Here is a 109,748-nt window from a genome sequence, read left to right as displayed (position 1 = left end):
ACATATGAGCAGCCGAGCCATACATGTCTCAGCAACCAGCGTGTCAAACGATCGCACCGCCTCTCCGCTTAAACAGATGCAGAACGCTGCGCCTTAAGCGCGACCTCGAATAGCTACTCGCACTTCGATGGCGACTTCCGGACATGCGCGTCATCAACCGGGACGCGACTGAACGAGATCGGACCTGCAGCGCTTAGTGACGCCGCGGCCGCGCGGTGATTGGGTCGATCTCGTCATCGTGTATGGCGATCAGCTTGCCGGACTGCAAGCCTGGCCTTTGCAACTGTTCTTCCTCGATCTGTTTAGCATTCGGGCCTTGGCGCCGCAGTCTTTCAGGCTCAGCTTCACGGCTTCTGCTGGATCGTTGACGGCAACCACGTACGTTGCGTGCCTGAGCTCTTTGTCCTCATCGCTGTCATCCTTGAAGATGGCGACCGTCACTATCCAACCACCCATCTTGCTGCGCATCGGGAGTAGCCGTCGCCATGAGGTCGGCTCGTACCGATGATCCTGCAAATTCGAAGCCATCGGACATGCATGCTGTCAACCCAGCGCGGCCGCACGCGATCAGGAAACATGCCTCTGACTAGCCTCAACGGCTGCCCGGAGGTAGGTCGTGCGGCAGCATGCGCATGACGCGCTCATCCACTTGCGCGTGGAGGGAGTTCGCTGAGTCATTACCTTCGAAAAAACCGGCGGTTCAGCCGGTCACGACTTCAAAAAAAGTCGTTCGTCCTGGCGACTCAATATCTCGCAGCCGGCGCGCCACCCCAGCGGTAGTTCACGCCGACCAAACCGATATCAACGTCCTGACCAATACGCGCGGTCCCTGCAAGAGCGCCAGGCGGACCGCCCACGAATCCGGTTGAAAAGAAGAAGTCAACAGCCCGATGACCCATACTGCACCCAGCAGGACGTTCTTCATACGAATTGACTCCCCGATGGTTCATCGGGGACGACTGCCATGTGTCGGTCCTCTCCATCAATAACCAAGCTCAGTAGTTGACTAAGGCGCAAGACATTTGTGGAGCCAGCAGCATGCTGAGCGAGCGCGTTGATTTGGGATGCCCGCCATTTCTGGTAGGAGCCTCGCGGTCGTTTTTTACCGATACTGGACCAACGTAGGCATATTGAACCAGCTCAACGCAGAGAGGCCCACAATCAAAATGGCTGTTTGGGGTGTGCTCGGCGTGTTGCGGTTCGTGTCTTTCGGTAGGTGTCTTCGGGTGGCTGGTAAGGCCGTTTGTGAGTCGGTCCATCAGGCAGATGCTCACGAAATCGTTGAGCAGCACGGATCGGCGCTGAGCGAATCGAGGCCCATACCGACGCGATGGCGTGGAAACGCGGGCCTCTAATCATGAATAGCGAAGGCGAGGAGATGGGCGGCAGGCTGATACGCGCCATTGCGCGTGCAGAGGTCCGAACGCGCGACCGCATAATCCGCTTGCTCGAAGCCGAGGACCCCCTCGATGCCGACGTCGAAGCGCTTCGCCCTGAAGAGCGGCGCCGCATCGTCGCGGCTGTAGAGTGCCAAGCACAGCTGGCCGATGCCGCCCTCAGGCTCCAGGAGCGCCAAGTCGCCGCCTTGGAAGTTTTGGTCGCAGGCGTGCAAAAGCGCGGCCGGGCTTGAGCGTCAACCTTGCTGCAACAGCGCCGACTCAAACAACGGCGATGACGGTAAGCTAGGGGCTTCTCATCCGCGTCGGAACTGGCAGCAAGACGTTCGCTTGCGCTGTCGATAATTGCGAGGCCGACAACGATCGACATGAAGTCGTTCTGGATAGGCCTTAGGTGCAAACATTAAGACGTGCACAAGTCGGAAAGCGGACAAGGCCAACACAAACATGGTGCCAACTGCCGGCCATTGCCTGGCACGAAGAATGCAGACCCTCGATATGCCCGGGGTGCCCTCCCTTGGGCATGGCCACCATCGCAAGTTGAAGCTGTGGCTGGCCCCCGAGGTTAGCGGCGCGTGACATAGACGGGGGACGGCGCGCCTGCTCGTGCGCGACACTGGCGGGCACCTGCGTCACGTCGCCGCTAACTTCTATCTATCGCGAATAGCGCATTCGGCGGTTGGTCCGCTTTAGAATTGGCGTGTCGACAAGAGCGGATGGGCGGACTTATGAACAAAATGGTTGGAAGACGCGTGCTTTGGTTCTGTCTCGGCCTGCTGCTGATCTGCCTGGCTGAGGCCGCCACGAGCAACAGTGTTCGCGCCGACGACAATCCACTTGTCGACAAGGTCAAGTCGATGTGGCGAGCACAAGACGGCGAGACAGTAGAACAAATTATTTCCAGGGTCGCGAAGGTGGCGCACTTCGTTCCACGAACGTGGGGAGTTGCCGGAGCAATTGATCAATCTGAGTATGTCTTTCTTTCGTGGACTAGGCACCGCCACCACAGATCACTCGAAGAATACGTTATCACCTGGAAGGTCAGACCGGACGGAGCGATTAAGATTGCGTCGACATATGCGAAGCCGATGGAATTGAGCTGGCGGGCCTTCGCGCTCTCATTGATTGCCGGTGAAGTCGCTGACGGCGAAGAGAACGTGAACCTTCGCTTTCTGCATGAGCCGACCAATTTCAACTTCGTCACGACCGCGCAAGGCAAGCTGGGTAATCTCCTCGGGCACGGCCGTTGCACGATCGTTGAACCTGTTAGCGTGGATTACTTGCCGAAGGTGGACTAGAATCAGGCCACGAAAGGTGATCTGTGGCGCGTGCTACTTTGGTGAACTGCAATATTCCGGGACCCCGTTATTTTACCCGCAAGGGGGGCATCACCTTCGAGAAGCGCGAGGGACAAGAGTGGGAGCCGCAATCCTTCCTTGCCAAGCGTATTGCGACATTTCCCCCGGGCTCTTGGTTTGATCACATCGAGCCGGATGAACAGGACGCGCTAGAAAGGGCGCGCAAGGCCTCGGCAAATGAACGCAGAGAACAATTTCGCGGCACGGCTGATTGACGCCGGTCGTCTCGCGGCAATAGCACGTACATGCGGTCTGAAAGCTGACGTCTCATATTACGTCAATGAGGCGCTCAAGGAGCTTTGGCGAAGCAGGTCTCCCGAAGAGGCAAAGAAGATCGCCGAGCGCTGGGTCTTGTGGGACGCAGAGGGGAGGCCGTGGCCGCGCATGCCACCGCTGGAAAACGTGGTCCAGTTCCATCGCGCCGGCACGGCGCAGGTACCGGTTGTGAATCGGCCGGTGACGCCGTTGCATGCAATCCGAGCTTGGTTCGAAAAACAGGACGACGGGGTGCAATGCGAGATCGCTGGCATGGCGGCGCTTTTGGTCTTCGAAGGTGCGGACCTTCTCGACCTCAGCAGCCGAGTGTGGTGCGACTGTCTTCGGAGGTGGCTGAGTGAGGCGGGCTTACCAGCCCATACGATCATCGGCCGCGCTTTGACGTTCCGGACCTGTTTTGAGTATTTCGCGGAGAGCAGGTTCACCGAGTCGGGGTGGAGGCGGTCCGAAACGACCGCTCTTAAAATTCTCGAAGATGCCAAGTGCGACCCGAACTCGGAAGCCGCGCGCCTTGCACCGATTGCCGAGAAAATGCTCGACACCCTGCCCGCTCGAAAGGGCCGTTGGATGGAGGTGCGGAAGTCCTGGAGAGAACTGGCCAGTGCCAGCCTCACAGCCCGAAGTCTCAGAGTTTGGAGCACCTTGCAGACGAAATGAAGGCTCACGGGCTCTAGGCGAAGAGTGCCTCGCCATCCCGAAAGACTTTAGCGAGATGGCAAGGACTGCTAGTGCTTGCGCTCGAACTCGACCCGGTCGCTGGCCAAGCACCTTGTAACGTCACCTTGGCATCGTCGTGCTGCAATATGGTCGGGTTCGGCAAAAGTGACAACCGGAACCAACTCAATTTCCGTCTTGTCCAGTTGCTTTCTGTCTTGTCTGGTTGGCGACGGGTCGGTTGGAAACCCGACATGACGACGCTTGCATTCCGTCTTCAAGAAGGGCCCGCAACCAGCTCCTTGCGCGGCGCACAGCCGCTGCTGGTATGACTTGGTCGATTCCGATCAACGCGGCGCTATTGCTGCTTATGGTCAGGCGCCCGACGGCGTCTGCATATGGCTTGTGTACGTCGAAGAGCTTCGGCGCTTGCTGATTATGCAGTCCCGGGAACGGTGGTTCGCGATCATATTTTTAGCACGCGCCGCCATCGGCGCGCCGATTGCATGGAATCTATATTTCCAACCGCTGCATGCCGGAGAACTTTATGCGCTCTGCTTCTCTCGTTTCCCGCCTTGATCCACCGAAGCAGGTGGCTCCTCGCAACGCCTATTTGGTCGGAACAGGCATCGCTGCCTTGGCCGCAGCGGCCTACCTCGTCAAGGAGGGCGGGCTATCGGGCCCGAATATCGTTCTGTTCGAGCAGATGGAGCAGTTCGGCGGAAGCCTCGACGCGCATGGCAATCCGAAGGATGGATACGTCATGCGCGGCGGCCGCATGTTCGAGGAAAGGTTCAATTGCACCTACGACTTGTTGTCCTTCATCCCCTCAATTGGCGACCCCATGAAATCGGCGAAGGACGAGCTGATGGAGTTCCATCAGGAGTTCTTCTGGAACGACAGGGCGCGTCTGGTTTCGGGCGGTCAGATCGTCGACGTCTCCGATCTGGGTTTCAGGGAGAGGGATCGGCTCGACCTGATCGCGCTTTGCGCGACTCCAGAATCGGTGCTCGACATCAGGACGATCCAGGACTGGTTCGAACCCCACTTTTTCCGCAGCAACTTCTGGTTCATCTGGTCCACGACCTTTGCTTTTGCGCCTTGGCACAGTGCGATCGAGTTCAAGCGCTACTGTCTACGCTTCCTGCATCTGTTCTCGACGATCGACACCATGGCAGGCATTTACCGCACGCAGTTCAACCAGTTCGACGCCATGGTCCGCCCGATCGTTGCATGGTTGAAGGCCCGGGGCGTGCGGCTTGAGATGGGGGCGGAAGTGACCGATATTGATGTTGTGATCGAAGGCGGGCAGAAGACCGCGACGCGTTTGCACTATCGGCAGGGCGGTGAAGATCGCGTCATCGATCTGGCTGAACAGGATCTAGTGTTCGTGACCAACGGATCAATGACGTCCGACACCAGCTACGGTTCGATGGACACGGTTCCGGCGCTGAATACGACGCGAAACGGAGGTTCGTGGAAACTTTGGGAACGTCTGGCTGCCAAGAGTCCAGACTTCGGGTGCCCCGCCGTCTTCGTTTCCAGGATCGACCAGTCCAAATGGGAATCGTTCACAGTCACGGCGGACGATTCGAGCTTCTTCGACCGGCTCGAAGCCTTTTCCGGCAGCAGAGCCGGCAAGGGCGGACTGGTAACGATCAAAGACTCCAATTGGCTCCTGACCGTCGTCCTTAATCGTCAACCGCACTTTTACGAACAGCCGAAGAATGTCTTGGTGTGGTGGGGCTATGGGCTCTTCCCGGACCAGCCGGGTAACTTCGTGCATAAGCCCATGTCGGAGTGCACGGGGCGTGAAATTCTCATCGAATTGCTTTCGCACCTGCGATTCACAGAGAGTATTCCGCACATCCTCGACACTTCGCGCGTCATAACGGCGATGATGCCTTACATTACCGCCCAGTTCATGCCGCGCGTGAGGACCGACCGGCCGAAGGTCATCCCGAAGGGATCGCGCAACCTCGCCTTCATCAGCCAGTTCTGCGAGATTCCCGACGACGTTGTCTTTACCGTCGAATATTCCGTGCGCGCGGCGCAGACCGCCGTTTTCGGCTTGCTCGACATCCAGCGTCCGGTCTCGCCCTTTTATAAGGGCCAGCATGATCCCCGCGTCCTCTTCGACGCCTGGAAGACGCTGCACCGCCATTGACCAACGGCACGAGGCAAGGATCATGGGACGTTTGAAGAACAAGGTTATTCTGGTGACCGGCGGAGCTCGCGGGATGGGTGCGGCTCACGCGCGTCTGCTGGTGGCTGAGGGGGCGAGGGTCGTAATCACTGATATTCTTCATATAGAAGGGGAGGCTCTCGCCGCTAAACTGGGCGAATCCACGGTTTATGTCCCTCAGGACGTTACCCAGCCGAAGGAGTGGGCCGAGGCGGTCGCAAGCGCCGAGCGGCGCTTCGGCGCGCTGCATGGGCTAGTCAACAACGCCGGGATCGCCAACATGGCCCCTATCGAGCAGTTCCCGCTCGATCAGTGGAACAAGACCCTCGCCGTCAATCTGACCGGTGTATTCCTCGGAATGCAGGCGGCCCTGCCGGCCATCAGGCGCGCCGGCGGAGGTTCGGTCGTCAACATCTCCTCGGTCGAGGGGCTGCGGGGCAGTGCCGGGCTCCACGCCTATGTCGCTTCCAAGTTCGGCGTTCGGGGCATAACAAAATCCGCTGCGCTGGAAGCCGCAGCCTCGGGGGTCCGCGTCAACTCGATCCATCCCGGCTTCATTGCCACCCCGATGACCGAGAGCTTCGAGTCCTCCCTTTTCCCCGTTCCACTCGGGCGGGCAGCCGAGCCGCAGGAAGTGTCGCAGGCAGTCTTGTTCCTACTCAGCGACGAGTCCAGCTACCTTACCGGTTCCGAGATCGTCATCGATGGCGGTCTAACGATCGGCGTCCCGCGCAAATGCCTGGCGCCCGAGAACATCTTTTAATGAGCCCAAGGATTGTCGATCCAATCGGACGGAATGTTCCATGTATTACGGTAGCGGAAATTACGAAGCCTTTGCCCGCCCCCGCAAACCCGAAGGTGCGGACAGCAAGACGGCATGGCTGGTCGGTGCGGGCCTGGCGGCGCTTTCCGGTGCGGCCTTCCTGATCCGCGATGGCCATATGCGTGGCGACCGGATCACCATCCTCGAACGGCTGAAGATCCCCGGTGGAGCGCTCGACGGTAACCAAGACCTGGGAAGGGGCTTCGTGATCCGGGGCGGCCGCGAGATGGAGGATCATTTCGAGTGCCTATGGGACTTGTTCCGGTCGATCCCGTCGCTGGAAATCGAAGGTGCCAGCGTGCTCGACGAATTCTACTGGTTGAACAAGGATGATCCGAACTACTCGCTGCAGCGGGCGACGGTGAACCGGGGACAGGATGCGCGTACCGACGGCCTTTTCACTCTGAGCGAAGAAGCGCAGAAGGAATTGATTGCCGTCTTTCTTGCCTCCCGTGAGGAGATGGAGAACAAGCGCATCGACGAAGTGTTTGGGAAAGAGTTCTTCTTCAGCAATTTTTGGCTTTATTGGCGGACGATGTTCGCCTTTGAGGAATGGCATTCCGCCCTGGAGATGAAGCTTTATCTGCATCGGTTCATCCACCATATCGGAGGCCTGCCGGATTTCAGTGCGCTGAAGTTTACCAGGTACAATCAGTATGAATCGCTGGTTCTACCGTTGTGCAAATGGCTGTTGGAGCAGGGCGTCAACTTCCGCTACGACGTCGAAGTCACCGATGTCGATTTCGACTTAAAGGCCGGATGCAAGCAGGCCACGGCCATCCACTGGCTGGAGGATGGCGTCGCCGGCGGTATCGGCCTTGGCGCCGACGATCTTGTATTCATAACGATCGGGTCGCTCACTGAAAACTCGGACAAGGGAGACCATCACACGCCCTCCAGGGTTGACGAAGGCCCGGCGCCAGCTTGGGATCTGTGGCGGCGTATTGCGGCCAAGGACGCGGCTTTCGGCCGCCCGGACGTCTTCGGCGGCAATATCCCTGCAACAAAATGGGAATCGGCAACGATCACGACTCTTGACGCGCGCATTCCGGCCTATATCCGCAAGATCGCCAAACGCGATCCGTTCAGCGGCAAGGTCGTCACGGGAGGGGTCGTCACGGCGAAGGATTCGAACTGGCTGCTCAGTTGGACTGTAAACCGTCAACCGCATTTCAAGCACCAGCCCAGTGATCAGATCGTCGTCTGGCTCTATTCACTTTTCGTCGACAAGCCCGGCGATTACGTGAACAAACCGATGCAAGATTGCACGGGCGAGGAAATTACGCAGGAATGGTTGTATCACCTCGGCGTGCCGATCGATGAAATACCGGGACTGGCCGCGACAGCCGCAAAAACAGTGCCGGTGATGATGCCCTACGTCACATCTTTCTTCATGCCGCGGCAGGCGGGTGATCGACCAAATGTTGTGCCCAAAGGCGCTGTCAATTTTGCCTTCATCGGCCAGTTTGCTGAGTCGGCGGAGCGCGATTGCATCTTCACGACCGAATACGCAGTTCGCACTGCGATGGAAGCCGCCTACACGCTCCTCAACGTTGAACGCGGTGTGCCGGAGGTGTTCAATTCGACCTATGATATCCGCAAGCTGCTCGTTGCAATCGGCAGACTGCGCGACGGCAAGGAAGTCAGAATCCCCGGATCGACGCTCTTGCGCGAGCTAATGCTGAAGAATATCGACGCTATGGAGCCCGGCGAAACTGCTCAATGAATATCATCGATCTCCAGGTGAGGGGGCCTTGTGCGGTCCCACCTGTCTTGTGCAGCTGGAGAGCTCTGTTCTCCACTGCTCGTACGAGGGTGAATTGCAAGGGGCGAGTGCTTCGTCGAGGGCCGAAAGCGGCGCACTCATAATATTGCGCATGACGGCGCACACGAGGCTACCATCCTGTCAAATCGGACATGAAAACCGGTTCTTGAGGCGTCACAGATCGGACGCATGGGCCTCGCTCGGATTGCGCAAACTCGGACATCTAGGCGTCCAGCCAACGACGCTCTTGAGGAGCCGCTGCCATGGTAGTGACCAAATTCGGCATGACGCTCGGTTCTGAGCGGGAGTGCAGGGACTTTGATTTGTGAGAAGTTTGAGGTTTTTGGGACTCCAGCCGATGAGATCGGGAGGACGGAAACATCCTCCTTCGGGCGCGATGCATAACATGGCGTGGTAATGGAAGCCGCAACCATCGCGCCTTCACATAATGCTGACGGCCGACCGTTGCTTGATAGTCGCGTTCGATGCGCCATCTGAGCTCCATATCGAGCAGGAGGCGGACGGAGGTGCTCTCAGGTCGAGCCGGATGCAGTATCCACAGTCGTCCGTGAAGAATGCGGATCGGCCTGAGAGATAGGCAGAAGTTGTCTCGATAAAGTATTCGATTTTGCAGGAAAGCCGGGTGTTGGGCCGCGGTTTCTTGCGTTTTGGGATTTTGCTTTCGAGCGATTCGTGATTCCCTGACGGCGGGTCATCGGCATTGGGGACGGCGATGAGCAAACCGCGGGATGATCGCCAGAAAGACCTGTTGCTTCCGGCGCTTGATCAAATCATCGACATGGGCCACCCGTTGGTGCGGTTGGCGGCGCTGATCGACTGGAAGTTTCTGGATGACCGCTTTGGTTCGGTGTGCCAAACCGGTCCGGGGCAGCCCGGCCTGCCGACGCGGCTTGTCGCCGGCCTGTTCATCCTGAAGCACATGCACAATCTCTCGGATGAGGTGCTGTGCGCCCGCTGGATCGAGAACCCCTTATTATCAATACTTCTGCGGCGAGTTGAGCTTCTGCCACCGGCTGCCGTTCGATCGATCGTCGATGACGCGCTGGCGCCAGCGGCTCGGCGAGGAGCAGCTCGTCGCGCTGATCCAGGAAAGTCTGTCGGTGGCACACAAGACTGGCGCCCTTGGTCCTAACGACCTGGAGCGGGTGGTGGTCGATACCACGGTGCAGCCAAAGGCCGTTGCGCATCCGACCGACGCACGGCTGATGCATCGGGCCATCACCAAGCTCGTCGGGTTCGCCAAGCGCAACCGTGTGCCGCTGCGCCAGAGCTATCTGCGCCTGGCGAAGCGCGCCGCCATCATGGTCGGCCGCTATACCCACGCGCATCAGTTCAAGCGCGCCCGGCGCCAACTCAAGTTCTTGCGGACGCGGCTTGGCCGGATCATCCGCGACATCCGCCGCAAGATTGATGGCGATGCGGTGCTGGAAGCGCGCTTCGGCCCGCTGCTCGATCTGGCGCAGCGGGTGCGCAGCCAGGATCAGCATCAGCGCGGCCCCAAAGTCTATGCGTTACATGCGCCGGAGGTCGAGTGCATCGGCAAGGGGAAAGCCCGCGCGCCTTACGAGTTCGGCTGCAAGGTCAGCATCGCCACCCCCGTGACGTCCCCGAAGGGCGGACAGTTCGTGCTCCATGCCAAGGCGCTGCACGGCAATCCCTTCGACGGGCACACGCTCGGCCCCGTGGTCGCCGACATGGAGAAGCTCACCGGCGTGGAGGCTCGCCGCATCCATGTCGACAAAGGGTACCGCGGCCACAACCACCCGCACCGGCTCAGGGTCTGGATCTCAGGCCAGGTCCGTCGCGTCACGGCTTCCATCCGGCGCGAGATGAAGCGTCGTGCGGCTGTCGAACCCGTCATCGGTCACGTCAAGGCCGAGAACCGCATGGACCGCAACTATCTCAAAGGCCGCGTCGGCGACCGTATCAACGCCGTCCTCGCAGCGGCCGGCTACAACTTCGGCCTGCTCCTGCGATGGCTCGCAGAACTCTTGCGTACCATCATCCGGGCGCTCGCCGAAACTGTCCCGGCTCAAAACATCGCTTAAATCAGCGCTCGTCCGCGTTCTTCACGGCGGACTCCACAACGTCCCCGACCGCCGACGTGTGGCCCCGGATGAAGCAGAGTACCGTCGGGCCGTTGCTTCAAGCTCGGTGGATTGCTTGGCTTGCCGCAGATGATGGCTGTGGTTTGAGATGATCCAATATCTTCGAGCCTTGGCTGAACGACTTCGACCAGAACTTCTCCGCAAAGTCCAGGTGGCACTTCAGGAGCTCCGAGGGAGTCTTGGAGTCGGAAAGATTTCTCAGAAAGTTGGCCTGGTCGTGCAGAGAGGAAGCGGCGAAACTTAATCCGTCCTTTAGTGCCGTCGCGAACAGGTGCCTTGTCGCTTCGATCGATTTTTCCCATTCCGGAAAAATTAATGGAATGCGTGATGCCGCTGCCGCTGCTTCTCTTAAGCCGTCGGGGCCGCCGCCCGATGCCTGGGCCAGTCCGGGCTCTGGACGTGCCCGCCGTTCGCGTTTCTCGTCTTCGGTTATATTCGCGGTCATTCGACGTCTCCTAGCCTAAGGGGATTGTAACGAGCTGAGTTGTTCGCTGCTCAGCTTCGATCATCAACCTTGAGAAGCTACCACAACCGCCAACATGTCATACCTACCTCATTTGGTAGCGCGTGATCACACTGCAAAATTGCGCACTCTGCGCGCCACTTGCCGGAATGTTCACTCGTCTCCGGCTCAGAGGCTGAGAACCGCGGTAACCTGATGGGCGCCGGCTATGCGTAGATCGCTGGCGCTGCCCGAGGCGGTAAGGTCGCACGTCGATACAGGCCAATCAGGCCTTCAATAACGGCTCACGAGTTCGAAGTCGGCCCTTACGGCGGACAAGATCGCGTCGATAGCGTCCTCGTCGTCCCTCCTAGAATGATCCGATCATCGAACCCAAAAAAATGACGAGGGTCAAGGCGATGATCGGCCCAACGATGTTGGCCATCACCATATCGAAGTAGCTCTTGCCATGGGTCGAACCGCAGACCGCAAGCAGCGTCACGACGGCACCGTTATGCGGTAGGCTATCGAGGGTGCCGGAACCGATCACGGCAATGCGATGCATGAGCGCCGGGTCAATGTGAGACGTCTGGGCAATCTGCAAATAAGTGTCACCAAGGGCATCGAGCGCAATGGTCAATCCGCCGGAGGCCGATCCGGTCAAGGCAGCAAGAACGTTTATCGCGATGGCGAGAGAGACGATAGGACCGCCGGAGATCGACAGTACCCAGTCGCGCACCGACACAAAGGCCGGTAGCGCAGCGACGACGGCTCCAAAGCCGACGAGGCTCGCCACGCTGAAAATGGGGAGCACCGAGGCGTTTGCGCCGGCATCCATGCTCGCCCTTAGATCCGTCAGACGGGCTCGATTGAGCGCGATGAGCGTCGCCGCGGCGGCGGCGAGAGCGACTGCGACCGACCACACCCCGGCGACGCCGGCAAGGGATGTCCCGCCCCAGCGCTCCTGCGCGAGGAACGAGAAATTGAGCCGTGGCAGGATCAGGAGCGACATCAGCAGATTCACGCCCACGACCACGAGAAGCGGGATGATCGCCGTGCCGATCGGTGGCCGCACGTCGCCGCGCTTGCCATGCATTATTTCGGCCGGATCGAACTCGTGGGACGATGTCGCGCGCTCGCGGATGAACTGATCGTCAGCGACCGCTCCGCTGACGAGCTCTGCGTCTCCGCCATAGCCTTCACCGGTCTTGCGTGCCGATCCCTCGGCGCGGCGGAGCCACCAGAGCCCGAATGCAAGCATGATCGCCGCAGCGACGATGCCCAATCCGGGCGCGGCAAACGGCGTGGTTCCGAAGAACGGCATCGGAATCGTATTTTGAATCGCGGGCGTTCCGGGCATTGCCGACATCGTGAATGTAGAGGTGCCCAGAGCGATGGTGGCCGGCATGAGCCGATGTGGGATGTTCGCGACGCGAAACATTTCCCGTGCCATCGGCGCCAAAACGAAAAAGGCGACGAAAAGGCTTACCCCGCCGTAGGTGACGATCGCGCCGGCAAGCACAACGGCAAGAATCGCGCGACGCGCCCCGAGCTTGGTGCTCATGAAATGGGCAATCGCGTGGACCGAACCGCTGTCGTCCATCAGCTTGCCGAACAGCGCACCGAGCAGAAATATTGGGAAGAATTGCGCGATGAACTGCGCAGCGCCGCCCATGAACGTCTGCGTCCAATGGGCGAGCAGGGGCTCTTCGGCGAAAGCCGCAGCGACGATCGCGGCAGCCGGCGCCAGCAGGAGCACGCTCCATCCGCGGAACGAGAGCCAGATGAGCAGGCCAAGGGCAACCAGGATTCCGACGAGGCCCATGGCGTCAAACCTGCTGCAAGAGCAAATCCAAATCCATCGAGGAACGCCTGCCGATATTCCGGTCGTTCGCGGCGAGGAATGCCTCCGCGGCACGGCGGCCTTCGTCGCGCAGCATGCAGAGAAAGTCCCACTCGGCATTGAGCTTTGACGAGACGCCCAGCCCGGCCAGAACCTTGCTCGCGATCAGATGGATGCGCATCTCGGCCCATTTGCGCCCCTCGGAACTCCCGGCGTCCGCGACCTGCCGCAGCAGCGCGATCATGCGCAACTCCTTGAGCAGCGTGGCGTTGAACGCAATCTCGTTCAACCGATCGAGGATCTCGCGCGCAGAGCGCGGTGTCCCGGGTCGCTCGACCGGGTTGACGGCGACGAGAAGCGTGTCATGCGAGTCACACTCGCGTACGAGCGGTGTGATCGTCGGGTTCCCGGAGTAGCCGCCATCCCAATAGGGCTCGCCATTGATCTCTATCGCGCGGAACAGGGTGGGCAAGCAGGCGGAAGCGAGCAGAACGTCGGGTGTAAGCTCGGCGTTGCGAAACACACGCCCGCGGCCGGTATGAACGTTGGTCGCCGTCACGAACAAGCGGATCGGGGAGTTCGCGATTTGTCGAAAATCGACCGACTCGGCGAGGACCTGGTGCAAAGGGTTTGTGCCGGCAAGATTGAGGTCGTACGGCGAGAACACGCGGCTCGCCAGATCGAAGGCGAGATAGAAGGGCGACGTATCAAGGGTCCAGCGACCGAGGATGACGTCCAGCGGACTTCGCCGAATGAGACTGAACCGCGCTGAGTCAGCGACCCGCCGCCAGAAGGCCTCCAATGCAGACTTGGCGCCGGCCCGGCCGTTGGTCATAAAACCGCCCGCCAGCACGACGGCGTTCATCGCGCCGGCCGACGTGCCCGATATCGCCTCGATGCGCAGCCAGGTCTCATCCATGAGCCGATCGAGCACCCCCCAGGTAAAAGCGCCGTGCGATCCACCGCCCTGCAGCGCGAGATCGACCAGCACGGCATCGCGCGCTTGGCCCGCGCATTTTTGCGGCTCCTTCAAGGCCATGGCGGGCTCCGACTGGCCTGCCACGTCGCGGCCGGCGAACGACATACAAAAATGTCGTCAGCTCCTGCCAGGGAACGGTTGTGGGAGTGGTCGCGGACGCTCGATTCCTGGCCGACCAAGTCTCGGAGGCCGAGTGACCGGGCGGTGGCCTGGCCGTCGCCATCCGTGCCATCCCGCCGGACCACCCCAGCCCAAGCCGCGCCTCGAAGCAAAACCACACCGATACCAGCCGCCACCGCGCCATCCCCTATTGTACCAACAATAGCGATGGCCCCTCCAGACGAACTGGACAGTTTCCGCGAGACGAAGCTCGTCGGCGGCCTGACGCACGCCCAGCGGCGCCATAGGGCCGGCTTGCGAGCGACCGCTGGTCGCCGTAATCCCTGCCGAAGCAATCCCAAGTGCGAACCCCCATAGAAGCAATCTTCGCATGATTTTCTCCCGGCTTTTGATAGCGCGGAAGAGAGCCGGCTGAGCGGCCGCGGAGCCGCATGGCTGCAGCCGGCCTCCTTCGCGGGCGATCCCGCCCAGGGACCGATGCCGTTGCGCACCGATCCCTACGCAAAACTGTAGCGTATTCCGCTGCCACAGCGACTGCCGTGACAGCGCAGCGACTACCGTTCTCGGCGACGCTTTGACGCTGGCGCCAGGTTTTGGCTCACTGGCTAGGCAGGCTTGGCCTGAGTTGCGGCTGCGAGAGCATCGCGCAGGTGCTGCTCTCTCTTTTCATCGAGCGAGGTTGTCAGGACAATCCCTCCCGCATCCTTAATCGCATTGAGAACCTTGTCTGACGTCATAGACTGGATCAGCAGGAAGAGGACGGCATCGCCCGATCTTACCTTCGACGCGAGATCCTTCATGAACTGGTCTCTGATCCCGAAATCGGTCAGCGCACCGCTCAGTGCGCCTGCGCCGGCTCCGAGAGCCACGCCTAGAAGCGGATTCAGGAAGACCATCCCCAACAGCAATCCCCAGAAGCTGCCACTTGCGGCGCCAGTCATAGTGGTATTCACAAGTTGACTGAGTTTTACAGAGTCCCCAGTTTTGACGGCGATCACGGCATCGCTGATCGTGATCAGATACTCGCTCTGGAGCTTGAATATTTTCTGCCGAACTTCCTCTGCTTTAGCTTCGGATGGGTACACGATCGCAACAAGGTCTGACATTAAAAGCTCCCCTGATGACTTCTAGTGCTCCCCATTTGCCTGCTTGATGCACGGCCGAAGCTTACCCCCCGAAGATCTCTTGTCGACTGGTCAGACAAGCAGGTTGACAATATCAAGATGCTTTGATCTGGGGCCGCGCCCAATGGAAGTCCAACTCTCAACGGTCAACGTAACGGAACTCAAACAAACAGTCGCAGCCGAAACCGACCCGTCAAAGCCGGGCCTGATCGCCGACGCCAGTACGATCCGCTGGCCGGGAGGCGAAAACAAAATTGAGGCCGATCAGCTCGACCGCGAGTGTCGGCTCGCTCGCCATCGCTGTCGGACTGCTTTGGGCGGAAATGAAGTCGCGATGACCTTCAAGCCAGGCGCTCGCAAATACACTGACCGAGGTTGGTGACGTGAACCGTTTTGAGAGCCCACGTCAACTTATGGGTTACCTCGGCCTAGTGCCAAGCGAACGATCGACGGGAGAGTCTGTCAGGCGTGGTAGCATCAGCAAGGCGGGCAACGGCCGTGTTCGCCACATGTTGGTCGAAAGCGTCTGGACATATAGACACCCGCCGAAGATCGGCAAGACAAAGCTATACCGGCTTGAGCAGGTGTCGCCGGCAGTGCGAGAGATTGGTTGGAAGGCGCAGAGCTGCTTGACGGCCCGCTATCGGAAGCTGGCTGCGCGCGGCAAGCGAACGACGGTAGTCTGCACCGCTATCGCCCGTGAACTGGTGTGCTCCGGCGGCGCCGGCGCCCTGCGCAAGATCAGCCAAGAGGACGTGATCCGCTACGTTGAGCGCCACGCCCAGGATTGGGGCCCGGAAACAGGCAAGGCGATGTGCTGGTCATTGCGTGCCTTTCTCCGTTACCTCCACCATCGGGGGCTGAACGCGCGCTCGTTGGCGGATTGCGTTCCATCGATGCGCCGATGGAAGCTCGCAACTCTGCCGACCTATCTGCGTGCCGCTCAGGTGCGGAGGGCTCTCGACGGTTGCGACCGAGAGACGGTGATGGGACGGCGCGACTACGCCATTCTGTTGTTGCTGGCCAAGCTCGGCCTGCGGGCCGACGAGGTTGCGACGCTCACCGTCGACGATATCGACTGGCGCGCCAGCGAGATACTCGTTCGCGCCAAGGGCCGACAGCGTGCACGAATGCCGATACCGCCAGACATTGGCGCGGCTATCGTTGCATATCTGCGCAATGGCCGCCCAAAGTCGTCGTGCCGACGGCTGTTCGTCCGCACACTCGCGCCACACGTCGGCTTTGCTTTCGGATGCGCGATCACCATGATCGCCAAGGCCGCTCTCGATCGCGTTGGAATCGAAGGTTGCGCCCACCGCGGCGCCCATATCTTCCGACATAGTCTCGCTACCGATGACCTTGCCCCCAAGTTTTATCCGGTCCTGAGTTCGCCCCGGCTGTTGGATTTGCCCGGTTGGGCGGTGGTAGCGACGGGAGCTGGCGCGGAGCCCTCGGCATTCTTACAAATCGCTGGCGACCGCGCTGGGCGTGCCCGAAATTCTGTTCAGCATTTTGCTAGGCCACGCCGTGCCGGGCATCAGCGGGCGCTACATCGGCGAATTGGCCGTGCTGCGGTCAGTGGAGCTACGCGAGGCGCAAGAATCCATCTCGCGCCCGGTGTTCGAATTGCTCGGGCTCAAACTTACTCGGGATGCGAAACGTCCGAGAAAGGCGAGGGCCGCATAATGAGCCGCAACACACCACGTACCACGGGCAAGCCGCAGGCCCTACGGGCCTACGGAAAGCCGGACGTGCTCCGCACATCCGCAAAGTCGCACGGGATACGGATTGCCGATAGCGTGCTCGCGTTGGTCGCGACGTTCCGACAACTCCTGAAGGTGATGCAGCGCGTACGCTACACGCGCGAAGATTAGAAACGCTCATCGCATCATTGTTGAAAGATGCCGAGATCGTAGCAAGCCCAAGCCCGGGTTCTAACGCCGGGAACAGCCTTGCTCGCGGCTGCCGCCATTCCGGCAACTTTGCAGTCAGACATCGTCGCCATGTAGCCCTCAAGGATCGTTATTTTACCGTCCTCTTGCGAAACGTAGGCAATCACACCTAGTGCGCCCGTTAAACCCTGTTCGCGCGTAGTATCGTGGCAGACATAGGACGCGGAGCGGCTGGGCTTCGCGGTCGCGGCTTCTATCGCTAGCTCACCAATCCTTCGACACTCATCTAAAGTCTTTGATGGCCGAGCAGCGATGTTGACGGTGGCTAAAATGCTGAGGTGCGTCGAAGCGACAATGAGGATGAGCGGTGACATGTCGGCTGACCTCGTAATTCCGTTGAAACCATCAAGCGATCGGAGATTGATGGGGCCGGCCATCGCGCTGGCCTTGCGTTTCTGGCCGATCTCTTTGCCTTCATCCCAGTCCAACCACTTGGGTCTTCTCTGTCGGATCGCACGTACAGCCGCCATGCTGCGCAAGCCACCTTAACGAGCGATACGGCTGCCTCTGCAATGAGAATGGTGTGACTTCCGGAGGCTGGGTGGATGCTCATTAGCGCTCGTCCTCATGTGCCGCGTCGGAGATGATCCTAAGAAGTCTAAAGAGCGTAAGCGGATGTTTGCGGATGAGTTCTGTGCTCGTCAGTACGAACTCGTCAGGGCCTCCGCGCTCACGGATCGTCTCGCGAAGTGCGGCGAGCTTGTCTGGATCGGCAGAGCGAATAGCGGCCTCGAATGCGGGGACGAATTTGAGCCTGTCCATTGCAACAGCCTCCTTAGCGACCCTTTCAGGGGGCGCGGATCATCTCGCGGCTTTTCGCGCGAAAAACGCGCGGGCGGCTGGAGGAACCACCCGCGCGAGTTGCGCCAACAAAGAGGCTTTGCTATCTCATGGGGGTTGCGTGAAGTATGAGGAGCCAAGCCGAAGCGTCTCTCAGCAACTCGCGTGCCATTCACAAAGCCGCGCGTAGCGCTATGAAAAAGCGTGCGGGCGGCTGCTGACGACCGCCCGCACGAGTTACGATGCGTAGACTTGGCCCTCACTCAATCAATAAGCGACCAAGCAATCATGGTTCAGCAATCAGCGTGCCAGGCGGCTACATTGCGGAGACAAGCAAACGGCGCGCTTTCATACCTTGTGCAGATTGACTGCTCGTGCGAGCGGCGGCTTCCGAACGACAATGTCATGAACTCGACGCAACTGATCAAGATCGGACGTGGAGCGCTTAGTGACGACGATGGCGCGAGATGATCGGATCGAACTCGCCATCGTGTATAACGAGAAGCTCGCCGGGCTTCACGCCAAGTCTTAGCAATTGCTCCTCCTCGATGGGGCAGTTGAGGATTGCGGCCTTCGCGCCGCTGTCTTTTACGGTCAGCTTCACTGCTTCCGCCGGGTCAGCGGCAGCAACGACGTAAGTTATGTGCCTGAATTCTTCGTCATCGTCGCCGTCTTCCTTGAAGACAGCGACCGTCACCAACCAACCATGCATCTTGCTGTGCTCCCGTAAGTTGTCGGCTATGAGCTGCTGAGCCTTGCAAATCCGGACCCATCGAACGCTCGTGAGGTCGGCTGGCGTCCGTAGCATTCCGGGAGCCCTTCCCTCCGCGCCGCACATTGAGCTAGGCTCGCAACCTCATGAGGAGCGGACGTGTGACGAGTGAGAAGCGGATCAGGGTCGAAGGACGGCCTTCTGTGCTGTCGCGGCTTCGCCGGGTGCAGGCATGGCGCCGGAAGCGGGCTCCAGCGCCTTCTATCTGATCCCTACATCGCGGAAACCGATCCGGGGCGGTATAGTCCATCAAGGCCGCACAGCACTACACGGCCGTCTCTATCCGCGCGGAAGCCATCTTGAAGGACCTGATCCCGCGCTAGGTCGGAAAGCCTGCATGTGACTCCCGGAAGGGCGTCCTTGCCCTTTGAACGGGCTGAACGCTACATCGGCCCCGGGCCTTATTGCATAAGCATGGCGATCGCTATGATCGCGAGGAAGCCTAGTCCCATCAAAATGACGCATACAACGTACGCTAGGTCGCTGCGCATTACCCAGCTCCAGGCCTCCTAAAGGACATCGAAACGTGCGGGCGACTGCCGCCGCTGACGGACCGCCCGCACGGTCCCATAGGACGAGGCTTGGTGCTCAGGAGGGGCATTCAAAAGCGACCAAGCTCTGCCAACCTGACACAGCAATCCGAGCCCTACACCTACTTATATGCGTAGGTGCCGGTCGCGTTTTCCGGACGCCGAGTTCGCGCTCGGCCATTCGAAAGCGACGATCACTGCGATCTGGACGGGCGCCGTTACCGTCCCCGGGACGGCCGTCAATTGCGGGGCGATCTGAACTTCAACGATTCTGGTTGGGGATTGCACAGGGAATGACCAGCGAGGATGCTGCGCTAACAGCTGGTATGTCGCAGCCTGTGGGAACCAGATTGTTCCGAAAGGCAGGCGGAATGCCACCAGCGACGTTCAGATCTTCAGCCAAGCCGCCGTCCGGGCGGTATCTCTCTTTTGCAGAACGCGAGGAGATCGCACTCTTCGCGTTCAGGGCCTCTCGAGGCGTGAGATCGGGCGCCGTCTTGGTCGATCTGCCTCGACCATCTCGCGTGAGTTACGACGTAACGCCGCGACGCGCAGCGGCGGCTTGGAGTATCGTGCATCGACAGCCTAATGGCACGCCGAGCGATCGGCCCGTCGGCCCAAACCCACCAAGCTTGCACTCAACACAACACCTCGTGCCGCGTGGGCGTGCATCACCGATGAAAAGGTCCTGCGCCGGGAAATTGCGCGGACGTTTAGCGACAAAGCCAACCATCTCTACACGGTCGATCAAGAGGGGGTCACCGCCGATGAAAAGGAAACGGACATTCGTCTGCGGTCTACGGCAGCCAGTCAACAGGCCACTCTCGAACTTAAGATTGGCGAACAGCCGCGGTCTGCCGGTGCGTTGCGTGGGGCCCTGAAAGATCAATTGCTGAAAAAATACATGTCATCCGACGAATGCCGCGCTGGTTGCCTATATATCAGCGTCGCTTCGGACCGGACGTGGCGGCATCCCGATACAGGCAAGAAACTTGATCTCGACGGCCTCATCGAGATGTTAAACGAAGAAGCGGATCGAATTGCCGCTGATTTGGGAGGGGCTGTCCGGTTGATGGCCAAAGGCCTCGACTTGCGGCCGCGCCTGCCGCCCGAGAACGTGGCGGGTGGCGACGAGTAGTTGCGTTGGCGGAGAAAAGCGGCTGCGGCGGTCATATTTGACCAACGACTTAAAGAGCGTTGAACCTTCCGAGCTACCCGTTTAGCGCGGTTAAGCATTGCAGGGATGCTCTCGGTCGTCGCAAGTCCTAGGCTCAAACATTGCTTCAAGCTTGCGTGCGGCACTTTCCGCCAACCTTACGTCGCGGCCGAGATAGTGCTTATCAAGGATGCTCTCTACGTCCTTCAGGCTATGGCCGGTGAAGGTCGCGATCTCCGGGACCGTTGATCCGGCAAGCGCCAATCGGATCACCGCCGAGCCTCGGAGATCGTGGAACGTGAGATCCTCGTTGATGCCGGCCTTGTCGAAGGCTTTGCCCCACGACGAGCGGAAACCGTCCTCGGTCCATGGACGATTGCGCACGGAATCGCACAGGCGGGCTTCCCAGCGGCGACCTGCCTGCTTGGGATAGCCCGCGTGGTCAGCGGTTCAGGCCAAGCCGGTCATATGATAGCCCGGAAGAGCCCGGTTCGGGCACTGAGTGTCCGGCCTGAAGCCATCTGACAAAGAGAATCTTGCCCATGACGCCCCTATTGAAACCCGCCGAGGTTGCCGCCGCTTTAAATGTTTCTCCCAGAACCCTGCGCGGACTGATATACGGGATGGTCTCATTGCCTACGTGATCACCGGTCGTGGTAAGAAGCGACCGGGGATCGGGTTCGAGGCCACCGAGATCGAGAGGTTCAAGGCTGAGCGGCGCAGGCGCGAATGTCCGCCTACAAGCGTGAAGGCAGCCCCTTCAATCAGTATGACTTCTGAAGCCACGGCCGGCAGTTTCCTGGCTCTACGGAAGTTACGTCAAAAGCCGAAGCGCGGCGGGTAGGAGTTTCCGTCGGATATGCCGTGCTCGCAATAGGTTGGCTCAATGGGTTGTGACGATGCCGAAGGACCCGTCGCGTTTGCGCGCGCGTCAGCCGGAAATACCCACTTGCAATTCCATAGTTTGCGAGTGGCTGGTCGGTCACCTCGACAATGACCGGCATGTGGTTTGTGTAGCAGTGCTTGGTTCGAAAGCTCGTACCAGCACAGCTTAAGTCGGCGCAACGATGAAAGGTAAAACGATCACAACTCAGCAATGATCCGGAAGCCTTCGTCACAACCAGAGAACCCCTGACGGCAGCCGTATTGGCTCGAACGGTTGATCCAGCGCCCGCGGCAAGCCCCTCTGGTCAGAGTTCGGTCACTTATTCCAACGCCAGATACTCGTCGAGAATACGCCTGATCGACTCCGGGCGTCCCGGTTGATCTGGTTGCCTTTTGATCCAGGCATCAAGGGCAGCCACCTGCTCTGGAAGCAAGCGCACCAGAATCGGCGTCGCGTACGTCGGTGGTCTTCCGAACCTGCGCTCTTTCTTTTTTTTGGGGATCTGAAACTCATCGCGACTTTCCAATATTAACAAGTCGAGGGGCAGCGAAGGGTCGTGCGCCATCCCTGTCTATGACTGAAGCGGCCGTTTCCAATATTGACAAAACCGAAGGAAGTTTCAATGACAGCATACGAAATCGATCTGATCGGTGCCTTGGCCGAGGCGCTGGCACTCGAATATGCGGACGTCGACGACGAAGATCTCCTCGGCATCTGCCAGGGCGTCGGTCTCCTGACGCGAGCGCAGCAGTGCATCGAACGGTGGGGCCGTCAGTGCCCCGTTCCCGTGGCACTTGTCATCGCGCACTACAGGCAGCGTGTTCAGCCATAACCCGCTCATCGAGCGAAGGGCACTTTTTGCCTGTCTGGCACATCAACCCAACCGAAAACCTTTAACTCATCTCATCGTGGAGAGAGAATGTTGCTGTTGAACCTTTTTGCAATTCGCCGTCTCGACACCAAAGAGGCTGTCGGGCTCTATTGGGCGCCGGACCTCGAGACTCTGTGGTGGATGGTCGAAGCTATAGTCGATCCCGACGACTGTGAGTATTGTGTGGTTGATGCCCCCGCGGCAATAACATGGCCGGGTGAAGTGCCTGCAATCGGCGTCGAACGAGGGGAAGACGATAAGAGCATCGAGGCACTTTCACGCGACGTGTCATTCGAATTCGCGCTCTCTGACGTTCTCCACTGCGAGATCATAAAGGGCTGGATACAGATGCCGTCCGCTCCTGAGCCCGGAGAAGAATACCCGGAAATTCTAAGGGAGTGGGAACGCTAGGGAGTAGGGCGCGAGGAGAGAGACCCAGCTGATGCCGCTTGGGCCTCAGCCGGATCCGATTTATCTGGTGTGCATGGCCCCGAGCGGCTTGAGAGCCGGCTCATGGTTTCCCCGAACATCGGTGCTCTGGGATCTCAATCGAAATTCTGGCGGGCGCGGGCTTCATGCCGGCCAACGGCCGCAGCCACGATCCGATTGACGGTCAACCGTGACGTCGAAGGGGTATATGCTTTTATAGGGGCAGTGATCGCGCCGCGCCGGCATGGTGCCACGGAGATCGCGCTCAAAAATTTCGAAACACAGACACTTGTACCATCTCCGACGAGACTCGCAGATCGGGTCAAATCGAGGGATGAAGAACGATCAAACCTGGTTGTCGTCGCGCCTCTTCAGTTTTTCGGCCTGACCGTCAGTTTCCGAGCGCCGGAGCGCTGCTGCTTCGGCGGAGGGCGCGACTTGGTTGCGGCCTGTTCGATCTACTGCTTCCGCGGTCGTTGAACATCAGCGCAAGCAGGAAGCGCGCCAGGCGCGGCGTCAACGGAGCGTCGTTCGCCGTCCGGTGGCCTTCGGCGTTCAGGCGACGGGCGACGTCCCATGGCTTACGCGTGTGCTCGCGGGTGTAGGCCCGGAAGATCGGCTCCGACTTTCCGAACAGCTTTCCCAGGTCGACCTCGTTCGAATTGAAGTGGATCATCTCGGCTTCGGTCATCGGGGCTCGTGAATCCTCGACTAGCCGCTTGCCTCCCGCAGGGATGAGACGAGGCTGTCTGAGCTGCAACGCTCCCTGCGGCGGAGGCGCTACTTCCTCCGCCGGCGCGGCAGGCATAGTCACCGTTACACCGATCCGGAAGAAGACCGGCCTGAGCGCCTCCTTGTGTATGAAGGAGATCTCATCCCCTCTCATGTTGATGAAGTCGCCCACATCGAAGATCGGAAGTTCGGAGTGGCAAGCGAACGTCGTAGTTTCTCCGTTGCTTGAGTCGAGATACTCCACGGTGACGGCGTTCTCGTCGCTGATGCGGTCCACCGCGAGCACGATGAGCACCGTCCATTCGTCGGGGGCTCGACGACCGAACACTTTGTTATCAAACAGGCCGACGACGTTGGCAGCAGAAATCAACTCCTGCACGGCCCCGCGGGCCCGCCGTTGCGGCGACCGGTCCGTGGGTCGGTAATCCCTCGGGATGTCTGTACAGGGGTGTTTGGGCCAAGGCGGACCCAGATGGTCGAAAAACACGCGGCTGCCGTGTTCGTTTGTGTAAAAAACACGCTAGCATTACATTCGGGGTAACGCGCGTTCGCGCCTGAAAGTATTTCTCGCGCAGGCGTTCGACCGCCGGGGCACGCGCTCCATCCTGTCTGACCGCGATCGGCTGCACCACGACACGGCGTTCGCCGTTACCACCAGATGTCTCAACCATCCAGAGCGACAGCAGCCTGCCCGCCAACCTCGCCCGACACTGCAATTCCGAGATTCTCTGGCGGCAAATTGCGCCAACGTTCCAGCTCTTCCTGTACCAACGGATGGTCTAAGCCCATCAACTGCAGTTCGTCCTGATTCGTCGCAGCTTCGCGGTTCAAAGTGAAGCGCGCACGGCGAGTGCCTTCCGCGGTGATGAGGTCGTAGGTTGCGTCATCCAGCTTGATCAGCTTCTGCTGGAGGTCTGCGGCCGCAGTCGAGAAGAAGCGCACTAGCCGATCCAGACTGGACGAGACATCCGAGAAGGCTTGTAGTCATCAAGGCTGAAGCCATCGAGGTCTTGAAACAAGTCAAACACCACTTGCCGCGCTTCGCGCGAGTTCGACAGCGCGGCTTCTAGTTCCACCTGGGTGCGCTTCAGCTCGGGGTCGGAAAGCGCCTCCTGATAAAGGCGGTCATCATTCAGCCGCTCGGACAACTGCCCGAGAATCTGCGCTTGCAAGTCCTCCGCCGCGTTGCCTTGTTCATCCACCTTTCCGACCGTGCGTGCGATCTCGGTCAGCTTCTCGTCCAGCAGCAGAAAGATACGTCCTTCGATGGTATCCGAGAGAACGAGATGGTAAACCTGTGCGGTGTCACGTTGACCGTAGCGATGGATGCGCCCAATGCGTTGCTCCATATCCATCGGATTCCACGGCAGATCGAAGCTGAACAGGATTCGCGCGAATTGCAGATTGATGCCTTCGCGTCCTGCTGCCGTGCAAACCAGCACACGCGGGCCATCCTTTTGGCGGAAGCGGCGCTCGGCCGCCACCTTGGCTCTGTGGTCACCACCGCGCAGCACCACGACGCCCTGACCGGGGAACGTCTGCTCGATCTCGCGGGCGATCATATCGACTGTGCCGAGGTAGGTGGCGAAGACCACAATCTTGTCACTCGGATTCTGTCGCCACAGAGTTCGCTGGTCGCGCATGAGGCGGTGTCGGAAGCCGCCGTCGTCGGCTACCCGCACGACATCAAGGGCCAGGGCATCTATGCCTATGTCACGCTGATGAAGGGCACTGAGCCGACCGAAGCGCTGCGCAAGGAGCTGGTCGCCTGGGTCCGCAAGGGCGTCGGCCCGATCGCATCGCCGGACCTGATCCAGTTCGCGCCCGGCCTGCCCAAGACGCGCTCCGGCAAGATCATGCGCCGCATCCTGCGCAAGATCGCCGAGGACGAACCGTCCAGCCTCGGCGACACCTCGACCCCGGCCGATCCGGCCGTGGTCGACGACCTCGTGCAGAACCGGCAGAACAAGAGGGTGCGCAAGCGTAGGAAAGTGACCGTATCGTACCAACCCAATGCTCGAACCTGTGGAGACAACGCTGTGAAATTAGTTCTGTTGGGGGTCCCTGGATCCGGGAAAGAAAGGGACTCAGGCGGCCCGTCTTGCCAAGCGCCTGGACATTCCTCAACTATCGACCCGCAATATGTTGCGAGCGGACGTATCCCAAGGAACGCCAATCGGGATAACGGTTAGCCGAGGTCCGGGCTCAAACCCGACGCCTCCACCATATCGAAGCTAGCGTGCCGCTTCCGGCTCAGCGTGGGGATAGAAGCGGCAAGCCTATGTCTGTTTACTGTTTGGCCCGAGTGATAGTGCGCCGTTGGACTGGGCGGGCGTGATGCATTGACCCGCGTCAAACCAAGGGCGACCCAATACTGCTAAAAGCGCGTATCCGAAAAACTGGGGCATGATATGATTATCTGTGGCCTGAAGTCTTTCATGATTGCTGGTCTGACCGCTGGTTTCGCCGCGGCCGCTCACGCTGAAGACGCCGATGTTGGCAAGGCGGAATTTCAAGCTTCGTGCGCAAGCTGTCACGGCGTGGATGGAAAGGGCAAAGGACCCGTTGCTGGGCAGCTGAAGGTGCCGCCTGCCGATTTGACGGCCTTGGCCAAGAACAACAACGGGGTCTTTCCTATTACCGCCGTCTACGAAGCCATAGACGGGCGGAAAACAATATCCGCGCACGGCACCCACGAAATGCCGATTTGGGGGGAACGGTTCAACCCCGTCAAGAACTTGCCTCACATTGTCGATCCGGCCTACGACGCGCTCGATCCTTCCCGGGATTTGCGGGAGGTCGTCGTGCGAACACGAATCCTTGCCATTATCGATTATCTGAACCGCATTCAGCAGAAGTAGCGCGCCGCGAAAGCTCATGGGGTCCCCCGGCTACGCAATCTGCCGCAGTAGATGGGCGGCAACCGCACGCGCGTCCAGGCGCTCCCATCATTGATCCCCATCAAGGCGGCTGCGAGCAAAGCCGGTAATGGTCATATGGAAACGGAGGATCGACGATGACCGGCATAGTGCTCAACGCCCAGCAAATTCAGAACGCTCCAGCGCCCGTTCGCCTCTGGCTTGAGCAGCAGATTTCGGCCGCTCTCGGTCCGAGGCCGGCACCCGGAGCGTCGTCGCCCCGCCTGGTTGCCTGCACGGAAGCCCAGGCAGCGAACCTCCTCAATCGAATCAGGCAAGCGCCATCTGCGGTCGAAGTGTTCTTCGGACTCGCCCATCCCGAGATCTCGTTCGGTGACCCGCCGGTCGTGACGTTCCGGCTTCTCGATCTTCAGCGTCGTGCCGGCATGGAGAACATCGCCAAGCTCCTGGAATGTCTCGACCTCATCAACCGGTCATTTGCGGAAATATGTGGTGATCCGGCAGCGCGTTTCTGTGACTTTGACGCCGCAGGGCATTGCTCGCTTCTGCCAGCCACTCAGTGCAGCATCGCCGCATTGTGGAAGGCGATCATTGCGGCGGAGCGGCCCGGCGTGCTGCCGATCGCCGCTGCCGAGTAGACGGGGCGGGCGCGAGATGAGCCCGAAAAGATCATGCCGCAAGTCGGCGCGGAAATGGTCGGAACGTCCGTTGTCATTCATCGTCGCCGTGACGTGCATGCTCCTGCCCTGGCCTAGACTGGTGCAAGCAGGGGAAATCCGGGATGTGCAAACTCTTGCGCCCCTGGTCGGGAAGGTTATCCAAAGTGTCGTCGGCATAACGGCCAGCACGGAGACGGCGGCAGCCTCCCGGTCAGGGAATTCCGGTCCCGAACTGCCCAGCGATCCGCGTCCCGCGACGAAAGATGTTTACGGCGCAGGCGTCATCATCAAGGCAGAGTCCGGATTGATCGTGACGAGCAATCATGTGGTCAGCGGCGCCAAGACACTCTCGGTCCGATTGTCGGATGGGCGCCAGCTTGACGCTAGGTTCGTTGCGGCCGACGAGCGATACGATCTGGCGATGCTGAGGATTTCGGCCTCCGGCCTGACCGCGGCCCGCATCGGCCGATCGGTCGACGCCGAGCCTGGCGATTTCGTCCTTGCGGCCGGTGGTTCCTTGAAATCCACTCCGAGCGTCAGCTTTGGCATCGTCAGCGCTCTGCATCGTTCGCGGCCCGGAAGCCCTTGCCGGGATCTCATTCAGACCGATGCCTTGCTGGATCGCGGCAGCGCAGGCGGGCCGCTGTTCAATCTGCGGGGCGAAGTGATCGGCATTGTTGCCGCCAGCACCGGCGAGACCGAATCCGAGCACGCCTTTGCGATTCCCTCGGATGCCATCGATCGCCTCTACATCAGAATGAATTAGGCATTCCGCGGGATCGCGGATCGTTTCGAAGTGCGACCGATTTGACTACCTAATGGTGGTTGCTTGATGATCGTGCACCCGGATCAGTAGGCCATGATCGGCGTTTCCAGCAGGTGATCGTTCACAGCAACGACACCGGGAATTGCCTCCGCGGCAATCCGGATCGCTGCGCGCTCGGCGGCGGATGGCGCATATCCCCACAGGTCGACGATGCCGTTCTGTACGGTCGCAGTCAGATTGAACGTGTGTGCCCACGGTTGCCCGTGAAGCACGCCGAGTAATCTCTTCCTGATGACGGAATCGGCGGGTGACATCTCCAGCTTCGGCCGGGCGCTCGCGACGGCCTGGAGCAGGTTGGCCCGGCTGACGATGCCGAGGAGGTGGCCGGCCTCATCGACGATGGGGACACGCTTGATGCCATGTTTCTCGAGCAGCATCGCAATTTCATGCAGAGGCGTGTCGGGCGCCGCGGTCACGACCTTGCGGGTCATGATGTCGGCGATCTTGACAGCATGGGACTTCACGTAGTCGGACGCCATTTGCGCGTCTCCGACCAAAAGCCGGAGCCACCACGAATACGGGCGCTCGGTGCCGGCTTCAGTCCGATGCATCAAGTCGCTTTCCGTGACGATTCCGACTAGTTCGCCATCCTTGCCCACAACAGGAACGGCGCTGATGCGGTGCTGGAGCAGCAGGGAAGCAACCTGCCGCACCGTTGCGTTGGAGTTCTCCGTGATGACGGGTGACACCATGACGTCGCGTGCTTGCATGATCGTGCTCTCTGTAGGACGGAAAGATACCCCATTCTGTGGGATCGCGCGCATGCGTGATTTGACTCCGATCAATTGATCTAAAGCTTCCGGGCATTAGACAGGATTTGTTGAAGTGGAGGATGTTTGGATGGCGGGAATTCCAAAGAACGCGTTCGTGCTTGGAAACGGGCGCAAGGCGCTGTTGCTCCGCAACGAAGGCGACAATCAGTTCCCCACCCTGAAGGCGGAGGCGGTGTTCGAAGATCAGAATCCGCCAACGCACCTACAAGGCACGGACCGTCCAGGACACTTCATAAAAGGGATCGTCTCCGGTCAGCGGGGAGCCGTCGAAACGACGAACTGGCACGAACTCGAGGAGTATCGGTTCACGAGGCGGATTGCGCGGGCTGCGGAGGAGATTGTTCGGAGTGGAAGGACGACGGCGTTTGTCATCGCCGCTCCGCCGCGAACGCTGGCACAGCTTCGGGCGACGCTCGCTACCGATGTCAAGCGTCACATCATTGCGGAGATTCCCAAGGATCTGACAAGGCTTCCCGTCGGGGAAATTGAAAGGCACATTGTTGAGGCGCTTGCGTCGCCCACACGATAGGCGCCGTGCCGCCGACAGCGTCCCACGAGCAAGTTCAAGAGTAAGTTCGTCTCGTCGTATAGAACAGCCAGATTGCAATAACGGCCAGCAACACTGACATTATCCGCCTGATGAGCATTGTGTTTGCCCGTTTTTCGATGCTTGGCCGGATGGCGTTCGCTGAAATCACGACAGCCGTATGTATTGCAGTCGCTATCGTGATGTATACCGTCAGCAAGATCGCTATCTGCGGAAGCAGTGGACGTGCTTGATCGATGAAAGTCGGAAAAATCGATAGATAGAAAACTCCGGCCTTGGGATTGAGTAGATTGGTAATCAAGCCCCTGAGGAAGAATTTGGTATGTGCCGTCGCCTCGACTGGCTTGGTGATCTCTTGCGGCGCATCGCGCCATCCTTGGTGAGCGTCATCCAGGGACCACGCGCTGAGGGCTAATCTGGTCGGTTAGGAAGATCTCGTGGACTGAATCATCACGAGGTCTCGCCATGTCTAAGGATAGCCGTAAGGATAGCGATAGGGATAGGCATACGCCTATCCTCAAGGATTTTTCTGACACGCTGCAGCGTGTCGAGATCATCACTGGGACCGGCCGGCGCCGGCGCTGGTCGGCCGATGCGAAGGCGGCGATTATCGCGGAGAGTTTTGCGCCGGGTGCAAGCGTGTCCGCTGTGGCGCGGCGACACGACATCAGTCCAAGCCTGTTGTTTCTGTGGCGTCGTCAGACGACGCGGGCGAAGGTCGCGGCGCGCCGGGCCGGAGACGTGCCACCTGGCTTTGTGCCGGTCGCGATCACCGGCTGCGGGGGCGAATTGCCGTCGCGCGAGGAGCAGGCGGCAATCGAGATCGAGGTCGGCGCGGTTCGCATCCGTGTCAGAGGGACGGTCGACCGGCGGGCGCTGTGCGAGGTGCTGGCGGCAGTCGGGACGGTTGGCCGATGATCGGGATGCGACCCCGGTTGTCGATCTGGATCGCGACGCAGCCGGTCGATTTCCGTCGCGGGATGGACTCGCTGGCGATGCTGGTGAGCGAGGCGTTTGGAGCCAATCCGTTCGACGGCGGACTTTACATCTTCCGCTCCAAGCGCCGAGATCGCGTGAAGATCCTGACCTGGGACGGAAGCGGCCTTGTCCTTTACTACAAGAGAATCGAGGGGCAGTTCACCTGGCCGCCGATCAAGGAAGGCGTCGTGCCGCTATCTCATGCTCAGCTCTCGGTGCTGCTCGAGGGCACATCGAAATATCCCCTCTGGGGAGTCTGACGAATCACCTGCCATCGAAGTTACAGTGTGCGAACCGACGCATCCGCTGTTCGGCCGCACGTTCCGCGTCATTCGCCGCTCGGTTCATCGTGGCGGGGGCTTCCCGCTTTCGTACGAGGTCGAATATCGAGACGGTGCCAGCCTTTTGATTCCGGTCGCGGCGACCGAACCACGGAAGTCGATGGAGAATCGAACGAAGCTGAGCGTCGAGGCACTACACGATCTGACCTCTCTGGTTGAGCAGCTCGAACACGATGCCGATCGATCCGAAAGACCTTTGGGCCACGCTGTCAACGGCACTGCAGCGCCAAATCGTCAACGAGGTCGCCGCAGTGCTGGCGGAGGCAAGTCATGAAGTCCGAGCTGGTCAAGCCGATACACCTGGCGCGCCGCGCGGTCGTGTACATCCGGCAGTCGACGACTCATCAGGTTGTGACCAACCAAGAGAGCCTGCGATTGCAATACGCGCTTCGCCAACGCGCCATCGAGCTCGGATGGCACGAAGCTGGCATCGACGTCATCGACGCTGATCTTGGCATCAGTGGGGCGTCGGCGGCTCAGCGCAGCGGCTTCAAGGAACTGGTCGGGCGTGTTGGTCTTAACGAGGTTGGTCTGATCCTGTCGATCGACGTGACGCGTCTCGCCCGCAACTGCTCGGATTGGTATCCGCTGCTCGATATCTGCGGGCTGCACGGCTGCCTCATCGCCGACCGTGATGGCGTCTATGACCCTGGCAGCGCGAATGGCCGACTGCTGCTCGGCCTAAAGGGGACGATATCGGAGCTCGAGCTCCATACAATTCGTAGTCGATTGACGGCTGGTCTTCTTGCCAAGGCGGAGCGCGGCGAGCTTGCGCTCACCTTACCGATCGGCCTTGTCCGCGATCCCTCTGGCGTCGTCGTCAAGGACCCGAACCTGGAAGTGCAGGAACGGCTCGAGCTGCTGTTCGAGACCTTCCTGAAACTGCGCACCATTGCCAAGGTCATGCGTGAGTTCAACGACCGTGGTCTGGAGCTGCCGCGCCGCGATCGTCACGGCGATCTGCATTGGGCGCGGGCGACGACAGCCGCGGTCGCGGCGATTCTGAAGAATCCTGCCTATGCGGGCGCCTTCGTTTACGGACGGACACGACTGCGCAAACCGTCGGAGGGAAGATTACCGACGAAGGCGCCGAAGCCGATCGAGCAGTGGCGGATCATCGTCAAGGACCGCTATCCTCCCTATATCGCTTGGCAAAGCTACGGGAAGATCAGGGGCATCGTCAGCGACAACCGAGCAGAATACATGCGCAACAAGACGAGGGGGGCCCCACGTGAGGGCGAACTACTGCTGCAAGGCATCGCATGGTGTGGAAGATGCGGTCACAAGATGTACGCGCGCTACAAGAGACGCGCCGAATACGTCTGCAATCACCTGCGTTCACATCAGGGGTTGCCGGCGTGCCAATACATCCGTGCTCCCCGCGTCGACGCCGCCGTGGCGCAAGCCTTCCTTACAGCGCTGGCGCCGGCCGAGATCGACGCGTTGTCGTGCGCTCGTCGCGCTCAGCAGCAGACGTACAAAGCAATACGAAGCAATGCCGAGCAGCAGCTCGAGCGGCGACGCTACGAAGCAGCACTCGCCGAACGTCAGTTCAACCGCGTCGATCCCGACAACCGGCTCGTCGCCGCCGAGCTCGAGCGCCGTTGGGAGGCGGCTCTGAAGGAGGCTCGAGCGGCAGAGGAGACCCTGGCCCGTTTAAAGTCTCCCCAGGCTATCGCTCAGATCACCTTTGGCAACAAGGCGCTGAACGACAAAGTCGTCCACCTCTCCGGCCGTCTGCCTGAGATCTGGACGGACTCAAGCACGACCGACGCGAAACGCAAGGCGCTGCTGCGCTGTCTCATTGACAAGGTGATTCTCGATCGTGGCGAGCACGACCTCGTCAAGGTGAGGATTGTGTGGCGCGGCGGAGCCGTCACCGAGATCGAGGTAAAGGTGCGCGTCAATTCAGTAGAGAATCTCACGCAGGGCGTGGAAATGCGAGAACGCGTCCTCGAGCTCGCCCGCACCAAGCTGCACGACGACGAGATCGCTGCCATATTGACGGGCGAAGGACACCGGTCACCAAAATGCCCAGACGGGGTGCTGCCGATCACTGTCCAGCGCATTCGCTTCCAGGCCGGCCTCAAAGGGCTTACCGAGCAACGCACGCGATGGCGGCATTCACCCGATTTGCTCAGCGCACAGGAACTCGCCGGCGTATTGAACATTCCCGTGAACTGGCTGTACGTTCAGATCAGGCAGGGCCGTCTTTTGATCGATCGTCACCCTTCGGGCGCGCACCTGTTCTCCAACACGTCGCGCGTGATTGAGGCTGTTCGAAAACTCCGCAATCACGAGCTCGATCATCTCGATCTCAGAATCACTGAGCCTCACGAGGAGGGGCATTCACATGGATAGTCGCTCGATGGCTCAGACTGGAAGCGTGTGCCGATGCGGGTTGTGGATCAGCCAGCACGAGCTGGTTGATCCGTATCAAGAGGCGTTCGTCACTCATGCGGAGTTGTTGTAGAATCACTCTGCATGAGTGATTTGCCTTCTGATCCAGCATTGCTCCGACAAGCCGTGATGGCGCTGTCGTCACGGCTTGCGGCGTTGTCGGCGGAATGCGGCACGCTGGCGGCCGAGCGTGATGCGGCGATTGCCCAACGCGACGCTGCGGTCCAGGAGAACGACAAGCTCCAGATAATCCTGTCCCAGTACAAGCGCACGATCTTCGGTCCCCGCTCTGAGACACTGGATCCCGGACAGCTGCCTCTCTTCGCCATCACGGCGCAGGCGGCTGGTGCCGCCGCCAACGACGACGTTACCGGAGGCGGGCTGCCTGACGGAGCGGAGGGCCGTGGAAAGCGACCGGCGCGACGCAACCGGGGGAAGCTTCCGGAGCATTTGCCGCGCATCGACGTCGTGATCGATATCGAGAGCCACATCTGCCCTTGCTGCGGCGAGCGGCTGCACAAAATCGGGGAGACCGTCAAGGAAGCCTTCGACGTCATTCCGATGCAGTACCGGGTCAAGCGCATAGTGCGTCCGCGGTACGGCTGCCGGGGATGCCGCCAGGGTGTGCTGCAGGAACCCGCGCCGGCCCAGGCGATCGACGGCGGGATGGTGACGGAAGCCTTGCTGGCCCACATCGCGGTGATGAAATACGGCTACCAGCTGCCGCTGTATCGGCAGGAACAGATGTTCGCTGCGCAAGGCATCACGCTCGACCGGCAGACGCTGGCCTCGTGGATGGGGCGCGCCGCCTGGTGGCTGAAGCCGCTTCACACGCTGTTGCGCGACACAGTGATGTCCTACCCGCGGCTGTTTGCCGACGAGACGCCGCTGCCGGTTCTCGATCCCGGCCGTGGCCGGACCAAAGTCTGCCAGTTCTGGGCGATCGCCACCGATGACCGTCCGTGGGGTGGCCCGGCGCCGCCGGCGGTGGTCTACATGTTTGCCGAGGATCGCAAGGCGATCCGCGCCAAGCAGCTGTTCGGGGACTACCACGGCATCCTGCAGGTCGACGGTTATGCCGCCTACAAGGGCCTGATCAAGAACGGCGGCCATCTGGTGCAGCTGGCGTTCTGCTTCGCGCATGCGCGGCGGAAGTTCTGGGACGTTCACGTCGCGACCAAGTCGCCGATTGCCGCGGAAGCGCTGCGACGGATCGCGATGTTCTACGCCATTGAGGATCGCATCCGCGGTCTGCCGGCGGCGCATCGGGCTGCTATGCGGCAAAGCGACACCAGGCCGTTGATCGAGGACTTCAAACCCTGGCTTGAGGCGCGGCTGCTGGAAGTCTCGAAGAAGTCCGGTCTGGGTAAAGCCATCCGCTACACCCTCAACCATTGGGACGGCCTGACGCGCTTCATCGACGACGGACGCATTGAAATAGACAGCAATACGGTTGAGCGCAGCATCAAGCCGATAGGCCTGGGAAAGAAGAACTACTTGTTCGCCGGCAGTGAAGGCGGCGCCGAGACATGGGCCATTCTCGCCTCGCTCATCAACTCGGCAAAGCTGCAAGACATCGACCCGCGGCACTATCTGACCGATGTTCTCGAGCGCATCGTCTCCGGACGTACCAAGATCAATCAGCTGCACATGCTGCTGCCGTGGAATTGGAAGGCCGAGCGCGACAGTTCGCCGGCAAAGCTCGCCGCCTGATCAGTTCGACGGCAGGGCATCTGGAACTTCCTGCGCATCGCTGGTGTCGTCATAGATCTCCTCGCGGATCACACGCAGCGTCACCTCGTGCAGATAGACTTGCAGCGCCCTCTCCAGCTCGGTGAACTCCGGCAGCAGCACTTTGTCGACGAAGCCTCGTGACGCGCGGATCATCACCGTGTTGCGTCGCTGGCGGTGATAACGAAACGGCCGCAGCCCGCAGCGACGGCAAAGCGCCAAGAACAGGTGCCGCGACCATTGGTCGGGAAGTGAGAATTGCTGTTCGATCGGTGGATCGTGGCGAGCGAGTTCCTCGACCCGGGCACGCACCCGCCGCAGCGCGGCTTCCGCCGCAAGGCGCTCACCAGCAGTTCCCGCACCCACGAACAACGCCTCGATCTTCCGAAGCTTCTCGCGCAGCTGCGACTCGCTGGTCATTCTGATCCCCGTTGCCCGCTCCGAACCGGGATCACCCCATCACCGCGTGCTTGCGGCGTCAATCATCCCGACCGCGCTATCCAGAGCATTCCGCGCGAGTCAAGGCCCGGCACGGTGCGCTTCCCGTGACGCTCACCATCCTTGCCAGGCAAGCCAAAGCAGGTAGAGCGCCCAGCGAAGGGCTTCGTAAAGCGGGTTGGAGGCAGCCACGATAGCTGCAAGGCCGAGCGACGATGCGATCCCAACTCCAAACAAGCCGAAAGCAACACCGGCTGTTGCGGCAAGACCGGCCCTGCGTCCGGCCGACGCGGCCAGCACCGCGAGATAGCCCATGTTAGGTCCCGGGGTCAGTTCGATGAGCGTGACCGTGAGTGCGAAAGCAAAGAGAGAGTTTTCACCCATGGATCGATCCCTGCGCTTCCGAGGCGGGGTTGCCCTAGATGTTGGTCAGATGGCTTGATCTGGGTCAAATTGTCCGCGTCATGCCGCCTCTCTCGATTCCGAGCTGACATGAATGCAGTCGACAGAGGGCGCAACGACCGCGAGCTTCCGCAGGTAGCATTCGACGTGGGCAATCAGGGTAGCGGCCCCATCCTCGACGGCGATTCCCACATGAGCTGACAGCTCGCCGAATGATCCTGAGGCGAAAACCAGCGATTACAAAAGCTGCACGGCTTTTTGATCCAGATCAGCCTGGCCTTCCATTTTTGAATGATGCTGGCAGATCATCGCGTACACGAAGCTCTGGGGAGGTTGCCATGTTGGCTTTGGATGTCATGCGGACGTCTTTCTCGACGATCAAACCCGGCGCGCCATTGCTCGATGCCGTTCGTCTCTTGCTGGAAACTGGCCAGCGCGGCTTGCCTGTGCTCGATGGCTCAGGGGCGCTGATCGGTGTTATCTCTGAAGGAGACTTCCTTCACCGTCGCGAACTCGGCGTGCATTGGCCAGAGGGATTTTGGCTCGAATGGCTGTTGAGCAGAGAGGAGGGACGGCTGGTCCGCGAGCGGACCCGGGCCCTGAGCGTCGACGCTGTGATGAGCCGCAAGCCCGTTTGCGTCGACGAATGCGCGACTGTGGACGAGATCGTGGTCGAAATGGACAAGCATCAGATATCGCAAGTCATGGTGCTCCGGGGTATGCGTGTCGTCGGCATCGTTGGACGTGTGCAGCTGATCACCGCGCTTGAGCGGATACTCGCGCGATCCGAGGGTAACTGACGCGGAAGACCCCGGCAGGCGATTGCGGAGCGTGCGATTGATCCGGACGCGCTTCCGGTTGAGCGTAACAGCGGCGAGAAACTAGGCTCAGGTTGGCGCCTTGCCATCAAAGAAATCCCTGAATTGACCCTGCTCAAGGCGCCCGTGCAGCCGATTGCGGATGCTAGGCAATGCCCATCGAATGCCGACGAGGTTCGCCATGACTGACCGAATGAAGTTGCCGGCCGTCAAGCAACCGGTGAATTTTGAAGCAGATATTGGTAGGTCGAAGCCGACCGATCACCGCTGGCTACTGGATGCGTTGGAGGATGACGAGGTTCGTGAGGCCCTGAAGCACGATGCGGCGCTCACATCCTCCGAGGCGGACGGCGGGCCGGCGCATGACTGACGATCTGCCATCGACTCGTCCGAGCCCGAAGCCGGCTCACCATGTCGACAGGGCTGTGGTACTCCCGGGTGGGCAGCCCAACGGCGCCGAAGAGGACGGCCGTGCGCTTGGCGATCTGCGCAGCATCCTGCAATCGCCAAGCTATCGGGAGGCGAATCAGGACGAAGATTTCCCGCAGAGCGAAGCCACACGCGGCATTCGCCTCCAACTCGATTTCCTTAAGACGGAGACCCTGCTCCGGGAGCATCAGATCGCTCATACGATCGTTGTCTTTGGCAGCACTCGCATTTGCGAGGCGCAGGCGGCGCGCCGGACCGTCGCATCGATAGCCGATGCGCTCGCGTTGAATCCCGACGATGGCGGCTTGCAGCGCCGTCTCAAGACGGCACGGAGCCTTGCGGCGAAGACCAAGTATTACGGAATCGCACACGAGTTCGGACAGATCGTCGGTGCCGCGAGCGAAAAGGCCATCGGTGGCCGCCTCATGATCATGACCGGCGGTGGGCCGGGCATCATGGAAGCAGCTAACAGGGGCGCGCACGATGTCGGGGCCCAATCGATCGGACTGAACATTACCCTGCCGAAGGAGCAGGACCCTAACCCATATGTCACGCCCGAGCTCTGCTTCAGGTTCCACTATTTTGCGATGCGCAAATTGCATCTCCTGATGCGCGCCCGCGCGCTGGTGGCATTCCCGGGCGGCTTTGGCACGATGGACGAGCTGTTCGAAGTGCTGTCGTTGGCGCAAACCCGAAAGATCGCGCCGGTGCCGGTCGTGCTGGTCGGCGAGTCGTACTGGCGTCGCGCGTTTGATCCGGACTTCCTGGTCGGCGAGGGTGTCATCGATCCGGAAGACAGGGGCCTGTTTTGGTTTGCAGAGTCCGCCGAGGAAGCCTGGCATGGCATTCTGCGGTGGTACGAGACGGCCGGCCGCCCGCTTCTGCCGATCGGAGATGGCGCCTCACGGGGCAAGTCGATCAGTCAAGAGGGTAGATCGTGAAGTTATCCTTTCATGGCGCCGATCGCGCGGTGACCGGGTCCTGTCACCTGGTCGAATGCCTGAACCAACGCATTCTGATCGATTGCGGTCTTTTCCAGGGAAGCCGCGACCTGGTGGAAGAGAACGTCGCCGCCTTCGGGTTCGATCCTGCAACCATCGACTATGTCCTGCTGACCCATGCCCACCTGGACCACTGCGGCAGGATTCCATTGCTCGCGAAGCGAGGGTTCAGCGGTGAAGTGATCACGATTGCGGCCAGTCGCGAGCTGGCCCGCCTCGTGCTGGTCGATGCTGCGCATCTCCAGGAAGAAGACGCGCAGCGGAGAGCCCGCCAGTGGCGCAGGCGGGGGGAAGAAGAAGCGCCGTCGCCGCTCTACACCGTCGTCGACGCGCTCGAGTGCTTCGACCGGTTTGGAAGGACGGCTGAATATGGACAGCCGTTACAGCTCGCGGAGGGACTTCGCGCAACTTTCTTCGATGCCGGCCATATCCTGGGCTCTGCGAGCATCCTGATCGAGGCTGCCGAGCACGGCCGCACACGTTCGGTCTTGTTCTCGGGCGATCTCGGCAACGCCGGTCGTCCGCTGCTGCGGTTGCCGAGCCCTCCCGCTCGCGCCGACGTTGTCGTCATGGAATCGACGTATGGAGACAGGCGCCATCGGCCGCCGAAAGACTCGATCGAGGAGCTTTACGGCGCGATCAGCGGCACGCTGGCCCGCGGCGGCAACGTCATCATCCCGACCTTCGCGCTCGAGCGCGCCCAGGAGATCCTCTATGTCCTGCGTCAGGGGCTAGAGCGGAGCAGGCTGCCGCCGGCCATGCAGATCTTCCTGGACTCGCCGATGGCGATTTCGGCGACCGAAATATTCAAGCGGCATTCCGAATGGCTCAGCTCCGAGGCTGCCTCCATGTTTCGCGAAGGGCGGGATCCGCTGCATCCGGCAAACCTGCGTCTGGTCCGCGAGAGCGCCGATTCGGTTGCCATCAACAGGATAACCGGCGGCGCCGTCATCATGGCCGGGTCCGGGATGTGCACGGGCGGCAGAATTCGCCATCACCTCAGGCACAATATTTGGCGCAAGGAATCGGCGATCGTATTCGTCGGATACGCCGCCGCGGGAACGATCGCGCGGCAGATCATCGATGGGGCCAAGTCCGTGCGGCTGTTCGGCGAAGACATTGCGGTTCGCAGCACGATTTACACGATCAACGGATTTTCCGCGCACGCGGACCAGCAGGAGCTGCTGGCATGGCGACGCGCGATCGAGGGATGCGAAGCAACGTTCCTGGTCCATGGCGAAGAGCCCGCAATGCAGGCGCTCGCTGCGCACTTGGAGGGACGGCGGGTCGAGCTGCCGCGCCTGGGCGACGTGTTTGATCTCTAGATGGCCCGCGAAGGCGAGCCGGACAATGCGAGCCAAACAATCATTCTGAGCTGCTGGTTGCTTCAGCTCGCAGCCTTCACGTCCCTGGGAGATTCGACGTAGAGGCCGGTATAGGTATCCACGAAGCAGGGGTGATCGTACACCTTCTTGACGCCGGCGGTGTTCTCCGCGGCCACGATGGTTGCCTCACGCGCATGGTCGCTGGTGGCGATGCCATGCAGATGGACAACGCCGTTGCGGACGATCACCATCGATCTGTCGGACGATACGGTCACGGATATGGTAGTCGTCCGCGGTTGGATCCGGGATTTCGTGTGCCCCGCTCAAGTGGACGATGCCGTCCCGAACGATGACGCTGAGTCCAAGCGGGCACCAGGCGTTGCGTTCGATCTCGTCCAGAATGCGCTGCCGGATCTGGTCGTCGTTTTCGGTCGGATCAGGTACGTCGCGTGCAAGACTCGCCACCGTTCGCAGCAGGTTGCTGCGGGTGATAATGCCGACAAGTTTGCCGTCGCGAATCTCCGGCAGCCGCTTGACGTTGTTTTTCTCCATCAGTTCGACGAGCGTCGTCAGCGGCGCATCCTCGGCCACGGTGACCGGCGCACGCGTCATGATCTCAGAGACCTTGCGTCCATGCTCGGACACGTAGTCCTCGGCCCACTTTCCCGGTCCGAGAATGAAGGTCATCAACCAGTTGCGCTTCCGCTCGGTGCCGATCTCGCTGCGATGAAGAAAATCGCCTTCGGTGACGATGCCGGCGATCGCGCCGTCGCGATCGACCACCGGTAGCCCGCTCACATGGTGCCGAAGCATGATGTTTGCCGCGTCGAGGATGGTGCTGTCCGGCGTTGTCGAGGGCACCTTGCGAGCCATGATCTGGTGCGCGTACATCCGAATGTCTCGTGGTGTTCAGCCTAACTCCAGATGCGGTGGGACGCGTTGATCTGACGCAAGCGGTAAATTGGGTGCGGTTTGATCTGGCGCAAATGTCACGCGCGATCACCGGGTTACAAAGTGCGGGTCCTTGCAGGCCGAACACGCACGTCCTTCATAGAGGCCAGATCGTGTTGCCGGCTGCGTTGGATGAAGGGCGGCGTTCGCCGTTGCATCCCCGTCGGCGGAGCCGCCCTTTCCTGGACCGTTTGAATAGCGAAGACCGAGGGTCGCATGCAAAAGGACTATGCCGACATCTGCAAGCACATCTCCAACAATCTGGGCCAGTTGCGCAAGGGCATTCCTGAAACCATGCGAGCGTTCTCGGCCATGGCGCAGGCGGCCACCAGAAATGGCGCGCTCGATGCCCGAACCAAGGAATTGATCGCGCTCGCGCTGGGCGTTGCCGCGCACTGCGACGGCTGCATCGGCTTCCACGCCGAGGCCCTGGTCAAGCTTGGGGTCAGCCGCAAGGAGGTCGAGGAGACGCTCGGATTGGCGGTCTACATGGGCGGCGGACCGTCCTTGATGTATGCCGCCGACGCGTTGCAAGCTTACGACCAGTTTCAGGAGCGCGCGGTGGTTTCCGAGCCGGCGATGGATTGATCCGACGCCACGCGCCGTGGGGCGTTGGCGAACTGCTGGAAGGGACCGGAGCTGTCCTCCTTCGATAGCCGGGAGTTTGGTGCGATGTGCTCTGGAGATGGCAAGCGGCGGCTGCCGCAGCAACACGGGAATGGAGCCGTCACCGTTGCGCAGCCACGTCAGGCGGCGAAGAATGCCGATGAGGTGGCGCAGAAGAAGCCGCGTGCCCGAAAGCCTCAGGACGACGCTTCATATTGGGCGTCCCGCGCCGAGCGGACGAAGCGGCAGGCCGCGCGACATCAGGACCAGGCGACTCGCGATCATTTCATGAAGATCGCGGCCGGATATGAGGCGCTCGCCCGCTCGGCCCGCAGCGTCGGGCAGGATCGAGATTAGGCGGACGGCAGACGTAGAGCTTAGGGGACCGAGGCGAGCTTGAGCTGGCTCAACGTAGGCAGCGCCGCCATACGCGGCAATACATGATCATTTTAGCTTGGTGGAGCAGACACATGTTTTTGGCCAATGTCATGGTTTATGTCGACCCTCAGCAGCAGGACGAGGGACAGATTCGCGTCGCCGAAGGGATTGCGGACAAGTTTCACGCATCGATGATCGGCGTCTCAGCTTCCGCCATCGATCCGCCCTTCGTCGCCGAAGGGGTGATCATCGAGCAGACGACCGAAGATGACGTCAGGCGGATGCGGGCCGATCTCGCGGCGAAGGGCGAATGGTTCGGGAAGATCACGGGTCGGGAGCGTCACAAATTGGAGTGGCGGTGGGCGCTGGAATCCCCCACCGCGTTTCTCGCGGAGCAGGCGAGGGCGGCAGATCTGGTTGTCTTCAAGCGCCGGAAGGCCCAGTCCTACAATTTCCATTACCTCGATTCGGCCGAGGCCATCCTGCGGATGGGTCGTCCCACGCTGTCGGTGCCGGAAGGCGTAACCGGCTTGTCCGCCGATCGCATCGTCGTCGGGTGGAAGGACACCCGCGAGGCGCGTCTGGCGATTCGGGACGCGTTGCCCTTCCTGACCCGGGCTTCCAAAGTGACCGTCGCCGAAATCTGCACGTCGGACGAGCAGGACGCAGCGACCCGCCGCTTGCGCGATGTCGCGAGCTATCTCGAACGGCACAGCGTCAATTGCCAGTTCGACGTTCGCGTCCACACGGCCGAGCCGGACGCAGGGTACCTTGTCAGACTGGCAAAGAGCGAAGGCGCCGACCTCATCGTCACCGGAGGCTATGGACATAGCCGGCTCGGTGAATGGATGTTCGGCGGCATGACGCGGGGCTTGCTGCAGCAGGCTCCAATCTGCCTGCTGATGTCGCATTAGACCAGCCGTTCCAGGGCGCGGTGACGGTGGCATCTGAGGATGTTGGTCTTGCGGTCGCCATGGCCGTTTAGTGCCGCTCGGTGCGCGTCGGAGCAGCTCTGCCGTCTGAGGTTCGACAAATCGACAATCGCGGCGAAGTGCCAATGGTGCTGGTTGGCGATCTGCGCCGCGTGAATTGATCACGATCAAGGGCCGGGAGCCGGAGTGCGTTCAAAATGGAGCGGCATCGAAGGAGGCAGATTGCCATGACACGCAACGTCGGACTCATTGATCAGTACGCCCGGATCATCATCGGTCTGGCCGTGATCGCATATACCCTGAAGGACGGCTCCCTTGGAGCGGGATGGCTGGTCGCCGGGACTCTCGGATGCGTCCTGATCGCGACAGCGTTCTTCTCTTACTGTCCGCTCTACACATGGCTGGGAATCAACACTCGGCAGACGTCCAACTCGATCTAGAGATCTGACAAGATTAATGAATAAGAATCTCACCCTTGTCGAGTTGCGATCGCGACTCGATCGCCTCGGCGCAGGCGCTGTCTTGAGAATCTCTGATCGTGATTATGAGCGGTTGTTTGGGATCAACGAGGTCGCTGCCGCCAAGGCCGCACAGTTTGCCAGGAAGCATCGTTGCGTGAGCGTTCCGCGCGAAGATTCGGTGTACTTCCGAAAGTCGACCCCCGACGCGTATGGTTCAGCCGAACTGGTGCAGGACGGGCCTTCAATTTCCACCTGAACTGGAATTCCGCTCAACGAGACCTTCAGTCGAGAGTGATGATGGTCAGAAGCAGCTGGAAGATCTCCCAGCCGGCGGCGACCAGTAATGTCCCAACGATGAGCACACGGCCGTACCATGAGACAGTCGGATCGCTCCGACGCTTCCGGCGTCGAAGCTGATTGACCGTCGGCATCGATGTAAGGCTTGGAATGGCGTGAGCATGCCTATCGCTCGCGTCGCCAAGTCTCAGTTCGTTCCGTTGTCGTGATCGATCCATTTGTGGGCAAAGCCGTGCACTGTACCAGCACAACGATCGCATTCCAGGGACGAAAGACCTTGATGCGAATCAACTCCGGTCCACGGTTCGGTTGATGTGAGCGCCGTAGGTCATCCATTCAGTGCGGTACCCTTGGCAGGATATTGTCGCCTCAGCGCAGCGCGATTTGGCTCATATGTAGCGGCTGGAAGAGCAGGGCGCTTTCCGGTCTCCGCCATGACGAGGTAGCCGAGCGTTATCAGCGTGATCGCGCCTAGCAGCACAGGCGGCAGGTCCGCGAAACCGAACAAGGAACCGAACGGTCCCAGGGCCAGGAAGATCCCTGAAGCAAGCGCGCCCAGCGAGCCCAACCCCAGGATGAGGTGCGGGCGGCTGGCGCGCCACGGCGGCCGCCGCGAGCGGATCAGGAAGATCACGAGGATCTGCGTAGCGATCGATTCCAGGAACCAGCCGGTCTGGAACGCGGCGGCATCAGTATGGAAGACCTTCAGGAGAATGGTGAAAGTTGCGACGTCGAACAGCGATGAAATCGAGCCCATGACGAACGTGAACCGCAGGATATCAGCCATGTTCCATGATTGGGGTCTCTCGACATCCTCCTCATCGATCTCGTCAAACGGAATGCCGGTCTCGGAGAGATCGTAGAGCAGGTTGTTCAGGAGAATCTGCAGCGGCAACAGCGGCAGGAACGGCAGGGCAATGGATGCCAGCGCCATCGATAGCATGTTGCCGAAATTCGAGCTGGTTCCCATCCGGACATATTTCAGGATGTTTGCGAACGTTCGTCGTCCCTCGATCACGCCCGCACCCAGCACCGAGAGATCCGGCGCCAGCAGGATCATGTCCGCCGCCGCGCGTGCCACCTCGGTCGCGCCGGCGACGGAAATTCCGACATGGGCGGCGTGAATCGCCGGAGCGTCGTTCACGCCGTCGCCCATGAAGCCGACGACGTGACCGCGTTGACGCAAGGCCCGGATGATCCGCCTCTTCTGCTCGGGATCGATCCTGGCGAACAGGTCGACGTCCTCGATCTGCGCGGCGAGCGCCTGATCGCTCAGATTGGCGATCTCGCCGCCGGTCAGGATACGACCGGAGGGAAGACCGACGGCATCCGCGACATGCGCGACCACCGCAGCGTGGTCTCCGGAGAGCACCTTGATGCCGACGCCACGTGCCCTCAGGTCTCGGACCGAGTCGGCCGCATCGCGCTTGGGAGGGTCCGCGAACGCGCAGAAACCGACCACCGTCAGGACAGCTTCGTCCGCGGTCGTAACATTGGCCCGATCCGGCGCCATGGTTCGGATGGCGACGCCGAGCAGCCGAAAGCCCTGCCGGGCATGGTCATCCTGCAGGCGAACGAGCGCGGCACGGTGGCTGTCATCCAGCGGCCGGGCCAAGCCGTCGACCTCGACTGCAACCGCGCGGTCCATGATCGCTTCCGGCGCGCCCTTGACGATCAGGAACCGGTCGTTGTCCCGCATCGCAAGGACCGAGAGGCAGCGCCGCTCGAAGTCAAACGGAATCTCGGCGAGCCGGGTCCAGGCGCTGCTGCCCGGCGGGCTGTCTGCGGCAAGCAGCGCCTCATCCAGCGGGCTGTGAATGCCGGTCTGGAAGGCGCTGTTCAATCGAGCCAGCTCGAGCACCCGATCGCTGGGGCGTCCCGCAGGATCGAAATGTGCTGCGAGCGTGATCTTGGCTTCTGTCAGCGTGCCGGTCTTGTCGACGCATAACGTGTCCATCGCACCGAGATCGTGGATAGCAGACAGCCTCTTGACGATCACCTGCCGCTTCGCCATCCGCTGCGCTCCGCGCGCCAATGTCACCGTCATCACCATCGGCAAGAGCTCGGGCGTCAGGCCGACGGCGAGCGCGACGGCAAACAGGAATGATTCCATGGCCGGCCGATGTGCCACGAGGTGGGCGAGCAACACGAACAGCGTCAAAAAAAGCGTCAGCTTGAGGATGAGCAAGCCAAGCTTCTGTACACCTTGCTCAAGGGCGCTTGGGGGATCGTTCGCCAGCAGCTCGGCGCTGATCATGCCGAAGCGCGTACGGCGGCCAGTCTCGACGACGAGCATGACCCCGTTGCCGCCAACGACGCTGGTGCCGGCGAACAGCGCATTGCTCGCTTCCGCAGGCTGACTGGTCGCGCATGGCTCCGTCGTCTTCGCGGCAGGAAACGGCTCGCCGGTCATCAGGGCCTCGTTCAGCTGGAAATTGCGGGCCATGAGCGCGACCCCGTCGGCCGGCACGAGGTCGCCGGTCCGCAGCTCCACGACGTCTCCGGGCACGAGTTCGCTCACCGGCAACGCGACGATTGCGCCATCGCGAATGACATCGGCCTGGATGGCAACCGAGCGTCGCAACGCATCGGCGGCGACCTCCGCGCGGTGCTCCTGCACGATATCCAGCGTCAGTGACAGGCCCACCACGAGCGTGATGATCACAAAGCTCGCGAGGTCGCCGCTGAAGCCCGACACGGCCGCCGCCACGATCAGGATGGCAATCAGCGGGTTGACCAGACGATGTACGATCTTCTGCAGGATCGATCGCGTGCCCGATGGCTCTGCGAGGTTTGGGCCGATCCGGGCGAGCCGCTTTTCGGCCTCCTGTTGGCGCAGACCGCACCGCTGGGTGTCGAGCCTGCACAACAGCGCATCGGCCGGCTCCCGCCAGAACGCTTCAACGGCAGGCCCATACGCGGGCGGCTTGAGCGGCATGAGAATCTCGCGCTGCTGGAAAGAATTGGCAGCAAATCATACTGCAGCCTCGTAGGTGCGAGGTTGATGCGGCTCAAGCGACTCGGGGCGGTGTGCGACCCGTCTCCCTGGCGAGGTAAGTCTCGGGCAAAGCGAGGAAATTCTCGCTCCAAGGCAGGCGGGGCCGGGTCGAGCCACAGCCGCTGCTTGCTGGCCAGCGTGTGCGCGGCTAGGATTACTCTTTCAAAGCACGCGAATGGGTAGAAAACGCTGTCCCATGGAGCGATTTATTCACGACGAGAACCTGGCCTTGTTCAGGAAAAAGCTTGCAGATCCACAGCTGACGGACGAGGAACGCAAGGTCGTGCTCAAGCTGTTGGCCGATGAAGAAGCGAGACAGATTGCGTCTCAAGGCACGGCAGAAGATCGCAGGCCGGATTGATGCAGATCAAGTCCGATGCCCGGGCAATCTGCTTTGCTTGGATGCGCAGATCCCCTAACTGCGTAGAGCAGCCCCACTGAAGCTGCCGGCTGGCCTAAGCTGCCGGCTTCTTTGGGCGGGCCGCGATCGGAGACCCGCAGGATGGTGTTCCGGTCCGTGATCGGATCGGACTGGAGTTTCTGAACGCCGCCGCTGCGATCACGCACAGGAAGCAGGATTCGAACCGAGGAGCCGGCTGGCAACGTCGATCGTCACGTTGTGGTCATCGACGGGTCGGGCAAGGAAATTCACCGGGAGGCGATCTATCTCGTCTAGGGACTGGCGCATAGTCTGTCGATGCAAGGCAGGCGCCATTGGCGCGATCATCGGCGCCTTTGCATGCTTACAAGGGTTGATCGTCTTCGGTCGAAGGCTCTTGCTCTAACGAGACAAAGTCGCCGCCGCCATAGTCCTCTTCCGCCGGCGGGTAGGCCATTTTTACCAGTTGGTCTTCGACCCGCTTCACGCCCGAGACGTTTTCCGCAGCAACGATCGCTGCTTTGTGCGCATTATCGCTCCGGATGCTGCCGCGTAGGCTGACGATCCCGTCATTTACGCTGACGTCCAGTGCAGCGGGTCGCCAAGGCGCATGCGCAAATGCCGCAATGACCGACGCACGGATCTGATCGTCATTGCCGGAAATGGAAGACCATTCGAGGCGAAGCCTTGCGATTGCCGTCATGAAATCCGTGCGCGTGACCATCCTATCGCGCATGACCGGGAATCGCGTGACGCCGTGCGATTCCATGAGCTGGACGACCTGCTCAAGCGATGTGTCCTCCTCGACGGTGATTGGGTCGGGCGACATGATCTGACTGACCTTGCGGCCATGTTGGCGCGCGAAGTCGAGTGCAACCTGGTTCGTGCCCGCGAGCATCGCAAGCCAGCGGCCGCGGCGCTTCTCCGTTCCAACTCCCACGCGCCGGATGAAATCTCCGTCCGACAGGATTCCGATGAGCGCTCCGTCTTGATCGATGACAGGAAGGCCACTGATGTGATGGGACAGCATGGTCTTGATGGCATCGATCACCGATGCATCGCCATCGATTGTGATGACGTTCCGTGACATGATCTCCCGTACGCGCACAGCGTAGATCCTCCGACTCGAACTGATCCAGCTAACTCTCGGAAGGAACAACGTGTGTTGATCCTTATCAATCGGACGGTCGTGCAACTGCGCTGATATGTTAAACAGTGCGGCAGGCAATGGGCAAGCCGACAGCTGGTAATGGTCTCATGCTTTCTGACTGTTCGACCGGTCCCTTGAACGGCAAGAGTCTTCACCGGAACCCCGCGCTCCTGACCGTTCATCCCGGGAAGGACGACAGCGTGCCTTTGGACCGCGATCTCCGGCTGGATCTATGCCGAGGTCTTGCGCTCTGGTGCGTCTTCCTCGATCACATCCCCAAGAATGTCTTCAGCTGGTTGACCTTGCGCCATTATGGCTTCAGCGATGCGACCGAAGTCTTCATGTTCGTGTCCGGCGTGACATGTGCGCTGAGCTACAGCAGCGTCCGCCGTCGCGATGGGTGGGCTACAGTCCTCGCACATACGCTGCTGCGAAGCTGGGAGATCTATGCGGCCTTTCTCATCCTGACCATCGCGCTTGCCATCGTTGCGTACAGCTCAGGCAGCAACCGGCTGGCGGACGAAGCCAACGTGAAGATCCTGCTGCAAGAGCCGGGTGCTGCGCTGGCCCACGCCGCCATCCTGATGTATCGCCCCGTAAATACGGATGTCCTGCCGACCTTCGTGCTGTTTCATCTATCGTTTGCGCCTGCCCTCTGGGGAATATCGAAGTTTCCTGGTGCGTCCCTGCTGATCTCCGCGTTCCTCTATGCGCTGGTCCAATTGTACGGCTGGAACTTGCCGCAGTGGCCGGTCAATCTGTGGTACTTCAATCCGTTTGCCTGGCAGCTTCTGGTCGTTCTCGGGGCGTGGTGGGCGATCCGGGGCTATCGAATGTTTGGGCGGAAAATCGCGTCGTGGCCCGTCGTCGCACTTGCGATAGCGTACCTCGGCTTTGGTCTTGTGATCACATTGAGCTGGCAGATCGAGCCATTGGCGGCCGCGGTTCCCAGCTATATTGCGCGGTTGATCTATCCGATCGACAAGCCGGATCTGGACCCGCCTGCGGCTCCTGCATTTTCTGGCAATTGCCGTCGTCGTGGCGAGGTTCGTGCCGCCGAATTGGCGAGGACTTGCCAGGGGCGGCCTGAGGGGCGCAATTCGTTGCGGCGAGCGTTCGCTCGAAACCTATTGTGCAGCTGTCGTGCTCTCCCTGTTGGCGAGTTTGTATCTCATCGAAGTGTCCGACAGCATTGCGGCGCAGTTTCTGACGAGCGCCGCAGGGATCGCGGCGCTCGTTCTGTTTGCGACATGCCTGGCCTGGATCGGTAAACGAAGCCGCCAACATCCGAAACTGCTGTAGACGGCGGACCGGTTCCGCCGGTCGGAATCTAGACCGCTCGGCTATGCCGGTTCGTGGCGCGACCAAGGTGAGCGTCGAACGCCGAGGCGACGCTTCGGACCAGGAACTCCGCATCATCGTTGATCAGGAGCCGGTCACCTCTCATCGTCACCGCGCCGTCCGCGATCAGCCTGTCGAGCCGGGAACGATCGACGACGGCCGAACCAGGATCCCAGCGGTGCCGGCGGCACATTCCCGGCAGGTCGACGGCCATGTCGCACATGATGCGCTCGATGATGTCGGCTCGGAAACGGTCCTCCGCCGTCAGCATGTAGCCCTTGACGGTGGCAAGCCGGTCCTCGGCGATGCGCGCAAGGTAGTCGCGTGTCGCGACTGCATTCTGCACGAAGCCCTGCGGCACGCGGCCGATTGCGCTGGCGCCGAGACCAATCAGGGTCTCGGCAGAATCGTCCGTGTAGCCCTGGAAGTTACGCCGCAGCCGGCCCTCGCGCTTTGCGATGGCCAGATTGTCGCCGGGGAGCGCGAAATGGTCGAGGCCGATGCGGATGTATCCGGCGTCGGTCAGCGCCTGCGCGACTGCCTCGGACTGACGATGCCGCTCGAGGCTATCCGGCAGCGACGCCCCGTCGATCATGCGCTGGTGCTTCTTGAAGGAGGGAATATGGGCGTATCCGAACACGGAAAACCGGTCGGGCCGCAGCGCGACGCATGTGTCGACGGTATCCAGGCAGGAAGCGACAGTCTGAGCGGGCAGGCCGTAGAGCAGGTCGAAGTTGATGCGGCCGACGCCGGCACGGCGCAGCCGCTCGACCGCTTCCGCGGTCTGCTCAAGGCTCTGCGACCGATTGATGGCGTGCTGGACGACAGGATCGAAGCTCTGGACGCCAAGGCTCGCGCGGTTGACGCCGCTGTAGCCCAATGCTTCCGCCATCGGCTCGGTCAGGGTGCGTGGATCGATCTCGACGGCGATCTCGGCGTCGGGCTGCACGAAGAACGAGTAGCGTAGCGCGCTGACGAGGTCGGCAAAGGCTTCTGGCGTCATGATCGTCGGAGTGCCGCCACCGAAATGGATGTGGGAGACGGGCAATCGCTGACCGACCGCTTCCGCAACGAGATGCGCTTCGGTGCGAAGGCCGGCGGCGTAAACGACGACCGGTTCGTCGCGGCTGGTGATGGAGGTGTGGCACCCGCAGTACCAGCACATCGACCGGCAAAACGGCACATGCAGATAGATCGAGGCTGGCCGCCGAGCTGGAACTGACTTGAGCCATGCCCCGTAATCAACGTCGCCGACCGCCGCAGAAAAATGCGGAGCCGTGGGGTAGCTGGTGTAGCGCGGGAGCCTGTCCTGCCCATAGGTGATCGCCAGGTTCGACCGCATGCTATTCTTTGCCTCTCACTTGCGGCCGATTATCGAAGCCTGGCACGCCCTTCGCTTACGCCGCCATGTTCCGGTTCGATATCGCGCGGTTGCGCAGTTCCACCCGACGCGAGGTCGGAAGGGAGATCACGCCGTTCTGCTCGAGCTGGGTGAAGGTGCGTGACACCGTTTCGATCGTCAGACCGAGATAGTCGGCGATATCCTGCCGCGACATCGGAAGCTCGATCGCCGCATTCTTGACGGCGCGGCGCGCCATGTCGTGGAGGAAGCCGACGACACGATCTTCAGCGCTGCAGATCAGCAGCATCAGATGCTCCTGGAAGCGACGCAGTTCCTGGGCCGTCGCATCCCAGAGTTGGCGTGCCAGATCCTTTTCGTGGGTCGCACGGACCATGAGCGCGGCGCGCTTGACCACGATGACCCGCGTCTCGGAGACGGCCTCGGCCGAGGAGATATGGGTCTCGCCGGCCTCGAAGCCGAAAATATCCCCGGGCAGATAGAATGCGCCGATCTGGCGACGTCCGTCTTCCAGAATCTTGTAGGTTCGGACGGCGCCGGAAACGACCTGATAGAGGTATTCCGCGGCCTCGTCCTCGCCGTAAATTTCGCTGTTGCCGGCGAACCGCATCGGCGTCCCAACCATGCCGAAGGGTCCTTCAACGCGCGCCTGCCGGCTGAGGATGCTGGTCGGGTGATGGCTGTTCTCGAAAGAAATGGCGTTCTGGGTCTGCATGGCGACGCTCCATGAATGGGAAGATCGATGGAGGCAGATTGATCGCATCTCGTGGATCGGGAAATTTGGATATTTCCCCTAAGTAGAAGCCACTTACGTATTTGTACGTAGCTCCGGGAATGCAGAGCAATAAACGGTGGCCGCACGGCGAGACATCAGTGTCTCGGCGCGCGAGGCAAAAAGCGCTGCTAGGTCCCGTTCTTATCGGGATAGGCAGCGCGTGTGCTGGCTCCATTCCCGTCCTGTTCCCGAAGCCAGCGCGTCGTGCTGCGATCGGTCACGGCGAGCACGAGCGCAAAGATCGCGAAGATGAGACAGACGGCTGTGACGACAAGCAGTGTACTGATTGCCATGTTGGCCTCCTCGATCTGATCAGCTAGCCGCCTTGACGTCTTCCGGCGATTGCACGTAGTAGCCGGAGTAGCCGTCGACGAAGCATAGATGATCGCGGACTTCCCTGACGCCCGAGGTATTCTCGGCGAGGACGATCGCGGCCTGGCGAGCTCGTTCATCGAAGATCAGGCCGTGCAGATGCACGGCGCCGTTGCGTACCCAGACCTGGAAGCCGGCCGGCCGCCAGCCGGTGGCGTTGATTTCGCGCAGAATCCGTTCACGGATATGGCTGTCGTCGGCGGTCGGATCGGGAACTTCGCGCGCCAGCGATGCGACGGCCTGCAGGATGTCCGCCCGGGTGACGATTCCGACCATGGTCTTGCCCTTCACAACCGGCACCCGCTTCACGCCGTGCTTGTGCATCAGATGCACGATCTCGTCGAGCGGCGCCTGCTCATCGACGGTGATCGGGGTCGTGGTCATGACGTCCTCAACCTTGCGGCCGCGTTCGTGCACGAAATCGGTCGCAGCGCGACCCACGCCGGTGAACAGTTCCAGCCATGCCGAGCGCTTGTGTCCTGTGCCGATCTCGGCGCGCTCCAGGAAATCTCCCTCGGACACCATGCCCCTGAGCGTGCCGTCTTCGTCCATCACCGGCAGACCACTGAGGTGACATCGCAGCATGATATTGGCCGCATCCAGGATCTTCGTGTGCGGACTGACGGCGATGATATGCCTGGTCATTATCTGATGCGCACGCATGTCGGACCTCCGTGTTGAAGCTTGAACAATGAGGCTTTGTGCGTTCCGCGCATTGACCTGGCTCAACGGTCCGCTTGGCCCCGCTCGAGAGATTTCAAGAACAGAATGAAGTCGCCCACCTGGTCCGGCTCGAAGCTGAACTGGGGCATGGTCGGATGGCCGGTGACGATCCCTTCCGCCAGCGATTCCTGCAGCATCTCGACCGGATAGCGTTCGTGCAATGTCCGGAACGGAGGTGCTATCCTCAGCGGGCTCGGGCTTACCCGGTCGATTGAATGGCAGCGGGCGCAGTAGAGTTGCGCAAGGCGACGACCTTGTTCCTGGTCGGCGGCAGCAGGAGTCAGTGCGGCGCAGATCGTGCCGAGGATGACGAGGCCGCGAGCGACATGATGCCGAAGTGGACTGGCAGGATGTTTCACCAGACGCCTCGCGCTTAGTGGGACATCAGGACCGGGACGGTCATCGCACGCAGCATGTCGCGCGTCACGCCGCCGAGCAGGATTTCCTGCAGGCGGGAATGGCCGTATCCGCCCATCACTAGAAGGTCGAGGCTCTCATCCGCCGCGATCGACAGCAGGATCGACTGAACCTCGGACTTGGACGCCGGCAACGACGTGATCTTGGCCGGAAGCCCCTCCTTTGCAAGATAGCGCACCAGATGGTCGGTGGAGCATTCTGAAGGGATCGGATCAACGCCATCGATGGTGATGACGGCGAGAGCATCGGCTGCGCGCAGTAGCGGCATTGCGTCGTGGAGAGCGCGGGCGGCGAGCCGGCTGCCGTCCCAGCAGATCCCGATTCGCTTCGCCGAGAACGCGCCATGGAACGTGTAGGGCATGAACAGGACGGGACCGCCGGCCTGGAACAATAACTCCCGAGGGATCACGTTGTCGTAGCTGTTGTATTCGCCCAGCGGTTGCACCACCACGGTCAGGTCATGCAGTCGCGCGCTCGCGCAGATCATCTCCCGAGCATCGATGGGGAGCGCACCCACGGCGCGGGTCGCGTAGGATATCCCCGCATTACGTGCCTCGATATCGAAGACGCGCAGCGCAACCTCGGCGCGTTCGAGGGCCTGCTCATGTTCAGCCTCGAACAGTGAGGCGACCGCCGCGCCGCCTTCAACGACGAACGGTACGCTGGCGGTCTCGTAGCCGATCGCCATTGCGTCGAGGTGCGCGCCGGTGCCGAGCGCGAGCGAAACCGATCCGTCGACCGCGGGACGTGGCGACAGCTCCGTCGGGATGTGGACCAGGATGTTCTTGAACATGGCCGTTCTCCAAAGAGGTGGAAGAGCAAGTGCCACCAAAGCACGGATCGAGGCGGGCCAATTTGATCTGCCTCATGCGCGGTCGGGGATTCAGATTGAGCGAGATCAATTCATCGAGCGTGTAATTCGCGCAAATGTTGTGCCCAGCTTGGAGGAGCCGGCATGGCGCGCGTCGCATTGGTTACGGGTGGAAGCAGAGGAATTGGCGCAGCGATCTCGCGTGCCCTCGTTGCTGCCGGATGCCGGGTTGCGGCCTGCTATGCCGGAAATGCCGGGGCCGCCTGGTCGTTTCAGGATCAGACCGGAATTCCGGTGTTCCAATGGGATGTCGCGAACTTCCAGGCCTGTGCAGCCGGCATCCGCGAGGTGGAGGCGGCGCTGGGCCCGATCGACATCCTGGTCAACAACGCCGGTATCGTGCGCGACGCTACACTGCATCGAATGACCAAGCAGCAATGGGACGCGGTGATCCGAGCTGATCTCGATTCGCTGTTCAACATGTGCCGACCCCTCATCGAGGGCATGCGGGCGCGCAAGTTCGGACGGATCATCAACATCTCGTCGATCAATGGGCAGAAGGGCCAGATCGGCCAGACGAACTATGCCGCGGCGAAGGCCGCCGAGCTCGGCTTCACCCGTGCGCTCGCGCTCGAAAGCGCGCGGTTCGGAATCACGGTCAATGCGATCTGTCCCGGTTATATCAACACCGAGATGCTGGCCGCGGTGCCGACCGATGTCATGCAGAACTCCATTCTACCGCAGATTCCGGTCGGGCGGCTGGGGCAGCCGGAGGAGATTGCCCGTGCCGTCGCGTTTCTTGCCGCCGACGAAGCAGGGTTCATCACCGGATCGACGCTGTCGATCAATGGCGGTCAACACATGTGCTGAAGGGGAGAGATGACTATGCTCGCAACCGATGTGATGCGAAGTTCGTTCGCGACGATCAAGCCAACTGCCACAGTGCTCAATGCCGTCGAACTGCTGCTTGAAACCGATCAGCGCGGCCTGCCGGTGATCGACGACGCCGGCGAACTCGTCGGCATGGTTTCGGAGGGCGACTTCCTTCACCGCGATGAGCTGGACATCAGCCCGCCGTCCGGAAACTGGCTGGAGTCGCTGCTTGGCATTGTGGAGAATACATCTGAACGCGAGCGCATGCGGACGCTGCAGGTCGGCTCGCTCATGAGTGGATTGCCGATCACCGTCGATATCGAAGCATCGATCGAAGACGTCGTCGCGCAGATGGATGTCTACAATGTCGCCCAAATTCCGGTGCTCTGCGCCAGAACCGTCGTGGGTATTGTGAGTCGCAGGGAACTACTTGCGGCATTGGCGCGCCGATTGAGAGACGCAGAGAAAGCAAGCACCGGAGTTACATCATGAGCGAGACGGCCCTGCAATCACATGCGCACGCCGTCGTTTGGATCGATCACCTTGTTGCGAAGGTTTTCGGCATTGGGTTGACAGGCATCAGCACGACGGCCGTCCATGCGCATTTGGTGTCGCAGCATCTGCATCACAAGGCGAATACGATCGGCGATGGTCGCGTCCAGGCCGACGCGACGTTCCTCGCGAGGGTGGGGGAGGCCGTGAACGGTTGCAGCGATCTGCTCGTCATCGGTCCGGGTATCGAGAAGGTCGAGCTGACGCAGTATCTCAGGGCGGAGCGGCCCGACCTCAATTTGCATCTTGAGTCGAGCGATCATCCGACCGACGCGGAGATCGTGGCGCTCGGTCGGAAGCGGTTCCACCTCGGAGACGGGCGATGACAGTCCAGGCAGTTCTCGACCAGCCCAGATCTCCTGCCAACGACGATGTGACGGGTGCCGGAACGCCTGCATCGGCGCAGCCCGAGAAGGAGCCATTGACGGGTACGGAATCGCTCGACCAGCTCGTTCACGCGGCGATGGCGCAATGGACCGGCGGGCTTTCACCGGCTGGCCTCGCGCTCGCCTTCGCCGATTGGCAACTGCATCTGGCGGCCTCACCCGGTAGACGGCTTGAGCTGGCGTTGAACGCAGTTGCTGACGGCTCGCGCTTCGCGCGCATGGTGTCGACGCCGCATGCGGCCTGGCAACCCTGGTTCATGGTTAAGCCTCAGCCGGGTGACAACCGTTTTGCGGGCCAGGATTGGACGTTGCCGGCCTTCAACGTCATTGCGCAGGCGTTCCTGCTGGCGGAGCATTGGTGGCATTCGGCGACCAGCGGCCTGCACGGCGTCTCGAAAGCAAATGCAGCGGTCGTGGATTTCACCGTCCGGCAATGCCTCGACGTCGTTGCGCCGTCCAACTTTGCGTTCAGCAACCCCGAGGTGCTGCGCAAGGCAATGGATTCGGGTGGCGGCAACTTCGTTTCGGGCTGGCATAACTGGCTGGAAGATTGCAGGAATCTGTTGAGCGCCGAGCCGTCCGGATCCGCGCCCTTTGTGGTCGGCAAGGACGTTGCCGTGACCGAGGGCAAGGTTGTGTACCGGAATGAACTGATCGAGCTCATCCAGTACGCGCCCGAGACGGCCGACGTTTGCCCCGAACCGGTGCTGATCGTGCCGGCGTGGATCATGAAGTACTACATCCTCGATCTCTCGCCGCAGAATTCGCTCGTCCGGTTCCTGGTCGAGCGCGGCTTCACCGTGTTTATGATCTCGTGGCGAAATCCGGGGCCAGCTGACCGCGACCTTGGCCTCGATGACTATCGCAAGCTTGGGGTCGACGCTGCGATCGACGCGATAAATCAGCTCATTCCTGAACGTTCAATCCACGCGGCCGGCTATTGCCTCGGCGGCACGCTGCTCGCGGTTGCGGCCGCTCGGTTGCAGAAGGAGCGGCCCGGCTGCCTGCGCTCGGTGACACTGTTGGCAGCCCAGGTCGATTTCACCGATGCGGGCGAGCTGACGCTCTTCATCAATGAGAGCCAGGTTGCGTTCCTGGAGGATATGATGCGGCAGCGCGGCGTGCTCGAGACGGCGCAGATGGCCGGTGCGTTCCAGTTGCTGCGGTCGAACGACATGATCTGGTCGCGCCTGATCCGCGACTATCTGATGGGTGAGCGTGCCGCACCGAGTGATCTGATGTCATGGAACGCGGACGCGACCCGCATGCCCTATCGGATGCATTCGGACTACCTGCGCAAGCTCTTTCTGAACAACGACCTTGCCGAGGGTCGCTATCTGGCGGACGGGCAGCCGGTGGCACTTTCCGACCTTCGCGCCCCCATGTTCGTGGTCGGCACCGTCCGCGATCACGTCGCGCCCTGGCGGTCGGTTCACAAGATTCACCTGTTGGCTGATGCCAATATCGCCTTCGTGCTGGCGAGCGGCGGTCACAACGCTGGCATCGTTGCTCCGCCGTCGGAGGAGGGGCACAGCTATCAGTTGTTGGAGAAAATGGCGGATCAACCCTATGTCGGCCCCGACGAGTGGCTGCGCAAGGCGATGAATCGCGACGGATCCTGGTGGCTGGAGTGGGTTCGTTTCCTCACGGCGCATTCCGGTGCGTGGGTGCCGGCGCAGCCGGTGCTTCACGCGCCCGAGGGTGAATCGCCGCTCGAGGATGCGCCGGGCCGGTATGTCCTGCAGCATTGAGCTGCCGGCACGGGTGCTCGGGCAGCTTGATCTGCCGCAACTTCTCAACGGTGCGAACCGCTACGGTAAACTGCGCCGCGCCAGCAGGATCGAGTATCCAGCTGGGCACCCCTTGCCTAGGAAGCTTCAAACGGCGTTGTGCCAGCAGGAGAGAGCCATGAGCGTCATCCTTCGCATCCTCTTCGTCCTCGTGGGATCTATCACCGCGTTCTTCGTTGCGCGGGATTCTCTGAACTTTGACATCATACAGACATTTGTGGCCATTCTGCTCGTTACCGCGCTCTTGCTGGGTGGAAGCGTCTGGAACCTATGGCGGAAGACGTGAGCGCCACAGACCTCACAGGACTAAGCGAAGCCGAAGCGACGGCCCGGCTTCGGGTCGAGGGGCACAACGAGCTTCCGAGCCCTGAGCGGCGCACTCCCATACGTATCGCGTTGGACGTGCTGCGCGAGCCCATGCTCGCGCTGCTTCTGAGCGGCGGACTGATCTACCTTTTGCTTGGTGATCTCCAGGAGGCACTCCTGCTCCTTGGCTTCGGCGCCATGTCGATCGTGATCACGATCGTGCAGGAGACACGAACTGAACGCGTGTTAGAAGCCTTGCGCGACCTGACCAGTCCGCGGGCCCTCGTGATGCGGGATGGAGTACGCCGGCGTATCGCCGGCCGGGACGTCGTCCGAGGCGACCTCATCATCCTTGGCGACGGTGATCGCGTGCCAGCCGACGCTGTGCTCCTCGACGGTCATGATCTGCAGGTCGACGAGTCCCTGCTGACAGGCGAGTCGGTACCCGTTCGCAAGCAGGTGGTCGAGACGGACGCCGTGGCCGAGCATCGGCCGGGCGGCGACGATCAGCCGTTCGTGTATTCCGGCTCGCTCGTCGTGCGGGGCGAGGGCGCCGCCCGGGTCACGTCCACCGGACCGCGAAGCGAGATCGGAAAGATCGGAGCGTCTCTACGCACGCTGCAAGCGGAGCCGCCACGTCTCCAACAGCAGACGGCGAGGCTGGTGCGGTTTTGCTTTTTCGGCGGCGCTGCGGTCAGCATCGTTGCCGTGCTGCTTTACGGGACGTTGCGCGGAGACTGGCTGCAAGCGTTGCTCAGCGGCGTCGCAATCGGCATGTCCATGCTGCCGGAAGAATTTGGTGTGGTGCTCACCGTGTTCATGGCCATGGGCGCGTGGCGCATTTCGAAAGTCCGCGTGCTGACGCGCCGGGCGGCCGCAATCGAGACGTTAGGCTCCGCCACCGTCTTATGCACCGACAAGACCGGTACTCTGACGCTGAACGAAATGTCAGTTGTAGAATTGCGGTTGCTCGACGGTTCATGCATGCGTCCCAAGTCTTCGAATCCGGGTTGCGTACGACCCGAATTCCCGGAGATGCTGCGCTACGGCGTCCTTGCCAGTTCGCCTCAGCCGCTGGATCCGATGGAGCGGGCGCTGCACGCCCTTGCGGGCCACGTCCGGAAAGAAACCAGCGGGCAGGATGTTCATGGGCAACTGATACGTACCTATGGACTCCGGCCCGAGCTCCTCGCCATGACCCAGGTCTGGCGGTCATCCCCCGCAGAGGAATACGTTGTTGCAGCCAAAGGAGCCCCTGAAGCGGTTGCGCGTCTCTGCCAGCTGAGCCGTTTGGATCAGGAATCGATGAGAAGTGCCGTCGGCTTGATGGCGGAGCAAGGGCTCCGTGTGCTCGGGATCGCGGCGGCCGTGCATAAAGGCAACCAGCTTCCTTGTTCGCAGGAAGCCTTCGCATTCCGCTTCCTCGGACTGGTGGGATTCGCCGACCCGCTTCGCCCCGGTGTGCCTGCTGCGGTGCGTGAATGCCGCTCAGCGGGAATTGGCGTCGCCATGATCACAGGCGATTATCCGATAACCGCGGCCGCAATTGCGAAGCAGGCGGGGCTGGATGTCCATGAGGTGATCACGGGGAATCAGATCAAGCTCATGAGTGACCTGCAGCTTGCGGAACTCGTCAGACGCGTGAACGTGTTTGCTCGCGTATTACCGGAGCAGAAGCTCCGCATCGTGCAGGCAATGAAGCAGAACGGCGAGATCGTTGCGATGACCGGCGATGGCGTCAACGACGCTCCATCCCTGAAAGCGGCTCACATCGGTATCGCGATGGGCGGGCGCGGAACGGACGTCGCGCGCGAGGCGTCGTCCATAGTGCTGCTTGACGACGATTTCAGCGCGATCATCTCGGCCGTCCGCCTGGGTCGGCGCATTTACGACAATCTGCGAAAGGCGATGGCCTTCATCTTCGCTGTCCACGTTCCTATCGCGGGGCTCACCCTGCTTCCCCTGGTGTTCGGATTACCTTTGATTCTCGGCCCCGTTCACATCGCATTTCTCGAGCTAATCATCGATCCCGTATGCTCACTCGTGTTCGAGGCCGAGCGCGAGGAGCGCGACGTCATGGCGCGTCCACCCAGGCGAGCTGACAGCCCTCTGTTCACCTGGACGCTAGTTAGCTGGAGCGTACTTCAAGGTGCCCTGATTTTTGTGCTTGTCGCCGTTCTGTTCGTCATTGCACTTCACGCCGGCATGCCTGCAGATGAGGTCAGAGCCTTGGCCTTCTTCGCCCTCATCGGGTCAATTGTCGGTCTCGTCCTGGTCAATCGATCTTTCAGTTCTTCGTTCCTATCGGCGTTCTTCCGGCCGAATCTGGCGCTGGCGGTAATCTTGCTTTCAATCGCAGGCGCTCTCGGGACCGCACTGCTCTGGCCTCCGGCGTCCAGCTTGTTTCGTTTCGGTCCCCTTCATCCGGACGATCTGATGATCGCGCTCGGACCGGGAGTGGCGATGCTGGTGGTGCTTGAGCTGCTCAAGCCACTCTGGCGCCGGCGACTGAGATCCTAGCCGGCGGAAACGTTGAAGTGCGCCTGAAAGGTGATAACTGGGTGCCTACCTTACGAGGAACACGTCGGTAGCGGTGTTCCTACGTCGAAGGCCGGCTCCGAAGAGCCGGCCTTCGAGGTATGGCAGGCACGAGCAGCGCGCGTTCTAGCGGACTGTGACATCTCGGTTGGTGAGGGTCATCAGCAGCAATGACAGTCCGGATGCCGCCGCCACGAACGCTGCGGTCCATGTCAGCGCAGTGACTACGAACGCCGCCTCCAAGCGCCAGGCTAGAAGCGGCTCGGTCGAGGCAAGCGGAATGGCATTGGGGAAGAAGTAATTGTAAAATAAAACAAGCGCTACCGTTGAGATGACGCTTCCGGCAAGAAGAAGGCTCAATGCGCGTTTCATGACATTCTCCTGTCTGGGCGGGAGAATGCTGACAGGTTTCCGTCGATCGACCAATTCCGGATGTTTCCTTAGGTGATATTCCGCCGATTTGAATGGAAAGGTGCGTCTGGCAGGCAGGGCATGCTGCGCTGGAGAGTGGCGGCAGGTGAGCCTGATGCGTCGATGAGCTGCCAATCGATATGGCCAGTATCGATGCTCTCCTGGCTCAGAACGACGCCAGCCGTTGCATCCGAAGCGTCGTGTTGCCGTGAGGCGACGCGTCGCAGCCGGATGGCTTGTTCGGCGGTCAGGAACAATCCACTGAATTTCACCTTGGCATTGCGGGCGGCGGCTCGTGCGGCATCGCGCTCCGCCTGCTTCAAGAATGCCGCGTCGAGAACAACGGAAATCCCCTGAGCCATGGCGCGTTTGGCTCGGTCGAGCATGGCTTGATAAACGCGGTCCGATGCTTCGGGAGTGTAGGTCTCCGGCGCTAACGTGGCATGTTCGGCGACGTGGGAGAGTTGCTTGCGAATGACATCCGATCGCAGAACCAGGGCGCCCGGGGGCGGCGCGATCAGACGCGCCATGTCGCGCGCCAGCACGCTCTTGCCGGTACCCGACTTCCCGCCAACTGCAACTAGGCGGGGCGGCTCCGGCTCAATCAGCCGACGTGCAAGCTCGAAATAGCGGCCCGCTTGGGCGGCGATCTCTTGATCGAGTTGATGTTGCCGTGCCTTGGTGAAGAGCACATTAGCCCGGATCGCCGCTCGCATTGATAGAAACAATGGCAGCAAAGACAACGCACCCGATTGCGTGTCCCAGGCATTCTGCATGTAGCTATTGAATAGCCTGTTGGCGACGGTCTCGCGTCCGAAGTACAGCAGATCCGTCAGTGGAAATGCGAGGTCGTAGAGGACGTCGGTCGTCGCGATATCGGGGTCGAACTCGATCGCATCGAACAGAACAGGCTCGCCGTCGAGCAGGACGATGTTGCCGAGATGTGCATCGCCGTGACAATGCCGGATTTGCCCAGCTGCGGCGCGGAGGCGCAGAAGCTCAAGATTCCGAGCGAGCGATCGATGGCTCAACTCGTGCAGTTCATCGATCTTCCTGCAGGAAAGAGTTGACTCGGCGCGAAACTGCTCGGTGTTGCGATCGATGATGACGGGGAGTGACGTAAGCCAGTGCGATCCATCGCTCCCAATCAGTTCTCGATGGGATTTGAGCAGGATGGCGGCCAGTCTCTCGCCCAGCTCCGGCCGGATTGCATCCCGCTCGGCGAGATGATCGAGTGTCTTGTTTTCGTCGAAGCGGGCCATTTCGACGGCCCATTCGACGACTGGTCCGGTCCCGCCGACCGCAAGTCCATCGCGCCCGTGCGTGATCGGAACCACCCCGCGATAGATCGCGGGGGCGTGGCGCTTGTTGACGGCAATCTCATCCTCGCAAGCGCGCCGCCGCTTCTCCAACGTCGAGAAGTCGAGATAGGGCAGCTTGACCGCTCGCTTGATCTTCAGGACGCGCGAAGCTTCGAGAAAGACGATCGAACAATGGGTGTCGATCCGCTTGACCGGGGTGTTCGGCTCGCCAGATCCGGCCAGAAACGACAATACGGCGGCCTGGCCGGTCTCGCCTGTGGCAGTCGCAGTTGATGATGCCGGCGTCATCATGGCTTCAAGACGGCTGCGCCGACGAGCTTGCCGTCCCGCAAGCGCGCAAGTGCTTCGTTCGCCTGGTCCAGGGGAAAGACGGTGACGTGCGTCCGGATTCCAGCCCTTGCCGCTGTCTTGAGAAAATCGACGCCATCTTGTCGCGTCAGGTTGGCAACGGAAACGATCTGCCGTTCACCCCAAAGGATGTCGTAGGGAAAGCTCGGGATATCCGACATGTGAATGCCGGCACAGACCACGCGTCCGCCCTTGCGCAGCGTGCGCAGTGCAAGCGGGACGAGGGGCCCGGTCGGCGCATAGATGATCGCGGCATCAAGTTCTGCCGGGGGCCGATCTTCCGAAGCACCGGTCCAGCATGCGCCGAGCGACAATGCCAGGCGCTGGGCCTCGGTGTCGCCGGCGCGGGTGAAAGCGTACACATCCCGCCCTTGCCAGCGCGCCACTTGCGCGACGATATGTCCCGCCGCGCCAAAACCGTAGATGCCGAGCTTGCGGCCGTCGCCAGCCATCACCAGGGAGCGCCAGCCGATCAGGCCGGCGCACAGCAGGGGCGCCAGCTCCGCATCCTCGCCGTCTCTGCCGAGCGGAAAGCAGTAACGCGCGTCAGCCACCAGGTGCGTGGCAAAGCCGCCGTCCCGCGTGTAGCCGGTGAACAGGGGGGCGTCGCAGAGGTTTTCCTTGCCCTCCCGGCAGTAGGAACAATGCCCGCAGGTGGATCCGAGCCAGGGAACGCCGACGCGTGCACCGAGATGCAGGCCATCCACGCTTTCACCGATCGCGTCGATACGGCCAACCACCTCATGGCCGGGAACGATCGGATAGGCGATGCCGGGCAGTTCTCCATCGACGACGTGCAGGTCGGTGCGGCAAACGCCACAGGCGCCGACCTTGACGCGGACCTCGCCTGGTCCCGGAAGTGGGTCGGGCCGCTCCGTATATTGCAGCCGCGCGTCGCGCGCGGGCAGGATCATGGCGTGCATGGCGGAACTCGCTTCGGTCTGTGCCTCTCCTTTGATCACATGACATTGGTTGGGTTTTGATCCTGGTCAACGGCCGGGGGGCTGTTCCTGACTAGCTTTGTTTCACGAGCGACATTCAAATAGGAGGTACTGATGGCTAACAACGTGATTCCCGTTGGAAGCGAGCGCGCCTTGGCGCGGCGCGAAAACAATCCCTTCGCATTTCTGCAGCAGGAGATCGACCGGCTGTTCGACGGCTTCGGCCGCAATTTTCCGGCGTTCGCCGCGCCGCAGGCGATGATGCCGCGCATGGACGTCAGCGAGACCGACAAGACCGTCGAGATCTCAGCCGAACTGCCAGGCCTCGAGGCCAAGGACATTCAGCTCAATCTCGCCGACGACACGCTCACGATCCGCGGCGAGAAGAAGAGCGAGCGCGAGGAGAAGGACAAGGACTATCGCCTGATCGAGCGCAGCTTCGGCGCGTTCTCGCGGTCCGTTGCATTGCCCGAGGGCGTCAAGGCGGAAGACGTCAGTGCCGAGATCGCCAAGGGCGTGCTCAAGGTCACCGTCAAGAAGCCGGCTCCCAAGCAGAGCAGGCAGATCGACATCAAGACGGCGGCGTAGCTGCCTTGCGAGGCGCGTCGCCCGTTAGGCAGCGACGCGTCCCCGAAGCAACCATCAAAGGGGATCAGCCATGTACGAGTTTCTTCAGGAGACCGTTGCGAGCAACATGACGAGATCGGTACGAAGCGTCGCTCCCGAAATGACCGTCGGCGACTTGTACCGGTTGTTCGCGAAAGACGACTATGACGCCTATCCCGTGCTCCGCGACGATATTGTGGTCGGGTTCGTCACGAAGCTGGACGCCCTGAAGGTGTTCGCCTGTCCGGTAGATCACATGCTGCCACGTTACGACGATCGCATGGGAACGACGGTCGATGAGATCATGTCGTCCGATGTGATCGCGGTCGAGCCGGATACAAATCTGCAGCGCGTCCTTCAGCTAATGGTCGCGCATCGGCTCAAGAGCCTACCGGTGATCGACAAGTATCACCACCTGGTCGGGATTATTGCTCGCGAGGATGTCATGCGGGCCCTGGCGCGCTGCACGAAACGGCAGGCGCCTCCGCTGGTTCCCTGCGAGACTGTCCGATGTCTACGTTTGGTTTAGATCGGGTTCTCTCGCCTCGATCGGTCGCGCTTGTCGGCGGCAGTTCGCGTCCGTCTTCGCTCGGTCTGGCGGTACTCATGAACCTCAAGACATGCGGTTTTGCCGGCCGCATCGCCGTAGTCAATCCGAAATACACTGCGATCGATGGCGAGATTACGTCCCGGGATATCAAATCACTTCCATTCGTTCCCGACCTCGTTGCGATCACGGCGCCTGCGGCCGCGATTCCCGGAATCATATCGGACGCTGCCGCGGTCGGTGCCGCCGGTGCGGTCATCCTGTCCGCCGGCCTCGGACATGGTGCCGGCTCGCTAGCCGAGACGGTCGCGCAGACGGCGCGCCGGCACGGCATGCGCCTGATCGGGCCGAACTGTCTCGGCGTCATGGTGCCGCGCGCGAAGCTCAATGCGAGTTTTGCCGCGCATCAGCCCGCCGAAGGCTGTCTTGCCCTGATCTCGCAGTCCGGGGCCGTCGCTGCCGCGATGATCGAATGGGCGGCAGAGCGGCGGCTCGGCTTCTCCGGCATCGTGTCGATCGGAGATCAGCTCGACGTCGATGTCGCCGATCTGCTCGATTATTTCGCGCAGGACGATCATACCAACGCGATCCTGCTCTACGTCGAGGCCGTCAGGGATGCGCGCAAGTTCATGTCGGCCGCGCGCGCCGCGGCACGGCTCAAGCCCCTGATTGTCGTGAAAGCGGGCCGGGTGGCGCAAGGCGCCAAGGCCGCAGCCACCCATACGGGAGCGCTCGCCGGTTCGGACGCCGTCTATGACGCGGCGTTCCGCCGGGCCGGCATGCTGCGCGTGTACGACCTTCGGGAACTGTTCGACTGCGCCGAGTTGCTTGGCCGCGGCTTCGTTCCGCGCGGCAACCGCCTGTCGATCCTGACCAATGGCGGCGGGCTCGGCATCCTCGCGATCGACCGGCTCGTTGAGCTCGGTGGCGTTCCTGCAGGCCTGACGACGGAGACGATTGCGGCGCTCGATCGGGTCCTGCCGCAAGGCTGGTCTCGTGCCAACCCCATCGATATCTCCGGCGATGCCGACGCTGCCCGCTACGTGGCCGCGCTCGGCCCGCTGCTCGAGGACGCCAACAGCGACGCCGTGCTGGTCATGAACGTGGAAACGGCTGTTGCGCCGACCGAACGGATTGCCGAAGCGGTCACGCGGTGCGTTGACGGCCGCCGAGCCAGGAACAGCGAGGTAGCCGCACTGGTGCTTGCGTCGTGGGATGGTGCCGACGCCCGCACGGCGGCGACCTTCGAGCGGGCGCGCGTCCCGCATTTCCCGACCGAGGACGATGCAGTGCGCGCCTTCATGTATCTGGTGAGATACCGCGATGCTTCCATCGCGCTGGCCGCAACGCCGCCCAGCAGCGCCTCGACGTTTGCGCCGCGGACGGCGGCGGCGAGGCACGTGATCGCGAAGGCGCTGTCCGAGAGGCGGGAATGGCTCGACCCGATCGAGATCGTCGCGCTGTTCGAGGCTTATGATATTCCGATCGTTCCGACCGTCGTGGCCCGTGATGCCGACGATGCCGTGGACAAGGCAGCGCCCTTCCTGGCGCAAGGGCTTGCCGTGGCGGTGAAGCTGTTCTCGCGCGACATCAGGCACAAGTCGGACATCGGCGGTGTCATTCTCGGCCTGCGGACTCGCGAAAGCGTCGCACAGGCCGCCAGGACGGTGCTGGCGCGCGCTCGTGCCGCGCGTCCGGATGCCGCCCTGCAGGGCGTGACGATCCAGCCGATGATCGAGCGGCGGGCGGCACGTGAGCTGATCCTTGGCATTGCCGACGATCCGACCTTCGGCCCGGTGATCGTGTTTGGCCGCGGCGGCACCGCGGTCGAGGTGATCGACGACAAGGCGTTGGCGCTGCCACCCCTCGACATGAACCTGGCGCGCGACCTCGTCGGGCGCACGCGGGTCTCGCGGTTGCTTGCCGCCTACCGCGACGTACCCGCCGTTCCGGAAGATGTCGTTCCGCGCACCCTCGTCAAGCTGGCGCAGATGGCGGCCGATATTCCCGAAGTCGCTGAGCTCGATATCAATCCGCTGCTGGCTGACGAAACCGGCGTGATGGCGCTCGACGCGCGGGTGGCGGTCCGCAAGCCCGCGCGGCTGTTCGCCGGTCAGACACGACTTGCAGTGCGGCCCTACCCGTCGCAGTGGGAGGGCGAGCTTGCTCTAAGGGATGGCTCGCGCGTCGTGGTGCGGCCGCTGCGGCCGGAAGATGAGCCCATGGTGGAGAGCTTCTTCAAGCGAGTGACCGCCGAAGATCTCAGGCTTCGCTTCTTTCAGGCGATGAAGAATTTCTCGCACGCGTTCATTGCGCGGTTGACCCAACTCGACTACGCGCGTGCGATGGCCTTTGCGGCGCTGGATCCAACTACGGGTGCCATGGTTGGAGCGGTCCAGCTTCATTCCGACTCGCTCTATGAGAATGCCGAGTACGCTATCCTGTTGCAGTCTGATCTCAAGGGCAAAGGGCTTGGATGGGCGCTGATGCAGCTCCTGATCCGTTATGCGAAGTCGGAAGGGCTGAAGCGGCTGTCTGGCGAAGTGCTGGCCGAGAACAGCACCATGTTGAGCATGTGCCATGAGATCGGATTCACGGCGGCCACAGAGCCGACCGACCACAGGATCGTCAATGTCGTTCTCGATCTCTCCCTTCCGGTGGTGGATGCCTTGGGCGTCGACATCCTGATCCGGCAAAGTGCAATCAGAGCGGCGTGACGGCGACGACCCGGTAAGGATGCATGCCGTCCACCTCATGGACGGAGGCATATTCGCCGACCCGAAAGGGCTCACTGCCGAAATGAAACCCGGCTTCATCGGCGGTGGCGCCGGCAACGTCATAGTGAAAGCGCCAGCTGTCGGCCGGTCCATGCACGAGGTGGCCGAGCTGATCGTCTTCGCCCGGCCGTTGGCGGATGACACGGCACGCGTCGCGATGGGCTCTCCAGGTCTCGACATCGATCCGCGATGTCGTGTCGAGCGGGGCGACGATGACATAGCCGATCGCGGACGCACCCTCGGGGTGATCGTGCTCGCGGGCGCGCTCGAGCCGGACCTGCCTGAACGAGTGCGGCAACGCGGTGTTTTGCAAAGGTTTGAAGGCGGCGCGATTCATCTGAAATCTCCTGAGCACGCCCGAGGCTGCCGGGCAATCTGTCAAATCATAAGGCCACCGCTTGCCAAGCCGTTGATCTCGGTCAAGCGCATTCCGGGGCACGGTGAGGCCGATTGCGCTGGGTCAAACACAGGCGTCTCCAGCACCCTAAGGTGAGCTGCAAATTGGAGTCAGAATCGTGCTCAACGCCCCAGCCCTGATAGCGAATGCGAATGATCCGCGCGTGCTCACCGCATGTGGGGCCTGGAACGTTGCCAACGTCGAGGCGCTGGAGCGGCTGTGCGCGCACGCCGCGAGCACCGATATCGGCTCGATCGATGTACGGCGTGTCACCGCGCTCGACACCGTCGGGGCCTGGCTGCTTGAAAGGCTCGCCCGCGGTCGCGCGACCAGAGCAGTTCTCACCGGTGCCGATGGCCCATATGGCGACCTGCTGGAAGAGGTGCGGGGACTGAATCGCTCGGGCTGCGCCGAACGCAGACCGGTCAACCCAGTGCTGCAGAAGCTTGATCAACTCGGCCGCGGCAGCAGGCGGCTGGCATCCGATTCGGCGGCATTCCTACATATGCTCGGCGCCTTCAGCCTAGCGCTGCTTGGCATTTTCAGGCATCCGCGATCGTTCCGATTGACGTCGACCGTCTATCAGCTCGGCCGGGTGGGCTGGCAGGCGGTGCCGATCATGGTGCTGATCACGTTCCTGATCGGTGCCATCATCGCCCAGCAGGGCATCTTCCATTTCCGCCGCTTTGGCGCGGAATCCTATGTCGTGGACATGGTTGGCATCCTCGTGCTGCGCGAGATTGGCGTGCTGATCGTGGCCATCATGGTGGCCGGACGATCCGGCAGCGCCTATACGGCCGAGATCGGTGCGATGAAGATGCGCGAGGAGATCGACGCGCTCAGCACCATGGGGCTCGATCCTGTCGCGGTGCTGATCCTGCCACGAATCCTGGCGCTGGTGGTGGCGCTGCCGATCCTCGCCTTTCTCGGCTCGCTCGCGGCGCTCTATGGCGGCGGGCTCATCGCGTGGCTTTATGGCGGCATGAGTCCGGCGATCTTCATTGCACGCCTCCATGACGCGGTTTCGGTCACTCATTTCGAGGTCGGGATCATCAAGGCGCCGTTCATGGCGCTCGTGATTGGGCTTGTCGCGGCCGTCGAGGGATTGAGCGTCAAGGGCAGCGCGGAGTCGTTGGGGCAGCAGACGACGGCATCGGTCGTAAAATCGATCTTCCTGGTGATCGTGCTCGACGGGTTGTTCGCGGTCTTCTTCGCTTCGATCGGGATGTAGCCATGGCCGACACGCCAGCGATCCATATTAGCGACCTCGTGGTCGGTTTCGGCGAGAAGATCATCCTCGATCATCTCGATCTCGACGTGAACGACGGCGAAATTCTCGGCCTCGTGGGCGCGTCTGGCGGCGGAAAGTCGGTGCTGATGCGGACATTGGTTGGCTTACTTCCGAAGCGGAGCGGACAGATCGATTTCGCAGGCGACAGCGATGACGAGCGCCGCTGGGGCGTGCTGTTCCAGCAGGGGGCGCTGTTTTCGGCCCTGACGGCTCGCCAGAACATCCAGTTTCCGCTGCGCGAGCGCGCACGGCTGTCGCCGGGGCTGCTGGACGAAATTGCGGACGCGAAGCTCGAGATGGTTGGCCTGAAGCGCGAAGACGGGGACAAGTATCCGTCCGAGCTCTCGGGCGGCATGACCAAGCGGGTTGCGCTCGCGCGGGCGCTGGCGCTCGACCCCTCGCTCCTGTTTCTCGACGAGCCAACCTCCGGTCTCGATCCCATCGCCGCGGGAGAATTCGATGCCCTGATCCGGACGCTGCACCGGACGTTGCGCTTCACCGTGTTCATGGTGACACACGACCTGAACAGCCTGCAGGCCATCTGCGACCGCGTCGCCGCGCTCGCCGACGGCAGGATCGCGGCAATCGGGCGGCTGTCATCGGTGCTCAAGTCCGATCATCCCTGGGTCCAGGCCTACTTTCATGGTGCCCGGGCGCAGAAGCTGGGCCTCGGCAATTAGGCAGAGAGAGACGCATATGGAAATCCGCGCGCCCTACATCGTCGTTGGTGCATTCGTGTTATCGGCGATCGTCGCTGTGTTCGGCTTCGTTTACTGGCTGAACAATGTCGGGGGGATTGGGAAACGGCAGACATATCAGCTGGTTTTCGCCGATCCGGTGCCCGGACTGCTGGTCGGGGCGGGCGTCCTCTTCAATGGCATCCGCGTCGGCGAAGTGACCGCGCTTGAGCTGGTTCCGGACCGTCCGCGCGAGGTTCACGCCACGATCGCAGTCGCCGAGCGTACGCCGGTGCATAGCGATACGCGCGTCGGCCTCGATTTCCAGGGACTGACTGGTGTTCCGGTGATCGCGCTCGAAGGCGGCGATGATCCCCAGGCGCCGCCGGCGCGCGAACCGCTGGTGGCCGAAAAGGGGGCCGGGCGGAGCATGACGCAGGCCGCCCGCGATGCACTACGCCGGGTCGATGCCGTCCTGTCCGAGAACGCCGCGCCGCTGCACAGCACGATCGACAATCTCAGCACGTTCGCCGAAGGGCTCGCGCGCAACACGCCGAAGCTCGACGGTATCGTGGCCGGGCTGGAACGCATGACCGGCGGTGGTGCGCCCGCGCCGCGCAAGGTAGTGTACGACCTTCACGCGGTGGACGACTTCGGAGCGCAGCGCCATGCCAATCTGCCCGAGCAACTGGTCATGGCGGAGCCGACCGCGATCGCACGCTTGCAGACCCAGCGCTTCCTGTTTTCGCCGGATGAAGAAAGTCAGGGGTTCGAAGGTGCGCAGTGGGGCGATAGTCTCCCGGTGCTGGTGCAGGCGCGGTTGCTGCAGAGCTTCGAGAATTACGACGTCGACCATGCGCCACTGCGGGCCGACAGCGGTGTAGAGGGTACGCCGCGCCTGCTGATCGACCTGCGTCGGTTCGAAATTGTGCAGGGAGCCCAACCGCGCGCGACGATCTCCCTGTCCGCGAAAATCGTCGATCGAAATGGGCAGGTAAAGGCCGCCAAGCTTCTTGAGGGATCCGAAGGAATAAACTCGCTCACACCATCCGAGGCGGCAGCCGCATTCGATCGGGCCTTCGGGTCTCTCGCAAGGGAGCTTGTGATGTGGGTTGCATCGACGGACTAGCGACCTGTGCGCAGCAGGCTGCGGCAGTGCCGCGCAATACTGACTTCCTCATTGGTCGGAATGACAAGTACGTCGACCGGGCTGCCCTTCGCGGCGATGCGTTGTTCGCCCTGCGCATTTGCAGCCGTATCGATGCTGACGCCGAGCCAGGAGAGGCGATCGCAGACGCGTTGCCGGATGTCCAGGGCATGCTCGCCTATGCCGCCGGTGAACACCAGGCCGTCGAGGCCCGCAAGGGTATTTGCCATCACGGCGACTTCTGCGGCGACACGAAATGTGAAGAGATCGACCGCTTCGCGGGCCTCGGGCTTTTGGCTCGCCAGTAGGGCGCGCATGTCGGCTGACAGCCCTGAGACGCCGAGCAGGCCCGAACCTTCGTACAGCAAATGTTGTACGTCATCGACCGACATCCTTTCTTCCTGCAAGAGATAAAGCAGTACGCCGGGATCTATCGTTCCACAGCGGGTCCCCATGACGAGACCGTCGAGCGGGGTCAATCCCATGGTGGTGTCGACGCTGTTGCCCTTCTGCAGGGCACAGAGGCTCGCGCCGTTGCCGAGATGCGCCACGACGACGCGCTTGTCCGCCCATTGCGGCGCGATCGCGGCGAGTTGGCTCGCGACGTATTCGAAGGAGAGGCCGTGGAAGCCGTAGCGACGGATGCCGCGCTCCTCAAAGTGCCGCGGGATGGCAAAGCGGCTGGCCGGCGGCGCCAGGCCGTGATGGAAGGCCGTGTCGAAGCAGGCGATCTGCGTCAGCTGCGGCCGCAGCGATTGCACGGCGCGGACCGGCGCCAGGCAGCGCGGCTGGTGCAGCGGCGCAAGCGGCGTCAAGGCCTCCAGCGCGGCGATAGTCTGCCCTGTGATGACGACCGGTCGATAGAACGCACGCCCGCCATGGACGATACGATGCCCGACGGCGGCGAGCTTGCCGCCGGCGAGATAGTCCTCGATCCAGGCAAATACGTCGCTGAACAGGCCGTTGTCCCCCGACGTGCCGCTCGGGCGACGCCTCTCGAACAGCTGCCTGCCCGAGGCATCGCTTATCACGATGCGCGGGACTTTCTCCTGCTCATCGAGCAAGCCCCTGCATTGCAGCTTTGGCTCGGCCGGTGCGATGTCGAACAGGCCGAACTTGATGCTGGACGAGCCGGCGTTGAGCACCAGGACGCTGTCGGACATGGACCGTCTCTCTCGCGTGTTCGCTGCCTCAGTCAACGGATTTGTGGTCTGTCGTACCGTAGGGCCAGACCCAGTCACGGATCTGCGGCATGTCCTCGCCATGCTCGCGCACGTAGCGGGTGTGCTCGGTCAGGGCGTCACGGAATCGCCGCTTGACGTGGGCTGCCGCGATGTCGAGCCCCGGCACGCGCTCGATTGCCTCGATGGCGAGATGGAAGCGGTCGAGGCCGTTCAACACCACCATGTCGAACGGGGTCGTGGTGGTGCCTTCCTCCGCGAAGCCCCGCACGTGCATTCCGTCGTGATTGGTGCGGCGGTAGGTCAAGCGATGGATCAGATAGGGATAGCCGTGATAGGCGAAGACGACAGGCTTGTCGCGGGTGAACAGGCTGTCGAAGTCGCGGTCGGACAGGCCGTGCGGATGCTGCTCCATCGGCTGCAGCGTCATCAAGTCAACCACGTTGACGACGCGGATCTTTAGTTCCGGCAGCGCCTTGCGGAGCAGGTCGACGGCGGCGAGCGTCTCCAGCGTCGGAACGTCGCCGGCGCAGGCCATCACCACGTCGGGCTCAGCATTGGGGGGCTCGGTGCCGGCCCAATCCCATATCCCGATGCCGGCTTCGCAATGGGTGATTGCCGCACGCATCGAAAGCCATTGCGGGGCAGGTTGCTTGCCCGCCACGATCACATTGATGCGGTCATAGGTGCGCAAGCAGTGATCGCCGACCCAGAGCAGGGTGTTGGCATCGGGCGGAAGGTAGACGCGGACAATGTCGGCCTTCTTGTTGGTGACGAGATCGACGAAGCCGGGATCCTGATGACTGAATCCGTTGTGGTCCTGACGCCAGACATGCGAGGTGAGGAGATAGTTCAGCGACGCGATCGGTCGTCGCCAAGGCAGCGCGCGCGAGACATTCAGCCATTTGGCGTGCTGGTTGAACATTGAATCCACGATGTGGATGAAGGCTTCATAGCAGGAGAAGAAGCCGTGCCGGCCCGTGAGCAGATAGCCTTCGAGCCAGCCCTGGCAGAGATGCTCGCTCAGGACTTCCATCACGCGGCCGTCATGGGCGAGGTGGACGTCGTAAGGCTCGATGCCTTCCATCCAGACCCGGTCGGTGGCCTCGAATACCGCGTCGAGCCGGTTCGACGCGGTTTCGTCCGGACCCATGATGCGGAAATTGCGGGCTTCCGCATTCAACTCCACGACCTCGCGCAAGAACTTGCCGAGTTCCCGCGTGGCTTCGGCGACGACCTCGCCCGGAGCGGTGACCTCGACCGCATACGCACGGAAATCCGGCAGCTTCAGCTCCCGCTTCAGGAGGCCGCCATTGGCGTGCGGGTTGGCACCCATCCGACGGGCGCCTGCGGGCGCAAGGGCTTGCAATTCAGCTACCAGCCGCCCGTTTGCATCGAACAGGCTTTCAGGCTCGTAGCTCCTCATCCAATGCTCGAGCAGCTTCAGATGCTCGGGGTTGCCGCGCGGGTTGGCGATCGGCACCTGATGTGCACGCCAGAATCCTTCGACCTTCAACCCATCGACCTCCTTCGGTCCGGTCCAGCCCTTCGGGCTGCGCAGCACGATCATCGGCCATCGCGGCCGCTTAAGGTCGCCGGGCTGCTGCCGCGCGGGCTTGCTGGATTGCGCGGATGCTGCCGAGCGCAGTGTCGAGCGTGCTGGCCATCGAGCGATGCATCGCATGCGGATCGTCGCCTTCGACGAACAGCGGCTCGTAGCCGTAGCCAGTGAAGAGGCTACGGACGTCCTCGTCATCCATCCGCCCCAGCACGGTGGGATTGGCAATCTTGTAGCCATTGAGGTGCAGGATTGGCAGCACTGCGCCGTCATGCTTCGGGTTCAAGAACTTGTTGGAATGCCAGGAGGCCGCGAGCGGGCCGGTCTCTGCCTCGCCGTCGCCGACGACGCAAACGGCGATCAAATCGGGGTTGTCGAACACTGCGCCATATGCGTGAACCAACGCATAGCCGAGTTCACCGCCTTCGTGGATCGAGCCGGGTGTTTCCGGCGCGGCGTGGCTTGGAATGCCGCCGGGGAAGGAGAATTGACGGAACAGCTTGCGCAAGCCGTCCAAATCGCGCGTCACCTCCGGATAGAGCTCCGTGTAGGTTCCTTCGAGATAGGTGTTCGCGACCATGCCGGGGCCGCCATGGCCGGGACCGCAGATATAGATGACGTTGAGGTGGGAAGTGCGGATTGCACGATTGAGGTGAGCATAGATGAAGTTGAGCCCGGGCGTGGTGCCCCAATGTCCAAGCAGGCGCGGCTTGATGTGCTCCGGCTTCAGCGGCTCTCTCAGAAGCGGATTCGCGAGCAGGTAGATCTGTCCAACGGAGAGATAATTGGCGGCTCGCCAATAGCGGTCGAGCAGCACAAGATCGTCCGCCCGCGCTTGCTCGTTTGGAGTGGTCGCAGATTGCATGTCGTTCTCCCGGGATTCAAAGATGACCTCGGACGCCGCTATCGGTTCCACGTTAGAGGGCGAATGTGACGGGAATGGCTTGAGCCAGCTCAAAGATGCACGCCAATTCGAGTCGAAACCGCAACGTTGCTGCGAACGTCCATCCAATCCTGGCGTCCAAGGAACGGAAGGTTCAATCGTTCGAAAGCGGAACCGGCTCCTTCGAGGCAAGGTTTGCTCGCGCTCCCACGAGTTCCGGCGGCGGTTATCTCAGGGCCATCTCTGGAGGCCTCACGCTGACCCGCAGTAACGCCGCGCGCCTGCCGGGGTTCTGCCAATTTCTCAGCATCATGCGGCGAGACAAAAAGATGCCCGGCAAAGCCGGGCATTGAATATCGAGACAACCCCAGGGAGAATAGGTCACTCGTCCTAACAGCTGCATTCAAGCATGCGATGCCGGGCGACGATTTGAGCTAGCGCAATAAATCGTAGATTAGTCTTTACCAGGAGTCAGGACGAGACCGTTCCTGCTCCAGGTCGCTTGGCACCATGCCATATGTCCTCAGCACGGTCATTTTCGTCCCCGGATGGCCGGTACGGACGACTGCCGCGGCACCCGCGTGGCCGAACGTCTTCCATAAATGCTTGGCGTGCTCAATCGCCGCGGCGGGGCTGGCGCACTTGGCCTGCTGGCCTGGAACGAGTTCGCCATCGGTCCGATCGTACGGCAGGGCAATGAAGTGCGCGATCTCGTCCATCGATGGCCCTTTCTCGTTCGGTCGACTTCACCCAGAAAATGATGGTTCGGAGGGGCTATCTTGATCTCCCTCGGCCCATTTCGCTTGATCCGGATCAAGGCGGAATGGCGCATTTTGTTGCTGTTGGTGGGGTCGAAAGGGAGCTTGCTTGCCATTGAGCTTCCTCCTCTCGAATATGGGCTGGCCAGGGCAATGGGAAACCTCGTGCACTTTCCGGCACCGCGTCGCGCGAACTGCGAACAGGAACAGGTGGCGTCAGGAGCGGACATTCGCCATTCCGTCCGCCAACTGTTGCTCGCAGCTTGAGGCTAGAGCCCGGCAGCGATGGCGATCCGCATCAATTCCGACATGCTGCGCGCATTGGTCTTGGCCATCAGGTTGGCACGGTAGACCTCGACCGTGCGTGGGCTGATGCCAAGATCGTGGGCGATCACTTTGTTGATCTTGCCCGCCACGAGCCCCCGCAGAACGTCACGTTCGCGCGGCGAGAGATCCACCAGGCGAGCCTCGGCCTCGCGCTTGACCGTACCGTCGGCGGGGGCCGCCGACTGCATTTGCAACGCTTCGCCGATTGCACGCAAGAGCGCCTCGTCCTCGAACGGTTTTTCGATGAAGTCAACCGCGCCTGCCTTCATCGCCTCGACCGCGAGTGCGACGTCTCCATGGCCAGTCATCAGAATGACGGGACATGCGACTGCGTCGGCCTTGAGTTTGCGGACCAATTCGAGGCCGCTCATGCCCGGCATACGGATATCAGATACAATGCAGTCGACTGTTCTGCCGGCGAGATGATCGAGAAAATCGGTTGCCGTCTCATAAGAGGTTACGGCAAAGCCGTTGACGTCAAGAAGGAAGGCCAGTGAGTCTCGCATAGCTGGATCATCGTCGATCACGAGAATTGTACGCCGCGTTGTCATGCTTCTTCTCCGTCCTCCGCGAACGGGAGGATGAACTGAAAAACCGTGCCGCCACCAGCGTTTGGCGTCACATCGATGCGTCCGCCATGGGATTCGATGATGGTCCGGCAGATCGAGAGGCCGACACCCATGCCATGCTCCTTGGTCGTGATAAAGGGCTGAAATAAACGGTCGGCGATATCGGGGCTAATGCCCGGGCCGGTATCGGCGATAGTGAACGTCGCAACACCGTTAGTGTTGGCGACGCCGACGGTCAATTCGCGGCGCGGGCCCGAGGCCATCGCCTCGATCGCGTTGCGAACCAGGTTGAGCACGACCTGCTGAATCTGGATTTTGTCAACGATGATCGGGGGCATGTCCCGGTCGCTGCGGATCGCCACCCGGACGCCCTGCTCCTTGGCGCCGAGCAGCGCTAATGCGACAGCCTCTTCGAGCAGGGTGGCCGGGCTCTCCAGGGACTGCTGGGTCTCGCCCTTCGCGACAAATTCGCGCAGACGCTTGATGATGTCGCCGGCCCGTAGGGCTTGCTGCGCGGCCCGCTCGAGCGCATCCCGAATGCGGGTAGCATCCGGTATTTCCGACGGCAGCAGCGCCTTCGCACCGCGCATGTAGTTCGTGATGGCTGACAGCGGCTGGTTGATCTCATGCGCGATTGAGGACGCCATCTCACCCATAGCGGTCAATCGCGACACATGAACCAGCTCGGACTGCAGCTCCTGAAGCCGCCTTTCCTGCGCCCGACGCTCGGTGAGATCGCGGATAAAGCCGGTGAAGAAGCGTTCTCCGCGTACCTTAGCCTCGCCGACGGCGAGCTCCATCGGAAACGTCGAGCCGTCACTCCGTTCTCCGACCACGATGCGGCCGATGCCGATGATGCGCCGTTCGCCGGTCGTAAGGTATCGCTCGAGATACCGGTCGTGCTCGCCGCGATACGGCTGTGGCATCAGACTCGAAACGTTCGTTCCGACGACCTGGTCCGCTTTCCAGCCAAACAGGCGCTCGGCTGCAGCGCTGAAGGAGCGAATAATGCCGTGGTCGTCGATGACAATCATCGCGTCAGGGACCGTGTCTAGGATCGACTGCAGATGGGCCTGGCGATTTCGCGCCTGATCGCTCTCCTTCAGTAGCCGGTCACCCATAAAGCCAAGGATCGGACCGAGGACAGCAAAACAGGCGATATCGATCAGATTCGCAGGCTCAGTGACCAGGCTCCTGCCGAGGAATTTGGCGCTGATGACGAGGCAGAGCAGGGTGGTGAGGATCGCCGGACCGCGGCCGCCGGCGAACGCGGCAAACAGCACGGCGGGGACAAAGATGATCGTGAAGGTCCGGTCTTCGAGATAGTTATCGAGCCCCGCGCGCACCGCGAATACGAGCGCGGCCGCTGCCGCGGCAGTGCCATAGCGGTACCAGATGCGGTCGGACATATTCCCCCGGCAAAGCCCTCAAATCCGCTTCGACAGTACAACGTTCAGGTACCTGAAGCCAACCGTCGCTCTGATGGGCACGTCTTCGGCGACCTTGACCAGGAATCTGCTCATTTGCCCCAAGCGCGCCAATGCGTCGGCTGCACCAGGATGCGTTCGACGGTCCCCGCCTTCATCCAGCCGCCCAGGATGCGGCGGCAGGGGAAGACGAGCTTGTGAATAGCGTTACCTTCGATGACGGCGAGCTCAAGGTCTCGATCGAAGGGGGCTGTCGCGACCCCCTTCCATGTCTCGCTGACGCCGGCCCTTGGGCGCTCTGGAGCGTCGGGTGCCGGCATGTCAGGCGGCCTTCTGAGTAGCCTCGTCGACACTGCCGGTCTTTCTAGCAAACAGGTTCAGCTCGATCGTGCCCAGCGAACGCGCGGTCTCGATCGCGTACGTCGCGTCGTTCGCGCCACGCGCGGTAACGCCCTTGGCCCAGTCCTGCAGCGCTGTGATCTTCTCGGCGACCGAGGCGGTAGAATTGAACCTGCGGAAGAGTTCCCAGGCCTCGTTCGCTTCGATTTGCATCTGCTCGAACCAGTGCCGGTTTGCCTCGACCAGTTTCTCCGAGAATTCCGACTGGACGGCCATCGCGCGCTTCGCATAGCTCTGGATGGCGTCGGAGACGGGCCGGGCTTCGCTGTGGTCTGTCATGTTCAACCTCCTTCGTTGAGGAAGGCTTTTCTTTCCACACGTCCGGCACTTGCGTGTTGATGTGCGTCAACTCGATAGCCTTCCGGATCGCACGGTTCTGGTGATCGAGTTAGCCGCGCTTGGGATCGACGACTGCGCCGGTTCGCAGGTTGATGAAGTGGATGCCATCACAAGCGGCGCAGGAGATCGAATGCAGATCGTCAGTCAGAGGTCCGGACGGGTCATCGGGAAGCAGGCCTTGGACGCGATCACCGGTAGTCGGACACGAGAAGATAATGGGGCGTAAAGCCGTTCTGTCTGCCATTTGCACAATCCTGACGGAGCGGCATCGTCTGGCGGGGCGCGCCGCGCCGCATTGATGCACGTCAAAAATCCGGTGCACGGTCGAGGCGGCGCCGGCGGCCTAGAACGGGCGACGGCGATGGTGCCGAGCAAGGCTGGATCCGGCCGGCTGGCTGAGCGAAGGCCGCTTTGCCTGCAAGATCATCCGGACGAAGGCCACGACAACGATCGCGAGCGCTCCGAGCGAGGCGAGCAGATTCTGCAGCATGATTTGTTCTCCTGACTAACTGCCAATACCTTCGATCTTTGATCATCGGTCGTGGCGCCTTGATTCCCGACAAGCGCGGGCATTGAGAAGGATCAAGATGAACGGGCCGATCATGTGCGAGCTTGCTGCGGGCATTGAAAGGAGAGCGGCAATGCGCGCACACCAGATTATGGCGAGACATCTCATTATTGTTGGAACCGAGACCTTAATTATCGAGGCCGCCAAGTTGATGCTGGATCATCATGTCAGCGGCCTACCGGTGGTCGATTCGGCTGGAAGATTGGTCGGAATCCTGTCGGAGAGCGACTTTTTGCGGCGAAGCGAGATCGGCACGCAACGTCGGCGTGGCCGCTGGCTTCAGTTCCTTCTCGGCCCCGGCTATGCAGCTGCGGACTTTGTCCACGAGCGCGGGCGGAAGGTCGGAGAGATCATGTCGTGTGATCCCGTTACCGTGACGGAAGAAGCGCCCCTGCCTGATCTTGTCGATCTCATGGAGAGGATGGGGGTCAAACGGCTGCCGGTGATGCGCGAGGGGCGCCTCGTTGGCCTCGTGACACGTGCCGATCTGCTGCGGGCAGTCGCGTCTATTGCGCACCAGATCCCGGATCCTACGGCGGATGACAAGCACATCCACGATCGCATCGTGCGAGTCCTCGACGGTGCAAATTGGTGTCCGCTCGGGCTGCAGGTCTCGGTGCGCAACGGCGAGGTGCACCTCCGTGGGGTCATCACGGACGAGCGGGCGAGGCAGGCTGCGATTGTCGCCGCGGAGAATGTCGCCGGCGTCAAGGAAGTGCACGATCATCTGTGCTACATCGACACCTATTCCGGCTTCTATATCCAATCCGCGGAAGACGAACGAGCAGCTGCAGCGAAAGCAGCAAAGGAGACGGCAGGATGATCGTTCGCCCCGCAATCGCTCTGATCCCGCTGATCGCGACTGCGGTGGTAAGCGCCGATGTCGTGGGCTTCGCCGCAACATTGATGACGATCTTTGTAATCGTGGGCTTCGCGGTCACTGCCGCAGGATGGACCGTCAATGGCAAGACGACGTCAATACCGGCAGTCCGGCCGTCATCCGCGGACTGGACATCTCACCACAGATAGCACCTCGTCCGGCCTGGTCTCAGTGCCCGATGATGAGAGCCAGACGTCGCGAAAGGCTCGTCGCTCGAGTTCCTGGCGGTCGAGGACGTTCAAGGCTCTGCTCGCCTTCGATATCCTCTACAATAGGACAGCCGCGCCTCAGAGCATTCCGTTGCGGCAGATCAATACGGGCGTCTCGCGCCAATGGCAGCATGAGCAAGGAATCAGCCCAAGCGAGGGTGCCATGACATCATTTGACGTTCGTTTCATCAAAACGGTTTGCGACGATACCGGCCACGAACATCGCGCCTGCCAGGCAGCGTTCAGGGTTGACGCTGTCTCGCTTTCCGCGGCTGCACAGCTGGCCGAGGCCGACTTCTGCAGACAGAAGGGCGTCCGCGACTGGACGATCTTTGCCGATTCCATGGAGCTTCGAACGCCGCCGGCTTTGCCGTCGGCCTGGGGCGGCTAGCGCCCCTTGGGCGGCCGTCGCGGTCGATTGGCGCGCTATCGCGTGCTTGATCGGTATCAAATCGACAATCGGGTCCTTCGGCTAGAGATGGAGAGCCAAAAGGGGGTGAGAAATGACCGACCGATCAGCTGGCAATAGCTCGCCGCAATTCAAGAATCTTCTCGCGCGCTTGCGAGCGTTTCTTGTGCGTCGACACGAATTCGATCTGTTGACCGCCAGGGAGATCGACGAGGTCGCGCACGAGCTGAATCTGCCGACGTCGGACCTTCGTGCGCTTGCCCGCGAGCAAGGTTCGCCGGAGTTGCTCAGCAAGCGTCTCGATCATGCAGGGTTGTCCGAGCAGACGCTCGCGTCGTCCCATTGCGATGTGTTGCGTGATCTGCAGCGAGTGTGCGGTCTATGCCGTGAGAAGGCTCGCTGCGCCGCGGATCTCGCGCGGGAAAGGCGGGCCAGTCCGGCACGATACTGTCCGAATGAACTGACCCTGACGGCGCTGAGCCGCGGCGCCAGCGGCGCTCGGCATGGCGCAGGAATTGATGCCGATCAAGTAGCTGGCGGCGAGATTGTAGTCTCCATGACGCCACCGCATCCAAAGAAAGCTTCCACATGACAAGTCCATCTTCCGTTTCAAAGTCGATGACGATGGGCGAAGCCGGCTTGACGTCTTCACTTGCGGTTTTTGCCTTCGTTAGCTTTCTGGGCGCGGCGATGGGGCACGATGCGGCGTTCAGTTTTCACGCGTCGCTTGCTTGTGCCGCCAGCCTGATCTCCGTGGTCATGATCGGCAATCGCTACCTTGACCGTCCTGCAGAATTGCCACCGGCGGAGATCGGCGGGCGCCCCAATTACAACCTTGGCCCGATCAAGTTCGCGTCCGCCATGGCGATGTTCTGGGGCATCGCGGGTTTCACTGTGGGTCTGATCATCGCCATGCAGCTGGCCTGGCCGGCGCTTAATTTCGATCTGCCCTGGACGACATTCGGCCGCCTGCGGCCGCTGCATACGTCGGCCGTGATCTTCGCGTTCGGCGGCAACGTCCTGATCGCAACGTCGTTTTATGTCGTGCAAAAGACCTGCCGCACTCGCCTTGCAGGCGACCTGTCGCCCTGGTTCGTCGTGGTCGGCTACAACTTCTTCATCCTGATCGCCGGCACCGGCTACCTGCTCGGCGTGACCCAGTCGAAGGAATACGCCGAGCCGGAATGGTACGCCGACTTCTGGCTGACGATCGTCTGGGTGACGTATCTGCTCGTGTTCCTGATGACGCTGGTAAAGCGCAAGGAGCCGCATATCTTCGTCGCCAACTGGTTTTACCTGGCGTTCATCATCACGATCGCGGTGCTGCATCTCGGCAACAATCCCGCGCTGCCGGTTTCCTTCCTCGGCTCGAAGTCCTACATCGCCTGGGGCGGTGTGCAGGATGCGATGTTCCAGTGGTGGTACGGCCACAACGCGGTCGGGTTCTTCCTGACCGCCGGCTTCCTGGCAATCATGTACTACTTCATTCCGAAGCGGGCGGAGCGTCCGGTCTATTCATACCGGCTTTCGATCATCCATTTCTGGGCGCTGATCTTCCTCTACATTTGGGCCGGCCCGCATCATCTGCACTACACGGCGCTGCCGGACTGGGCGCAGACGCTCGGCATGACGTTCTCGATCATGCTCTGGATGCCGTCCTGGGGCGGCATGATCAACGGCCTGATGACGCTGTCGGGAGCGTGGGACAAGCTGCGCACCGATCCCGTGCTGCGCATGATGGTGGTGTCGGTCGCCTTCTACGGCATGTCGACCTTCGAAGGCCCGATGATGTCGATCAAGGTGGTCAACTCGTTGAGCCACTATACCGACTGGACCATCGGCCATGTGCATTCCGGCGCATTGGGCTGGGTCGGATTCGTCTCCTTCGGCGCGCTCTACTGCCTGATCCCCTGGCTGTGGAATCGCCAGCTCTACAGCCTGAAGCTGGTCAACTGGCACTTCTGGATCTCAACCATCGGCATCGTGCTCTACATTTCCGCGATGTGGGTGTCGGGAATCCTGCAGGGTCTGATGTGGCGTGCCTACACCTCGCTCGGTTTCCTCGAATACTCCTTCATCGAATCTGTCGAGGCCATGCATCCCTTCTACATCATCCGCGCAGCGGGCGGCGCGCTGTTCCTGGTCGGCGCCCTGATCATGGCCTTCAATCTCTGGATGACGGTCAATGCCGGCCAAGCCAGCGAAACCGAGGGCGCCGGCGCTCTCCAGCCTGCCGAATAGGTCACGCAATGTCCTTCTGGAATCGACACAAGATCTTTGAGAAGAACTCGATCATCCTGATCGCCGGCATTCTCGTCGTCATTGCGATCGGCGGGCTGGTCGAGATCACGCCGCTGTTCTATCTGAAGAGCACGATCGAGGCGGTCGACGGCGTGCGGCCCTATACGCCGCTCGAGCTCGCCGGGCGCAACATCTATGTCCGCGAGGGCTGCTATCTCTGCCATTCGCAGATGATTCGACCGCTGCGCGACGAGGTCGAACGCTATGGCCACTATTCGCTCGCGGCCGAGAGCATGTACGACCATCCATTCCAGTGGGGCTCCAAGCGCACCGGACCGGATCTTGCGCGGGTCGGCGGCAAGTACTCCGACGATTGGCACGTCACTCACCTGATCAATCCGCGTTCGATCGTTCCGCAGTCGGTGATGCCCGGGTACCCGTCGCTCGCGAAGACGGAACTCGATCCGTCCGACGTCGCGGCTCATCTGCGGACGAATCGCGCGGTCGGCGTACCCTATACCGACGAGCAGATCGCCAACGCGGTCGCCGATCTCAAAGCGCAGGTCGATCCCGACAGCCCCGGCTCCGATCCGTTTCAGAAGCGCTATCCGAAGGCCCTGGTCCGCAACTTCGACGGCAAGGCCGGCAATCCGACCGAGCTCGACGCCCTGATCGCCTATCTTCAGATGCTCGGCACGCTCGTCGACTTCAAGCTCTACAACGAAAAAGCCAATCTGCGCTGAGGGCACGAGCATGAAAGCGATCATTCACGTCGAGAATTTCGCATCAAGCCTGGTCGGCACGCTCTGGACGCCGATCTTCGTTGGAATCTTCATCGCCATCGTCGCCTACGCACTGTGGCCCCGCAACAAATCTCTCTTCGACGCCGCAGCCCGGATGCCGCTGCGGGAGGACTGACCGATCATGAGCGAGCATAATGAGATCGACCGCGTTTCCGGCCGCAGCACGACCGGTCATGAGTGGGACGGCATCAAGGAACTGAACACGCCGCTGCCGCGGTGGTGGGTCCTGACTTTCTATGCAACGATCGTCTGGGCGATCGGTTACTGGGTCGTCTATCCGGCCTGGCCGCTGGTCTCGGGCTACACCACCGGTCTGTTCCAGTATTCCACCCGCGCCAGTGTCGCGACCGACCTGGCCGATCTCGAGAAGCTGCGTGGCGAGAAGATGGCGGTGCTCGGCAATGCGTCGCTGGCCGACATCGAGAAGGATCCTGCTCTGCTGGCGCTGGCGCGCGCCCGCGGCAAGACCGTGTTCGCCGACAATTGCGCGCCCTGCCACGGCAGCGGCGGCGCGGGTGCAAAGGGCTATCCGAACCTGAACGACGACGACTGGCTGTGGGGCGGCTCGCTTGACCAGATCATGCAGACGATCCAGTTCGGCGCGCGCTCCGGACACGCAAAGACCCATGAAGGCCAGATGCTCGCATTCGGCCGCGACGGCGTCCTCAAGAAGGACGAGATCGTGACCGTCGCCAACTATGTGCGCTCGCTTTCCGGCCTTTCCACCGCGCCGAAGTTCGATGCCGCCGCCGGCAAGAAGCTATTCACCGAAAACTGCACCAGCTGCCACGGCGACAACGGCAAGGGCAACCCGGAGCTCGGCGCGCCGAACCTGACCGACCAGATCTGGCTCTATGGCTCCGACGAGGGGGCGCTGGTCGAGACGATCACCAACGGCCGCGCCGGCGTGATGCCGGCCTGGGTCGGCCGTCTGGATCCGGTCACCGTCAAGGCGCTGGCGGTCTATGTGCACTCATTAGGCGGCGGCAAATAGCTGCCGCCGCGAGGCCGTCCGGGATCATTGACCGAGGTCAAACCCGGACCTGGTGCAGGGATGTAGGTTTCAACCAGCCTCATTCGAGCAACCCATGAACAAGCCCGTGCCGCCTGCTGAACTCATGACCGACGAAGACGGGCCGCTCTACGCGCCTCGCAAGAAGGTGTACCCGCAGAGCGTATCCGGCCGGTTCCGCTCGATCAAGTGGCGGCTGATGGCCGTCTGCCTCGGCGTCTACTATCTGCTGCCCTTCGTACGCTGGCATCGGGGTCTCGGCGCGCCCGACCAGGCGGTCCTGATCGACTTCCCAAACCGACGCTTCTATTTCTTCTTCATCGAGCTGTGGCCGCAGGAAATCTACTATTTCACCGGTCTTTTGGTGCTCGCAGCTCTCGCCTTGTTTCTGATGAACGCACTGGGTGGCCGGATCTGGTGCGGCTATCTCTGCCCGCAGACGGTCTGGACGGATCTTTTCTATGCGGTCGAGCGGCTGGTCGAAGGTGACCGCCGCGCCCAGATCAAGGCCGACGCTGGCCCAATGACCGCAAAGCGCGCCGGTCGCCGTGCATTGAAGCACGCAATCTGGCTGATGATCGCCTGGTGGACCGGTGGCGCCTGGGTGCTCTACTTCGCCGATGCGCCGACCTTGGTGCGCGATCTTGCGACTCTTCGGGCGCCGGCGGTCGCCTATGTCTGGATCGCGATGCTGACCGCGTCGACCTATTTGCTGGCCGGCTATATGCGCGAGCAGGTCTGCGTCTACATGTGCCCGTGGCCGCGGATTCAAGCCGCACTGACCGACGAATGGGCACTCAACGTCACATACAAATACGATCGCGGTGAGCCGCGTTGCTCGGTCAAGAAGGCGTTCGACATTCGCTCGCTCGGCGAGAAGGCCGGCGATTGCATCGATTGCAACCAGTGCGTTGCCGTATGCCCGACCGGGATCGACATTCGCGATGGTGCGCAGCTTGGCTGCATCCAGTGCGGCCTGTGCATCGATGCCTGTGACGCCGTCATGACCAAGGTCAGCCGCAAGGCCGGTTTGATCGGATACGATAACGATATCAACGTTCAGCGGCGCGTCGCCGGCAAGCAGGAGATTTTCAAGCCCGTTCGCGCCCGTACCGTCGTCTACGCCAGCCTGATCACCGTAGTCTGCGCCGTGATGCTTTACGCGTTGATGTCGCGAACCCTGCTCGACGTCAACGTGCTGCACGACCGCAATCCGATCGCGGTGCGTCTCAGCGACGGCGCGATCCGCAATGGATACACACTGCGCTTCCTCAACAAGCGCGGTTTTGATCGTGTGATCGCGATCGATGTCGATGGACCCGCCGAAGCGAAGCTACACGTCATCGGTTCGGACTCCGTGACGCCAGATCGGCCGATGATCGTTCTTGCGCGTGACACCACCACCGAACTGCGCGTGCTGGTGACGACGCCCTTCGATGAAAAAGCGGAAAAGTCGGTGCCGGTCACATTCCGCGTCACTGATATCGGTCTCGGAGAGGTCGCCTCCGCGACCGACCACTTCGTCCTTCCCTAAGCACGGAATTTCATCATGGCAGTCTCAAGTCAAGCCGCGCGACCTATCACCGGACGTTTCGTCCTGGTCACGACGGTCGCGTTCTTTGCCGTCGTCATCGGCGTGAACATGGTCATGATGCGCCTTGCCATTACGACTCTTCCGGGCACCGAGGTCGACAGCGCATACAGCGCCAGCCTCGCCTATCAGCGCGAGATCGACGCGGCCAGACAGCAGAACGAGCGCGACTGGCGGGTCCGGGCGCATATCGACCGGCGGCTTGACGGCAGCGCTGCAATCGCGCTGGAGGCGCGTGACCACGCCGGAGCGCCGCTGACGGGACTGAGTTTCCTCGCTCGGCTCGAGCGGCCGATCGATCATCGCGCAGACCGGGCGATCGAGATCACCGAGGCCGAGGGTGGGAGCTATAGCGGCCGCGCCGAGGGCGTCGCCGCGGGGCAGTGGGACCTCGTCATAGAGGGCGACGCTGACGGCGGCCGCATGTTCCTGTCGAAGAATCGAATCCTGCTGAACTGAAGGTGGATCCTATGCAGGCGGATATCGACTTCTCTCACTATCTGAAGACCACGGGCGTCGGGCTCATCCATCTCGATCTCGCAGTCGAAGGCATCAATTGCGCGGGCTGCATGGCCAAGATCGAGCGCAATTTGTCAACCATACCGGACGTCACCTCGGCCCGCGTGAACCTGACGAACAGTCGCCTTGCACTGGAATGGAAGGCGGGTGCTCTTGACCCGGCGCTGTTCGTAAGCCGTCTCGCGGAGCTCGGCTACAAGGCCTATCCCTTCGAGCGGAATGATGCCGAAATCCAGGAAGCCCGGCGTGCGCAAGCCCTGTTGCGCCGATTGGGTGTCGCCGCCTTTGCGGCGATGAACGTCATGATGCTGTCGGTCCCGGTATGGTTCGGCAACGTCTCCGACATGCTGCCGGAGCAGCGCGACTTCTTCCACTGGCTGTCGGCGCTGATCGTGCTGCCGGCGGCCGCTTACTCGGCGCAGCCCTTCTTCTCGTCGGCGTTGTCAGCGCTGCGGGCGCGCGGCGTCAACATGGACGTGCCGATCAGCATCGGCATCGTGCTCGCGCTGGCGACCTCGGTGATCGAGACCGTAAACCACGCCGAACATGCCTATTTCGATGCCGCGATCATGCTGATCGCGTTTCTGCTTGCCGGTCGTTATCTCGACCAGAACATGCGGCGGCGCACTCGCGCCTTTGCCGGCAACCTGGCTGCCCTCAAGGCGGAGACGGCGACGAAGTTCGTCGGTCCGACCGAGATCAAAACAGTCCCGGCAGCCGCGATCCGCCCCGGCGACATCGTTCTGCTGCGGCCCGGAGAGCGCTGCGCGGTCGATGGCAATGTGATCGAGGGCCGCTCGGAGGTCGATCAGAGCCTGATCACGGGCGAAACCTTACCGGCGATAGCCACGCCCGGCACCGCGGTGTTCGCCGGCACTCTGGTCCGTTCAGGCACATTGCGCATCCGCGCGTCCGCGGCTTCGGGCGGCACGTTGCTCGACGAAATATCCCGGCTGCTCGATCACGCGCTGCAGGCGCGCTCGCGCTACCTTCGCCTGGCGGAGCGGGCATCGCGGCTCTATGCCCCCATTGTCCACGCGACCGCATTTCTCGCGATGCTCGGCTGGTTGGCCTATGGCGCGAGTTTTCACGATTCGATCGTGACCGCGATTGCGGTCCTGATCATCACCTGTCCCTGCGCGCTGGGGCTTGCCGTTCCGGCCGTGCAGACCGTTGCATCCGGTGCGCTGTTCAGTTCAGGTGTGCTGCTCAACGCTGGCGATGCGATCGAGCGTATCGCTGAGATCGATCGGGTGATCTTCGACAAGACAGGGACGTTGACGCTGCCCGAGCTTGATGTCGCCAATCTCGCGGACATTCCAGACGATGTCTTGAAGATTGCAGGCCGGCTGGCACTCTCGAGCCGTCATCCGGTCGCTGCCGCCGTTGCGCGCAGGGCGGGCGTCGCCTCACCGTTGCCCGACATCCAGGAAGAACCAGGCCAGGGCGTGCACGGCTTTCATGAGGGGCGTCCGATCCGACTGGGCCGCCCGTCATTCTGTGGCGCGGACAACTTGGCCAACGAGATTCTGTGCCGCGATCCGGAGGCTTCCGTCGTCGCATTCAGCCACGGCGAGAGCAAATATGCCTTCGCAGTCCGGCAGAGGCTACGGCCGGACGCGGCCGAGGTGGTGGCAGGGCTGGCGCGCATGGGCATCGCCGTCGAGATCGTGTCCGGGGATCGCGAACCTGCGGTCCGGCTGACGGCCGAAGTGCTCGGCGTGCATGAATGGCGCGCCGAGGTGTCTCCGGTCGACAAGATCGACCGGATCGACGAGCTGGCGCGCCAGGGCTGCAAAGTTCTGATGGTCGGCGATGGCCTGAACGATGCGCCGGCTCTTGCTGCGGCACACGCTTCGATGTCGCCCGTTACGGCCACGCACATGAGTCAAGCGATCGCCGATGCGGTCTTTCTTGGCGAGCGTCTTGCGCCGGTGCTGGCAGCGGTCAAGGTGTCGCGCCAGGCGCTGCGGCTGATGCGGCAAAATCTCTGGCTTGCTGTCGTCTACAACGTGCTGGCGGTACCGATCGCGATCGCCGGCCTAGTCACGCCGCTGATCGCCGCCGCGGCCATGTCAGGCTCTTCAGTGATCGTGATGTTCAATGCACTGCGAGCACGAACGAGGGAAGCGGCCTGATGGAAGTTCTGGTCATTCTGGTCCCGTTAGCGCTCGCGCTTGGCTTTGCCGGGCTGCTCGGCTTTCTCTGGTCACTCAAGAGTGGACAGTATGACGACCTCGATGGCGCAGCCTGGCGTGCCATCACCGACGATGAGCCCGTCAGTGGTCAAGGCCGGTCCAAGTAATGAAAGTACAGCAATGAAGCCGCCGATGCGATCGTGAGCGCCGTGCAGGCGAGCGCAAGCACCAGTGTCCAGTCTGTCTGCCGCAATCGCGGTGTCCGCGACCACAGGAGCAGGACTGAGACCAGCCGGTTGATGACGCCAAACCGCGCCATCGTCAGCAGCAGCACGTCGGAAGCACGTCAGGCTGCCAATGGCGCCAGTGTGTCGCCGACACGATAACAGGCTGCATCGTGGCGGCGTCCAGCCACCCCTCGGTGTGGCGGATGCAGGGGACGCCGAGCGGCTGACGTTCGCCATCAATCATTGCAAGCTCGATCACGCAACCGAATGGCGCCGACGCGATGTCGTGCCATCCCAAAAGGGTGAGCCGGCGAAACCGTGATGTGAATGTGTGGCGCACGCAAGCCTCCGGTCGATGTTCCGCTTTGTCGCACGTGTAGCAGGTCACGCGATTGACGTGGCTCAAAGTCTGCGGTGCGGACGGCGAGGGGGCCGTTGACGCAGCACAATCCACCAAGCGGGAGAACTGCATATTCTTGAGGTGCCCACGGCAAAGGAAATCCGGAGCAAACGCCACGGAGCGTTACCGGCCGGGTTGACGGAGATCAACTCAAGACCCGCGGCGACGCGATTAACTCTCATCGCGCAGTATCGTGCCAGATCTCGCTGACATCCGCTGAACAAGGAAGACGTCCATGGCGACGATGCAGAGGTTAACGGGTTATCGAGGCCCAGCACTGTTCTCCTACGGCTTTCGGCCGTTCTTTCTGTTCGGCGCCATCTACGCCGGCGCAATCGTTCCATTGTGGATGGCGGTTTTCTATGGGGATGTCAGCCTTCCAACCGCGTTGGCGCCACGGGACTGGCACGTGCATGAGATGCTGTTCGGTTACGTGGGTGCGGTGATAGCAGGTTTCCTCCTGACCGCCGTTCCGAACTGGACAGGGCGCCTCCCGATCCAGGGCGGTCCGCTCGGCGCTCTGTTCGCCATCTGGCTTGCCGGAAGACTGGCCGCGACATTCTCAGGCATCATCGGCTGGCAATTCGCGCTTGCGATCGACGCTACGTTCTGGCTGTTGCTCGCCGCCGCAGCCGCCCGCGAGATCATCGCTGGACGAAAGTGGGGCAATCTGAAACTGGTCGGCATCGTATCGCTGCTTGCGGCCACCAACATCGCTTTCCATATCGAAGCACATTTCAATGGCATTGCGGACTATTCAGCGCGGGCGGGTGTTGGTCTTGTCGTTACGCTGATTTGTGTGATCGGAGGGAGGATCGTTCCGAGCTTTACACGCAACTGGCTCTCGCGCCAGAAGCCGGGCCGGCTGCCTGTTCCCTTCGGCCGCTTCGACGCGGCGGCGGTCGCTATCGGTGCGAGCGCGATGGGTGCATGGGCTGTGGTTCCTTCCGGTCGCGCGGTCGCAGGCGCCCTGGGAGTTGCTGGAGTGCTCCACGTCATCCGCCTTGCTCGCTGGGCCGGCCATCGAACGATATCGGACCGGCTGGTCCTGATCCTCCATGTTGCCTACGCGTTCGTGCCTGTCGGGTTTTTCCTGACGGCGCTATCGTCGCTAGACCTCGTCGCCCCCAGCGCGGGTATCCATGCCTGGACCGGTGGTGCGATCGGCTCAATGACGATCGCGGTGATGACACGAGCGTCGCTCGGTCATACGGGGCAGGAGCTCTCGGCATCCATGGCTACTCAAGCCGTTTACGCCTCGGTCAGCATCGCAGCGCTGGCGCGGATATGCGCGGCTGTCGATCCGACCTACTCAATCCCGCTATTAATGGTCGCTGGTGTCGAATGGACGAGTGCATTTCTCGGATTCGCGCTGATCTATGCTCCGGCCCTGTGTCGCGCACGCAGGTTCTGAGTCCACCGGCTGTAAAAAGCTCACTATGGGCGCGGAGGAGGCAGTGATGAAGAATGCGGTTGGAAGGGACTACGGTCCAGTTGCAAAGACACTGCACTGGCTGAGCGTTCTCTTCGTCGCACTCGCATGGGCCTTGGGAACGTTCGGAGAGGAATTGTCCGAGGGATCAAGGCGGGAGACCGGACTGATAGCGCATGTTTGGACCGGTCTTATCGTACTGTTGCTCGTCGCGGTGCGGATACCGTGGCGCGTTGCAAATCCGCCACCGAAGTCCAGTCCTACCGAATTCGGCAAATGGCTGATCGAATGGACGGATCCGGCAGCGCGGATCATGCACTACCTCCTTTACGTCTTGTTGGTGGCTGTACCGCTTGTTGGGATCGCATTTCTCTTCGCGCGAGGACATTCGCTCTCGCTGTTTGGCTTCTTGGAAATCCCGTCACCGTGGAGTGCCGACCGAGCGCTCGCACGGAAACTAAAGGAAGTTCACGAAGTTCTCGGCAACCTGCTCGTTATCCTGGCGCTGTTTCACATGATGGCGGCACTGCTGCATCATTGGGTTTTTGGAGACAATACGTTGAGGCGGATGCTGCTGCACTTTCGTAGTCCAAACGCGCATTGATTTCAGGGGGAGACGGACTCGAAGGCCTTTCGGGCCGTCGGAGCGGCCGGGCAATCGTTCCCCGCAAGGAACAAGGTGTACTGCACGACTTGGCGGTAGTAGTGCCGGCTGCACTCAGGGCGCGCTCAAATCGAAACTGAAGTTTCGACGTGTTCAACCTTCTTGATCGTTCTTACCGTCAATAGGCGAAGTAGCCGTGCCTGCCCGGTTGCAAGACGGATCAAAGGCTTGACTTGGTGCCGTTCCGCTTCAGCTTCTTGCTCCAGTCGTAGAATAGGCGCTCTTAAGGCAGCGAAGGTCTCTTCGGCGGCGTCGCTAAATAGCGAATCTTTGTGATCGGTTAGGTTAGGGCAGAAGCGACCTCCGCCCAATCCTGGGGTAATAGAGCCTTGAAGGCTGCCGGGAAGAAATCGCGGTAAGCTGGTATCGCATGAAAGTCCCCCCGATTGGTTCAGATTTCGACTACGCAATGATTGATGTCGCCTCCTCGCCGGTGCTGATAGTGAGAAGACGTGAGGTGGTGAGCGTGAAAGTACTAGCGGTGAAGTTGATCGCTTTCATTTCGAAATCCGTTCGTAAGTGATTGATCTTCCTTCTCTATCCGCTCTTTAGAGGCCAAGTCATTGAAATGATTGGGATTGCAATAGGACTCTTAATCAGCGGCGCGGTCCGAATCAGTTATGCAGCAAGCTTAGGAAGCTCCTGTTCAATCAATCGCAATAATCGGGTGTTGCGCCTCCCCGCAACCAAAGTTGAAAATGGAAACCCAGCAATCTCAACGGATTGCTGGGTTTTTGCTTTTCGGTCTTAAGCAGCCGCATCAACAAATCCAATTGCTTAGCTCGATAGGTTCAAATCAACCCGCAACCAATTGGAGAGTGCGAAGCGCCACGGACGATCAGTGCCAATGGCGTAGGTCCTCGCTACCAAAAAAAGAGAGTGATCGCTGACGCGCAATCGTCATCCCTTCAATTCCGAAGGCTGGCCCGTCTGTTAGTGCCGTGCGGCCCGAACGAAGCCCCGTGCGGCGTGCCGCGCGAGTATCCTGACGAAGGCGACGGGGCGCGCATCCGTTCCTATCGACAATACGAAATCGCGCTGCTCGTGCGCTCTGCCGATATTCAATCGAGCAGGAAGCGTCTGACTTCCTCGGCAACCGTGCGACCTTCCGTCTCAAGCGCAAAGTGCCCGGTGTCCAGAAGGACAATTCGTGCTGCGGGAATGTCCCGCCGAAACGCTTCGGCGCCCTCCGGGGCGAAGAATGGGTCGTTCCTGCCCCAGGCGGCCAGCAGCCGTGGCTGATGCTGACGGAAGAATGCCTGATAGAGCGGATAGCGTTCGATGTTGCGCTTATAGTCCAGCTTGAGGTCGATCTGCAGATCGGCATTTCCGGGGCGGGCCAGAACCGCCGCATCAAGCGTGTAGGACTCCGGCTCAATAATGGATGGATCGGCCACGCCGTGGAAGTAAGCTTGCTTGACCCCCTCGAGCGTCATGCGGGAGCGAATGGGCTCCCGTTTGTCGGGGCTTGGGCTGACCCAGTAGGCTCGCAGCGGATCCCAGGCTTCCTTCCTCAATCCCTCGACGTACGCGTTGCCGTTCTGGCTGATGATCCCTGCAACACGCTCCGGATATGTCAGCGCGAGGTCCCAACCCACCGGTGCACCGTAGTCGAAGACATAGAGCACGTAGCGCGTAAGCTCCAAGACGTCGACGAACGCTGCGATCGTGCGCGAGAGGGATTCGAAGTCATGCCGATAGTTTCGCTCGGCGGGGATTTGCGTGAAGCCGAACGAGGGTAGATCCGGCGCGATCAGCCGAAATCGATCGGCGAGCTGTGGCATCAGATGACGAAAGTAGAAGGAGGAATTCGCAAAGCCGTGCTTGAGTTTACCGCAAAGCCACCGACAGGATCCGCGATCTTGCGCCAATTTCATCGCGCAAGCTGTGGTTTTTCGCTGTTGGTTTGGAGGATGGTTCTTCCACCGCCGTTCTGTTCTCAGCATCTGTGGTCGAAGCGGCAGTATTAGAACTGCGAGTAACGCGATAAAGGGAGTTGCGGACAGTTCTGCGATCTCAGCATAGCCCATCTGCCTGGGTTGAGAATGCCGCAGGAGATGCTGGAGGCGACGATTGAGATGGCGAAGCAGGCCGACAAGTGCACATGCTTCTCACCAGCGAGCGCATTCCGGCGTCGTGTGCCTTAGGCGCCAGCGATCAGTGAGGCGATATCTGAGAGCGGACGTCGGCCGAAGTCTTTCGCGAGCTCGCCTATGATCTTGCTTCTCAGGTCGTGGTGAAAGTGCTTGCGCATCTCCCCCAAGGTTCTGGGGTCAGAGACAACGACCAAGTGCTCTATTGTCCCGTCCATGCTGAGCTTGTTCAGGAAAGCCGCGGTTGCCGCTGCAAAGTCCTCTTCGATGAACCGCCTGCCATCGGGGTTGGCGGAGCCGGTATGGTGCCGTGCACCTGAGCCTGCGTGGAGGTGCGCGGGCGGAGCTGCCGTGATCTCGACCAAGTGCACCCCAGGTTTCACGCCTGTATTGTGGAACATGCGAAACGTCTCGCCGTCAGCGACGGCAACTGTCGTACCGGCAGGTAGAATCATCGAAAGATCTCCTGTTCATCCGGCGAGCTATGACACTTGCACGCCGAGCGCCCCACTGCGTGTTTTCGATGAGCCCCTGTCGGTCGAACGAATGGTCGAGGCGGAGGGGATCATGAGCTCCCTCGCTGAACCGGTCTCCAGGTGTTCGCGCTGGCCAAGATGGCGCCAAAGCTGTCGCGGGATTCACCAACGTGAAACATCCCGCCGTTAGGGGAGGGCGTGTACGCGATCTCCGTGCCGACGATCGTGCTGGGGAGCCCGGCTCTGTGCGCGCGCGGGAGCAGCAGACGCATGCGTGTGCCGGCACCGCGCTTGCTCTCTGTACAGACCACGCCGCCTCGTTCTTCAGCGAAGCGCCGGACCTGGGAAAGGCCGGTGCCATGGCCCGTGGCCCTTGTTGTGAAGTCCGAGGTCAAGGCCTGCGATAGGATCCTCTCAGGCATGCCGTCCCCATCGTCGGCGGCAACGATCTCGACGAATTCCCCGGACGCGTCGGCGGAAGGCTCGACGTTGTGCGCCTTGACGGTGATCGTGCCGCCTCTCGGCATGGCATCCGCCGAGACTTGGCAAAGGTCCAGCAAGGCGAAGTATAGCTCCTCCGGGTCGGCATTGAAGGCCCATAGGTCAGGGGCGATCTCGGCGCGCACCGTGATGTGCAGAGGCAACGTCCAGTCAAGCGCACTTGCGATCGTTGCGAGGCGAGTGCCTGTGACAAACCCGTCGATCGACTCGGCGCCTGCTTGCTCGGCATCGAGGAACTGCCGGCTGGACATCGCGCCTCGCGCGATCGCCTGCTGCATTTTCGCAAGGATGGCCTTTCGGCGCGCGGCATCGGTCTGGCACTCGAGCAGCCGCAGGCCGCTGTCGATCACGGCGAGGAGGTTGTCGATGTTGTGGACGAGGAACTGCGCCACGTCGGGCATGATGCTCGCGATATCCCGCCTGCGAGGGGTGGCCACGCCGCGCGCATCAGACGGCACGCTGGCGCGGCACAAAATCCCCGAGACCTCGCCGTTGGGGCCGACGAGCGGGATCTCCGCGTACCTGGACGCGATGAGACCGCTACCGCCGTCGCGAACGTCTCGCACTCGTGCGCTAAACGCATGCTGCACTCCGAGCGCGACGCCAGCGCGGTCCGCGAGCACGACAACATCCTCCAGCAGCCGGCCTTCGACAGGGCCGGATAATGAAACGCCAATCGTCTCTCTGATTTGCATATCGGACCTCCTGGCTTGCAATCGTGCAGCGGAACTGCGACTTCGGCCCGCATAAGGGACGACGTAGGTCGAAGTCTGAGTCCATGATGGTCGAAAGGAAAATCACCTCTCGCCATGGAGTCGATAGCCGACCGTTATCGGATTGTCTGAAAGACGCTTGGCTAGCCGGAGTGGGCTCGTTCGCGCGGACTCTTCGACGCCCGACCGACCTGGGCTGATCTCAGGCTCCCGAACCACTGCCGGAGTAGCTGGCCTCGGTTGCGCGAGTCCGATGCGGCAGACCTCCGGCCATCATAACGCGCGGCTATCGACTTCATGGCGTGACGTCACTTCCCATTCACAATGTGGAATTCCATGCTTCGACGGCGCCGCGCTGATCCGGCTCGCAACACCACGATCGACTATGTCGCAGCACTCTGGGAGTGAGATACGATCATGTTTTCAGTGATTTTCGAGCTCCTCCCCAACAAGGGGAGTTGGGATGACTACCTCGACAGCGCCAAGATGTTGCGCCCCGAACTGGAGCAAGTCGAGGGCTTCGTCGACAACATCCGCTACAAGAGCCTGACCCGCGAGGGCTGGACCCTCTCGCTTTCGAGCTGGCGGGACGAGAAGTCGCTCGTCCGCTGGCGGACTCGCATGCGCCATCACGAGCTCCAGCAGAAGGGCCGGGACGAAATCTTCGCAGATTATCACCTCCGCGTCGGCCAGATCACCGGTGACAATCAGGTGCCTGCCGGGTACGCCCTCACGGAGCAGCGGCTCGACGAGACCGAAGTCGGGGAGGGAACGACGGTCACGCTGATCAACGCGACGCGCCCCGCGGAGTGGAAGCAGACCGACAACCCGTATGACTGCGCCGAGTGGCTCGGCCTAAACCCGTGGGCGGCCGACAGCACGTCCTGGGACATCTGCGACGCCATGCTCACGCCTGGCGATCTGATTCTGCTCATATCCTGGAAGAACCACGCTGCGGCGCAGGCCTACGAGGACACTTTCGCACCGAATGACAATGCGAGGGTCCGGAAAGTGCGGATCGTGCGCGACTACGGGAAACACGACCGCCGCGAAGCGCCTCAATACTACGCAGATGCCAAAGGCGGTGAGACGCTCCGCGCCTGACGCCATGCGCCGGAAAGGGCCGGCCGGCCGCGTAGTTAGATGATCCGGGCGAACGCACGACGCCTACAACGGCGTCGACTGCACGCCGCACGGCAACGCGTCCGAATTGAGCCTTTTCCTCGTTCACCCAACCCTTCACCATGTCGGCTCTCAGAGATTCCTGAAGGCGTGTCCGTGCGTCCAAATCAACAGCCAGGTCATTCAAACGGGGGCACGCAAGTAGCATCTAGGCCGCATGATTGCGGCGTGCCTCGTCACGTCGCGGAGCGCAAAGGCTCATCAGCACAGACAACCGCATCTTGACGGAAACGATCCATGGAGCTTCATCAAGTTCGCTACTTTCTCGCTGTGGCGTCCACACTCAACTTCACCCGCGCGGCCGAGCTGTGCAATGTCACGCAGCCGGCCCTGACCAAGGGAGTGCAGAAGCTCGAGCAGGAACTCGGCGGCCAGCTGATCTACCGCGAACGCCAGCTGACGCAGCTCACCGACCTTGGAAAGGAAGTCCTTCCGATGCTGGAGCGCACACTGGCCTCGGCGGAGGCGGTGCGCCGCAGGGCCGAGGAATTCCAACGCAAGGACGTAGCGCCGTTGAAGATCGGCCTCGCCCCCTCTATCTCGGCATCGCTGGTCCTCGATCCGATCGCGGAGATCGCAAAGTTCGTCCCTGGACTTCACGTCGAACTGCGCGAGGGCGTGGCGGAGAAGCTCGTCGACCTCTTGCTTGCGGGGGAGATCAACGCGGCTATGGTCGGGGATGTGCAGGACGTGCCCGACCGTATCGACGACTGGTCGCTGTTCGAGGAACGCTACGTCGCGGTGCTCGCGCCGACACACCGGCTCGCAAACCGTCAGTCGATCGGCATCGATGACCTCCGCGAAACCGTCTTGCTGGAACGGGCTGAATGCGATGTTGCCCCGAAAATCCAGCGGTCGTATTTTCCGGAGGTGCCCCCTCACTTCGGCCACTGCAGCGGTCACGACTTGCACCTGCAGCACATGGCGGCTGCGGGCTTCGGCGTGATGCTCGCGCCCGAGCACATGCCGCGCCTTCCGACGCTCAAAACCATCCCGCTCGAAGGCGACCCGGTCTTGCGGGAGGTGCGGCTGCTGGCAGTACAGGGGCGCCGCTACTCGCCGGCGCTGGACGCTTTCGTCAAGGTCGCGCGGCTTCGCGACTGGTCGTTCGAGGTCTCCGACCGGGGTGTGCCCTACGAAACGGTCGTAGAGATGGCGAGGGCGTCCGCATGACGACGACACCCGCGCCGGCGGCCAGCCGCCTCCAGCCAACCGATCTTCAGCTTGACGGCTCCTTGCCGATGACCAACCAGGCCGACAAGACACTCGCCCAGATTCGCACCGAGCTGTTGTCGACGTTTAGCGCGGCAGATTGGGAGTCTTACAACCACCTCGTGGGCTGGCTCCGCGATACCGACGTGGCATCGCGCGCGTTGAAGGTCGGGGACGAGGCGCCAGATTTCCTTTTGCCGGACGCCGACGGCCGTCTCCACTCCTCCGAGCAATTGCGCCGCGACGGACCCCTCGTGCTGAGTTTCTTCCGCGGCGGCTGGTGTCCGTTCTGCACCGCTGAGCTCTCCGCCCTCCAGGCTGCGAAGGATGAGTTCGAGAGCGTCGGCGCGACCCTCGCAGTCGTGACGCCCGACACGAAAGACTTCCCGCGGCAGCTCAAGCGGAGCCTGGGTTTGGATCTGAAGGTCCTGTCCGATGTCGACTACGGCGTCGCCATGTCGTATGGCGTACTGTTCCGGGTGCCCGATGATACCATCGCACATTATTCCAGGTTGGGCTTTGACTTCGGCGCCCGCCACGGGTCACCGATCTGGATGCTGCCCATCCCCGCGACCTACGTGATCGACTCGGAAGGCCGGATTCGCAGTGCGTTCGTCGAGCCTGACTTCACGATACGGGACGAGCCGGCGCAGATATTGGCGTCGCTGCGCCACGCCGCCTCCATGTCTCGGTGAGGGAGGCTGAAGGTGGACAGCAGTATCCGGGATAATCCGGCGATGAGTCGGTTGAAATGCCGCTTGGCGACGGAGCGCTCGCGGTCGCCTACTACAAGATCGAAGACGGTCGCGTCGTTCTCCTCCACACGGAAGTGCCACAGGATCTGTCCGGTCGGGGGTACGGATCGCGGCTGGCGGATGGCGTTTTCGAAGCGTTGCGGCGCGACAGGAAAAAGGTAATCGCGAAATGCCCGTTCATTTCCTCCTATGCCGCGCGGCGCCTTTGAACGATACCTCACGCCTATCGAAAGCATGTCCAAAGGGAATTTCTAATTTCATAGGCTGCGTCCGATCTTTGGGTCCGCCAGGTCGGCCGAGCTGCACGCGGTCGGCTCCGCAGCGAATGAAACAGTGATTGAAGACGCTGCGCCGAGTCTCCGTACCGCGCGCGAGCAGAAAAGGAGAGCTCCCATGAAATTATCAAGGACAGTCGGTCTGGCCGTCGCCGTCTCGCTGGTGGCCGGCGCCGTGGCGGCGCTCGCGCAGATCAACGGAGCGGCCTCGGCCGGCCCGACCGCGAACGTCGTGGACGCCACCGGGCATCTGCGCGTGCCGGCGGACTACCGAACGCTCTACCAGGCGCTCGGCAGCTGGGCAATTGCCGCCGACAGCGGCCAGGGCTCGAAGGAAATGCATGTCGTCTGGGCATCCCCGGGAACGATCGATGCGTATCGGAAGACGGGGCAGTTCCCGGACGGCGCCGTTCTGGTGAAAGAGGTCTTCGCGACGGCGACGGACGAGATGACAACCGGCAGGGTGAGCCATGCCGACAAGCTCCAGGGCTGGTTCGTCATGGTGAAAGACAGCAAGGGAACGCACCCCGGCAACCCGTTGTGGGGCGACGGGTGGGGATGGTCGTGGTTCGACGCCGACAAGCCGCTCAAGACCACCTCCACAGACTACCATTCGGATTGCCAGGGCTGCCACGTGCCGGCTCAGACAACCGATTGGATCTACGTGAACGGATATCCGGTCCTGCGTCGCTAGGCGACCGAATGCGTGGGCGCTTCTCGAATCCCGCAAGTTGATGCCGCAAGCTGAAAAAATTGAAGTGCTCATGGTGAGGATTCGTTTCGGCTGTCAGCCTTTCGGACCCGATCGACGTCCAGAGTACAAGCGAGCGCATGGAGTTCGACGTGTCGTTCTCGGTCTATGACATCACCGTCCCCGTCATGGTGCACGGACTGAACGTGATGGCCGACTATCTCGACCATGCCCAAGCGCTCGAGCGGGCCCGCGGGATCGAGCCCGGCGGTATCCTTGGCGAGCGGCTCGCGTCCGACATGCTGACTTTCGGAGAACAGTTTTCGGTAAGCTGCAACAAGGTCGACGCCCACTTGGCGAAACTGATGCAGCGCGACGCGCCGGCACCGCGCGACATCCCCATGATGTACCCGGCATTGAGGGAGCGTCTCCTCGAGACGCGCCGCTTCCTGCAGAACGTGCAGCCGGACGAGGTTGCCGGCGCGCAGGCCCACACATACGGGCTAACGCCGCCCATCGCGCGCGGCTGGTTCGGCGGCGACGACTATATCCGGCATCTGGTGCTGCCTGACTTCTTCTTCCACATCTCGATTGCGCACGCGATCCTTCGGCGCCTCGGAGCGAAGATCGGAAAGCGCGACTACCTTGGCAACCTCAGTCAGCAGAGCGGAGGTGACTACTCGTGAGAGGCGGGCGCAGTGCGCGGCGCGGCCCCCCCTAAAGTTTGTGCCGGAGATTTCATCCTGATAGACGGCGTCGAGCGATTACAATACGGCGATGATGACAGCTGGACCCAAGGAGCGTAGTGGCGCTTCAAGTGGGATGAATGCTGCGGCTCGCTACGTGGGATGGACACACTTGGTTCGGCCCTGGTCTCACTGATCTTCGGCCTGGGCGGAGATCATGGCGCGGTCTCTTGTCTGGTCGCCGGAGCGGCTTTCGCTTCCATGGGAGCCGCTACCAGCAGCGCTCGCCGGTTCAGATAGCGCGACGCCCGCTTTCGCAGCGCGCGGCGCCAGAGTCATCAAAGCTGTAAAGGCACCGGCGATCGAGGTCGCGGCGGCTACGGCGAGGCCGACTTCGTAACCGGACGCAAAGGGCGCGACGCCGGCGGCGAAGGCTACCCCGGCAAGCTGAGCAATCCGGCTAGCCGCATTGTTGATCCCGGAAGCGAGCCCTTCGTCGGCCTGATTCACGCTCGACAAGACCGACGCAGTGAGCGGTGCCACGAGCACAGCGAAGGACAGGCCCAGCAGGGTCACGGGTCCGATCACGCCGAGCATCAGGGATTCTGCCCGGCCGAGCGCCATCCAGACATAGGCGAGTGCCGCACCTGCCGGTCCCGCGATGAGCATGGCCCGCGCGCCAATCTTGTCCGCCAACCTGCCGAAGACGTTCGACATGAGCCCCACGCCGAGCGTGAAGGGCAGGAATGCCAGGCCGGCGTCGGTCGATGACAGCGCGCGACGATCGACGAGATCAAACGGCAACACAAAAAACATGATCGAAACCGCCGCATAGATCATCAGGGTCGCGACGTTCAGCCCGAGGAAGGCGCGGTTTTCCAGCAGGCGAGGTGGCGTCATCGGGTGTTCGCTTCTGCGCTCCCAGAACGCGTAGACGGCGAGCCCGACAATGCCGAGCCAGGCGACGATCATGAGTACCGTGACCGGCTGGGCTGGAGTGCTCGTGGCATCCAGCGCTTCGGCGGAGCCGATCTGGCTCAGTGCCCAGGTGAGGGCCCCGATCGCCGCAGCGAGGATCGCGGCACCGATCAGGTCGAATCGGCGCTGGATCCGGCCGTCTTTGGGTGCGAAGACCAGCAGAACTCCCACGGCGGCGAGCGCGAGCGGCGGGTTGATCCAGAACACGGACGGCCAGCCGAAGGTCTCGGTCAGCCAGCCGCCCAGGACAGGACCTCCGGCCGTTGTGAGGGCCGATGCCGCAGCCCATAAGCCGATCGCCCGGTTTCGCTCGGCGCGCGGATAGGTGGCCCCGATCAGGGCGAGGCTGGCGGGGGTGACGATCGCCGCGGCTGCTCCCTGTGCGATGCGGGCAGCGATCAGCCAGGTCGGCGAAGGCGCCAGCGCGCAAGCCGCAGACGTCACACCGAACAGGACGCAACCGAGCCCCAGCATTCGCGCCTTGCCGTAAACATCCGCGAGCGCACCGCCGATCAATGTCAGCGACGCGAGCGCCAGCATGTACCCGTTGAGAACCCATTGAACGGAGGCAAGGTCCGCTCCGAAATCAGCGCGCAATATCGGTAACGCAACGGGTAGCGCGGTCCCATCGATGAACGCCATCGACGACGCGAGCACGCAGGCCGTGAGCACCATGCCTCGGTGGCGGGGCGGCGCCTCCCGCCCGAGCTCTCGCGGGCAGGGTTCTGCATCGATAACGCGGTGGCTGTGCCGTCCTTCAAGGGGCTGCGTCTCGTGGTGACAAGCTCGCCGTCTCTGGCTTGCAGGCGTGGTCATTTGCCGTCTCGTTCCGGGGTGTGGGTGTGTCTGACAGCGATCTCACACCGTGGCTGTCGAACCTGCCGCGAGGGAAGTCACCTCTCGCCATGGAATCAATCGACGATCGTTATTGCCGCTTGCCGCGCGGCGTGATGCCGTCGCGGGCCGCGCGCTTGCTTTGATTTACGCAGGTAGAGAGGAACGTCACAGCAGTATTCCTCACCGCTATGGAAACCATGCATGCCGATTATTGGAAGGTTTCGTATCGCGCTGCGATCTATGGGTGGACTGTGGAGAAGAGAATGCTGCTGCCTCGTCGACCGGTTCCAGAACTGCGCGTGCCGACCCTTGCTCATGGCGACTTTGACCTTGCGACCGACACGCCGGAGCGGTTTACGTTGATATGCTTTTATCGTGGGCTCCATTGTCCGGTCTGTCTCAAATATCTGCGCGACCTGGAATCGCTGATCTCCGAATATGAGCGCCGCGGCACAAAGGTCATTGCCGTTAGCTCTGACGTTGCCGAGCGTTCGCAGGAAATGGCGCGCAAGGTCGGCACCAACTTGCGATTTGGACATTCGTTGCCGCTGACGGTTGCGCGGCAATGGGGGCTGTATATTTCTGCGTCGCAGGGAAAGTCGTCGATCAACGTCGAGGAGCCGCCGCTATTTTCGGAGCCGGGCGTGTTCCTGGTCCGTCCGGACGGTACCTTGTACTACGGCGCGGTTCAAACGATGCCATTTGCACGTCCGTTGTTCTCGGAATTGCTTCAGGCGATCGATTTCGCGATCTCCAAGGCTTATCCGGCGCGTGGCGAGTATGACGGCCCTGTCTCATCGTGAGCAGCGCGTCACTGATCCTCCCCGACCTCGGCCTTGCGCTCTCCGAGCCCAAGGCGGTTGACGCGTGGGGCAGCACCAAGGTGCTCGCCGCGTCGAGCCTGGGCTGTTGCCTGGTGTTCGTCAGCAGCGCCGTCGTCACGATTGCGCTCGCTGCGATTGGCCAAGAGATGCGCCTGTCGCCGCTCGACCTGCAGTGGGTGATGAACGCCGAGCTTCTGCCGCTCGTTGCCGTGACCTTGGTTGCCGGCGCCCTGGGTGACCGGTTCGGACAGAAGCGGATTTTCCTCGGGGGCATCGCTCTCTACGGCTTCGGCGCAACCGCAATTGCCTTCGCGCCGGGTTTCGCGTCGCTCATCGTCGGTCGATTGTTGCAAGGCCTGGGCGAGGCCGTGATCCTGCCCAATGGTCTTTCCGTGCTTGGGCGGGCCTTTCCCGCCGACCAGAAAGCTCGCGCGGTCGGAATCTGGTCCGCCGCAGCGGCTGTTGCCGCCGGCGTCGCACCCGCGATCGCCGGCGCGATCCTCGATCACGGGTCCTGGCGGACGACCTTTCTGATGCTCCTGCCGGTAGTCGCCGGCGCGCTGGCTGTCGGCATCGCGTGGATACCCAACGACGCACCGGCCAGGCACGTTCGGGTCGACGTTGGTGGCGCGGTCCTGTCGACAGTCGGGTTCGGCGGGTTGAGCGCGGCGCTGATCAACCTGACCAACGGTTCGGGTCCGAGCCCATGGGTGCTCGTCATGCTGATTGTCGGTCTGGGCAGTTTAGCCGGCTTCATCGTGAACCAACGGCGATTAGGCGACAATGCCATGCTGCCCGCTTCGCTCTTTGTTTCACGGTCGATCGTCGGCGCGAACCTGTTCACTGCGCTCCTCTACGGGCCGTTCACGGTCATGCTAACCCTGATCCCGTTTGTGATGATCCGGGGCGCACACTTGCCGGCGCTGGTGGCGGGCCTGGCCTTCGTTCCCCTGCAGGTGCTGATTATGGTCGTCTCGCCGCTCGCCGGTGTGCTCTGCCGCCGGTTCGGCCGGCGCGTGCCATTGTTCGCCGGCGGCGCCGTCGCCGCCCTGGGATGCATCATGGCGCTCCGTATCGGTCCGAACGCGACCTATTGGGCGGACATCTTCCCGAGCATCCTGTTGCTGGCGCTTGGTATGAGCCTGGCGATTGCGCCGTTGACAACCCTCGTCCTCACCACCGTCGAGCCCGATCGCGCCGGAACCGCGTCTGGAGTCAACAGTGCGGTCTCGCGCGCCGGGTCGCTCTTCGCCATTGCCCTGCTTGGTGGCGTCCTGCAGCAGGGCGGCCCTCAGCTATTCTCGGGATTTCAGATCGCGATGGCTGTTGCCGCGGTCACCTGCGTTCTCACCACGCTCGCGGTGTTCATCATCGAGCCAGGGCCCCATGTCGATTTCATTCCGCGGGACTGACTCCGCTATCGAATGGCCAGTCGTGCGGCCGACCAAGTCTTCCGAAGCTCACGATATGGAGTTGCGATGTGAAGGAAAATAATATGGGACTATCTCCCGAGGTCGGCGACAGGATCACCGGCAAGTCAGCACCGCCCGATGACGGCACTGTCCGCGACTGGATCGGGCCGAAGGCGTTCGGGCATTGGGCCGAGCTGCGTAACTGGATCGAGGCAAACTACCCCGCTGTCTTCGCGCCGGAATGGCTCTATCGTGGCAAGAAGCGCGGTTGGTCCCTGCGCTACAAAAAATCCAGGGCATTCTGCACTTTCCTGCCGGAATACAGGTTGTTTTCGGTCGAGGTGGTCCTGGGGGGAGCAGAGCGAGAGAAGTTTGAGGCGCGGCGTTACGGGTGGCGCCCGCAATTGGTCAAACTTTACGATGAAGCTCGAACTTACCCCGACGGAAAATGGTTGAAAGTTGGTATCTCTTCCGCGGTCGACCGGCGTGACGTGACGGAGCTTTTAAGTCTGAAGCGTCCTCCTCCGCGGTCACCCGGTTGAGATGTCTGCGCCGCGCCGATGCCGTAGTGATCTTCCAGGAGATCGGCGCGAGCCTCGAACACCTTACCGAGCGGTGGAGCGATGCTTCACTCACCTTCGACAGTCGCGGGGCATGGGACTTTCCCCATGACCGTCAGGTCGAGCGCCAAAAGCGCTTTTGCCCTCGCTGACGTGGCGTTATCTCCCTCAAGAAACGCAGTGGCTTGCACAGGGAGGAATTGCAAGGTTTTCAGACCAATGGAGCCCAGCACGGCCGCAAGATACGGAGTGAGAAAATCGGGCTGGTTGGCCCGGTCACCGGTGAACACGCCACCAGATGCGATACCGATGAACACCGGGCGATCATGGAGCTTTCCCACCTTCCCAACCGGCGTCGATCTGAATGTGCGGCCGGCGCGCAAAATCTGGTCGACCCATGCCTTCAGGACCGAGGGAATGGTTAGGTTATGCATCGGCGTTCCAATGACCACCGCATCCGCCGCCTCGACTTCCTGAATGAGCGTTTCAGAAAGATCCAGCGAACCCTTCAGCGGAGCAGCCAACGTTGCTGCCGTCGAAAGCGTCGTGGCGTAGTCAGGCGTGGCATGCGGCAATGGGGCGGCGCCAAGATCTCGCCGACAGATGGTCGCCCGGGGCTCGATCTCGAGTAGCTTCTCGACAATCGCCGCCGAGAGCTGCCGGCTGTGTGATTCCGCCCGCGGGCTGCAATCAATATGAAGGATACTCTTCATGCTTTACTCTTTTCGCCCAGCCCCGTCACTTCGAGTCCCGGCCGCATCGCGCATCACATAAAAAGCTCCGATAGCCTTCAGCGATGATCGATGCGACCAGGCTGGAGTTCAGAGCGACCCAGCGGGCGCTATGGCTGGAAAGTCCTTCTCGGGATCGAAGACGTTGTTGAAGAAGTTCGTCATGGAATACATTGCCACCAGCGCGACGATCTCCATGACGTTCGCATCCGTGTAGCCGGCATCGCGCACGCCTTTCAGATCCGCGTCACTGATCTTGCCGCGGGTCTCGATGACCTTGCGCGCAAATTGGATGGCGGCGTCCCGCTTCGGGTCGCTGGCATGGCCCATCCGGGCCAGAATAATTTCATTGGCCGGCAGCTTGGCCATGTGATCGGCCGTAAAGCTGTGAACCGTCAGGCAGTAGTCGCAGCCATTCACCTCGGAAACCGCGAGGCCGATGCTGTCACGCGTCTTCACGTCGAGCGCCTTGCTCAGGGAGCCGAGCAGGGTGGCCCAAGAGTTGAATGCGATCGGGCTTGCCGCGAAGGTCGCCATCATGTTTGGAGTGAATCCGATGTTCCTGGTGAACATATCGAGGGTCGATTTTGAATCGGCCGGCACCTGTTCCGGCTTGAGAGCAGCAGTTCTTGGCATCATAGTCCCCGCGGGTTGCTGGTTGCGCTAACGATCAAACGAGATTCAACACTTCGGTCACCGGACGGCGCGGCTTCTGCGCCCAGTTGCCCGGACGCAGGGCTCCCACGGACAGCAACATGACCGGTACCTCGTCCTTGGCGAGCCCGAACTCGCGATGCACGGCTTCCGCATCGAAACCGATCATCGGCGTCGAACCCAGGCCGAGCGAGCCGGCCGCATAGATCATCGCGGCCGCGCCGAAGGTGGCGCTGCGAACGGCTTCGTCGCGCTGACGCTGCGGGTACGCCATATACAGACCGCGCGCGGGGATTTCCCATTCCGGAACCATCTTTGCCGGCATGACGCCGGATTCCACCAGCGGTGCAAGGCGTTCTGGCACGACGCTGGAGTCGGCCAACTGACCGCAGACGATGAAGGTAACTGATGCTTCAGTGATTGCAGGCTGATCCCAGGCGATCGGCCGCAATCGAGTCTTGGCTTCACGCGAGCGAACGGCAATGAAGCGCCAATTCTGCAAGTGGAAGGATGTTGGCGCGGTGGTGCCAATTCGCACGAGCTCGCTGATTTGGTCATCGCTCAGGGTGGCTGCAGTGTCGTAGTACTTGGCAGAGCTGCGGCCCAGGATGCATTCGATAACCGCGTTGGTCGTGGTGATCCCGTTTGTCATGGTGAATCCTATACGTGAAAGGACAGGTTGAAATGCTTTCGCTCTCTTCGCCGGAAATGCCGCAGGGGGTGCATCCCGGTCGACGTCTCTTGCCGAGGGGCAGGGTAGATCGCCGGCTGCCTCCGGCACGTCTGATAGGACGCGGCCGGCCGGAAGCGTGCATCGAGTAGATGTTGCTCACGGACGAGCGCGAATGATCGTCTTGCCGCTGATCCGCTTCGTCGGATTGAAGGCGGCGACAGCGTCGTCGAGAGCCGCGATGCTGCCGATGTTGGTCCGCAGTCGCCCGTCCCGCACTCGCTGGACAATCTCTCCCAGTTGGGCACGATCGGACTCAACAACGAAGTCGACGGCTAGGCCGTCAACGGGTCGTACTTCGCTCGGTCCGACGATGGACACCAGCGTTCCACCGGTTCGAATCAGACATGCGGAGCGCCTCCCGATGTCGCCGCCGATAACATCGAACACCAGATCGATTCCATTGACGTCTTCAAGGGTGTCGTTCTCGAGATCCAGGAACTCCTGCGCGCCGAAGTCTAGGGCGTTCTGACGATCGGCGGCACGCCCGGTGCCGATGACGTAGGCGCCAGACAATCTTGCGAGTTGACTCACCATCGATCCGACTGCACCGGCTGCGCCGTGCACGAGGACGCTCTGCCCAGCCTGAAGGCGGCCGTGCACAAATAGTCCCTGCCATGCGGTGAGGCCTGAAATTGGCAGACTCGCGCCCGCCGTGAATTCGATGTCCCCCGGCAGAGGCGCGAGGTTACGTGCCTCCATAGCCACGTACTCCGCCAGGGAGCCGTCGCGATACCAATCGGAAAGCCCGAACACTCGCTGCCCCACCGACAGCCCCGTCGTGCCGTAGCCGAGAGCGGTGACCACACCGGCCAGCTCGTGCCCCGGAATCGACGGTGTTCGGCTGTGGTCGAGGCGATCGGTCCACGTCGAGGGCCACGTTAGCTCGGTCGGGACGAATCCCGATGCATGAACCTGAACGATAACGTCGTTGATGGCGGCCCGCGGCTCGGACCGCTCCACGAGCCTCATTCCACCGGTCCCCGCTGCCTGGTCCGTTACGACGATTGCTTTCATCATCCACTCCTCTGCGTGTGGTATGCCGCCATCTTCTGAATTCAGTTGTAGAGGAGCAAGAAATACGACCGCGAAAGTCGATGGTCCAATGACGTGTGGCTATGGAATCGATGCCATCGACACGCCGCGCCAGAATGAAAGGCACCACGGCGCAGCAGTGAACAGAGCGAATGCCCGCGGGGTTGATTTCTGGTCACTGAGGACGCGAGAACCGTAACGCGCGCAGGAACGCAGGCTCTGTCGGCTTACGCGTTCATTAAGGGTTTTGGTTGCGCGCGGAGTAAGAAGACTCTGCCGCCGTCTCGCCGCTGAGACGGCCGACCGCTAGTAGTTGTGGAGTCGAAACGAGCAATGCCGCCGGTGCTCCTGGCGCGGTGGTCGCGGGCAGGCGAAGCGCTCAATCCGCTTCGATATAGGGGATGTGGAGCTCAGCCAGATCATCTTCATAGCTGGCCTGGGTGCTTGTGTCGTGGCTGGACGTTGCGGCGTCCGGGCGTGTGTGAATATCCGCGCTAATGCCGAGAAGTTCGCCAATAGGGCAGAGGTTCGCGGCCTCCAGCAAGAAGGCGCGTTGTTGGGCGTCGAGTTCGCCCTCCAGCACGAGCGTGCGTTCGAACGAATCTCGTTCGCCCTTTGCACCATGGTGGAAGCTGACACCGACTTCTACCCGCACCAACGGCAGTTTTCGACGTCGGGCGTGAAAACGAACAGTCATGGCGGTGCAGGCAGCGAGAGAGGTGCTGAGAAGGTCGTAAGGATTGGGACCGGGAGAAACGTGGCCGATTCCATCCGGGCCGCCGATGGGAAACTGAGATCCATCTACCTGACCGACCAGCGTGCCATGATTGGCGGGGTCGCTCGCGACGAAAACCTCGCGGCGCTTGGATGCTTTGTCCTGGGGCGTCATAGCGTCCTTCCACTGTGTTTAGCGCTCATGCGAAGCGGCGTCACGAACCGTCGCAAGCGCCTGAGCGGCACGCCTGGCAATTAAGATCGGTGACCATTCAGGTAAAGCTATCGTATCGATAATCGGTAGGAATGCGCCGTGAAGTCGACATCGAGCAACAACGTTGGCTTCGAGTGCCATTCGGCTTTCGTCATCCTCGCTACGGCGGCACGGCGCGCGGCAATAACGATCGTTTATCGACTCCATGGCGAGAGATGATTTCCCTGGCCGACGTTGCAGCGTCAATCTCCAGGCATCGTCGTGCCGAACTCGCGGTTTCGCGATCGGCTCGCCAAAGTGCTTGGAGAGAGAGAAGTGAATACGATTGACATAACGGAGCACCGGGCTCCGGCGACCCGGCTCAATCGCAGTTCGTTTCGTCGCCTTCTGCGATGTGGCGCTGCGGTGATCGTTATGCTGGTTGTGTTGGCGATCGTTGGCTGCGACAAGGCGCAGTCGCAAGGGGCCGCGCCGCCGCCCGTCACGGTCGCGCAGCCGGTTAAGCGCACCGTTACCGATTGGGACGAGTTCACCGGCCGCTTCGAGGCGATCGAGGAGGTCCAGGTCCGCGCCCGCGTCGGCGGCTTTGTCAACAGCGTCGAGTTCAAGGACGGCGCAATCGTCAAGGCCGGCGATCTGCTCTACGTCATCGACCCGCGTCCGTTCGAGGCGGTCGCGTTGCAGGCCCAAGGTCAACTCGACGACGCACGGGCAAAGGTAGACCTTGCCAAGCGTGAACTCGAGCGTGGGCTGACCCTGGTCCAGACCAGCGCGGTCTCCGAACAGGTTGTCGACCAGCGCCGTCAGGCGTTGCAGGCGGCTCATGCTGCCGAGACGCAGGCGGAGGGCACGTTGAAGGCCGCGCAGCTCAACGTCGAATTCAGCCATGTGCTGGCGCCGATCACCGGCCGCGTCAGCCGGCATCTGGTCACCCCGGGCAATCTCGTACAGGGCAGCGAGGGCGGCGCGACGCTGTTGACCTCCATCGTGTCGCTCGATCCGATCTACATCTATTTCGACGTCGACGAGGCGACCTATCAGCGTAACAGCAAGCTGTGGTTCGAGGGCCGGCGGCCGAGCTCGCGCGATACCGCGAACCCGGTGCAGGTGACGCTGACCGGCGAGACCAAGCCCTCGCATGAAGGCAAGATGGACTTCCTCGACAACCGGCTCGACGTCTCCACCGCAACGCTGCGCAGCCGCGCGATCATTCCGAACAAGGATCTCTCGATCCTGCCCGGTCAGTTCGGCCGCGTCCGCCTGATCGGCTCCTCGCCCTATGAGGCGCTGCTGATCCCGGATACCGCTGTCGCCACCGACCAGTCGCGCAAGATCGTGTTCGTGGTCAAGGACGACAATACGGTGGAAGCCCGCGCGGTCACGCTCGGGCCGCTGGATGAAGGCCTGCGCGTGATCCGCGAAGGCCTCAAGCCGGAGGATCACGTGATCGTGGACGGGCTGCAACGCGCCCGCGTCGGCGCCAAGGTGACGCCCAAAATGACGCCGGTTCCGGCGGATGCCAAGCCGGCGGCAGGTGCGAAGCCATGAATCTCGGAAAGCTCTCCGTCAACCAGCCCATCCTCGCGATGGTGCTGTCAATCGTCCTCCTGATCGTCGGCGCGATTGCCTATCAAACGCTGCCGGTCTCGGAATATCCGCAGGCGGTGCCGCCGACCGTCACGGTTACGACGCAGTATCCGGGCGCCTCGGCGCAGACCGTGTCCGATACCGTCGCCGCGCCGATCGAGCAGGAGATCAACGGCGTCGAGGACATGCTGTATCTCTACAGCCAGGCAACTTCGAATGGCCAGCTCACCATCACCGTCACCTTCAAGCTTGGCACCGATCTCGACAAGGCGCAGGTGCTGGTGCAGAACCGCGTCGCGATCGCGCAACCGCGCTTGCCTGAAGAAGTGCAGCGCAACGGCGTCGTCACCCGAAAGAACTCGCCCGACATCCTGATGGCCGTGTTCGTGTTGTCACCCGACGACAGTTTCGACCAGCTCTACATCTCGAACTACACGTTGCTCCAGGTCCGCGATCAGCTCTTGCGGCTCGACGGCGTCGGCGACATTCAGATGTTCGGTGCGCGCGACTATTCGATGCGGCTATGGTTCGATCCTGACAGGATTGCGAATCTCGGCCTGACTTCGACCGAGGTGCTGGCTGCGATCCGGGCGCAGAACCTGCAGATCGCCGGCGGCCAGATCGCCGAGCCGCCGATCGCCGATCGCGCGTTCCAGCCCAATCTCGTATTCACCGGCCGCCTCAAGGACATCAGGCAGTTCGAGGACATCGTGGTGAAGGCCGGCTCCGACGGCCGCATTGTGC

The 109,748-nt window shown here is 61.6% G+C and carries 117 protein-coding genes and 7 pseudogenes (1 of these 124 only partly in view); 75 read left to right on the top strand and 49 right to left on the bottom strand.

Annotation, left to right across the window (positions count from 1 at the left end):
* Positions 1-249: 249 nt before the first annotated feature.
* Positions 250-468: a hypothetical protein gene (locus ACVWYP_RS42110; protein ID WP_244980959.1), complete on the bottom strand. Its 219-nt coding sequence runs from the start codon at positions 466-468 to the stop codon at positions 250-252.
* A gap of 883 nt (positions 469-1,351) precedes the next feature.
* A complete protein-coding gene (locus tag ACVWYP_RS42105) occupies positions 1,352-1,576 on the bottom strand; it encodes a hypothetical protein (RefSeq protein WP_244980960.1) in 225 nt (74 codons plus the stop codon).
* Positions 1,577-2,125: 549 nt separating this feature from the next.
* Between ACVWYP_RS42105 and ACVWYP_RS42100 the strand changes: the two genes are divergently transcribed.
* The 7 genes and pseudogenes from ACVWYP_RS42100 to ACVWYP_RS42070 all read left to right on the top strand — a co-directional run bounded on the left by ACVWYP_RS42100 (position 2,126) and on the right by ACVWYP_RS42070 (position 10,527).
* Entirely contained in the window at positions 2,126-2,695 is a 570-nt protein-coding gene (locus ACVWYP_RS42100; protein ID WP_244980961.1) for a hypothetical protein, read from the top strand.
* Between the two features lie 237 nt (positions 2,696-2,932).
* A complete protein-coding gene (locus ACVWYP_RS42095; protein WP_080686870.1) occupies positions 2,933-3,688 on the top strand; it encodes a hypothetical protein in 756 nt (251 codons plus the stop codon).
* Between the two features lie 261 nt (positions 3,689-3,949).
* A complete protein-coding gene (locus ACVWYP_RS42090; RefSeq protein WP_179077634.1) occupies positions 3,950-4,264 on the top strand; it encodes a hypothetical protein in 315 nt (104 codons plus the stop codon).
* Entirely contained in the window at positions 4,233-5,852 is a 1,620-nt protein-coding gene (locus ACVWYP_RS42085) for an oleate hydratase (protein WP_051448033.1), read from the top strand. The genes ACVWYP_RS42090 and ACVWYP_RS42085 overlap by 32 nt, the downstream gene beginning before the upstream one ends.
* A gap of 22 nt (positions 5,853-5,874) precedes the next feature.
* A complete protein-coding gene (locus tag ACVWYP_RS42080) occupies positions 5,875-6,633 on the top strand; it encodes a glucose 1-dehydrogenase (RefSeq protein ID WP_129964742.1) in 759 nt (252 codons plus the stop codon).
* A 40-nt stretch (positions 6,634-6,673) separates the two neighbouring features.
* Positions 6,674-8,419 carry an oleate hydratase gene (locus tag ACVWYP_RS42075; protein ID WP_028342851.1) on the top strand — a complete coding sequence of 582 codons (1,746 nt, stop codon included), beginning with the start codon at positions 6,674-6,676 and terminating at the stop codon, positions 8,417-8,419.
* 772 nt (positions 8,420-9,191) lie between these two features.
* Positions 9,192-10,527: pseudogene (locus tag ACVWYP_RS42070) on the top strand (IS5 family transposase).
* A gap of 97 nt (positions 10,528-10,624) precedes the next feature.
* On the opposite strand, the gene ACVWYP_RS42065 reads toward ACVWYP_RS42070, so the two are convergent.
* From ACVWYP_RS42065 to ACVWYP_RS42050, 4 genes are all read right to left on the bottom strand, one after another.
* Complete coding sequence (locus tag ACVWYP_RS42065; RefSeq protein ID WP_080686869.1) at positions 10,625-11,032, bottom strand: hypothetical protein; 408 nt, start codon at positions 11,030-11,032, stop codon at positions 10,625-10,627.
* A gap of 367 nt (positions 11,033-11,399) precedes the next feature.
* Entirely contained in the window at positions 11,400-12,854 is a 1,455-nt protein-coding gene (locus ACVWYP_RS42060) for a GntP family permease (RefSeq protein ID WP_028342850.1), read from the bottom strand.
* A gap of 4 nt (positions 12,855-12,858) precedes the next feature.
* Entirely contained in the window at positions 12,859-13,911 is a 1,053-nt protein-coding gene (locus tag ACVWYP_RS42055) for a patatin-like phospholipase family protein (protein WP_028342849.1), read from the bottom strand.
* Between the two features lie 665 nt (positions 13,912-14,576).
* Positions 14,577-15,077, bottom strand: a complete 501-nt coding sequence (locus tag ACVWYP_RS42050) for a DUF1269 domain-containing protein (RefSeq protein ID WP_016839870.1) — start codon at positions 15,075-15,077, stop codon at positions 14,577-14,579.
* Positions 15,078-15,219: 142 nt separating this feature from the next.
* On the opposite strand from ACVWYP_RS42050, the gene ACVWYP_RS42045 reads away from it, so the two are divergent.
* The 3 genes and pseudogenes from ACVWYP_RS42045 (at position 15,220) to ACVWYP_RS42035 (ending at position 16,969) form a co-directional block, all read left to right on the top strand.
* Complete coding sequence (locus ACVWYP_RS42045) at positions 15,220-15,477, top strand: hypothetical protein (protein ID WP_155258663.1); 258 nt, start codon at positions 15,220-15,222, stop codon at positions 15,475-15,477.
* Positions 15,464-15,805 (top strand): annotated as a pseudogene (locus ACVWYP_RS42040) (transposase); the annotation flags it as partial. The gene ACVWYP_RS42045 and the pseudogene ACVWYP_RS42040, both read left to right, overlap by 14 nt.
* A gap of 102 nt (positions 15,806-15,907) precedes the next feature.
* Entirely contained in the window at positions 15,908-16,969 is a 1,062-nt protein-coding gene (locus ACVWYP_RS42035; RefSeq protein ID WP_334369658.1) for a tyrosine-type recombinase/integrase, read from the top strand.
* Between the two features lie 14 nt (positions 16,970-16,983).
* Here ACVWYP_RS42035 and ACVWYP_RS42030 read toward each other — a convergent pair whose 3' ends face one another.
* From ACVWYP_RS42030 to ACVWYP_RS42020, 3 genes are all read right to left on the bottom strand, one after another.
* Positions 16,984-17,475 carry a hypothetical protein gene (locus ACVWYP_RS42030; protein ID WP_075969327.1) on the bottom strand — a complete coding sequence of 164 codons (492 nt, stop codon included), beginning with the start codon at positions 17,473-17,475 and terminating at the stop codon, positions 16,984-16,986.
* 124 nt (positions 17,476-17,599) lie between these two features.
* Complete coding sequence (locus ACVWYP_RS42025; protein WP_028342848.1) at positions 17,600-17,809, bottom strand: hypothetical protein; 210 nt, start codon at positions 17,807-17,809, stop codon at positions 17,600-17,602.
* Positions 17,810-18,272: 463 nt separating this feature from the next.
* Entirely contained in the window at positions 18,273-18,539 is a 267-nt protein-coding gene (locus ACVWYP_RS42020) for a hypothetical protein (protein ID WP_244980963.1), read from the bottom strand.
* A gap of 883 nt (positions 18,540-19,422) precedes the next feature.
* Here ACVWYP_RS42020 and ACVWYP_RS42015 point away from each other — a divergent pair.
* Together ACVWYP_RS42015 and ACVWYP_RS42010 are read left to right on the top strand one after the other, a co-directional pair.
* Positions 19,423-19,715: pseudogene (locus ACVWYP_RS42015) on the top strand (helix-turn-helix domain-containing protein); the annotation flags it as partial.
* Between the two features lie 303 nt (positions 19,716-20,018).
* Positions 20,019-20,267, top strand: coding sequence for a hypothetical protein (locus ACVWYP_RS42010; protein ID WP_129964738.1), 249 nt, complete (start codon positions 20,019-20,021; stop codon positions 20,265-20,267).
* A 90-nt stretch (positions 20,268-20,357) separates the two neighbouring features.
* Here ACVWYP_RS42010 and ACVWYP_RS42005 read toward each other — a convergent pair whose 3' ends face one another.
* Positions 20,358-20,669, bottom strand: coding sequence for a site-specific integrase (locus ACVWYP_RS42005; protein ID WP_028342845.1), 312 nt, complete (start codon positions 20,667-20,669; stop codon positions 20,358-20,360).
* 1,124 nt (positions 20,670-21,793) lie between these two features.
* Here ACVWYP_RS42005 and ACVWYP_RS42000 point away from each other — a divergent pair.
* Both ACVWYP_RS42000 and ACVWYP_RS41995 read left to right on the top strand, forming a co-directional pair.
* Entirely contained in the window at positions 21,794-22,003 is a 210-nt protein-coding gene (locus ACVWYP_RS42000; RefSeq protein WP_028342843.1) for a hypothetical protein, read from the top strand.
* 87 nt (positions 22,004-22,090) lie between these two features.
* Positions 22,091-22,453: a hypothetical protein gene (locus ACVWYP_RS41995; protein ID WP_028342842.1), complete on the top strand. Its 363-nt coding sequence runs from the start codon at positions 22,091-22,093 to the stop codon at positions 22,451-22,453.
* Between the two features lie 409 nt (positions 22,454-22,862).
* On the opposite strand, the gene ACVWYP_RS41990 is transcribed toward ACVWYP_RS41995, so the two are convergent.
* The 3 genes from ACVWYP_RS41990 to ACVWYP_RS41980 form a co-directional block, all read right to left on the bottom strand.
* Complete coding sequence (locus tag ACVWYP_RS41990; RefSeq protein ID WP_028342841.1) at positions 22,863-23,582, bottom strand: hypothetical protein; 720 nt, start codon at positions 23,580-23,582, stop codon at positions 22,863-22,865.
* 284 nt (positions 23,583-23,866) lie between these two features.
* On the bottom strand, positions 23,867-24,145 hold the full coding sequence (locus ACVWYP_RS41985; protein ID WP_028342840.1) for a hypothetical protein: 279 nt from the start codon (positions 24,143-24,145) through the stop codon (positions 23,867-23,869).
* A complete protein-coding gene (locus tag ACVWYP_RS41980; RefSeq protein WP_259245189.1) occupies positions 24,145-24,846 on the bottom strand; it encodes a helicase-related protein in 702 nt (233 codons plus the stop codon). The genes ACVWYP_RS41985 and ACVWYP_RS41980 overlap by 1 nt, the downstream gene beginning before the upstream one ends.
* Here ACVWYP_RS41980 and ACVWYP_RS41975 point away from each other — a divergent pair.
* The 5 genes and pseudogenes from ACVWYP_RS41975 to ACVWYP_RS41955 all read left to right on the top strand — a co-directional run.
* Positions 24,826-25,176: pseudogene (locus ACVWYP_RS41975) on the top strand (AMP-binding enzyme); the annotation flags it as partial. The gene ACVWYP_RS41980 and the pseudogene ACVWYP_RS41975 sit on opposite strands and share 21 nt — an antisense overlap.
* 91 nt (positions 25,177-25,267) lie before the next feature.
* The gene (locus ACVWYP_RS41970; protein WP_348652650.1) at positions 25,268-25,441 is read left to right on the top strand and encodes a nucleoside monophosphate kinase; all 174 of its coding nucleotides are present in this window, start codon (positions 25,268-25,270) and stop codon (positions 25,439-25,441) included.
* Between the two features lie 173 nt (positions 25,442-25,614).
* Positions 25,615-26,064, top strand: coding sequence for a c-type cytochrome (locus ACVWYP_RS41965; RefSeq protein ID WP_028342837.1), 450 nt, complete (start codon positions 25,615-25,617; stop codon positions 26,062-26,064).
* 155 nt (positions 26,065-26,219) lie between these two features.
* Complete coding sequence (locus tag ACVWYP_RS41960; protein ID WP_028342836.1) at positions 26,220-26,720, top strand: hypothetical protein; 501 nt, start codon at positions 26,220-26,222, stop codon at positions 26,718-26,720.
* 70 nt (positions 26,721-26,790) lie between these two features.
* The gene (locus ACVWYP_RS41955; RefSeq protein ID WP_244980965.1) at positions 26,791-27,507 is read left to right on the top strand and encodes a S1C family serine protease; all 717 of its coding nucleotides are present in this window, start codon (positions 26,791-26,793) and stop codon (positions 27,505-27,507) included.
* An 83-nt stretch (positions 27,508-27,590) separates the two neighbouring features.
* Here the strand turns inward: ACVWYP_RS41955 and ACVWYP_RS41950 are convergent, their stop codons facing one another.
* Positions 27,591-28,277 carry a CBS domain-containing protein gene (locus ACVWYP_RS41950; RefSeq protein WP_028342835.1) on the bottom strand — a complete coding sequence of 229 codons (687 nt, stop codon included), beginning with the start codon at positions 28,275-28,277 and terminating at the stop codon, positions 27,591-27,593.
* Between the two features lie 130 nt (positions 28,278-28,407).
* Between ACVWYP_RS41950 and ACVWYP_RS41945 the strand changes: the two genes are divergently transcribed.
* The gene (locus ACVWYP_RS41945; protein ID WP_028342834.1) at positions 28,408-28,869 is read left to right on the top strand and encodes a host attachment protein; all 462 of its coding nucleotides are present in this window, start codon (positions 28,408-28,410) and stop codon (positions 28,867-28,869) included.
* Positions 28,870-28,903: 34 nt separating this feature from the next.
* Here the strand turns inward: ACVWYP_RS41945 and ACVWYP_RS41940 are convergent, their stop codons facing one another.
* The gene (locus ACVWYP_RS41940) at positions 28,904-29,281 is read right to left on the bottom strand and encodes a LysE family translocator (protein ID WP_080686865.1); all 378 of its coding nucleotides are present in this window, start codon (positions 29,279-29,281) and stop codon (positions 28,904-28,906) included.
* A gap of 71 nt (positions 29,282-29,352) precedes the next feature.
* On the opposite strand from ACVWYP_RS41940, the gene tnpA reads away from it, so the two are divergent.
* The 5 genes from tnpA (at position 29,353) to tnpC (ending at position 34,319) form a co-directional block, all read left to right on the top strand.
* The gene (gene tnpA, locus ACVWYP_RS41935) at positions 29,353-29,805 is read left to right on the top strand and encodes an IS66-like element accessory protein TnpA (protein ID WP_051376434.1); all 453 of its coding nucleotides are present in this window, start codon (positions 29,353-29,355) and stop codon (positions 29,803-29,805) included.
* Positions 29,802-30,125, top strand: a complete 324-nt coding sequence (gene tnpB, locus ACVWYP_RS41930; RefSeq protein WP_028342833.1) for an IS66 family insertion sequence element accessory protein TnpB — start codon at positions 29,802-29,804, stop codon at positions 30,123-30,125. Before tnpA ends, tnpB begins: the two co-directional genes overlap by 4 nt.
* A gap of 25 nt (positions 30,126-30,150) precedes the next feature.
* Positions 30,151-30,480: a hypothetical protein gene (locus ACVWYP_RS41925; protein WP_189397628.1), complete on the top strand. Its 330-nt coding sequence runs from the start codon at positions 30,151-30,153 to the stop codon at positions 30,478-30,480.
* Entirely contained in the window at positions 30,477-32,567 is a 2,091-nt protein-coding gene (locus ACVWYP_RS41920) for a recombinase family protein (protein WP_172646724.1), read from the top strand. The genes ACVWYP_RS41925 and ACVWYP_RS41920 overlap by 4 nt, the downstream gene beginning before the upstream one ends.
* Before the next feature lie 168 nt (positions 32,568-32,735).
* Positions 32,736-34,319: an IS66 family transposase gene (gene tnpC, locus ACVWYP_RS41915; protein WP_028339956.1), complete on the top strand. Its 1,584-nt coding sequence runs from the start codon at positions 32,736-32,738 to the stop codon at positions 34,317-34,319.
* Here tnpC and ACVWYP_RS41910 read toward each other — a convergent pair whose 3' ends face one another.
* Complete coding sequence (locus ACVWYP_RS41910) at positions 34,320-34,757, bottom strand: hypothetical protein (protein WP_028339957.1); 438 nt, start codon at positions 34,755-34,757, stop codon at positions 34,320-34,322. It abuts the gene before it with no gap.
* Positions 34,758-34,889: 132 nt separating this feature from the next.
* Positions 34,890-35,159, bottom strand: a complete 270-nt coding sequence (locus ACVWYP_RS41905) for a LysE family translocator (protein ID WP_051447787.1) — start codon at positions 35,157-35,159, stop codon at positions 34,890-34,892.
* Between the two features lie 356 nt (positions 35,160-35,515).
* On the opposite strand from ACVWYP_RS41905, the gene ACVWYP_RS41900 reads away from it, so the two are divergent.
* The 4 genes from ACVWYP_RS41900 (at position 35,516) to ACVWYP_RS41885 (ending at position 38,750) form a co-directional block, all read left to right on the top strand.
* Positions 35,516-35,977: a CBS domain-containing protein gene (locus ACVWYP_RS41900; RefSeq protein ID WP_018268815.1), complete on the top strand. Its 462-nt coding sequence runs from the start codon at positions 35,516-35,518 to the stop codon at positions 35,975-35,977.
* A gap of 199 nt (positions 35,978-36,176) precedes the next feature.
* On the top strand, positions 36,177-36,365 hold the full coding sequence (locus ACVWYP_RS41895) for a hypothetical protein (RefSeq protein ID WP_129964714.1): 189 nt from the start codon (positions 36,177-36,179) through the stop codon (positions 36,363-36,365).
* Positions 36,358-37,365: an LOG family protein gene (locus ACVWYP_RS41890; protein ID WP_051447788.1), complete on the top strand. Its 1,008-nt coding sequence runs from the start codon at positions 36,358-36,360 to the stop codon at positions 37,363-37,365. The genes ACVWYP_RS41895 and ACVWYP_RS41890 overlap by 8 nt, the downstream gene beginning before the upstream one ends.
* On the top strand, positions 37,362-38,750 hold the full coding sequence (locus ACVWYP_RS41885; RefSeq protein WP_028339959.1) for an MBL fold metallo-hydrolase RNA specificity domain-containing protein: 1,389 nt from the start codon (positions 37,362-37,364) through the stop codon (positions 38,748-38,750). The genes ACVWYP_RS41890 and ACVWYP_RS41885 overlap by 4 nt, the downstream gene beginning before the upstream one ends.
* A 62-nt stretch (positions 38,751-38,812) precedes the next feature.
* On the opposite strand, the pseudogene ACVWYP_RS41880 reads toward ACVWYP_RS41885, so the two are convergent.
* Together ACVWYP_RS41880 and ACVWYP_RS41875 are read right to left on the bottom strand one after the other, a co-directional pair.
* Positions 38,813-38,992 (bottom strand): annotated as a pseudogene (locus ACVWYP_RS41880) (BON domain-containing protein); the annotation flags it as partial.
* Positions 38,937-39,641 carry a CBS domain-containing protein gene (locus ACVWYP_RS41875; RefSeq protein ID WP_028339961.1) on the bottom strand — a complete coding sequence of 235 codons (705 nt, stop codon included), beginning with the start codon at positions 39,639-39,641 and terminating at the stop codon, positions 38,937-38,939. The gene ACVWYP_RS41875 and the pseudogene ACVWYP_RS41880, both read right to left, overlap by 56 nt.
* 276 nt (positions 39,642-39,917) lie before the next feature.
* Here ACVWYP_RS41875 and ACVWYP_RS41870 point away from each other — a divergent pair, with 276 nt between their 5' ends.
* The 5 genes from ACVWYP_RS41870 to ACVWYP_RS41850 all read left to right on the top strand — a co-directional run bounded on the left by ACVWYP_RS41870 (position 39,918) and on the right by ACVWYP_RS41850 (position 42,334).
* The gene (locus tag ACVWYP_RS41870) at positions 39,918-40,289 is read left to right on the top strand and encodes a carboxymuconolactone decarboxylase family protein (RefSeq protein WP_028339962.1); all 372 of its coding nucleotides are present in this window, start codon (positions 39,918-39,920) and stop codon (positions 40,287-40,289) included.
* Positions 40,290-40,373: 84 nt separating this feature from the next.
* On the top strand, positions 40,374-40,664 hold the full coding sequence (locus ACVWYP_RS41865; RefSeq protein ID WP_129964731.1) for a hypothetical protein: 291 nt from the start codon (positions 40,374-40,376) through the stop codon (positions 40,662-40,664).
* 113 nt (positions 40,665-40,777) lie between these two features.
* Entirely contained in the window at positions 40,778-41,599 is an 822-nt protein-coding gene (locus tag ACVWYP_RS41860) for a universal stress protein (RefSeq protein ID WP_028339964.1), read from the top strand.
* 245 nt (positions 41,600-41,844) lie between these two features.
* Positions 41,845-42,057, top strand: coding sequence for a YgaP family membrane protein (locus tag ACVWYP_RS41855; RefSeq protein ID WP_028339965.1), 213 nt, complete (start codon positions 41,845-41,847; stop codon positions 42,055-42,057).
* A gap of 16 nt (positions 42,058-42,073) precedes the next feature.
* Positions 42,074-42,334: a hypothetical protein gene (locus ACVWYP_RS41850; RefSeq protein ID WP_028339966.1), complete on the top strand. Its 261-nt coding sequence runs from the start codon at positions 42,074-42,076 to the stop codon at positions 42,332-42,334.
* A gap of 369 nt (positions 42,335-42,703) precedes the next feature.
* On the opposite strand, the gene mgtA is transcribed toward ACVWYP_RS41850, so the two are convergent.
* A complete protein-coding gene (gene mgtA / locus ACVWYP_RS41845; RefSeq protein ID WP_028339967.1) occupies positions 42,704-45,313 on the bottom strand; it encodes a magnesium-translocating P-type ATPase in 2,610 nt (869 codons plus the stop codon).
* Positions 45,314-45,569: 256 nt separating this feature from the next.
* On the opposite strand from mgtA, the gene ACVWYP_RS41840 reads away from it, so the two are divergent.
* Positions 45,570-45,734, top strand: coding sequence for a hypothetical protein (locus ACVWYP_RS41840; protein ID WP_172646738.1), 165 nt, complete (start codon positions 45,570-45,572; stop codon positions 45,732-45,734).
* Positions 45,735-46,116: 382 nt separating this feature from the next.
* Here the strand turns inward: ACVWYP_RS41840 and ACVWYP_RS41835 are convergent, their stop codons facing one another.
* Positions 46,117-46,842: a CBS domain-containing protein gene (locus ACVWYP_RS41835; protein WP_051447789.1), complete on the bottom strand. Its 726-nt coding sequence runs from the start codon at positions 46,840-46,842 to the stop codon at positions 46,117-46,119.
* A 137-nt stretch (positions 46,843-46,979) separates the two neighbouring features.
* Between ACVWYP_RS41835 and opgC (ACVWYP_RS41830) the strand changes: the two are divergent.
* Positions 46,980-47,846 (top strand): annotated as a pseudogene (gene opgC / locus ACVWYP_RS41830) (OpgC domain-containing protein); the annotation flags it as partial.
* Positions 47,847-47,940: 94 nt separating this feature from the next.
* Positions 47,941-48,204: an OpgC domain-containing protein gene (gene opgC, locus ACVWYP_RS41825; protein WP_456684296.1), complete on the top strand. Its 264-nt coding sequence runs from the start codon at positions 47,941-47,943 to the stop codon at positions 48,202-48,204.
* Positions 48,205-48,232: 28 nt separating this feature from the next.
* On the opposite strand, the gene hemN is transcribed toward opgC (ACVWYP_RS41825), so the two are convergent.
* The 6 genes from hemN to ACVWYP_RS41795 all read right to left on the bottom strand — a co-directional run bounded on the left by hemN (position 48,233) and on the right by ACVWYP_RS41795 (position 52,683).
* Entirely contained in the window at positions 48,233-49,585 is a 1,353-nt protein-coding gene (gene hemN / locus ACVWYP_RS41820) for an oxygen-independent coproporphyrinogen III oxidase (RefSeq protein WP_028339970.1), read from the bottom strand.
* A 55-nt stretch (positions 49,586-49,640) separates the two neighbouring features.
* Positions 49,641-50,318 (bottom strand): helix-turn-helix domain-containing protein, encoded by a 678-nt coding sequence (locus tag ACVWYP_RS41815; protein ID WP_456684295.1) that lies wholly within the window; start codon positions 50,316-50,318, stop codon positions 49,641-49,643.
* Between the two features lie 188 nt (positions 50,319-50,506).
* Positions 50,507-50,671, bottom strand: coding sequence for a hypothetical protein (locus ACVWYP_RS41810; RefSeq protein ID WP_155258421.1), 165 nt, complete (start codon positions 50,669-50,671; stop codon positions 50,507-50,509).
* A 19-nt stretch (positions 50,672-50,690) separates the two neighbouring features.
* Positions 50,691-51,413: a CBS domain-containing protein gene (locus ACVWYP_RS41805; protein WP_028339972.1), complete on the bottom strand. Its 723-nt coding sequence runs from the start codon at positions 51,411-51,413 to the stop codon at positions 50,691-50,693.
* 62 nt (positions 51,414-51,475) lie between these two features.
* Positions 51,476-51,769, bottom strand: a complete 294-nt coding sequence (locus ACVWYP_RS41800; protein ID WP_370143886.1) for a c-type cytochrome — start codon at positions 51,767-51,769, stop codon at positions 51,476-51,478.
* Positions 51,770-51,846: 77 nt separating this feature from the next.
* Positions 51,847-52,683 carry a universal stress protein gene (locus tag ACVWYP_RS41795; RefSeq protein WP_028339974.1) on the bottom strand — a complete coding sequence of 279 codons (837 nt, stop codon included), beginning with the start codon at positions 52,681-52,683 and terminating at the stop codon, positions 51,847-51,849.
* A 162-nt stretch (positions 52,684-52,845) separates the two neighbouring features.
* Here ACVWYP_RS41795 and phbB point away from each other — a divergent pair, with 162 nt between their 5' ends.
* The 6 genes from phbB (at position 52,846) to ACVWYP_RS41765 (ending at position 59,128) form a co-directional block, all read left to right on the top strand.
* Positions 52,846-53,571 carry an acetoacetyl-CoA reductase gene (phbB, locus tag ACVWYP_RS41790; RefSeq protein ID WP_172646739.1) on the top strand — a complete coding sequence of 242 codons (726 nt, stop codon included), beginning with the start codon at positions 52,846-52,848 and terminating at the stop codon, positions 53,569-53,571.
* Between the two features lie 15 nt (positions 53,572-53,586).
* The gene (locus ACVWYP_RS41785) at positions 53,587-54,066 is read left to right on the top strand and encodes a CBS domain-containing protein (RefSeq protein ID WP_244980971.1); all 480 of its coding nucleotides are present in this window, start codon (positions 53,587-53,589) and stop codon (positions 54,064-54,066) included.
* The gene (locus ACVWYP_RS41780; RefSeq protein ID WP_080686696.1) at positions 54,063-54,452 is read left to right on the top strand and encodes a hypothetical protein; all 390 of its coding nucleotides are present in this window, start codon (positions 54,063-54,065) and stop codon (positions 54,450-54,452) included. The genes ACVWYP_RS41785 and ACVWYP_RS41780 overlap by 4 nt, the downstream gene beginning before the upstream one ends.
* Positions 54,449-56,263 carry a PHA/PHB synthase family protein gene (locus ACVWYP_RS41775; protein WP_210291461.1) on the top strand — a complete coding sequence of 605 codons (1,815 nt, stop codon included), beginning with the start codon at positions 54,449-54,451 and terminating at the stop codon, positions 56,261-56,263. The genes ACVWYP_RS41780 and ACVWYP_RS41775 overlap by 4 nt, the downstream gene beginning before the upstream one ends.
* A gap of 157 nt (positions 56,264-56,420) precedes the next feature.
* A complete protein-coding gene (locus tag ACVWYP_RS41770) occupies positions 56,421-56,588 on the top strand; it encodes a hypothetical protein (RefSeq protein WP_162832437.1) in 168 nt (55 codons plus the stop codon).
* Positions 56,573-59,128: a cation-translocating P-type ATPase gene (locus ACVWYP_RS41765; RefSeq protein ID WP_129964726.1), complete on the top strand. Its 2,556-nt coding sequence runs from the start codon at positions 56,573-56,575 to the stop codon at positions 59,126-59,128. The genes ACVWYP_RS41770 and ACVWYP_RS41765 overlap by 16 nt, the downstream gene beginning before the upstream one ends.
* A 144-nt stretch (positions 59,129-59,272) precedes the next feature.
* Here ACVWYP_RS41765 and ACVWYP_RS41760 read toward each other — a convergent pair whose 3' ends face one another.
* The 3 genes from ACVWYP_RS41760 to ACVWYP_RS41750 all read right to left on the bottom strand — a co-directional run bounded on the left by ACVWYP_RS41760 (position 59,273) and on the right by ACVWYP_RS41750 (position 62,150).
* Positions 59,273-59,518, bottom strand: a complete 246-nt coding sequence (locus ACVWYP_RS41760) for a hypothetical protein (protein WP_018273625.1) — start codon at positions 59,516-59,518, stop codon at positions 59,273-59,275.
* Between the two features lie 68 nt (positions 59,519-59,586).
* Positions 59,587-61,170 (bottom strand): bifunctional aminoglycoside phosphotransferase/ATP-binding protein, encoded by a 1,584-nt coding sequence (locus tag ACVWYP_RS41755; protein WP_018273624.1) that lies wholly within the window; start codon positions 61,168-61,170, stop codon positions 59,587-59,589.
* Positions 61,167-62,150, bottom strand: a complete 984-nt coding sequence (locus ACVWYP_RS41750) for a zinc-dependent alcohol dehydrogenase family protein (RefSeq protein ID WP_018273623.1) — start codon at positions 62,148-62,150, stop codon at positions 61,167-61,169. Before ACVWYP_RS41750 ends, ACVWYP_RS41755 begins: the two co-directional genes overlap by 4 nt.
* Before the next feature lie 132 nt (positions 62,151-62,282).
* Here ACVWYP_RS41750 and ACVWYP_RS41745 point away from each other — a divergent pair, with 132 nt between their 5' ends.
* From ACVWYP_RS41745 to ACVWYP_RS41735, 3 genes are all read left to right on the top strand, one after another.
* On the top strand, positions 62,283-62,756 hold the full coding sequence (locus ACVWYP_RS41745; RefSeq protein ID WP_028339981.1) for an Hsp20/alpha crystallin family protein: 474 nt from the start codon (positions 62,283-62,285) through the stop codon (positions 62,754-62,756).
* 70 nt (positions 62,757-62,826) lie between these two features.
* On the top strand, positions 62,827-63,303 hold the full coding sequence (locus tag ACVWYP_RS41740) for a CBS domain-containing protein (RefSeq protein ID WP_018273621.1): 477 nt from the start codon (positions 62,827-62,829) through the stop codon (positions 63,301-63,303).
* Entirely contained in the window at positions 63,285-66,038 is a 2,754-nt protein-coding gene (locus ACVWYP_RS41735; RefSeq protein WP_028339982.1) for a bifunctional acetate--CoA ligase family protein/GNAT family N-acetyltransferase, read from the top strand. Before ACVWYP_RS41740 ends, ACVWYP_RS41735 begins: the two co-directional genes overlap by 19 nt.
* Here the strand turns inward: ACVWYP_RS41735 and ACVWYP_RS41730 are convergent.
* Positions 66,025-66,435 carry an adenine nucleotide alpha hydrolase family protein gene (locus tag ACVWYP_RS41730; protein ID WP_028339983.1) on the bottom strand — a complete coding sequence of 137 codons (411 nt, stop codon included), beginning with the start codon at positions 66,433-66,435 and terminating at the stop codon, positions 66,025-66,027. The genes ACVWYP_RS41735 and ACVWYP_RS41730 overlap by 14 nt on opposite strands.
* 223 nt (positions 66,436-66,658) lie before the next feature.
* On the opposite strand from ACVWYP_RS41730, the gene ACVWYP_RS41725 reads away from it, so the two are divergent.
* The 3 genes from ACVWYP_RS41725 to ACVWYP_RS41715 are packed head-to-tail and all read left to right on the top strand — an operon-like array spanning position 66,659 to position 69,592.
* On the top strand, positions 66,659-67,726 hold the full coding sequence (locus ACVWYP_RS41725; protein ID WP_129965254.1) for an MlaE family ABC transporter permease: 1,068 nt from the start codon (positions 66,659-66,661) through the stop codon (positions 67,724-67,726).
* Positions 67,727-67,728: 2 nt separating this feature from the next.
* On the top strand, positions 67,729-68,466 hold the full coding sequence (locus ACVWYP_RS41720) for an ABC transporter ATP-binding protein (protein WP_018273616.1): 738 nt from the start codon (positions 67,729-67,731) through the stop codon (positions 68,464-68,466).
* Between the two features lie 16 nt (positions 68,467-68,482).
* Positions 68,483-69,592: an ABC-type transport auxiliary lipoprotein family protein gene (locus ACVWYP_RS41715; protein WP_028339985.1), complete on the top strand. Its 1,110-nt coding sequence runs from the start codon at positions 68,483-68,485 to the stop codon at positions 69,590-69,592.
* On the opposite strand, the gene ACVWYP_RS41710 is transcribed toward ACVWYP_RS41715, so the two are convergent.
* The 3 genes and pseudogenes from ACVWYP_RS41710 to ACVWYP_RS41700 all read right to left on the bottom strand — a co-directional run bounded on the left by ACVWYP_RS41710 (position 69,589) and on the right by ACVWYP_RS41700 (position 73,951).
* The gene (locus ACVWYP_RS41710; RefSeq protein WP_028339986.1) at positions 69,589-70,773 is read right to left on the bottom strand and encodes an acetate/propionate family kinase; all 1,185 of its coding nucleotides are present in this window, start codon (positions 70,771-70,773) and stop codon (positions 69,589-69,591) included. The genes ACVWYP_RS41715 and ACVWYP_RS41710 overlap by 4 nt on opposite strands.
* A 28-nt stretch (positions 70,774-70,801) precedes the next feature.
* Positions 70,802-73,214: pseudogene (locus ACVWYP_RS41705) on the bottom strand (phosphoketolase family protein).
* Positions 73,215-73,693: 479 nt separating this feature from the next.
* Positions 73,694-73,951 carry a hypothetical protein gene (locus ACVWYP_RS41700; protein WP_018268778.1) on the bottom strand — a complete coding sequence of 86 codons (258 nt, stop codon included), beginning with the start codon at positions 73,949-73,951 and terminating at the stop codon, positions 73,694-73,696.
* Between the two features lie 60 nt (positions 73,952-74,011).
* Between ACVWYP_RS41700 and ACVWYP_RS41695 the strand changes: the two genes are divergently transcribed.
* A complete protein-coding gene (locus ACVWYP_RS41695; protein ID WP_129964723.1) occupies positions 74,012-74,257 on the top strand; it encodes a hypothetical protein in 246 nt (81 codons plus the stop codon).
* Positions 74,258-74,259: 2 nt separating this feature from the next.
* On the opposite strand, the gene fixJ is transcribed toward ACVWYP_RS41695, so the two are convergent.
* The 5 genes from fixJ to ACVWYP_RS41670 form a co-directional block, all read right to left on the bottom strand.
* Entirely contained in the window at positions 74,260-74,868 is a 609-nt protein-coding gene (fixJ, locus tag ACVWYP_RS41690) for a response regulator FixJ (protein WP_129964722.1), read from the bottom strand.
* Positions 74,865-76,295, bottom strand: a complete 1,431-nt coding sequence (locus ACVWYP_RS41685; RefSeq protein WP_028339990.1) for a PAS domain S-box protein — start codon at positions 76,293-76,295, stop codon at positions 74,865-74,867. The genes fixJ and ACVWYP_RS41685 overlap by 4 nt, the downstream gene beginning before the upstream one ends.
* Positions 76,296-76,405: 110 nt before the next feature.
* Positions 76,406-76,633, bottom strand: coding sequence for a hypothetical protein (locus tag ACVWYP_RS41680; protein WP_035631256.1), 228 nt, complete (start codon positions 76,631-76,633; stop codon positions 76,406-76,408).
* A gap of 1 nt (position 76,634) precedes the next feature.
* Positions 76,635-76,991, bottom strand: coding sequence for a hypothetical protein (locus ACVWYP_RS41675; protein WP_028339991.1), 357 nt, complete (start codon positions 76,989-76,991; stop codon positions 76,635-76,637).
* Between the two features lie 403 nt (positions 76,992-77,394).
* Positions 77,395-77,541, bottom strand: a complete 147-nt coding sequence (locus ACVWYP_RS41670; protein WP_155258422.1) for a hypothetical protein — start codon at positions 77,539-77,541, stop codon at positions 77,395-77,397.
* A 151-nt stretch (positions 77,542-77,692) separates the two neighbouring features.
* On the opposite strand from ACVWYP_RS41670, the gene ACVWYP_RS41665 reads away from it, so the two are divergent.
* The 12 genes from ACVWYP_RS41665 to ccoS all read left to right on the top strand — a co-directional run bounded on the left by ACVWYP_RS41665 (position 77,693) and on the right by ccoS (position 87,588).
* Positions 77,693-78,442 carry a CBS domain-containing protein gene (locus tag ACVWYP_RS41665; protein WP_028339993.1) on the top strand — a complete coding sequence of 250 codons (750 nt, stop codon included), beginning with the start codon at positions 77,693-77,695 and terminating at the stop codon, positions 78,440-78,442.
* Entirely contained in the window at positions 78,439-78,648 is a 210-nt protein-coding gene (locus tag ACVWYP_RS41660) for a hypothetical protein (RefSeq protein ID WP_129964721.1), read from the top strand. Before ACVWYP_RS41665 ends, ACVWYP_RS41660 begins: the two co-directional genes overlap by 4 nt.
* A gap of 151 nt (positions 78,649-78,799) precedes the next feature.
* Positions 78,800-79,099 (top strand): hypothetical protein, encoded by a 300-nt coding sequence (locus tag ACVWYP_RS41655; RefSeq protein WP_244980974.1) that lies wholly within the window; start codon positions 78,800-78,802, stop codon positions 79,097-79,099.
* Between the two features lie 112 nt (positions 79,100-79,211).
* Positions 79,212-79,709 carry a hypothetical protein gene (locus ACVWYP_RS41650; protein ID WP_155258423.1) on the top strand — a complete coding sequence of 166 codons (498 nt, stop codon included), beginning with the start codon at positions 79,212-79,214 and terminating at the stop codon, positions 79,707-79,709.
* Positions 79,710-79,735: 26 nt separating this feature from the next.
* Positions 79,736-81,358, top strand: coding sequence for a cytochrome-c oxidase, cbb3-type subunit I (gene ccoN / locus ACVWYP_RS41645; protein WP_028339996.1), 1,623 nt, complete (start codon positions 79,736-79,738; stop codon positions 81,356-81,358).
* A gap of 8 nt (positions 81,359-81,366) precedes the next feature.
* Positions 81,367-82,101 (top strand): cytochrome-c oxidase, cbb3-type subunit II, encoded by a 735-nt coding sequence (ccoO, locus tag ACVWYP_RS41640; RefSeq protein ID WP_028339997.1) that lies wholly within the window; start codon positions 81,367-81,369, stop codon positions 82,099-82,101.
* A 10-nt stretch (positions 82,102-82,111) separates the two neighbouring features.
* Positions 82,112-82,276 (top strand): cbb3-type cytochrome c oxidase subunit 3, encoded by a 165-nt coding sequence (locus ACVWYP_RS41635; RefSeq protein WP_016845468.1) that lies wholly within the window; start codon positions 82,112-82,114, stop codon positions 82,274-82,276.
* A 6-nt stretch (positions 82,277-82,282) separates the two neighbouring features.
* A complete protein-coding gene (ccoP, locus tag ACVWYP_RS41630) occupies positions 82,283-83,155 on the top strand; it encodes a cytochrome-c oxidase, cbb3-type subunit III (protein ID WP_028339998.1) in 873 nt (290 codons plus the stop codon).
* 94 nt (positions 83,156-83,249) lie between these two features.
* Positions 83,250-84,707 carry a cytochrome c oxidase accessory protein CcoG gene (ccoG, locus tag ACVWYP_RS41625; protein WP_028339999.1) on the top strand — a complete coding sequence of 486 codons (1,458 nt, stop codon included), beginning with the start codon at positions 83,250-83,252 and terminating at the stop codon, positions 84,705-84,707.
* Between the two features lie 15 nt (positions 84,708-84,722).
* Complete coding sequence (locus tag ACVWYP_RS41620) at positions 84,723-85,223, top strand: FixH family protein (protein ID WP_028340000.1); 501 nt, start codon at positions 84,723-84,725, stop codon at positions 85,221-85,223.
* Positions 85,224-85,234: 11 nt separating this feature from the next.
* A complete protein-coding gene (locus ACVWYP_RS41615; protein WP_028340001.1) occupies positions 85,235-87,421 on the top strand; it encodes a heavy metal translocating P-type ATPase in 2,187 nt (728 codons plus the stop codon).
* On the top strand, positions 87,421-87,588 hold the full coding sequence (gene ccoS / locus ACVWYP_RS41610) for a cbb3-type cytochrome oxidase assembly protein CcoS (protein ID WP_028340002.1): 168 nt from the start codon (positions 87,421-87,423) through the stop codon (positions 87,586-87,588). The genes ACVWYP_RS41615 and ccoS overlap by 1 nt, the downstream gene beginning before the upstream one ends.
* Before the next feature lie 154 nt (positions 87,589-87,742).
* Here ccoS and ACVWYP_RS41605 read toward each other — a convergent pair whose 3' ends face one another.
* Positions 87,743-87,988: a hypothetical protein gene (locus tag ACVWYP_RS41605; RefSeq protein ID WP_129964719.1), complete on the bottom strand. Its 246-nt coding sequence runs from the start codon at positions 87,986-87,988 to the stop codon at positions 87,743-87,745.
* 295 nt (positions 87,989-88,283) lie between these two features.
* Here ACVWYP_RS41605 and ACVWYP_RS41600 point away from each other — a divergent pair, with 295 nt between their 5' ends.
* Together ACVWYP_RS41600 and ACVWYP_RS41595 are read left to right on the top strand one after the other, a co-directional pair.
* Positions 88,284-89,462 carry an NnrS family protein gene (locus ACVWYP_RS41600; protein WP_028340003.1) on the top strand — a complete coding sequence of 393 codons (1,179 nt, stop codon included), beginning with the start codon at positions 88,284-88,286 and terminating at the stop codon, positions 89,460-89,462.
* Between the two features lie 46 nt (positions 89,463-89,508).
* Positions 89,509-90,084, top strand: a complete 576-nt coding sequence (locus ACVWYP_RS41595; RefSeq protein WP_063607072.1) for a cytochrome b — start codon at positions 89,509-89,511, stop codon at positions 90,082-90,084.
* 1,121 nt (positions 90,085-91,205) lie between these two features.
* Here the strand turns inward: ACVWYP_RS41595 and ACVWYP_RS41590 are convergent.
* From ACVWYP_RS41590 to ACVWYP_RS41580, 3 genes are all read right to left on the bottom strand, one after another.
* Complete coding sequence (locus tag ACVWYP_RS41590; protein WP_051447950.1) at positions 91,206-92,021, bottom strand: alpha/beta fold hydrolase; 816 nt, start codon at positions 92,019-92,021, stop codon at positions 91,206-91,208.
* A 266-nt stretch (positions 92,022-92,287) separates the two neighbouring features.
* On the bottom strand, positions 92,288-92,692 hold the full coding sequence (locus tag ACVWYP_RS41585; RefSeq protein WP_028341929.1) for a baeRF12 domain-containing protein: 405 nt from the start codon (positions 92,690-92,692) through the stop codon (positions 92,288-92,290).
* Positions 92,693-92,802: 110 nt separating this feature from the next.
* Positions 92,803-93,909: an ATP-binding protein gene (locus tag ACVWYP_RS41580; RefSeq protein ID WP_304497304.1), complete on the bottom strand. Its 1,107-nt coding sequence runs from the start codon at positions 93,907-93,909 to the stop codon at positions 92,803-92,805.
* A 435-nt stretch (positions 93,910-94,344) separates the two neighbouring features.
* Here ACVWYP_RS41580 and ACVWYP_RS41575 point away from each other — a divergent pair, with 435 nt between their 5' ends.
* The 6 genes from ACVWYP_RS41575 to ACVWYP_RS41550 all read left to right on the top strand — a co-directional run bounded on the left by ACVWYP_RS41575 (position 94,345) and on the right by ACVWYP_RS41550 (position 98,728).
* Entirely contained in the window at positions 94,345-95,031 is a 687-nt protein-coding gene (locus ACVWYP_RS41575; RefSeq protein ID WP_304497303.1) for an antibiotic biosynthesis monooxygenase family protein, read from the top strand.
* A 315-nt stretch (positions 95,032-95,346) separates the two neighbouring features.
* Complete coding sequence (locus ACVWYP_RS41570) at positions 95,347-96,282, top strand: LysR family transcriptional regulator (protein WP_028341931.1); 936 nt, start codon at positions 95,347-95,349, stop codon at positions 96,280-96,282.
* Positions 96,279-97,016 (top strand): peroxiredoxin-like family protein, encoded by a 738-nt coding sequence (locus ACVWYP_RS41565; protein ID WP_028341932.1) that lies wholly within the window; start codon positions 96,279-96,281, stop codon positions 97,014-97,016. The genes ACVWYP_RS41570 and ACVWYP_RS41565 overlap by 4 nt, the downstream gene beginning before the upstream one ends.
* A 56-nt stretch (positions 97,017-97,072) precedes the next feature.
* Entirely contained in the window at positions 97,073-97,285 is a 213-nt protein-coding gene (locus ACVWYP_RS41560) for a GNAT family N-acetyltransferase (RefSeq protein WP_304497302.1), read from the top strand.
* Positions 97,286-97,469: 184 nt separating this feature from the next.
* Positions 97,470-98,045 carry a cytochrome P460 family protein gene (locus tag ACVWYP_RS41555; protein WP_028341933.1) on the top strand — a complete coding sequence of 192 codons (576 nt, stop codon included), beginning with the start codon at positions 97,470-97,472 and terminating at the stop codon, positions 98,043-98,045.
* A gap of 137 nt (positions 98,046-98,182) precedes the next feature.
* Positions 98,183-98,728, top strand: a complete 546-nt coding sequence (locus tag ACVWYP_RS41550; RefSeq protein ID WP_051447952.1) for a DUF1993 domain-containing protein — start codon at positions 98,183-98,185, stop codon at positions 98,726-98,728.
* 189 nt (positions 98,729-98,917) lie between these two features.
* On the opposite strand, the gene ACVWYP_RS41545 is transcribed toward ACVWYP_RS41550, so the two are convergent.
* Entirely contained in the window at positions 98,918-100,381 is a 1,464-nt protein-coding gene (locus ACVWYP_RS41545; protein WP_304497301.1) for an MFS transporter, read from the bottom strand.
* A 425-nt stretch (positions 100,382-100,806) separates the two neighbouring features.
* Here ACVWYP_RS41545 and ACVWYP_RS41540 point away from each other — a divergent pair, with 425 nt between their 5' ends.
* The 3 genes from ACVWYP_RS41540 to ACVWYP_RS41530 all read left to right on the top strand — a co-directional run bounded on the left by ACVWYP_RS41540 (position 100,807) and on the right by ACVWYP_RS41530 (position 103,321).
* Positions 100,807-101,346, top strand: coding sequence for a peroxiredoxin-like family protein (locus ACVWYP_RS41540; RefSeq protein ID WP_028341934.1), 540 nt, complete (start codon positions 100,807-100,809; stop codon positions 101,344-101,346).
* On the top strand, positions 101,343-102,779 hold the full coding sequence (locus ACVWYP_RS41535) for an MFS transporter (RefSeq protein ID WP_051447953.1): 1,437 nt from the start codon (positions 101,343-101,345) through the stop codon (positions 102,777-102,779). Before ACVWYP_RS41540 ends, ACVWYP_RS41535 begins: the two co-directional genes overlap by 4 nt.
* A gap of 83 nt (positions 102,780-102,862) precedes the next feature.
* Positions 102,863-103,321 carry a DUF3788 domain-containing protein gene (locus ACVWYP_RS41530; protein ID WP_028341935.1) on the top strand — a complete coding sequence of 153 codons (459 nt, stop codon included), beginning with the start codon at positions 102,863-102,865 and terminating at the stop codon, positions 103,319-103,321.
* Between the two features lie 86 nt (positions 103,322-103,407).
* Here ACVWYP_RS41530 and ACVWYP_RS41525 read toward each other — a convergent pair whose 3' ends face one another.
* From ACVWYP_RS41525 to ACVWYP_RS41505, 5 genes are all read right to left on the bottom strand, one after another.
* Positions 103,408-104,052 carry an FMN-dependent NADH-azoreductase gene (locus ACVWYP_RS41525; protein ID WP_035631963.1) on the bottom strand — a complete coding sequence of 215 codons (645 nt, stop codon included), beginning with the start codon at positions 104,050-104,052 and terminating at the stop codon, positions 103,408-103,410.
* Positions 104,053-104,160: 108 nt separating this feature from the next.
* Positions 104,161-104,706: a carboxymuconolactone decarboxylase family protein gene (locus ACVWYP_RS41520; RefSeq protein ID WP_304500408.1), complete on the bottom strand. Its 546-nt coding sequence runs from the start codon at positions 104,704-104,706 to the stop codon at positions 104,161-104,163.
* Between the two features lie 34 nt (positions 104,707-104,740).
* Entirely contained in the window at positions 104,741-105,376 is a 636-nt protein-coding gene (locus tag ACVWYP_RS41515; protein ID WP_028341937.1) for a nitroreductase family protein, read from the bottom strand.
* Between the two features lie 177 nt (positions 105,377-105,553).
* Positions 105,554-106,471 carry an NADP-dependent oxidoreductase gene (locus ACVWYP_RS41510; RefSeq protein ID WP_304500407.1) on the bottom strand — a complete coding sequence of 306 codons (918 nt, stop codon included), beginning with the start codon at positions 106,469-106,471 and terminating at the stop codon, positions 105,554-105,556.
* 397 nt (positions 106,472-106,868) lie between these two features.
* Positions 106,869-107,378 (bottom strand): OsmC family protein, encoded by a 510-nt coding sequence (locus ACVWYP_RS41505; protein ID WP_304497300.1) that lies wholly within the window; start codon positions 107,376-107,378, stop codon positions 106,869-106,871.
* Positions 107,379-107,831: 453 nt separating this feature from the next.
* Here ACVWYP_RS41505 and ACVWYP_RS41500 point away from each other — a divergent pair, with 453 nt between their 5' ends.
* Positions 107,832-108,965 carry an efflux RND transporter periplasmic adaptor subunit gene (locus ACVWYP_RS41500; protein WP_304497299.1) on the top strand — a complete coding sequence of 378 codons (1,134 nt, stop codon included), beginning with the start codon at positions 107,832-107,834 and terminating at the stop codon, positions 108,963-108,965.
* Positions 108,962-109,748: the 5' end (the start) of an efflux RND transporter permease subunit gene (locus ACVWYP_RS41495; RefSeq protein ID WP_304497298.1), read on the top strand. 2,387 nt of this gene lie beyond the right edge of the window; only the first 787 of its 3,174 coding nucleotides appear in the window; the start codon lies at positions 108,962-108,964; its stop codon lies beyond the right edge, outside the window. The genes ACVWYP_RS41500 and ACVWYP_RS41495 overlap by 4 nt, the downstream gene beginning before the upstream one ends.

The sequence above is a fragment of the Bradyrhizobium sp. USDA 3262 genome, from assembly GCF_054060035.1.
The sequence above is the reverse complement of the archived record's forward strand: the minus strand, read 5'-3'. Positions and strand labels throughout refer to the sequence as shown.

Excerpts from the sequence above, each read along its gene's own strand:
- ACVWYP_RS41890 (WP_051447788.1), top strand. The coding sequence starts at position 36,358 with ATGACTGACGATCTGCCATCGACTCGTCCGAGCCCGAAGCCGGCTCAC.
- ACVWYP_RS41750 (WP_018273623.1), bottom strand. The coding sequence starts at position 62,150 with ATGCACGCCATGATCCTGCCCGCGCGCGACGCGCGGCTGCAATATACG.
- ACVWYP_RS41510 (WP_304500407.1), bottom strand. The coding sequence starts at position 106,471 with ATGAAAGCAATCGTCGTAACGGACCAGGCAGCGGGGACCGGTGGAATG.
- ACVWYP_RS41740 (WP_018273621.1), top strand. The coding sequence starts at position 62,827 with ATGTACGAGTTTCTTCAGGAGACCGTTGCGAGCAACATGACGAGATCG.
- ACVWYP_RS41660 (WP_129964721.1), top strand. The coding sequence starts at position 78,439 with ATGATCGTTCGCCCCGCAATCGCTCTGATCCCGCTGATCGCGACTGCG.
- ACVWYP_RS41680 (WP_035631256.1), bottom strand. The coding sequence starts at position 76,633 with ATGCCGGCACCCGACGCTCCAGAGCGCCCAAGGGCCGGCGTCAGCGAG.
- ACVWYP_RS41540 (WP_028341934.1), top strand. The coding sequence starts at position 100,807 with ATGCTGCTGCCTCGTCGACCGGTTCCAGAACTGCGCGTGCCGACCCTT.
- ACVWYP_RS41710 (WP_028339986.1), bottom strand. The coding sequence starts at position 70,773 with ATGTCCGACAGCGTCCTGGTGCTCAACGCCGGCTCGTCCAGCATCAAG.
- hemN (WP_028339970.1), bottom strand. The coding sequence starts at position 49,585 with ATGCGGTCGAACCTGGCGATCACCTATGGGCAGGACAGGCTCCCGCGC.
- ACVWYP_RS41805 (WP_028339972.1), bottom strand. The coding sequence starts at position 51,413 with ATGCGTGCGCATCAGATAATGACCAGGCATATCATCGCCGTCAGTCCG.
- ACVWYP_RS41665 (WP_028339993.1), top strand. The coding sequence starts at position 77,693 with ATGCGCGCACACCAGATTATGGCGAGACATCTCATTATTGTTGGAACC.
- ccoP (WP_028339998.1), top strand. The coding sequence starts at position 82,283 with ATGAGCGAGCATAATGAGATCGACCGCGTTTCCGGCCGCAGCACGACC.
- ACVWYP_RS41675 (WP_028339991.1), bottom strand. The coding sequence starts at position 76,991 with ATGACAGACCACAGCGAAGCCCGGCCCGTCTCCGACGCCATCCAGAGC.
- ACVWYP_RS41810 (WP_155258421.1), bottom strand. The coding sequence starts at position 50,671 with ATGGCAATCAGTACACTGCTTGTCGTCACAGCCGTCTGTCTCATCTTC.
- ccoO (WP_028339997.1), top strand. The coding sequence starts at position 81,367 with ATGTCCTTCTGGAATCGACACAAGATCTTTGAGAAGAACTCGATCATC.
- tnpC (WP_028339956.1), top strand. The coding sequence starts at position 32,736 with ATGGCGCTGTCGTCACGGCTTGCGGCGTTGTCGGCGGAATGCGGCACG.
- phbB (WP_172646739.1), top strand. The coding sequence starts at position 52,846 with ATGGCGCGCGTCGCATTGGTTACGGGTGGAAGCAGAGGAATTGGCGCA.
- ACVWYP_RS42050 (WP_016839870.1), bottom strand. The coding sequence starts at position 15,077 with ATGTCAGACCTTGTTGCGATCGTGTACCCATCCGAAGCTAAAGCAGAG.
- ACVWYP_RS42000 (WP_028342843.1), top strand. The coding sequence starts at position 21,794 with ATGACAGCATACGAAATCGATCTGATCGGTGCCTTGGCCGAGGCGCTG.
- ACVWYP_RS41570 (WP_028341931.1), top strand. The coding sequence starts at position 95,347 with ATGGAGCTTCATCAAGTTCGCTACTTTCTCGCTGTGGCGTCCACACTC.
- ACVWYP_RS41550 (WP_051447952.1), top strand. The coding sequence starts at position 98,183 with ATGGAGTTCGACGTGTCGTTCTCGGTCTATGACATCACCGTCCCCGTC.
- ACVWYP_RS41765 (WP_129964726.1), top strand. The coding sequence starts at position 56,573 with ATGGCGGAAGACGTGAGCGCCACAGACCTCACAGGACTAAGCGAAGCC.
- ACVWYP_RS42080 (WP_129964742.1), top strand. The coding sequence starts at position 5,875 with ATGGGACGTTTGAAGAACAAGGTTATTCTGGTGACCGGCGGAGCTCGC.
- ACVWYP_RS42045 (WP_155258663.1), top strand. The coding sequence starts at position 15,220 with ATGGAAGTCCAACTCTCAACGGTCAACGTAACGGAACTCAAACAAACA.
- ACVWYP_RS41745 (WP_028339981.1), top strand. The coding sequence starts at position 62,283 with ATGGCTAACAACGTGATTCCCGTTGGAAGCGAGCGCGCCTTGGCGCGG.
- ACVWYP_RS41835 (WP_051447789.1), bottom strand. The coding sequence starts at position 46,842 with ATGTCACGGAACGTCATCACAATCGATGGCGATGCATCGGTGATCGAT.
- ACVWYP_RS41505 (WP_304497300.1), bottom strand. The coding sequence starts at position 107,378 with ATGACGCCCCAGGACAAAGCATCCAAGCGCCGCGAGGTTTTCGTCGCG.
- ACVWYP_RS42075 (WP_028342851.1), top strand. The coding sequence starts at position 6,674 with ATGTATTACGGTAGCGGAAATTACGAAGCCTTTGCCCGCCCCCGCAAA.
- ACVWYP_RS41555 (WP_028341933.1), top strand. The coding sequence starts at position 97,470 with ATGAAATTATCAAGGACAGTCGGTCTGGCCGTCGCCGTCTCGCTGGTG.
- ACVWYP_RS41960 (WP_028342836.1), top strand. The coding sequence starts at position 26,220 with ATGACCGGCATAGTGCTCAACGCCCAGCAAATTCAGAACGCTCCAGCG.
- fixJ (WP_129964722.1), bottom strand. The coding sequence starts at position 74,868 with ATGACAACGCGGCGTACAATTCTCGTGATCGACGATGATCCAGCTATG.
- ACVWYP_RS42100 (WP_244980961.1), top strand. The coding sequence starts at position 2,126 with ATGAACAAAATGGTTGGAAGACGCGTGCTTTGGTTCTGTCTCGGCCTG.
- ACVWYP_RS41595 (WP_063607072.1), top strand. The coding sequence starts at position 89,509 with ATGAAGAATGCGGTTGGAAGGGACTACGGTCCAGTTGCAAAGACACTG.
- ACVWYP_RS41620 (WP_028340000.1), top strand. The coding sequence starts at position 84,723 with ATGGCAGTCTCAAGTCAAGCCGCGCGACCTATCACCGGACGTTTCGTC.
- ACVWYP_RS41850 (WP_028339966.1), top strand. The coding sequence starts at position 42,074 with ATGAATAAGAATCTCACCCTTGTCGAGTTGCGATCGCGACTCGATCGC.
- ACVWYP_RS41755 (WP_018273624.1), bottom strand. The coding sequence starts at position 61,170 with ATGATGACGCCGGCATCATCAACTGCGACTGCCACAGGCGAGACCGGC.
- tnpB (WP_028342833.1), top strand. The coding sequence starts at position 29,802 with ATGATCGGGATGCGACCCCGGTTGTCGATCTGGATCGCGACGCAGCCG.
- ACVWYP_RS42065 (WP_080686869.1), bottom strand. The coding sequence starts at position 11,032 with ATGACCGCGAATATAACCGAAGACGAGAAACGCGAACGGCGGGCACGT.
- ACVWYP_RS41575 (WP_304497303.1), top strand. The coding sequence starts at position 94,345 with ATGTTTTCAGTGATTTTCGAGCTCCTCCCCAACAAGGGGAGTTGGGAT.
- ACVWYP_RS41945 (WP_028342834.1), top strand. The coding sequence starts at position 28,408 with ATGGCGGGAATTCCAAAGAACGCGTTCGTGCTTGGAAACGGGCGCAAG.
- ACVWYP_RS41560 (WP_304497302.1), top strand. The coding sequence starts at position 97,073 with ATGCCGCTTGGCGACGGAGCGCTCGCGGTCGCCTACTACAAGATCGAA.
- ACVWYP_RS41590 (WP_051447950.1), bottom strand. The coding sequence starts at position 92,021 with ATGAAATTGGCGCAAGATCGCGGATCCTGTCGGTGGCTTTGCGGTAAA.
- ACVWYP_RS41795 (WP_028339974.1), bottom strand. The coding sequence starts at position 52,683 with ATGTTCAAGAACATCCTGGTCCACATCCCGACGGAGCTGTCGCCACGT.
- ACVWYP_RS41870 (WP_028339962.1), top strand. The coding sequence starts at position 39,918 with ATGCAAAAGGACTATGCCGACATCTGCAAGCACATCTCCAACAATCTG.
- ACVWYP_RS41900 (WP_018268815.1), top strand. The coding sequence starts at position 35,516 with ATGTTGGCTTTGGATGTCATGCGGACGTCTTTCTCGACGATCAAACCC.
- ACVWYP_RS41520 (WP_304500408.1), bottom strand. The coding sequence starts at position 104,706 with ATGCCAAGAACTGCTGCTCTCAAGCCGGAACAGGTGCCGGCCGATTCA.
- ACVWYP_RS41865 (WP_129964731.1), top strand. The coding sequence starts at position 40,374 with ATGTGCTCTGGAGATGGCAAGCGGCGGCTGCCGCAGCAACACGGGAAT.
- ACVWYP_RS42060 (WP_028342850.1), bottom strand. The coding sequence starts at position 12,854 with ATGGGCCTCGTCGGAATCCTGGTTGCCCTTGGCCTGCTCATCTGGCTC.
- mgtA (WP_028339967.1), bottom strand. The coding sequence starts at position 45,313 with ATGCCGCTCAAGCCGCCCGCGTATGGGCCTGCCGTTGAAGCGTTCTGG.
- ACVWYP_RS41700 (WP_018268778.1), bottom strand. The coding sequence starts at position 73,951 with ATGGACGAGATCGCGCACTTCATTGCCCTGCCGTACGATCGGACCGAT.
- ACVWYP_RS41525 (WP_035631963.1), bottom strand. The coding sequence starts at position 104,052 with ATGAAGAGTATCCTTCATATTGATTGCAGCCCGCGGGCGGAATCACAC.
- ACVWYP_RS41585 (WP_028341929.1), bottom strand. The coding sequence starts at position 92,692 with ATGATTCTACCTGCCGGTACGACAGTTGCCGTCGCTGACGGCGAGACG.
- ACVWYP_RS42085 (WP_051448033.1), top strand. The coding sequence starts at position 4,233 with ATGCGCTCTGCTTCTCTCGTTTCCCGCCTTGATCCACCGAAGCAGGTG.
- ccoG (WP_028339999.1), top strand. The coding sequence starts at position 83,250 with ATGAACAAGCCCGTGCCGCCTGCTGAACTCATGACCGACGAAGACGGG.
- ACVWYP_RS41980 (WP_259245189.1), bottom strand. The coding sequence starts at position 24,846 with ATGCGCGACCAGCGAACTCTGTGGCGACAGAATCCGAGTGACAAGATT.
- ACVWYP_RS41920 (WP_172646724.1), top strand. The coding sequence starts at position 30,477 with ATGAAGTCCGAGCTGGTCAAGCCGATACACCTGGCGCGCCGCGCGGTC.
- ACVWYP_RS41995 (WP_028342842.1), top strand. The coding sequence starts at position 22,091 with ATGTTGCTGTTGAACCTTTTTGCAATTCGCCGTCTCGACACCAAAGAG.
- ACVWYP_RS41815 (WP_456684295.1), bottom strand. The coding sequence starts at position 50,318 with ATGCAGACCCAGAACGCCATTTCTTTCGAGAACAGCCATCACCCGACC.
- ACVWYP_RS41910 (WP_028339957.1), bottom strand. The coding sequence starts at position 34,757 with ATGACCAGCGAGTCGCAGCTGCGCGAGAAGCTTCGGAAGATCGAGGCG.
- ACVWYP_RS41635 (WP_016845468.1), top strand. The coding sequence starts at position 82,112 with ATGAAAGCGATCATTCACGTCGAGAATTTCGCATCAAGCCTGGTCGGC.
- ACVWYP_RS41860 (WP_028339964.1), top strand. The coding sequence starts at position 40,778 with ATGTTTTTGGCCAATGTCATGGTTTATGTCGACCCTCAGCAGCAGGAC.
- tnpA (WP_051376434.1), top strand. The coding sequence starts at position 29,353 with ATGTCTAAGGATAGCCGTAAGGATAGCGATAGGGATAGGCATACGCCT.
- ACVWYP_RS41735 (WP_028339982.1), top strand. The coding sequence starts at position 63,285 with ATGTCTACGTTTGGTTTAGATCGGGTTCTCTCGCCTCGATCGGTCGCG.
- ACVWYP_RS41600 (WP_028340003.1), top strand. The coding sequence starts at position 88,284 with ATGGCGACGATGCAGAGGTTAACGGGTTATCGAGGCCCAGCACTGTTC.
- ACVWYP_RS41785 (WP_244980971.1), top strand. The coding sequence starts at position 53,587 with ATGCTCGCAACCGATGTGATGCGAAGTTCGTTCGCGACGATCAAGCCA.
- ACVWYP_RS41715 (WP_028339985.1), top strand. The coding sequence starts at position 68,483 with ATGGAAATCCGCGCGCCCTACATCGTCGTTGGTGCATTCGTGTTATCG.
- ACVWYP_RS41840 (WP_172646738.1), top strand. The coding sequence starts at position 45,570 with ATGGAGCGATTTATTCACGACGAGAACCTGGCCTTGTTCAGGAAAAAG.
- ACVWYP_RS41780 (WP_080686696.1), top strand. The coding sequence starts at position 54,063 with ATGAGCGAGACGGCCCTGCAATCACATGCGCACGCCGTCGTTTGGATC.
- ACVWYP_RS41650 (WP_155258423.1), top strand. The coding sequence starts at position 79,212 with ATGACCGACCGATCAGCTGGCAATAGCTCGCCGCAATTCAAGAATCTT.
- ACVWYP_RS41565 (WP_028341932.1), top strand. The coding sequence starts at position 96,279 with ATGACGACGACACCCGCGCCGGCGGCCAGCCGCCTCCAGCCAACCGAT.
- ccoN (WP_028339996.1), top strand. The coding sequence starts at position 79,736 with ATGACGATGGGCGAAGCCGGCTTGACGTCTTCACTTGCGGTTTTTGCC.
- ACVWYP_RS41760 (WP_018273625.1), bottom strand. The coding sequence starts at position 59,518 with ATGAAACGCGCATTGAGCCTTCTTCTTGCCGGAAGCGTCATCTCAACG.
- ACVWYP_RS41500 (WP_304497299.1), top strand. The coding sequence starts at position 107,832 with ATGCTGGTTGTGTTGGCGATCGTTGGCTGCGACAAGGCGCAGTCGCAA.
- ACVWYP_RS41580 (WP_304497304.1), bottom strand. The coding sequence starts at position 93,909 with ATGCAAATCAGAGAGACGATTGGCGTTTCATTATCCGGCCCTGTCGAA.
- ACVWYP_RS42020 (WP_244980963.1), bottom strand. The coding sequence starts at position 18,539 with ATGCATGGTTGGTTGGTGACGGTCGCTGTCTTCAAGGAAGACGGCGAC.
- ACVWYP_RS41730 (WP_028339983.1), bottom strand. The coding sequence starts at position 66,435 with ATGAATCGCGCCGCCTTCAAACCTTTGCAAAACACCGCGTTGCCGCAC.
- ACVWYP_RS41775 (WP_210291461.1), top strand. The coding sequence starts at position 54,449 with ATGACAGTCCAGGCAGTTCTCGACCAGCCCAGATCTCCTGCCAACGAC.
- ACVWYP_RS41875 (WP_028339961.1), bottom strand. The coding sequence starts at position 39,641 with ATGTACGCGCACCAGATCATGGCTCGCAAGGTGCCCTCGACAACGCCG.
- ACVWYP_RS42110 (WP_244980959.1), bottom strand. The coding sequence starts at position 468 with ATGCGCAGCAAGATGGGTGGTTGGATAGTGACGGTCGCCATCTTCAAG.
- ACVWYP_RS41515 (WP_028341937.1), bottom strand. The coding sequence starts at position 105,376 with ATGACAAACGGGATCACCACGACCAACGCGGTTATCGAATGCATCCTG.
- ACVWYP_RS41670 (WP_155258422.1), bottom strand. The coding sequence starts at position 77,541 with ATGCTGCAGAATCTGCTCGCCTCGCTCGGAGCGCTCGCGATCGTTGTC.
- ACVWYP_RS41905 (WP_051447787.1), bottom strand. The coding sequence starts at position 35,159 with ATGGGTGAAAACTCTCTCTTTGCTTTCGCACTCACGGTCACGCTCATC.
- ccoS (WP_028340002.1), top strand. The coding sequence starts at position 87,421 with ATGGAAGTTCTGGTCATTCTGGTCCCGTTAGCGCTCGCGCTTGGCTTT.
- ACVWYP_RS41855 (WP_028339965.1), top strand. The coding sequence starts at position 41,845 with ATGACACGCAACGTCGGACTCATTGATCAGTACGCCCGGATCATCATC.
- ACVWYP_RS42025 (WP_028342848.1), bottom strand. The coding sequence starts at position 17,809 with ATGGACAGGCTCAAATTCGTCCCCGCATTCGAGGCCGCTATTCGCTCT.
- ACVWYP_RS42035 (WP_334369658.1), top strand. The coding sequence starts at position 15,908 with ATGTGCTGGTCATTGCGTGCCTTTCTCCGTTACCTCCACCATCGGGGG.
- ACVWYP_RS41545 (WP_304497301.1), bottom strand. The coding sequence starts at position 100,381 with ATGGTGCTCACGGCCTGCGTGCTCGCGTCGTCGATGGCGTTCATCGAT.
- ACVWYP_RS42055 (WP_028342849.1), bottom strand. The coding sequence starts at position 13,911 with ATGGCCTTGAAGGAGCCGCAAAAATGCGCGGGCCAAGCGCGCGATGCC.
- ACVWYP_RS41950 (WP_028342835.1), bottom strand. The coding sequence starts at position 28,277 with ATGCAAGCACGCGACGTCATGGTGTCACCCGTCATCACGGAGAACTCC.
- ACVWYP_RS41770 (WP_162832437.1), top strand. The coding sequence starts at position 56,421 with ATGAGCGTCATCCTTCGCATCCTCTTCGTCCTCGTGGGATCTATCACC.
- ACVWYP_RS42095 (WP_080686870.1), top strand. The coding sequence starts at position 2,933 with ATGAACGCAGAGAACAATTTCGCGGCACGGCTGATTGACGCCGGTCGT.
- ACVWYP_RS41530 (WP_028341935.1), top strand. The coding sequence starts at position 102,863 with ATGGGACTATCTCCCGAGGTCGGCGACAGGATCACCGGCAAGTCAGCA.
- ACVWYP_RS41720 (WP_018273616.1), top strand. The coding sequence starts at position 67,729 with ATGGCCGACACGCCAGCGATCCATATTAGCGACCTCGTGGTCGGTTTC.
- ACVWYP_RS41615 (WP_028340001.1), top strand. The coding sequence starts at position 85,235 with ATGCAGGCGGATATCGACTTCTCTCACTATCTGAAGACCACGGGCGTC.
- ACVWYP_RS41965 (WP_028342837.1), top strand. The coding sequence starts at position 25,615 with ATGATTATCTGTGGCCTGAAGTCTTTCATGATTGCTGGTCTGACCGCT.
- ACVWYP_RS41895 (WP_129964714.1), top strand. The coding sequence starts at position 36,177 with ATGACTGACCGAATGAAGTTGCCGGCCGTCAAGCAACCGGTGAATTTT.
- ACVWYP_RS41685 (WP_028339990.1), bottom strand. The coding sequence starts at position 76,295 with ATGTCCGACCGCATCTGGTACCGCTATGGCACTGCCGCGGCAGCGGCC.